At 58.0% G+C, this 115,343-nt stretch carries 106 protein-coding genes and 1 pseudogene (1 of these 107 running past the window's edge); 55 read left to right on the forward strand and 52 right to left on the reverse strand.

Annotated features, from left to right (window positions below; translation table 11 throughout):
* From BN1117_RS12790 to BN1117_RS12820, 7 genes are all read left to right on the forward strand, one after another.
* Positions 1-948 (forward strand): NAD(P)/FAD-dependent oxidoreductase (locus BN1117_RS12790; protein WP_040097936.1); only part of this gene is annotated, 948 nt, incomplete at its 5' end.
* Positions 945-1,727, forward strand: a complete 783-nt coding sequence (locus BN1117_RS12795) for a DUF1365 domain-containing protein (protein ID WP_040097938.1) — start codon at positions 945-947, stop codon at positions 1,725-1,727. The genes BN1117_RS12790 and BN1117_RS12795, both read left to right, overlap by 4 nt.
* Positions 1,727-2,983 carry an SAM-dependent methyltransferase gene (locus tag BN1117_RS12800; protein ID WP_040097940.1) on the forward strand — a complete coding sequence of 419 codons (1,257 nt, stop codon included), beginning with the start codon at positions 1,727-1,729 and terminating at the stop codon, positions 2,981-2,983. Before BN1117_RS12795 ends, BN1117_RS12800 begins: the two co-directional genes overlap by 1 nt.
* A gap of 2 nt (positions 2,984-2,985) precedes the next feature.
* Positions 2,986-3,462 (forward strand): DUF2878 domain-containing protein, encoded by a 477-nt coding sequence (locus BN1117_RS12805; RefSeq protein WP_040097942.1) that lies wholly within the window; start codon positions 2,986-2,988, stop codon positions 3,460-3,462.
* On the forward strand, positions 3,459-3,680 hold the full coding sequence (locus tag BN1117_RS12810; RefSeq protein WP_040097944.1) for a TIGR02450 family Trp-rich protein: 222 nt from the start codon (positions 3,459-3,461) through the stop codon (positions 3,678-3,680). The genes BN1117_RS12805 and BN1117_RS12810 overlap by 4 nt, the downstream gene beginning before the upstream one ends.
* A complete protein-coding gene (locus BN1117_RS12815; protein ID WP_040097946.1) occupies positions 3,637-4,179 on the forward strand; it encodes a chalcone isomerase family protein in 543 nt (180 codons plus the stop codon). Before BN1117_RS12810 ends, BN1117_RS12815 begins: the two co-directional genes overlap by 44 nt.
* A gap of 14 nt (positions 4,180-4,193) precedes the next feature.
* Complete coding sequence (locus BN1117_RS12820) at positions 4,194-4,733, forward strand: DUF3833 domain-containing protein (protein WP_040097948.1); 540 nt, start codon at positions 4,194-4,196, stop codon at positions 4,731-4,733.
* Positions 4,734-4,806: 73 nt separating this feature from the next.
* Here the strand turns inward: BN1117_RS12820 and nqrM are convergent, their stop codons facing one another.
* From nqrM to BN1117_RS12865, 9 genes are all read right to left on the reverse strand, one after another.
* Positions 4,807-5,031, reverse strand: a complete 225-nt coding sequence (nqrM, locus tag BN1117_RS12825; protein ID WP_040097950.1) for a (Na+)-NQR maturation NqrM — start codon at positions 5,029-5,031, stop codon at positions 4,807-4,809.
* Between the two features lie 9 nt (positions 5,032-5,040).
* The gene (locus BN1117_RS12830; RefSeq protein WP_040097952.1) at positions 5,041-6,078 is read right to left on the reverse strand and encodes an FAD:protein FMN transferase; all 1,038 of its coding nucleotides are present in this window, start codon (positions 6,076-6,078) and stop codon (positions 5,041-5,043) included.
* Between the two features lie 3 nt (positions 6,079-6,081).
* On the reverse strand, positions 6,082-7,305 hold the full coding sequence (gene nqrF / locus BN1117_RS12835) for an NADH:ubiquinone reductase (Na(+)-transporting) subunit F (RefSeq protein ID WP_040097954.1): 1,224 nt from the start codon (positions 7,303-7,305) through the stop codon (positions 6,082-6,084).
* A gap of 32 nt (positions 7,306-7,337) precedes the next feature.
* Positions 7,338-7,934, reverse strand: a complete 597-nt coding sequence (nqrE, locus tag BN1117_RS12840; protein WP_040097955.1) for an NADH:ubiquinone reductase (Na(+)-transporting) subunit E — start codon at positions 7,932-7,934, stop codon at positions 7,338-7,340.
* Positions 7,935-7,937: 3 nt separating this feature from the next.
* Positions 7,938-8,570, reverse strand: a complete 633-nt coding sequence (locus BN1117_RS12845; protein WP_040097957.1) for an NADH:ubiquinone reductase (Na(+)-transporting) subunit D — start codon at positions 8,568-8,570, stop codon at positions 7,938-7,940.
* Positions 8,563-9,351 carry a Na(+)-translocating NADH-quinone reductase subunit C gene (locus BN1117_RS12850; RefSeq protein ID WP_040097958.1) on the reverse strand — a complete coding sequence of 263 codons (789 nt, stop codon included), beginning with the start codon at positions 9,349-9,351 and terminating at the stop codon, positions 8,563-8,565. The genes BN1117_RS12845 and BN1117_RS12850 overlap by 8 nt, the downstream gene beginning before the upstream one ends.
* Positions 9,341-10,570: an NADH:ubiquinone reductase (Na(+)-transporting) subunit B gene (locus BN1117_RS19510; RefSeq protein WP_040097960.1), complete on the reverse strand. Its 1,230-nt coding sequence runs from the start codon at positions 10,568-10,570 to the stop codon at positions 9,341-9,343. The genes BN1117_RS12850 and BN1117_RS19510 overlap by 11 nt, the downstream gene beginning before the upstream one ends.
* A 3-nt stretch (positions 10,571-10,573) precedes the next feature.
* Positions 10,574-11,917, reverse strand: a complete 1,344-nt coding sequence (locus tag BN1117_RS19515) for a Na(+)-translocating NADH-quinone reductase subunit A (RefSeq protein ID WP_040097962.1) — start codon at positions 11,915-11,917, stop codon at positions 10,574-10,576.
* A 429-nt stretch (positions 11,918-12,346) separates the two neighbouring features.
* Positions 12,347-12,661, reverse strand: coding sequence for a BolA family protein (locus BN1117_RS12865; RefSeq protein WP_040097964.1), 315 nt, complete (start codon positions 12,659-12,661; stop codon positions 12,347-12,349).
* A gap of 204 nt (positions 12,662-12,865) precedes the next feature.
* On the opposite strand from BN1117_RS12865, the gene BN1117_RS12870 reads away from it, so the two are divergent.
* The 5 genes from BN1117_RS12870 (at position 12,866) to BN1117_RS12890 (ending at position 17,732) form a co-directional block, all read left to right on the forward strand.
* Positions 12,866-13,999, forward strand: a complete 1,134-nt coding sequence (locus BN1117_RS12870) for a methyltransferase (protein ID WP_040097965.1) — start codon at positions 12,866-12,868, stop codon at positions 13,997-13,999.
* Positions 14,000-14,016: 17 nt separating this feature from the next.
* Positions 14,017-14,601 carry a YajG family lipoprotein gene (locus BN1117_RS12875; protein WP_040097967.1) on the forward strand — a complete coding sequence of 195 codons (585 nt, stop codon included), beginning with the start codon at positions 14,017-14,019 and terminating at the stop codon, positions 14,599-14,601.
* Positions 14,602-14,603: 2 nt separating this feature from the next.
* A complete protein-coding gene (locus BN1117_RS12880) occupies positions 14,604-15,179 on the forward strand; it encodes a peptidylprolyl isomerase (RefSeq protein ID WP_040097969.1) in 576 nt (191 codons plus the stop codon).
* A 174-nt stretch (positions 15,180-15,353) separates the two neighbouring features.
* Positions 15,354-16,733: an AmpG family muropeptide MFS transporter gene (locus tag BN1117_RS12885; protein ID WP_040097971.1), complete on the forward strand. Its 1,380-nt coding sequence runs from the start codon at positions 15,354-15,356 to the stop codon at positions 16,731-16,733.
* Between the two features lie 156 nt (positions 16,734-16,889).
* Positions 16,890-17,732 (forward strand): nucleoside-specific channel-forming Tsx family protein, encoded by an 843-nt coding sequence (locus tag BN1117_RS12890; protein WP_040097973.1) that lies wholly within the window; start codon positions 16,890-16,892, stop codon positions 17,730-17,732.
* 107 nt (positions 17,733-17,839) lie between these two features.
* Here the strand turns inward: BN1117_RS12890 and BN1117_RS12895 are convergent, their stop codons facing one another.
* A complete protein-coding gene (locus tag BN1117_RS12895; protein WP_005338634.1) occupies positions 17,840-18,322 on the reverse strand; it encodes a YajQ family cyclic di-GMP-binding protein in 483 nt (160 codons plus the stop codon).
* 200 nt (positions 18,323-18,522) lie between these two features.
* On the opposite strand from BN1117_RS12895, the gene BN1117_RS12900 reads away from it, so the two are divergent.
* Both BN1117_RS12900 and BN1117_RS12905 read left to right on the forward strand, forming a co-directional pair.
* On the forward strand, positions 18,523-19,476 hold the full coding sequence (locus BN1117_RS12900) for a ketopantoate reductase family protein (RefSeq protein ID WP_040097976.1): 954 nt from the start codon (positions 18,523-18,525) through the stop codon (positions 19,474-19,476).
* Between the two features lie 37 nt (positions 19,477-19,513).
* Positions 19,514-20,074: pseudogene (locus BN1117_RS12905) on the forward strand (DJ-1 family glyoxalase III).
* A 111-nt stretch (positions 20,075-20,185) separates the two neighbouring features.
* Here BN1117_RS12905 and BN1117_RS12910 read toward each other — a convergent pair.
* Positions 20,186-20,392: a hypothetical protein gene (locus BN1117_RS12910; RefSeq protein WP_040097977.1), complete on the reverse strand. Its 207-nt coding sequence runs from the start codon at positions 20,390-20,392 to the stop codon at positions 20,186-20,188.
* Positions 20,393-20,523: 131 nt separating this feature from the next.
* Here BN1117_RS12910 and dinB point away from each other — a divergent pair, with 131 nt between their 5' ends.
* The 6 genes from dinB (at position 20,524) to rlmM (ending at position 27,139) form a co-directional block, all read left to right on the forward strand.
* Positions 20,524-21,579: a DNA polymerase IV gene (gene dinB / locus BN1117_RS12915; protein WP_040097979.1), complete on the forward strand. Its 1,056-nt coding sequence runs from the start codon at positions 20,524-20,526 to the stop codon at positions 21,577-21,579.
* Between the two features lie 66 nt (positions 21,580-21,645).
* On the forward strand, positions 21,646-23,787 hold the full coding sequence (locus BN1117_RS12920) for a methyl-accepting chemotaxis protein (protein ID WP_040097981.1): 2,142 nt from the start codon (positions 21,646-21,648) through the stop codon (positions 23,785-23,787).
* Between the two features lie 284 nt (positions 23,788-24,071).
* The gene (locus tag BN1117_RS12925) at positions 24,072-24,992 is read left to right on the forward strand and encodes a transcriptional regulator GcvA (RefSeq protein WP_040097983.1); all 921 of its coding nucleotides are present in this window, start codon (positions 24,072-24,074) and stop codon (positions 24,990-24,992) included.
* A complete protein-coding gene (locus BN1117_RS12930; protein ID WP_040097985.1) occupies positions 24,985-25,614 on the forward strand; it encodes an alpha/beta family hydrolase in 630 nt (209 codons plus the stop codon). Before BN1117_RS12925 ends, BN1117_RS12930 begins: the two co-directional genes overlap by 8 nt.
* Positions 25,615-25,665: 51 nt before the next feature.
* Positions 25,666-26,052, forward strand: a complete 387-nt coding sequence (locus BN1117_RS12935; RefSeq protein WP_040097987.1) for a DUF423 domain-containing protein — start codon at positions 25,666-25,668, stop codon at positions 26,050-26,052.
* Complete coding sequence (gene rlmM, locus BN1117_RS12940) at positions 26,045-27,139, forward strand: 23S rRNA (cytidine(2498)-2'-O)-methyltransferase RlmM (RefSeq protein WP_040097988.1); 1,095 nt, start codon at positions 26,045-26,047, stop codon at positions 27,137-27,139. The genes BN1117_RS12935 and rlmM overlap by 8 nt, the downstream gene beginning before the upstream one ends.
* Positions 27,140-27,219: 80 nt before the next feature.
* On the opposite strand, the gene BN1117_RS12945 is transcribed toward rlmM, so the two are convergent.
* From BN1117_RS12945 to queF, 7 genes are all read right to left on the reverse strand, one after another.
* Positions 27,220-27,678, reverse strand: a complete 459-nt coding sequence (locus tag BN1117_RS12945) for a hypothetical protein (protein ID WP_040097990.1) — start codon at positions 27,676-27,678, stop codon at positions 27,220-27,222.
* 119 nt (positions 27,679-27,797) lie between these two features.
* Positions 27,798-28,805, reverse strand: a complete 1,008-nt coding sequence (locus tag BN1117_RS12950; protein ID WP_040097992.1) for an isocitrate dehydrogenase — start codon at positions 28,803-28,805, stop codon at positions 27,798-27,800.
* A gap of 159 nt (positions 28,806-28,964) precedes the next feature.
* Positions 28,965-29,765 (reverse strand): flap endonuclease Xni, encoded by an 801-nt coding sequence (xni, locus tag BN1117_RS12955; RefSeq protein WP_040097994.1) that lies wholly within the window; start codon positions 29,763-29,765, stop codon positions 28,965-28,967.
* A 139-nt stretch (positions 29,766-29,904) separates the two neighbouring features.
* Positions 29,905-31,260, reverse strand: coding sequence for a nucleotide 5'-monophosphate nucleosidase PpnN (gene ppnN, locus BN1117_RS12960; protein ID WP_040097995.1), 1,356 nt, complete (start codon positions 31,258-31,260; stop codon positions 29,905-29,907).
* Between the two features lie 149 nt (positions 31,261-31,409).
* Positions 31,410-33,026 carry a GGDEF domain-containing protein gene (locus BN1117_RS12965; protein WP_040097997.1) on the reverse strand — a complete coding sequence of 539 codons (1,617 nt, stop codon included), beginning with the start codon at positions 33,024-33,026 and terminating at the stop codon, positions 31,410-31,412.
* Between the two features lie 83 nt (positions 33,027-33,109).
* Complete coding sequence (locus BN1117_RS12970; RefSeq protein ID WP_040097999.1) at positions 33,110-35,389, reverse strand: hypothetical protein; 2,280 nt, start codon at positions 35,387-35,389, stop codon at positions 33,110-33,112.
* A gap of 209 nt (positions 35,390-35,598) precedes the next feature.
* Positions 35,599-36,447, reverse strand: coding sequence for an NADPH-dependent 7-cyano-7-deazaguanine reductase QueF (gene queF / locus BN1117_RS12975; protein ID WP_040098000.1), 849 nt, complete (start codon positions 36,445-36,447; stop codon positions 35,599-35,601).
* Between the two features lie 127 nt (positions 36,448-36,574).
* Between queF and syd the strand changes: the two genes are divergently transcribed.
* Entirely contained in the window at positions 36,575-37,123 is a 549-nt protein-coding gene (gene syd / locus BN1117_RS12980) for a SecY-interacting protein (protein ID WP_040098002.1), read from the forward strand.
* Between the two features lie 306 nt (positions 37,124-37,429).
* Here the strand turns inward: syd and BN1117_RS12985 are convergent, their stop codons facing one another.
* From BN1117_RS12985 to BN1117_RS13005, 5 genes are all read right to left on the reverse strand, one after another.
* Positions 37,430-38,215, reverse strand: coding sequence for a Zn-ribbon-containing protein (locus BN1117_RS12985; RefSeq protein WP_040098003.1), 786 nt, complete (start codon positions 38,213-38,215; stop codon positions 37,430-37,432).
* A 3-nt stretch (positions 38,216-38,218) separates the two neighbouring features.
* The gene (locus BN1117_RS12990) at positions 38,219-38,515 is read right to left on the reverse strand and encodes a hypothetical protein (protein WP_040098005.1); all 297 of its coding nucleotides are present in this window, start codon (positions 38,513-38,515) and stop codon (positions 38,219-38,221) included.
* Positions 38,516-38,597: 82 nt separating this feature from the next.
* Positions 38,598-38,834 (reverse strand): DUF2789 family protein, encoded by a 237-nt coding sequence (locus BN1117_RS12995; RefSeq protein WP_040098007.1) that lies wholly within the window; start codon positions 38,832-38,834, stop codon positions 38,598-38,600.
* 73 nt (positions 38,835-38,907) lie between these two features.
* A complete protein-coding gene (locus tag BN1117_RS13000) occupies positions 38,908-39,207 on the reverse strand; it encodes a DUF3301 domain-containing protein (RefSeq protein ID WP_040098009.1) in 300 nt (99 codons plus the stop codon).
* A gap of 111 nt (positions 39,208-39,318) precedes the next feature.
* Positions 39,319-40,359: a DUF3549 family protein gene (locus BN1117_RS13005; protein WP_040098011.1), complete on the reverse strand. Its 1,041-nt coding sequence runs from the start codon at positions 40,357-40,359 to the stop codon at positions 39,319-39,321.
* Between the two features lie 276 nt (positions 40,360-40,635).
* Here BN1117_RS13005 and BN1117_RS13015 point away from each other — a divergent pair, with 276 nt between their 5' ends.
* The 6 genes from BN1117_RS13015 to ptsG all read left to right on the forward strand — a co-directional run bounded on the left by BN1117_RS13015 (position 40,636) and on the right by ptsG (position 46,980).
* Positions 40,636-40,971 carry a YqcC family protein gene (locus BN1117_RS13015; protein ID WP_040098015.1) on the forward strand — a complete coding sequence of 112 codons (336 nt, stop codon included), beginning with the start codon at positions 40,636-40,638 and terminating at the stop codon, positions 40,969-40,971.
* Positions 40,968-41,741 (forward strand): tRNA pseudouridine(65) synthase TruC, encoded by a 774-nt coding sequence (truC, locus tag BN1117_RS13020; RefSeq protein ID WP_040098016.1) that lies wholly within the window; start codon positions 40,968-40,970, stop codon positions 41,739-41,741. Before BN1117_RS13015 ends, truC begins: the two co-directional genes overlap by 4 nt.
* Positions 41,742-41,831: 90 nt before the next feature.
* Positions 41,832-42,272, forward strand: a complete 441-nt coding sequence (locus tag BN1117_RS13025; RefSeq protein WP_040098018.1) for a flavodoxin — start codon at positions 41,832-41,834, stop codon at positions 42,270-42,272.
* Positions 42,273-42,814: 542 nt separating this feature from the next.
* A complete protein-coding gene (locus tag BN1117_RS13030) occupies positions 42,815-44,056 on the forward strand; it encodes a maltoporin (protein ID WP_040098020.1) in 1,242 nt (413 codons plus the stop codon).
* A 77-nt stretch (positions 44,057-44,133) separates the two neighbouring features.
* Entirely contained in the window at positions 44,134-45,126 is a 993-nt protein-coding gene (locus BN1117_RS13035) for a MalM family protein (protein WP_156129984.1), read from the forward strand.
* Positions 45,127-45,549: 423 nt separating this feature from the next.
* A complete protein-coding gene (ptsG, locus tag BN1117_RS13040) occupies positions 45,550-46,980 on the forward strand; it encodes a PTS glucose transporter subunit IIBC (protein ID WP_040098022.1) in 1,431 nt (476 codons plus the stop codon).
* 245 nt (positions 46,981-47,225) lie between these two features.
* Here the strand turns inward: ptsG and BN1117_RS13045 are convergent, their stop codons facing one another.
* The 4 genes from BN1117_RS13045 to map form a co-directional block, all read right to left on the reverse strand.
* Positions 47,226-47,609: a DUF3461 family protein gene (locus tag BN1117_RS13045; RefSeq protein WP_033137943.1), complete on the reverse strand. Its 384-nt coding sequence runs from the start codon at positions 47,607-47,609 to the stop codon at positions 47,226-47,228.
* 127 nt (positions 47,610-47,736) lie between these two features.
* Entirely contained in the window at positions 47,737-48,564 is an 828-nt protein-coding gene (dapD, locus tag BN1117_RS13050) for a 2,3,4,5-tetrahydropyridine-2,6-dicarboxylate N-succinyltransferase (protein ID WP_005338581.1), read from the reverse strand.
* Positions 48,565-48,738: 174 nt separating this feature from the next.
* Positions 48,739-51,375, reverse strand: coding sequence for a bifunctional uridylyltransferase/uridylyl-removing protein GlnD (gene glnD / locus BN1117_RS13055; RefSeq protein WP_040098023.1), 2,637 nt, complete (start codon positions 51,373-51,375; stop codon positions 48,739-48,741).
* 84 nt (positions 51,376-51,459) lie between these two features.
* Complete coding sequence (gene map, locus BN1117_RS13060) at positions 51,460-52,248, reverse strand: type I methionyl aminopeptidase (RefSeq protein WP_040098025.1); 789 nt, start codon at positions 52,246-52,248, stop codon at positions 51,460-51,462.
* Positions 52,249-52,618: 370 nt separating this feature from the next.
* On the opposite strand from map, the gene rpsB reads away from it, so the two are divergent.
* The 17 genes from rpsB (at position 52,619) to accA (ending at position 71,993) form a co-directional block, all read left to right on the forward strand.
* On the forward strand, positions 52,619-53,347 hold the full coding sequence (rpsB, locus tag BN1117_RS13065) for a 30S ribosomal protein S2 (protein WP_005303470.1): 729 nt from the start codon (positions 52,619-52,621) through the stop codon (positions 53,345-53,347).
* Positions 53,348-53,451: 104 nt separating this feature from the next.
* A complete protein-coding gene (tsf, locus tag BN1117_RS13070) occupies positions 53,452-54,333 on the forward strand; it encodes a translation elongation factor Ts (RefSeq protein ID WP_040098026.1) in 882 nt (293 codons plus the stop codon).
* 71 nt (positions 54,334-54,404) lie between these two features.
* Positions 54,405-55,139 carry a UMP kinase gene (pyrH, locus tag BN1117_RS13075; protein ID WP_040098028.1) on the forward strand — a complete coding sequence of 245 codons (735 nt, stop codon included), beginning with the start codon at positions 54,405-54,407 and terminating at the stop codon, positions 55,137-55,139.
* A 101-nt stretch (positions 55,140-55,240) separates the two neighbouring features.
* Entirely contained in the window at positions 55,241-55,798 is a 558-nt protein-coding gene (gene frr, locus BN1117_RS13080) for a ribosome recycling factor (RefSeq protein WP_040098030.1), read from the forward strand.
* Between the two features lie 72 nt (positions 55,799-55,870).
* On the forward strand, positions 55,871-56,647 hold the full coding sequence (gene uppS, locus BN1117_RS13085) for a polyprenyl diphosphate synthase (RefSeq protein ID WP_040098031.1): 777 nt from the start codon (positions 55,871-55,873) through the stop codon (positions 56,645-56,647).
* 27 nt (positions 56,648-56,674) lie between these two features.
* Positions 56,675-57,532, forward strand: coding sequence for a phosphatidate cytidylyltransferase (locus BN1117_RS13090; RefSeq protein ID WP_040098033.1), 858 nt, complete (start codon positions 56,675-56,677; stop codon positions 57,530-57,532).
* Between the two features lie 70 nt (positions 57,533-57,602).
* Positions 57,603-58,799: a 1-deoxy-D-xylulose-5-phosphate reductoisomerase gene (ispC, locus tag BN1117_RS13095; protein WP_040098034.1), complete on the forward strand. Its 1,197-nt coding sequence runs from the start codon at positions 57,603-57,605 to the stop codon at positions 58,797-58,799.
* The gene (rseP, locus tag BN1117_RS13100; protein ID WP_040098036.1) at positions 58,799-60,151 is read left to right on the forward strand and encodes a sigma E protease regulator RseP; all 1,353 of its coding nucleotides are present in this window, start codon (positions 58,799-58,801) and stop codon (positions 60,149-60,151) included. Before ispC ends, rseP begins: the two co-directional genes overlap by 1 nt.
* A 34-nt stretch (positions 60,152-60,185) precedes the next feature.
* Positions 60,186-62,702 (forward strand): outer membrane protein assembly factor BamA, encoded by a 2,517-nt coding sequence (bamA, locus tag BN1117_RS13105; protein ID WP_040098038.1) that lies wholly within the window; start codon positions 60,186-60,188, stop codon positions 62,700-62,702.
* 147 nt (positions 62,703-62,849) lie between these two features.
* Positions 62,850-63,362 carry an OmpH/Skp family outer membrane protein gene (locus tag BN1117_RS13110; protein WP_040098040.1) on the forward strand — a complete coding sequence of 171 codons (513 nt, stop codon included), beginning with the start codon at positions 62,850-62,852 and terminating at the stop codon, positions 63,360-63,362.
* 3 nt (positions 63,363-63,365) lie between these two features.
* On the forward strand, positions 63,366-64,385 hold the full coding sequence (gene lpxD, locus BN1117_RS13115) for a UDP-3-O-(3-hydroxymyristoyl)glucosamine N-acyltransferase (RefSeq protein WP_005338561.1): 1,020 nt from the start codon (positions 63,366-63,368) through the stop codon (positions 64,383-64,385).
* Between the two features lie 24 nt (positions 64,386-64,409).
* A complete protein-coding gene (gene fabZ / locus BN1117_RS13120) occupies positions 64,410-64,871 on the forward strand; it encodes a 3-hydroxyacyl-ACP dehydratase FabZ (RefSeq protein WP_005338559.1) in 462 nt (153 codons plus the stop codon).
* A 5-nt stretch (positions 64,872-64,876) separates the two neighbouring features.
* On the forward strand, positions 64,877-65,668 hold the full coding sequence (gene lpxA / locus BN1117_RS13125) for an acyl-ACP--UDP-N-acetylglucosamine O-acyltransferase (protein ID WP_082032604.1): 792 nt from the start codon (positions 64,877-64,879) through the stop codon (positions 65,666-65,668).
* Positions 65,661-66,800, forward strand: coding sequence for a lipid-A-disaccharide synthase (lpxB, locus tag BN1117_RS13130; RefSeq protein ID WP_040098041.1), 1,140 nt, complete (start codon positions 65,661-65,663; stop codon positions 66,798-66,800). Before lpxA ends, lpxB begins: the two co-directional genes overlap by 8 nt.
* Before the next feature lie 118 nt (positions 66,801-66,918).
* Positions 66,919-67,509, forward strand: a complete 591-nt coding sequence (gene rnhB / locus BN1117_RS13135) for a ribonuclease HII (protein WP_040098043.1) — start codon at positions 66,919-66,921, stop codon at positions 67,507-67,509.
* A 38-nt stretch (positions 67,510-67,547) separates the two neighbouring features.
* Complete coding sequence (gene dnaE, locus BN1117_RS13140; RefSeq protein WP_040098044.1) at positions 67,548-71,027, forward strand: DNA polymerase III subunit alpha; 3,480 nt, start codon at positions 67,548-67,550, stop codon at positions 71,025-71,027.
* A 15-nt stretch (positions 71,028-71,042) separates the two neighbouring features.
* A complete protein-coding gene (gene accA / locus BN1117_RS13145) occupies positions 71,043-71,993 on the forward strand; it encodes an acetyl-CoA carboxylase carboxyl transferase subunit alpha (protein ID WP_040098047.1) in 951 nt (316 codons plus the stop codon).
* A gap of 105 nt (positions 71,994-72,098) precedes the next feature.
* Here accA and BN1117_RS13150 read toward each other — a convergent pair whose 3' ends face one another.
* Positions 72,099-72,281, reverse strand: coding sequence for a DUF3545 family protein (locus BN1117_RS13150; protein WP_040098048.1), 183 nt, complete (start codon positions 72,279-72,281; stop codon positions 72,099-72,101).
* A gap of 158 nt (positions 72,282-72,439) precedes the next feature.
* The gene (tal, locus tag BN1117_RS13155) at positions 72,440-73,390 is read right to left on the reverse strand and encodes a transaldolase (protein WP_040098050.1); all 951 of its coding nucleotides are present in this window, start codon (positions 73,388-73,390) and stop codon (positions 72,440-72,442) included.
* A gap of 701 nt (positions 73,391-74,091) precedes the next feature.
* Between tal and BN1117_RS13160 the strand changes: the two genes are divergently transcribed.
* Complete coding sequence (locus tag BN1117_RS13160) at positions 74,092-75,522, forward strand: alanine/glycine:cation symporter family protein (RefSeq protein WP_040098052.1); 1,431 nt, start codon at positions 74,092-74,094, stop codon at positions 75,520-75,522.
* Between the two features lie 62 nt (positions 75,523-75,584).
* On the opposite strand, the gene BN1117_RS13165 is transcribed toward BN1117_RS13160, so the two are convergent.
* The 5 genes from BN1117_RS13165 to BN1117_RS13185 all read right to left on the reverse strand — a co-directional run bounded on the left by BN1117_RS13165 (position 75,585) and on the right by BN1117_RS13185 (position 81,091).
* Positions 75,585-77,600, reverse strand: coding sequence for a transglutaminase TgpA family protein (locus BN1117_RS13165; RefSeq protein ID WP_040098053.1), 2,016 nt, complete (start codon positions 77,598-77,600; stop codon positions 75,585-75,587).
* Entirely contained in the window at positions 77,587-78,582 is a 996-nt protein-coding gene (locus tag BN1117_RS13170) for a DUF58 domain-containing protein (protein WP_040098055.1), read from the reverse strand. Before BN1117_RS13170 ends, BN1117_RS13165 begins: the two co-directional genes overlap by 14 nt.
* Entirely contained in the window at positions 78,582-79,502 is a 921-nt protein-coding gene (locus BN1117_RS13175) for an AAA family ATPase (RefSeq protein ID WP_040098057.1), read from the reverse strand. The genes BN1117_RS13170 and BN1117_RS13175 overlap by 1 nt, the downstream gene beginning before the upstream one ends.
* 565 nt (positions 79,503-80,067) lie before the next feature.
* Positions 80,068-80,490, reverse strand: a complete 423-nt coding sequence (gene ruvX, locus BN1117_RS13180; protein WP_012477381.1) for a Holliday junction resolvase RuvX — start codon at positions 80,488-80,490, stop codon at positions 80,068-80,070.
* A gap of 46 nt (positions 80,491-80,536) precedes the next feature.
* Positions 80,537-81,091 (reverse strand): YqgE/AlgH family protein, encoded by a 555-nt coding sequence (locus BN1117_RS13185; RefSeq protein ID WP_040098059.1) that lies wholly within the window; start codon positions 81,089-81,091, stop codon positions 80,537-80,539.
* A 119-nt stretch (positions 81,092-81,210) separates the two neighbouring features.
* Here BN1117_RS13185 and BN1117_RS13190 point away from each other — a divergent pair, with 119 nt between their 5' ends.
* The gene (locus BN1117_RS13190; protein ID WP_040098061.1) at positions 81,211-82,836 is read left to right on the forward strand and encodes a methyl-accepting chemotaxis protein; all 1,626 of its coding nucleotides are present in this window, start codon (positions 81,211-81,213) and stop codon (positions 82,834-82,836) included.
* Positions 82,837-82,914: 78 nt separating this feature from the next.
* Here BN1117_RS13190 and gshB read toward each other — a convergent pair whose 3' ends face one another.
* The 5 genes from gshB to metK form a co-directional block, all read right to left on the reverse strand.
* Positions 82,915-83,868 (reverse strand): glutathione synthase, encoded by a 954-nt coding sequence (gshB, locus tag BN1117_RS13195; protein WP_040098063.1) that lies wholly within the window; start codon positions 83,866-83,868, stop codon positions 82,915-82,917.
* A 51-nt stretch (positions 83,869-83,919) separates the two neighbouring features.
* Positions 83,920-84,651 carry a 16S rRNA (uracil(1498)-N(3))-methyltransferase gene (gene rsmE / locus BN1117_RS13200; RefSeq protein ID WP_040098065.1) on the reverse strand — a complete coding sequence of 244 codons (732 nt, stop codon included), beginning with the start codon at positions 84,649-84,651 and terminating at the stop codon, positions 83,920-83,922.
* Positions 84,652-84,778: 127 nt separating this feature from the next.
* Positions 84,779-85,483, reverse strand: coding sequence for an endonuclease (locus BN1117_RS13205; RefSeq protein WP_040098067.1), 705 nt, complete (start codon positions 85,481-85,483; stop codon positions 84,779-84,781).
* A 74-nt stretch (positions 85,484-85,557) separates the two neighbouring features.
* Positions 85,558-86,085, reverse strand: a complete 528-nt coding sequence (locus BN1117_RS13210; RefSeq protein ID WP_040098069.1) for a SprT family zinc-dependent metalloprotease — start codon at positions 86,083-86,085, stop codon at positions 85,558-85,560.
* 68 nt (positions 86,086-86,153) lie between these two features.
* Positions 86,154-87,305 carry a methionine adenosyltransferase gene (gene metK, locus BN1117_RS13215; protein WP_040098070.1) on the reverse strand — a complete coding sequence of 384 codons (1,152 nt, stop codon included), beginning with the start codon at positions 87,303-87,305 and terminating at the stop codon, positions 86,154-86,156.
* A gap of 349 nt (positions 87,306-87,654) precedes the next feature.
* Between metK and tkt the strand changes: the two genes are divergently transcribed.
* The 3 genes from tkt to BN1117_RS13230 all read left to right on the forward strand — a co-directional run bounded on the left by tkt (position 87,655) and on the right by BN1117_RS13230 (position 91,750).
* Positions 87,655-89,646, forward strand: a complete 1,992-nt coding sequence (gene tkt, locus BN1117_RS13220; protein WP_021229193.1) for a transketolase — start codon at positions 87,655-87,657, stop codon at positions 89,644-89,646.
* Between the two features lie 291 nt (positions 89,647-89,937).
* Entirely contained in the window at positions 89,938-90,579 is a 642-nt protein-coding gene (locus BN1117_RS13225) for a class I SAM-dependent methyltransferase (RefSeq protein WP_040098072.1), read from the forward strand.
* 421 nt (positions 90,580-91,000) lie between these two features.
* Positions 91,001-91,750: a substrate-binding periplasmic protein gene (locus tag BN1117_RS13230; protein ID WP_156129985.1), complete on the forward strand. Its 750-nt coding sequence runs from the start codon at positions 91,001-91,003 to the stop codon at positions 91,748-91,750.
* A gap of 90 nt (positions 91,751-91,840) precedes the next feature.
* On the opposite strand, the gene BN1117_RS13235 is transcribed toward BN1117_RS13230, so the two are convergent.
* The 10 genes from BN1117_RS13235 to mscM form a co-directional block, all read right to left on the reverse strand.
* Positions 91,841-92,965, reverse strand: a complete 1,125-nt coding sequence (locus tag BN1117_RS13235) for a M20 family metallopeptidase (RefSeq protein ID WP_040098075.1) — start codon at positions 92,963-92,965, stop codon at positions 91,841-91,843.
* A 25-nt stretch (positions 92,966-92,990) separates the two neighbouring features.
* Complete coding sequence (locus BN1117_RS13240) at positions 92,991-93,458, reverse strand: YjiG family protein (protein ID WP_040098077.1); 468 nt, start codon at positions 93,456-93,458, stop codon at positions 92,991-92,993.
* On the reverse strand, positions 93,455-94,183 hold the full coding sequence (locus BN1117_RS13245) for a nucleoside recognition domain-containing protein (protein WP_005335061.1): 729 nt from the start codon (positions 94,181-94,183) through the stop codon (positions 93,455-93,457). The genes BN1117_RS13240 and BN1117_RS13245 overlap by 4 nt, the downstream gene beginning before the upstream one ends.
* A 252-nt stretch (positions 94,184-94,435) precedes the next feature.
* On the reverse strand, positions 94,436-94,792 hold the full coding sequence (frdD, locus tag BN1117_RS13250) for a fumarate reductase subunit FrdD (protein WP_040098079.1): 357 nt from the start codon (positions 94,790-94,792) through the stop codon (positions 94,436-94,438).
* A gap of 118 nt (positions 94,793-94,910) precedes the next feature.
* Entirely contained in the window at positions 94,911-95,309 is a 399-nt protein-coding gene (locus tag BN1117_RS13255; RefSeq protein WP_040098081.1) for a fumarate reductase subunit C, read from the reverse strand.
* A 16-nt stretch (positions 95,310-95,325) separates the two neighbouring features.
* On the reverse strand, positions 95,326-96,060 hold the full coding sequence (locus BN1117_RS13260; protein ID WP_040098082.1) for a succinate dehydrogenase/fumarate reductase iron-sulfur subunit: 735 nt from the start codon (positions 96,058-96,060) through the stop codon (positions 95,326-95,328).
* Entirely contained in the window at positions 96,053-97,837 is a 1,785-nt protein-coding gene (frdA, locus tag BN1117_RS13265) for a fumarate reductase (quinol) flavoprotein subunit (protein ID WP_040098084.1), read from the reverse strand. The genes BN1117_RS13260 and frdA overlap by 8 nt, the downstream gene beginning before the upstream one ends.
* A gap of 510 nt (positions 97,838-98,347) precedes the next feature.
* Complete coding sequence (locus BN1117_RS13270; protein ID WP_040098086.1) at positions 98,348-100,225, reverse strand: methyl-accepting chemotaxis protein; 1,878 nt, start codon at positions 100,223-100,225, stop codon at positions 98,348-98,350.
* Between the two features lie 154 nt (positions 100,226-100,379).
* The gene (locus BN1117_RS13275; RefSeq protein ID WP_040098087.1) at positions 100,380-101,063 is read right to left on the reverse strand and encodes a glycerophosphodiester phosphodiesterase; all 684 of its coding nucleotides are present in this window, start codon (positions 101,061-101,063) and stop codon (positions 100,380-100,382) included.
* A 24-nt stretch (positions 101,064-101,087) separates the two neighbouring features.
* A complete protein-coding gene (mscM, locus tag BN1117_RS13280; RefSeq protein ID WP_040098089.1) occupies positions 101,088-104,369 on the reverse strand; it encodes a miniconductance mechanosensitive channel MscM in 3,282 nt (1,093 codons plus the stop codon).
* 160 nt (positions 104,370-104,529) lie between these two features.
* On the opposite strand from mscM, the gene BN1117_RS13285 reads away from it, so the two are divergent.
* On the forward strand, positions 104,530-105,867 hold the full coding sequence (locus tag BN1117_RS13285) for an MATE family efflux transporter (protein WP_040098090.1): 1,338 nt from the start codon (positions 104,530-104,532) through the stop codon (positions 105,865-105,867).
* Positions 105,868-105,942: 75 nt separating this feature from the next.
* Here the strand turns inward: BN1117_RS13285 and BN1117_RS13290 are convergent, their stop codons facing one another.
* Positions 105,943-106,764 (reverse strand): peptidoglycan DD-metalloendopeptidase family protein, encoded by an 822-nt coding sequence (locus BN1117_RS13290; RefSeq protein WP_040098092.1) that lies wholly within the window; start codon positions 106,762-106,764, stop codon positions 105,943-105,945.
* A 302-nt stretch (positions 106,765-107,066) separates the two neighbouring features.
* On the opposite strand from BN1117_RS13290, the gene BN1117_RS13295 reads away from it, so the two are divergent.
* Positions 107,067-107,849, forward strand: coding sequence for a BPSS1780 family membrane protein (locus tag BN1117_RS13295; protein ID WP_040098093.1), 783 nt, complete (start codon positions 107,067-107,069; stop codon positions 107,847-107,849).
* A gap of 65 nt (positions 107,850-107,914) precedes the next feature.
* Here BN1117_RS13295 and BN1117_RS13300 read toward each other — a convergent pair whose 3' ends face one another.
* Positions 107,915-108,814, reverse strand: coding sequence for a LysR family transcriptional regulator (locus BN1117_RS13300; protein ID WP_040098095.1), 900 nt, complete (start codon positions 108,812-108,814; stop codon positions 107,915-107,917).
* 127 nt (positions 108,815-108,941) lie between these two features.
* Between BN1117_RS13300 and BN1117_RS13305 the strand changes: the two genes are divergently transcribed.
* The 4 genes from BN1117_RS13305 to oxyR all read left to right on the forward strand — a co-directional run bounded on the left by BN1117_RS13305 (position 108,942) and on the right by oxyR (position 113,394).
* Positions 108,942-109,802, forward strand: a complete 861-nt coding sequence (locus BN1117_RS13305) for a Vmh family MBL fold metallo-hydrolase (RefSeq protein WP_040098154.1) — start codon at positions 108,942-108,944, stop codon at positions 109,800-109,802.
* Between the two features lie 75 nt (positions 109,803-109,877).
* A complete protein-coding gene (locus BN1117_RS13310; protein WP_052441520.1) occupies positions 109,878-110,522 on the forward strand; it encodes a DsbA family protein in 645 nt (214 codons plus the stop codon).
* A gap of 176 nt (positions 110,523-110,698) precedes the next feature.
* On the forward strand, positions 110,699-112,336 hold the full coding sequence (locus BN1117_RS13315) for a methyl-accepting chemotaxis protein (RefSeq protein ID WP_040098096.1): 1,638 nt from the start codon (positions 110,699-110,701) through the stop codon (positions 112,334-112,336).
* A 158-nt stretch (positions 112,337-112,494) separates the two neighbouring features.
* Positions 112,495-113,394 (forward strand): DNA-binding transcriptional regulator OxyR, encoded by a 900-nt coding sequence (oxyR, locus tag BN1117_RS13320; protein WP_040098098.1) that lies wholly within the window; start codon positions 112,495-112,497, stop codon positions 113,392-113,394.
* Positions 113,395-113,442: 48 nt separating this feature from the next.
* On the opposite strand, the gene BN1117_RS13325 is transcribed toward oxyR, so the two are convergent.
* On the reverse strand, positions 113,443-115,343 hold the 3' portion of the coding sequence (locus tag BN1117_RS13325) for a penicillin-binding protein 1A (protein WP_040098100.1). It continues 544 nt past the right edge of the window; only the last 1,901 of its 2,445 coding nucleotides appear in the window; its start codon lies beyond the right edge, outside the window; its stop codon occupies positions 113,443-113,445.

Below are 115,343 nucleotides of genomic sequence, written 5' to 3' on the forward strand. Positions count from 1 at the left end.
CTGTTTGCCCAGCGCAGCAATCTGTTGAGCCACCGTTTCTACGGCTTTGTCGCCGAGATTTTGCGGTTCAACCGGGAGGCTCGGGCCTGGCTGGCAGATGGTCAACATCAGGGGGCTGGCCCCGAGCTGACCCTTGGGGATTTTTTGCTGGCGGGGGAGTTTAGCGACTACTTCGCCCGCCACTACATCTTGCCGATGGGGGCGGCAATCTGGTCATCGACCCTGGCCGATATGCGTGCCTTCCCCCTTGGCTTCTTCCTGCGCTTTTTTGCCAACCACGGCCTGCTGGATGTGGCCAATCGCCCCCAGTGGTACGTGATCCCGGGCGGCTCGCGGGAATATATCGGCCCCCTTACCGCGGGTTGGCAGTCGCAGATCCGCCTCGCCTGTCCGGTGCAGAGCGTACGGCGGGACGCAGATGGCGTGGTGATCCAGAGCAGTTACGGCGAGGAGCGGTTTGATGAGGTGATCTTCGCCTGCCACAGCGATCAGGCGCTGGCGCTGCTGGCGGATCCCAGCGAGCGGGAGCAGGCCATCCTCGGCGACATGCCCTATCAGGCCAACGATGTCTGGCTCCATACCGATGCCCGCTGCCTGCCCACCCGCCGCAAGGCATGGGCCAGCTGGAACTATCAGCTCGATGGCAATGACGAGGCGCGGCCGCTGGTGAGCTACAACATGAACATCCTGCAGGGGGTGAACTCGCCAGAGCCCTTCTGCGTCAGCCTCAATCCCAAGGGCAAGGTGGATGAGAGCAAGGTGTTGCGCCGCTTCATCTACCACCATCCGGTGTTCAATCAGGCCTCTATTGCCGCCCAGCAGCGGCGCGCGGAGATCTGCGGCCAGCAACACACCCACTTCTGTGGTGCCTACTGGTACAACGGCTTCCATGAGGATGGGGTGCGCAGCGCGCTGGATGTCGCCAGGCGCTTCGGAGCCGAGCTATGAACGGCGCCACCGTGGCCACCGAACATGAGGGTGCCGACGAACTGTCTGGCGTCACCAGCGCCATCTGGCTGGGCTCGGTGCGCCACCGCCGTTTTGCACCGCGGGCTCACGCCTTCTCCTACAGCCTTTTTATGCTGGGACTGGATCTCGACGAGCTGCCACAGCTCGATCAGGGGCGCTGGTTCGGGGTGGAGCGCTCGGGGCTGCTTTCGTTTCACCGCCATGACTATCTCAAGGGGAGTGAGGGAAGCCTCAAGCAGGCGGTGTGGCAGAAGGTGAGCGAGCTGGGTGGCGATGCCGAGCCCGAGGGGCGGGTACTGCTGCTCGGCAATGTGCGCTGTCTGGGGTTCTACTTCAGCCCGGTCAACTTCTACTTCTGCTACCGGCAGGGCGAGGCGCGCTATCTGCTGGCAGAGGTGTCGAACACCCCCTGGAACGAGCGTCACTACTACCTGCTCGATCTGGCGGCGCTGGCACCCCATGACAAGGATTTTCACGTATCCCCCTTTATGGGGCTGGCGATGCGTTATCACTGGCGCATCAGGCCGCCCGCGCAGGAGACGCTGATCCATATCGAAAGCCATCCCGTATCCGGTGAAGCCAAGCTGTTTGACGCTACCCTGGCGCTCACTCGCGAACCCTTGTCGCGCAAGGGGCTGGTGGCCCTGCTGGCCCGCTGGCCATGGATGACCATGAAGGTGCTGCTCGGGATCTACTGGCAGGCACTGCGTCTTTTTATCAAACGAACACCGATTTTTACCCATCCGGAGAGCCGCTAATGGAACTTGCTCAATCAACCCTCTCTGCCTCTTTCATCGACAAGGGGGCAAGACAACTGCTGCTCAATCTGCTGGGTCGCCTCGAACATGGCCAACTGCTGCTGCGGGATGGCGGTGAGCGCCACAGCTTTGGCGTCGCGGGCACCGATCTGCATGCCGAACTGGTGGTGCTGGATCCTGCCTTCTATCGTCGCCTGTTGCTGGGGGGCAGCATTGCCGCCGGAGAAACCTGGGTGGAGGGGCTCTGGACCAGCCCGGATCCGGTGGCGCTGGTGCGGCTGCTGGCCCGCAATCTGACCCTGCTCGACTCCCTCGAACGGCGCCTCGGCTGGCTCAGCTTCCCCTTCAACAAGGTGCGCCACTGGCTCAACCGCAATACCCTGACCGGCTCGCGCTCCAACATCGCCGCCCACTACGATCTCGGCAATACCCTCTATCAGGGTTTTCTCGACAGCCATATGCAGTACTCGAGCGCTATCTATCCGAGCGCCGACGCCACTCTGGAAGAGGGGCAGCAGGCCAAGCTGCGTACCATCTGCGAGCGGTTGGAGCTGGGCCCTGACGATCATCTGCTGGAGATCGGCACCGGCTGGGGCGGCCTTGCCGTCTATGCCGCCCGCCACTATGGCTGCCGGGTGACGACCACTACCATCTCCCGGGCCCAGCATGACTACGCCAAGGAGTGGATTGCGCGGGAGGGGCTGGGGGATCGCATCACCTTGCTGCTGGAGGATTACCGCAAGCTGGAGGGCACCTATGACAAGCTGGTCTCCATCGAGATGATCGAGGCGGTAGGCCACGCCTTCCTGCCCGACTATTTCCGCCAGCTGTCGCGGCTGCTCAAACCCGGTGGCCGTCTGCTCATCCAGGCCATCACCATCGCCGATCAGCGCCACGCCCAGTATCTGCGCGGGGTCGATTTTATCCAGCGCTATATCTTCCCCGGTGGCTGCCTGCCGAGCGTATCCCAGATGGCGGGGTTGCTGGCGCGGGAGACCGACATGCAGCTGGTGCGGTTGCACGATCATGGTCATCACTATGCCCGCACCCTGGCTCACTGGTGCGAGCGCTTTCTGGCGTTGGCGCCCGAGCTGCCCAAGCTAGGTTACAGCCAGGATTTCATCCGGCTGTGGCACTTCTACTTCGCCTATTGCGAGGGGGGATTCTGGGAGCGCAGCATCAGTCTGGTGCAGCTGGAGGCCGCCAAGCCGGGGCCCGCTGGCTGGTCGGGTGATGTGCCAGTAAGCGGTCACTGACCATGTGGCAGTGGGCTCACCTGCTGGGGTTCAACCTCTACTGGTTGCTGGCGGTGAAGTGGCAGCAGCCGGGCCCGCTGCTGGCAATGTTGCTGCTGCACTTTCTCTTCTCACCCAGCCGCCAGCGTGACTGGCGGCTGCTCCCCATTGCGGTTGCCGGCTGTCTGCTGGATGCCCTGCTCTGGCAGCTCGGCCTGTTCCGGTTCCCGTCTGGTTTTCCCCTCTGGCTGGTACTGCTCTGGCTCGGTTTTGCCCTGACGCTGGCCCACGGCATGCGCTGGCTGCAGCGCTTGCCTCGCTGGCAGCAGGCACTGTTTGGCGTGTTTGGCGGTGCCTCCTCCTATGTGGCGGGGGCCGCCATGGGGGCAGTACACTTACCCTGGGGCATCTGGATCAGCACGGCGCTGCTGGCAGTGATCTGGATGTGGTGGTTACCCGTACTCCTGTGGGTAATGGTCAAGCTGGAGGGTGAGTCATGACAAACACCTTTTCAACCGACTCGTTGCTTTTTTCCAAATGGACCAAAGAGAGCCAGCATGAGCTCACTGATCGTTTCTATCTGGTGGTTGCCTGCCAGCGGGATGCGCAGGGGCAGTTGGTGCAGGTGGTGATGCAGGATATCAATACCCTGCAGGAACAGGAGATAGATTGGCATGAACTGGAAGATCCCGACCATTGGCATATGGGCTGGAGTTAACCTGCTACTGCTGGCGTTTACGCTCTTTGCCGCAACCGCGGTGCACGCCTCAGCCGCCCCCTGGCAGCAGCTGCGCCCGGTCGGGCAGGGGGAGATGAACTGGCTCTGGTTCAAGCTCTACGATGCCACCTTCTACAGCGCGAGCGGGCGCTATCAGCCCGGCCACTATCCACAGGCCCTGACCCTCACCTATGCCAGAACCATAGGGCGGGAAGATCTGCTGAGTGCCACCGCTGCCGAGTGGCAGCGGCTCGGTCTGGGCACTGTTCCCGAGCGTCAGCGTTGGCTCGACCAGCTGGCGGCACTTTGGCCCGATGTACAGGCGGGTGATCAGCTTGCTTTCTATGTCGACAAGGTAGGGGTTGGCCACTTCTGGTGGCAGGAGAGGCCCCTTGGCACCCTGGCTGATCCGAACTTCTCGGCGGCCTTCCTCGCCATCTGGCTGGCTGATAACAGCCGTAATCCTGCCCTGACCCGCCGCCTGCGTGGTCAACCCTGAACATGGAGTGTCTGATGTCTTTTTATCGTGCATGCCGTTGGTTACTGTTGCTCCCCTTTCTGCTGCTGAGCGGCTGTGGTACCAGTCTCGATGATTATCGAGGGCAGGGGCCAACGTGGGATCTTGCCCATTTCTTCAGCGGCAAGCTGGTGGCTCACGGCCTGGTGACCGACCGCAGCGGCGAAGTGACCAGTCGCTTTCGGGTCGAGATGGTAGGTCGTTGGAAGGATGGCAAGGGAGAGCTGTTTGAGCAGTTCTACTTTGATGATGGTCGTCAGCAGACCCGCACCTGGTATCTGAGCAAGGGCGCTGATGGTCACTGGCGCGGTACCGCTTCCGATGTGGTGGGGGAGGCGGTGGGTAAAAGCGAAGGGTTTGCCCTCAACTGGCGTTATCAGCTTGATCTGGCTCTGCCGGATGGCGAGGTGGTGCGGGTGAGCTTCAATGACTGGATGTATCTGCTGGATGAGGATCGTTTGATCAACCGCGCCACCATCAGCAAGTTCGGCATCCATCTTGGAGAGGTGATCCTCTATATCGAACGTCTGCCCTGACCGTTAATCCATGATAACGCCCAGTAAAAAGCGCGCCGATGGCGCGCTTTTGTTTACCGAAAGGTCAGGGGCATCAGATGATGCGGTTCTCTTCCAGCATCTTGCGACGGGCCTCTTCCTTGGCCATCTTCTTCTTGCGGTTGTCACAGGGTTCCGGGCAATCGCACTCTTTTTCGATGCCAACGCTCCCCAGGCCACCGCAGGAGCCGGAGATGCTCTTCTTCTGGAAGATGTAACCGATAGCCATGGCGGCTATCACCAGCATGAATACCCCGAAGGTGATCAGAAAAATCTGCATCTCTACCTCTTACTTCTTGACCAGATAGGGCTTGAAGGCGTCTGAATAGGCCTCTTCAAAGCCATCATCCGTCTTGGTGATCACGAAAATTGCCAGTCCCCGCTCTTGGGCATAGGCCAGGCTTTTCTCGGTCCCCATCACCATAAATGCGGTGGCCAGCCCGTCTGCAGTCATGCAGGAGGGGTGGATCACTGTAACTGAAACCAGACGGTGCTGGATCGGCTTGCCGCTGCGCGGATCTATGGTGTGGGAGAAGCGTTGACCATCCAGTTCATAGTAGTTGCGGTAATCGCCGGAGGTGGCAACCCCGTTGTCACCGGGCACGATCACCTCTTGCACCGTGCCGGTGCCTGCGGTGGGCTTCTCGATGGCGACCCGCCAGGGGTGGCCCTTGCCGTTGACGCCATTGATCCGCAGCTCGCCGCCAATCTCCACCAGATAGTTGCGTGCCCCCAGGGATTCGAGATACTCGGCCACCTTGTCTACCCCAAAGCCCTTGGCAATGGCGGAGAGATCGACATAGAGATCCGGAATGTCTTTTTGCAGGGTGTCGGCATCCACCGAGGTGATGACGTGCAGGTTGCCCAGACCAGTCTTCTGGCGAGTCTGGGTGAGCAGCTCGTCGGAGGGGATCTTGGTCGGCTTTTTGTCCGGGCCAAAGCCCCACAGATTGACCAAGGGGCCTACGGTGACGTCCAGCGCCCCCTGGCTCTCACGGCCAATGTGAATGGCCTCTGTGACGACCCGTGCGGTATCGCGGGAGACCACTACCGGTTTGTTGTCACGGCTCTGGTTGAAGCGCGACAGTTCGGAATCGGGGCGATAGGTCGACATCTGGTCATTGACCCGCTCCAGCAAGACATCCACCTCAGCTTGAAGCTTGGCCGGATCGCTGATGGCGCTGTCCGCCACCTTGATGGAGTAGTAAGTGCCCATGGTGCTACCGGTGATATGGATCTCCGGTTTGGATTGGACCGTCTCCTGACCGCACCCAGTCAAGAAAAAGGCTAGCCCGAAGGCTAGCCAGGTCTTTACAACACTGTGCATGGATTAACCACCAAAGTCATCCAACAGGATATTTTCGTCTTCAACGCCCAACTCTTTGAGCATGTTGATGACGGCAGCATTCATCACCGGAGGTCCACACATGTAGAACTCGCAATCTTCCGGTGCCTCGTGGTTCTTGAGATAGTTCTCGTAGAGCACGTTATGGATGAAGCCGGTGTAGCCGTCCCAGTTGTCTTCCGGTTGTGGATCCGACAGCGCAACGTTCCAGGTAAAGTTCTCGTTTTCGGCCGCGAGCATGTCAAAGTCTTCGACATAGAACATTTCGCGCTTGGAACGGGCACCGTACCAGAAGCTCATCTTGCGCTTGGACTTCAGGCGACGCAGCTGGTCGAAGATATGGGAACGCATCGGCGCCATACCTGCACCACCGCCGATGAATACCATTTCGGCTTCAGTTTCTTTGGCAAAGAACTCACCGAACGGACCTGAAATGGTCACCTTGTCGCCAGCCTTCAGGCTGAAGATGTAGGAGGACATCTGTCCCGGAGGGGCTGTCCAGTTGCTCGGGGGCGGCGTGGCGATACGCACGTTCAGCATGATGATGCCGAACTCTTCCGGATAGTTGGCCATGGAGTAGGCACGGATGATCGGCTCATCGACCTTGGACTCCAGCTCAAAAATCTTGAAGCGATCCCAATCACCGCGATACTCCTCGGGAATATCGAAGTTCTTGTAGTGCACGTGGTGAGCCGGGGCTTCAATCTGGATATAACCACCAGCACGGAACGGCACGCTTTCACCATCGGGGATCTGCAGCTTGAGCTCCTTGATGAAGGTGGCCTTGTTATCGTTGGAGATAACAGTACATTCCCACTTCTTCACCCCGAAGATCTCTTCCGGCAGTTCGATATCCATGTCGGAGCGAACGGTAACCTGACAGGCCAGTCGCTCACCGTGACGGGCTTCACCCTTGCTGATGTGATCCAGCTCGGTTGGCAGGATATCGCCACCACCGGATTTAACTCGCACCTTGCACTGGCCACAGGAGCCGCCGCCGCCGCAGGCGGAGGAGACAAAGATACCGCTACCAGCCAAGGCGCCCAACAGCTTGCCACCAGCAGGGCCAACCACAGCCTTTGCCGGATCACCGTTGATGCTGATTGTCACGTCACCCGCAGTCACCAGCTTGGACTTGGCGAACAGGATCACTGCTACCAAGACCAGCACGATGGCGGTAAACATGACCACACCCAAAATAATTTCCATCTATCGTTCCTTTCTTATTGCAGGAAAGCCGATTACAGGGAGATACCGGAGAAGGACATAAAGCCCAACGCCATCAGACCTGTAGTAATGAAGGTGATGCCAAGGCCACGCAGACCTTCCGGAACATCGGAATACTTCATTTTTTCACGGATACCTGCCAGCGCAACGATCGCCAGCATCCAGCCTGTGCCAGAGCCCACGCCATAGACAACGGACTCCACGAAGTTGTAGTCACGCTGCACCATGAAGGAGACGCCACCGAAGATGGCGCAGTTCACGGTAATAAGCGGCAAGAAGATACCAAGCGCGTTGTAGAGCGCCGGGAAGTACTTGTCCAGCGCCATTTCCAGGATCTGTACTAGCGCCGCGATCACCCCGATAAAGGTGATAAAGCTCAGGAAGCTCAAGTCAAGGCTGGGGGAGATCGCCCCCGGTTTGAGTATAAAGTTGTAGATCAGGTTATTGACCGGAACGGCAATCGCCATCACCACGATTACTGCGACACCGAGACCCATAGAGGTCTTTACCTTCTTGGATACCGCCAGGAAGGTACACATCCCCAGGAAGAAGGAGAGTGCCAGGTTTTCGATGAAGATAGTACGGACCAACAGACTCAGATAGTGTTCCATCTTTTACTCCTTCGCCTCCACCTGCTTGGGATCCTTGGTGCGCACGCCCCAGATGATCAAACCAATGATGAAGAAAGCACTCGGTGGCAGCAGCAGCAGACCGTTGGGCACATACCAGCCACCGTTGTTGACCAGCGGCAACAGCTCGATACCAAACCAGGTACCTGAGCCCAGCACTTCGCGCACGGTAGCTACGCTCAGCAGAATAGCGCCATAGCCCAGACCGTTACCGATACCATCCAGGAAGGAGGGCAGCGGGGCACTCTTCATGGCGTATGCTTCGGCGCGGCCCATTACGATGCAGTTAGTGATGATCAGACCCACGAAGACCGACAGTTGCTTGGAGATCTCATAGGCATAGGCCTTGAGCACCTGGTCAACCACGATAACCAGCGAGGCGATGATCGCCATCTGGGCGATAATCCGGACACTGTTCGGGATCTGGTTGCGGATCAGGGAGATAAACAGGTTTGAGAAGGCGGTTACGGCAATAACCGCCATGGTCATTACAAACGCAGTTTTCATCTGGCTGGTAACCGCCAGTGCAGAACAGACACCCAGCACCTGCAAGGCGATGGGGTTGTTGCCAAGCACTGGCGTCAACAGCAACTTTTTCATTTCGCTCTTGTCAGCCATTGTTGATTTCTCCTGCACGAACCTTGGCCAGGAAAGGACCAAAGCCCTTGGGACCCATCCAGAAGTCGAAGGTGTGCTGTACGCCGTTACCGGTCAGGGTCGCGCCGGACAGGCCGTCGATCTCATGCTCTGAGCCAGCCGGAGCATGGCCCTTGATGATCCGCAGCGCTGGCATGCCATTCTGGTCGAACAGTTTCTTGTCCTTGAACAGCGCCTGCCAGGCCGGGTTTTCGATCTCGCCACCCAGACCCGGGGTTTCACCGTGGTCATAGTAGGTGATGCCCTTGATGGTCTGGCCATCAGCGGCAACGGCGACGAAGGCATACATGGTAGACCACAGACCCTGGCCGTAGATGGGCAGGATAATGCTGTCTACCTTGCCGTCGGCATCCTTGGCGAAGAACACTGGCATCTTGTTGGCTATCTGACGTAGACCAGCCTTGTCGTCGGCTGCCGCCAGACGGGTGCTGGTGGCCGGATCTTTGGCCGCCTGCTTGCTGTCGAACTTGTCGGCATCGCCGTCAACAAAGTCACCGGTCGCCAGATCCACCAGACGGGCTTCGATCTGCTCGCCGTACAGCTTGACCAGGTCGCGCTTGGCCACGGTACGGATGTCAACACCGGCGACGGCAAGAATGTTGCTCTGCTTGTCCAGCGCCTTGTTCTCCTCTTGGGTAGAACGCAGCCCCACAGCGGCAACGGAGACCACGATAGAGCAAGCCAGACAGAGACCGACAACGACACTAACGGTGCCGATGGTTGAATCTTTATTAAACGCCACGAGCAATCCTCCGCTTGATGTTTGCCTGAGCGACGAAGTGGTCAAACAGGGGAGCAAACAGGTTTGCAAACAGAATGGCCAGCATCATGCCTTCCGGGAACGCAGGGTTAACTACCCGAATCAGCACCACCATGACGCCGATCAGGGCGCCATACCACCACTTGCCTTTGTTGGTAAAGGCGGCGGAGACAGGGTCGGTCGCCATAAAGGCCATACCGAAGGCAAAGCCACCCAGTACCAGATGCCAGTGCCACGGCATGTTGAACATGGGGTTGGTATCGGAACCGATGACGTTGAACAGCAGGGAGGTGGCGATCATACCGATCATCACGCCGGCGATGATGCGCCAGGAGGCGATGCGCATGTAGACGATCATGGCGGCACCGATGAGGATCATCAGGGTAGAGACTTCACCGATGGAGCCCGGCAGGTTACCCAGGAAAGCGTCCATCCAGCTGATAGCCTGGCCGGTTGCACCGTTGATCAGTGCCATCTGGCCACCCTGGGCCCACTGGCTCAGTGCGGTTGCGCCGGAGAAGCCGTCAACGGCAACCCACACGGCATCGCCGGAGATCTGAGCCGGGTAGGCGAAGAACAGGAACGCACGACCTGCGAGGGCCGGGTTCAGGAAGTTCTTGCCGGTACCACCAAACACCTCTTTGGCCATCACCACGCCGAAGGTGATACCCAGTGCAGCTTGCCACAGGGGCAGCTCGGGCGGCACGATCAGGGCAAACAGGATGGAGGTCACGAAGAAGCCTTCGTTGATCTCGTGCTTGCGTACCATGGCGAACAGCACTTCCCAAAAACCACCGACCAGGAAGACGGTGATATAGATCGGGAAGAAGTGGGTGGCGCCAATCAGCATCTTGCTGCCGACACCGGCCACGGCCGGATCGAGGGAGGCGCCCAGCATGGTGGCCAGGGCATATTGCCAGCTGCTCGCACCGGCGGCAGTGCCCAGATGGGCGATGGCTGCAATTGCCTGGTTGCCAACGTTATACATACCCCAGAACATGGCCGGGAATACGGCCAGCCACACCATGATCATCATGCGTTTCAGATCGAGCGCATCACGAACGTGGGAGGCGTTGCGGGTAACTGAACCCGGGGTATAAAACAGGGTGTACGCCGCTTCGAACAGGGCATAGTACTTGGCGTACTTGCCACCCGGCTCGAAGTGGTGTTCCATATTTTCAAGAAGTTGCTTGAAACTCATCGCTTAACCTTCCAGTTCAATCTTGGTCAGGCACTCACGCAAGATCGGGCCGTACTCTGTTTTGCCGGGGCAAACAAAAGTACAGAGCGCCAAATCTTCCTCATCCAGCTCCAGGCAGCCCAGTGCTTGTGCACCATCGCTATCGCCAGAGATCATGTCCCGCAGCAGCAGGGTCGGCAGGATGTCGAGTGGCATCACCCGTTCATAGTTGCCAATAGGCACCATGGAGCGGTCACTACCGTTGGTAGTGGTGGTGAAGTTGATCAGCTTGCCCTTCATCAGATGAGCGAGGGTGGTCCGGGTGATAGAGAACTTGTTGGCGCTGGGGTTGATCCAGCCCAGGAACTCTTTCTCGCGACCCTCACCCAGCACGCAAACCTGATTGTGGTAGCGACCCAGGTAGTCGTGAACACCGTCGGCTTTGGCGCCACTCAGGATAGAACCGGAGATGATGCGGTTTTCGTCGGCACGCAACTCATTGTTGGTCAGCTGGCTAAGGCTTGCGCCCATGCGGGTACGCAGCAGACGTGGTTTGAGTACGTTCGGGCCAGCCAGGGCGATCACCTTGTCGGTGCAGATCTGACCGGTGGTGAACAACTTGCCCAGCGCGATTACATCCTGATAGTTGATGTGCCACTGCACCTTGGTGCGGCTGACCGGATCCAGGAAGTGGATATGGGTACCAGGCAGACCGGCAGGGTGTGGACCAACGAAGATCTCTTCCTTGACCTGAGCCAGCGGAGAGTGGGGCAGGCTGCCTTCGCCTTTACAGACGTAGACGGCGCCGTCGGTCAAACGAGTCAATACGGCCAGACCATCGAGGAAGGCTTGTGACTGTTCCTTGATAATCAGCTCGGCATCGGCTGCCAGCGGGTTGCTGTCCATTGCAGTCACAAAGATGGCGCGCGGGGCTGAACCGACCGCAGGGACTTTGCTGAATGGACGAGTACGCAACGCAGTCCACTGACCAGATGCGACCAGGATCTCTTGCACTTTGCTGCGCTCGAGCTTGGCCAGCTCGGCAGAAGCAAACTGCTCAAATGTCACCTGTTCATCTGAACCATCGAGGTCGATGACCACGGACTGGAGAACACGTTTGGCACCGCGGTTGATTTCTGAAACCACACCGGTGGCAGGAGCTGTGAATTTAACGCCCGGATTCTTCTTGTCTTCAAAAAGATCCTGACCTTTGATGACGCGATCGCCTACTTTGACGAACATAGTAGGTCGCATCCCCACAAACTCCTCGCCCAGTGTCGCAACACGGGTGATGGCGGGGCCATCGTAGATTACTTGCTCTGGCGCACCCAGCACGGGGATGTCCAGTCCTCTTTTGATTGTAATCATACTCAATTGCACTACCGTTACGGGAGAGGTTGGTTAGCGCCGAGAAATAGATCACGGCGGGTGGTTGAATGAGTCGATGTCACGGCTGCGCCAGATGGACGGGCGCAACAATTATTTAACATGCAGGCTCACTCAAAAGCGCTTGAGTTTACCACTCAAGGCGCATTTTCTGCCATGCCAAATGGGCAAAATCCCCGTGCCATCACAAAATTAACCCGCAATAAATAAGCTCCATAGACCTTGTAAGTCGTGGTTTTAAAGGTTTTTTTATTTCGATACCTCTATGGGGGTATTTGTCGCTGTTTCAACTATCCGCAAAAAGCCTTGATGCTGAAAAATACCCCCTTGGATGTAGCTTTTTCGGAGCCAATGGGGGAAATGTGTTTCATTTTTGTTGGCAGGTTATCGATGGGGGGCGTGTTGTCCGGTTCAGGTCAGTGACGGTTTGCCAACGCAGCTCGGGGTGCGCGGGGCAATGCCTTTTTGCTGCCACTCGGTCTCTGTGTAGGTATGCAGCGCCAGTGCATGCACTGCACCGGCCAGTTCATCGGCCAGCACCGCGTTGACCTGGCGGTGACGGGCCAGCAGCCGCTGTCCCGCAAACTGTTCGCTGACGATCACCACCTTGAAGTGGCTCTCTGAACCTGGTTCCACACGGTGCATGTGGCTCTCGTTGATCACCTCCAGCACGGTGGGGGAGAGCGCGGCGGTCAACTTGGCTTCAATCAGTTGTTGGATGGTCATAGGATCGGCTTCCAGAGTGAATGTCGAGCCATTCTATCGGCTGTCGCGGGATCGAATAAGCCCTCGTAAGGGGGAAATCACCGGTCAGTTGTCCCCTTGATGCGCATCGAACTGGTGAAATTCCTGGTCCTCGCTAGAATAGCGCCACTTTGCGTCGCCCCTGACGCCTGTATACACGAATCAAGTTGAGGTTGGACTCTTCCTATGCAAACCCTTCTCGACACCCCCCATTGCCGGTTTACGCTCTACCGCTATCCGCGCCAGAGTCAGGAGACCCTGCAAGCCTGGGATGCGGCTGATGAATACCTGATCAATACCCTGGCTGAGTCTCCCCTCGAGCAGGCGGGCCCCGTCATCATTATGAATGACGGCTTTGGCGCGCTGGCCGCCTATCTGCATCCGCACTCCCCCTGCTGCGTTACCGACTCTTACATCAGCGAACGGGCGACCCTGGCCAATCTGGCCGAAAACGGGCTGGATGCGGGCGGGATCCGCTTGCAGGATGCGCTGGCGCCGCTCCCCGATGCCCCAGCACTTGTGGTGATCAAGGTCTCCAAATATCAGGCGTTGCTGGAGCAGCAACTGCTGGCGCTGCGCGAGGTGGTGACACCGGCAACCCGCGTTATTGCGGCGGGCAAGGCGAAGGATATTCATACCTCCACCCTCAAGTTGTTCGAGAAGTATCTGGGGCCGACCCGGACCTCGCTTGCCTGGAAAAAGGCGCGCCTCATTCACTGCGAGCCGCAGACAGAACGTCCCGCGCTGGCCAACCCCTTCCCGACAGTCTGGCCGCTGGAGGGGAGTGGCATGCTCATTCACAACCATGCCAACGTCTTCTCGCGCACCAGTCTCGATATCGGTGCCCGCTTTATGCTGGACAACCTGCCCATCCACAGTGCCCGCAAGGTGATCGATCTGGGCTGTGGCAACGGGGTGCTGGGTCTGTCGCTGCTCGCCAAAGACAGCGAGGTGGAGGTGACCTTTATCGATGAATCCTATATGGCGGTCGCCTCGGCACAGCTCAACGTCGAGCACAATCTGCCTGATGCCCTGCCGCGCGCCCGCTTTATGGTCAATAACTGTCTCGACGGGGTGGCGGTCGGCGCGGCGGATCGGATCCTCTGCAACCCGCCTTTCCATCAGTTGCAGGCGATCACCGATCATATCGCCTGGCAGATGTTCATCGATGCGCACCGGGTGTTGCCTCAAGGGGGGGAACTCTGGATAGTAGGCAACCGTCATCTGGACTATCACAACAAACTCAAGCGCTTGTTTGCCAACGCACAAGTCGTTGCGTCGAACAGCAAATTCGTTATTTTGAAAGCCATCAAACGCTAAAGCCAAAGGAAACCATGATGAAAAAGTCACTCTTGCTGCTGGCCGCCCTGATGCTGGGCGGGTGTGCCACTCATTGGCCGGAGACAGCGCTGCTCAATCCGCAGGTGATCCCCGCCAACCAGCAATACTACTCTGGCAATCGCATCACTATGGAAGGGGTGGACAAGCGTGAGGCTGCCCATGTCTTCTCCATCAAACATAAAGAGAAAGCGCCGGTGCTGGTCAACAGCGAGCGCCCGCTCAACCTGCTGATGGCCGAGCGGCTGGCCGAAGGGCTGCGTAGCCAGGGTCTGGAGGTGGGCAATAGTGGCACCACCAACCTGACACTGGTGATCTCCAACGCCGCAGTCAATGTGGAAGAGAAGACCTTTACCTATGTCACCAAATCTCGCGTCAGCCTGCAGGTGATCGCTGATTTTCAGGGTAACCGTCTGACCAAGCAGTTCAACATGTCCTCCAGCAAGGAGAGCCCGAGCGAGCCAAGCATGGCCGATCTGGAGTCTACACTGAACCTGCAACTGGGTAGCGTGCTGCAGCAGATCATGGCGGATGATGCGCTGCGCGGTTACCTGAAAGGTCAACCGAACGGTGCAGGGGTCTGATGATGAAAAAACTCTGGTTGTTGGCCATGCTGATCGCCCCGCTGGCGTTCGCGGGCCCGAAAGTCAGGATGGAGACCAACCACGGCAATATCGTGGTGGAACTGGCACCTAAGCAAGCCCCCCAGACAGTGAAGAACTTCCTGCGCTATGTCGCGGATGGCAGCTATGATGGCAGTATCTTCCACCGGGTGATCCAGGACTTCGTGGTGCAAGGCGGTGGTTACAACCAGCAGTTCCAGCAACTGCCTACCTATGAGCCGGTAGTCAACGAGTCACGCGGCGGGCTGCCCAACAAGCGTGGCTCCATCGCTATGGCTCGCACCCAGGCGGTCGACAGCGCCACTCGCCAGTTCTATTTCAATCTGGTCGACAACAACAATCTCAACGCCAATGCCGGTGCCGGCTATACCGTGTTCGGTCAGGTGGTGCAGGGGATGGCTGTGCTGGACAAACTGGCTCAGGTGCAGACCGGCTATAGCCCGATTCTGCGCGCCAAAGATGTGCCCTCCAGCCCTATCATCCTCAAGAAGGTGGTGTTGCTGGCGGATACCCCGGCAGACAAGAAAGCGGGCAAGTAAGCCTCGCCGGGTGCGGTTCGTTACCTCGCCTCAGTTAGGCCACAATACAAGGCTCATCCCGTTCGGGATGGGCCTTTTCTCTATCTGCGCTTGTTTGTGACAATCTCCCGGCTTGCCTTGGCTATCTCTCCTCAACCTGCCAAAATGGCGCACTTTTCCAACGTCGTCAGGTAGTTGAATATGGTCCGCACACCGAGTTGGCGGGAATCTCTCGCTGTCTATCTCGAAGCCCGAGTGCTCATTCTCTTTGCCATGGGCTTTTCATCGGGTCTGCCGCTGTTACTGGTATTCGGTACCCTCTCATTCTGGCTGCGCGAGGCCGATGTCAGCCTGACCGATATCGGCTATATGAGCTGGGTGGCGCTCGCCTATGGCTTTAAATGGTTGTGGTCACCGCTGGTGGATCGCATGCCGCTGCCGCTGCTATCCAGGCTGCTGGGCCGTCGTCGCAGCTGGATGCTCTTCTCCCAGCTGCTGATTGCTTCCGCGCTGGTCGGCATGGCGTTCTGCGATCCCAAGACCGAATTGGCCCAACTGGCGCTATTTGCCCTGTTGGTGGCCTTTGCCTCGGCGACCCAGGATATCGTGATCGATGCCTATCGCATCGAGTCGGCGCCGGAGCGACTGCAGGCGGCGATGGCTGCTTCTTATATGACCGGCTACCGGCTGGCGATGATCATGGCGGGGGCCGGTGCGCTGGCGCTGGCCGCCTGGTTTGGCAGCAACAGTGGCTATGACTATCGCGGCTGGCAGTTCACCTATCTGGTGATGGCGGGTCTGATGTCACTCGGGGTGATCACTACCCTGTTTTGTCACGAGCCGGATATCGATCTGGCCGGGCAGGGCAGGCAACAGGCTGAGCGCAAGGCGCTGCTGTTGCAAAAAGGGTGGCCTGCTGCGCTGGCAAGTGCCGGAGCCTGGGGCTATGAGGCTATTTGGTGCCCGTTTGCCGACTTCTTTCGTCGCTATGGCAGCTCGGCGCTGCTGATCTTGTTGCTTATCGCCTGCTATCGGGTTGCCGATGTGGTGATGGGGGTGATGTCCAACAGCTTCTATGTGGATATGCAGTTCAGCAAAACTGAAGTGGCCACTATTACCAAGGTGTTTGGTGTCATCATGACGCTGGTCGGTGCTGCATTTGGGGGGGTGTTGGTGATGCGTTTTGGCACCCTGCGAATCCTGTTTCTGGGGGCGCTGCTCACTGCCAGTACCAACCTGCTGTTCGCGCTGCTTCATCAGGTGGGTCACAACCTGGAGCTGCTGACCCTGATCATCTCGCTGGATAACCTCAGTGCCGGTATCGCCACAGCGGCCTTCGTGACCTATCTCTCCAGCCTGACCAATGTGGCATTTTCGGCCACTCAGTACGCCCTGTTCAGCTCGGTAATGTTGCTGCTACCCAAGTTGCTGGCCGGTTTTTCCGGGCAGGTTGTGGAGCAGATTGGCTACAGTGCCTTCTTTGTCGGCACCAGTTTATTGGGCTTGCCGGTGTTGTTGTTGATTGTGCTGGTCGCCAGAAAAGGGAGTGAGTTGCTCTCAGCGGCTGACAAATAGCAAGCGTTTGCGTAGAATCGGGGGTGATTAGATTCACACTTCCGGAGAAAGTTCCCGAGAAGTGGTTTCACCCCCAATTTTATTTGATTAGAATCCCTCTCGCTCCTTGTGGGCAGGCTACGGAAAACCTCAACTAACGCACAAGAGACCAATAAAATGGCCAAATTTACCAAGACTCTGATCGCTGCCGGCCTGATGGCTGCCGCCGCCACCCCGGCCTTTGCTGCTGACTACAGCGGTGATATCCACAAGAATGACTACAAGTGGTTCCAGTTCAATATCATGCATGGTGAGAACAACAAGCTGCCGTTCTCCAATAATGCTGATAATAACTACTTTGAAATGGAGTTCGGCGGTCGTTCCGGTATCTTCGATCTCTACGGCTACATTGATGTTCTGGATGTGTTCAACGAAGGCAAAGATAATTTCCATAACAAAGATAACTTTTTTATGAAGTTTGCCCCTCGCATGTCCATTGATGGGTTGACTGGTAAAGATCTCTCTTTTGGTCCGGTAAAAGAAGTTTATGTAGCGTCAGTAACTAACATTGCTGACCAAGGTCTTTTTGAAACCTATATTGGTCTGGGCTCCGACGTTGAAGTCCCATTTATGGGCAAAATGGGTTTGAATTTGATGAGTCGGTATGTTCGTGAGAACTATGGCGCATCAAATGAAGGTAAGTGGGATGGTTACATGCTTACCACCAACTGGTTCAAACCGGTATACAACTTCTCCAACGGCTCTTTCATTGCTTACCAAGGTTATCTGGATTACATGTTTGGTGCCGATGAATTGGAAAAAACCGATGCAAGCCGTACTTCTGAGTCGCTGCAGTGGTTCAACGGCCTCTATTGGCACAGTGATCGCTTTGCTCTGGGCTATGGTCTGAAGGTATACAACAATATGGCCTTCTTTAAAGATGGTGCTCAGAACTTCACTGGGGCAACCAACAATACTTCAGGTGTTGGTCATTATTTTGCCGCTACCTACAAGTTCTAATAAAACTTGGGGTACAAAAAACCGGAGCATTTGCTCCGGTTTTTTTATGGCCGCGATTTAGATAGCGTGGCGCGAGTCATCAAGTGCGCCACGGCTGAGTGGATAAATCAGTCGCGGAAGTTCTGGAACTGCATCGGTTGACCCAGTTCGGCGCCACGGACCAGTGCCATGGTCTCTTGCAGGTCGTCACGCTTCTTGCCGGTGACACGTACTTCATCACCCTGGATGGCGACCTGTACCTTGATTTTTGAGTCCTTGATAAGCTTCACCAGCTTCTTGGCGATCTCTTTCTCGATACCCTGCTTGAATTTGACGGTCAGGTGGAAGCGCTTGCCGGAGTGAACTGAGTCACCCACTTCCATCGAGCTGTTTTCGATGTTGCGCTTGAGCAGGGCACCGCGCAGGATTTCGACCATCTGCTTGAGCTGGAAATCGGCATCGGCTTCCAGTTTTACCTCTTCCTTGTTCAACTCGAAGCTGGCTTCTACCCCACGAAAATCGAAACGGGTGGCCAGTTCACGATTGGCGTTGTCGACTGCGTTCAACACCTCGTTCATTTTGACTTCAGAGACAATATCGAATGACGGCATAGCCGAAGCTCCTCATGTTGCGTTATCGGGGGGCAAATCTACCAGAAAACGGGCAAATTTGCTGATTTTGATGGGGTTGCTCTGCTAGAATCCCCTGCGCACAGAACGGGTGGACCCGTTAGTGTCCATCAGCGATATCTTCATTTATCCCCGGTAACAGGTTGAGAGGATTGCAACCCTTACCCTGACAGAGTCACACCATGCCAAGCGGATTAAAAAATTCCCGACAGCCCGTTATTCCACCCGTTACTCCGAAGTGGTCGCTGTTGGGTTGTGGCGCCCTCGGCGGCGTTTTTGCCTCCCTGCTGACCCAGAGTGGTCAATCCACCCGTGTCTTGTTGCGCGAACATCATAAGTCAACGCTCCATCCGGGGTTCGATTTCACCTCGCTGGAGGGGCAGGTACAACTGCTCAATATCGAGCGCGGATTTGTCAGCAAACCCGGCAAGATCCAGCGTCTGCTGGTGATGACCAAGGCCAGTCAGGTGATTGCCGCACTGACACCGCTGGTGGACAATCTGGATGCCGGCGTGCCGATCGTGCTGCTGCACAATGGTATGGGTATTGCCGAGCAGGTGGTCGAGATGTTCCCGCACAATCCGGTGATTGCCGGCGTCACCAGCCATGGTGCCATGCAGGGCGGTCATTTCGTGTTCCGTCATACTGGCAAGGGCGAAACTTGGCTTGGCCCGATCAACGATGCCGCCAAGGCCCATGCCGCGCTCGCGGATGAGCTGGCGCTGGCACTGGGGCAGGCTGGCTGGGATGAGCAGGTATTGACGCGCCAGTGGCAAAAGCTGGCCATCAACTGTGCCATCAACCCCCTGACGGCCCTCTACAAGCTGAAAAATGGCGAGCTGGCTGGCCCCCGTTTTGCCGATGCCCTGCAGCAGATCTGCGTGGAAGTGGCGGATGTGATGTGCGCCGAAGGAGTTGCAGCCACGGCCGAAGAGTTGCAGCGCCGGGTGATGACTGTGGTGGAACTGACCGCTGACAATTACTCCTCCATGTATCAGGATATGGAGCTGGGACGCGAGACCGAGATTGAGGCCATCACCGGTTTCCTGCTGGCCAAGGCTGCCCGGCATGGCATTGCCGTACCGGTCAATCAGGGTCTCTATCAGGCGATCAAAGAGAAGAGTCAGGCCGTCTGATCTTTTATATGGCAGAGCAAGCAGCAAGGAGGCGAACATGAGTGTACTGGTGCTGGTGGCCCCCGGGTCGGAAGAGATAGAGACGGTTGCCATTGTCGATACCCTGGTGCGCGCCAGCATCGAGGTGGTGCTGGCCTCTTGCTGTCCTGCCGGAGCCCGGTAGGTGAGGGCGTCGCGCGGGGTCCAGCTGGTGGCCGATTGTCATATCGACGAGCTGACCCGTCGGGACTTTGAAGCGATCGTGGTGCCTGGCGGTTTGCCCGGCAGCGAAGTGATCCGCGATACCCCGCTGGCTATCGTTCTGCTCAAAGAGCAGGCCGCTCTTGGCCGCTGGCGCGCTGCCATCTGCGCCGCCCCTGTGGTGGTGTTGCAACATCACGCTCTGCTGGCTAGTGCCCTCGTCACCTGTCATCCCGGCTTTCAGCCCCAACTGCCAGCATCGCAGTTGTCACATGAGCGGGTAGTCAGGGATGAGGCTCATCGCCTTATCACCAGTCAGGGGCCGGGCAGTGCCATCGAGTTTGCGCTTGAACTGGTACGGGTACTGCGTGGGGATGAGTTGGCGGCCACTGTCGCTGGCCCTATGGTGCTGCCTTGAGCGCACACGGCTGCTGAATCCAGCTGATCATGCATTGCAACACGGGCCCCGATCATCTTGATCGGGGCCCGTTTGTTATCTGCCGTTGTCGGTCACGCCATCTTGTCCTGCTCAGTAGTCGTACTGTGAGCACTGTTTTTTGTTGTACTCCGTTTTCCAGCGTGCCAACTCCTGCTCTGTGCCGAGCTTGTCCCCTTTCTTGATGGCCTGCTCCAGTATCCCAATCCGGTCGTATAGCCAGCGACACTCTGCCGTCGGGTTGTTCTTGCCGATGCCGGTTAGCGGCAGCAAGCAGAGTCCCAACCAAAGATATTTCATCCCGAACGCTCCTTGTTATTGTGGTGGTAAAGGCCTCTTTGGAGTCTACCATTTTAGCCGCAACGAGAGAGATAGAGCTGCGGCTATCCTTGGGGTAAGATGGTGCTGTGTCTGTTTATTTATACAGTGGTATGCGCAAGATCATCCATATCGACATGGACTGCTTTTTTGCCGCGGTGGAGATGCGGGACAATCCGGCGCTGCGGGAGGTGCCGCTTGCCATCGGCGGGGCTTCCGAGCGGCGCGGCGTCATCTCGACCTGCAACTATGTGGCGCGCCGGTTCGGGGTGCGCTCCGCCATGCCGAGCGCACTGGCGAAAAAACTCTGCCCGCCGCTGGTGCTCATTCCCGGGCGGATGGCTGTGTACAAGGATATCTCCCGTCAGCTTAGGGCCATTTTCCTGCGCTATACCGATCAGGTTGAACCGCTGTCGCTGGACGAGGCTTACCTCGACGTGACCCACAGCCGCTGCTGTGGCGGCAGCGCCACCCTGATGGCCCAAGAGATCCGGCAAGCCATCGTCACCGAACTGGGATTGACCGCTTCGGCCGGAGTGGCTCCCAACAAGTTTCTCGCCAAGCTCGCCTCGGAGCAGCGCAAGCCTGATGGTCTGTTTGTCATTCGTCCCGACGAAGTGGCTGAGTTTGTCTGTCAGTTGCCCCTCGGCAAACTGCCCGGGGTGGGGCGCAAGACCGCCGAGCGGCTGGAGGCGCAGGGGCTTTATACCTGCGAGGATGCCCGGACCTTGTCGGCACAAGAGCTGTGCAGCCGCTTTGGCAAGCTGGGGGAGATGCTGACTACCCGGATCTGGGGCGTGGATGAGCAGCCGGTACAGGCGCACCGGATCCGCAAAACCATCGGGGTGGAGACCACGCTGGCGAGCGATCTCTGTGACGAAGCCGCCTGCCTGACGGTATTGCAACAACTGTTGCCGGAGCTGGAGCGACGCTTTCAGCTGGCGTGTCCTGTCGAGCAGGTGATGGGGCAGGGAATCAAGCTCAAATTTGCCGACTTCCAGCAGACCACCGTTTATCGCAGTCAGGGGGGCTATCAGTCAGCCTTGTTTACCCCCCTGCTCAAAGAGGGGTTACAACGGGCGCAAGGGCGTTCGGTTCGCCTGCTGGGCTTGGTGGTGGGTTTGCCAAAAGAGGGTGAAGTTAATCAACTCTCGCTGGATTTGCTGTGAGAGAGTTAAGTTTTTGTTTATAAAGTCGATAATCTATCCATATCTGTATGAAACAGGAATATTGGCATGAGTGCTCTTTCTGTCCAGGGTCGGATTACCCTGATCGCCGGTTGCTGTCTGTTGGTGACAGCCGCCGCTCTGGTTGCCTCTTCGATTTACAACGCGAACAAGATGCAACAGCAGGTGCGCCAAGCCACCCTGCACGAGGCGCAGCAGTCGGCCGAAAACTGGATGAAGGCGATGGGATCGGAGCAGGCGGCCAAGGTGACCAGTTATCTCGATGAAGCCTATTTCCGGGCCAGTTTGCTGGCCGATAGCGTGTTGTTCCAGCGCAAGAATGCGGCCGAGAACTTTGTCCATTCACAAGTGCTGCGCAGCGCTGTCAATCAGCAATTGCACGATGCCGTTGCCTCATCGACCAATCTGCTTGGTGTCTATGCGGTGTTCGAGCCTGATCAGCTGGATGGGGAAGATAGCAACTATCAGGGCTCAACGGAGTTAGGCTCCAACGACAAGGGGCGTTTCTCCAGTTACTGGGCCTATGACAACGGCAAGATAGTGTCTGAGGTACAGGATGAGGATGTGCTGGCCGATGAGAGCCCGACCGAAGCTGGTGGCATCGAGAACGAGTGGTATCGCTGCAGTATTCGCACCCGGGCCCTCTGCCTGCTGGAGCCTTATCTTGATGATGTGGGCGACAAACAGATGCTGATGACCTCGGTGACGGTGCCACTACTGGAGCAGGAGAGGGTGTTGGGGATGGTCGGGGTCGATATTTCGCTGTCCACCTTGCAGAGTCTGGTCAGTGCCATGGACAAGGCGCTCTATGACGGCAAGGGCAGAATCTTGCTGGTCAGTCACGAGGGAAAAGTGGCGGGCGCCGATGAGTTTGATGTGATTCTGGGGCAGGGGCTGGGTCAGCAGTATCAGGGGTTGGCCAGCGAGCTGAAAGGGTGGCTTACTCAGGGTCAGGCGCTGACGCGCTGGAGCCGCGATGGCGCCCTGTTGCAGACCTTTGTTCCGCTCTCCATGCGTGGCACCGACCGTCATTGGGGTATCTACATTGAATTGCCGCGGACCGTAGTGCTGGCCTCGGCCCAGCAACTGCAGGATGATCTGGCCAGTGAGGCCAAGCGCAGCGTGGTCTCGCAGCTATCGATCGGAGTGCTTATCTCGCTGGTGGCACTGAGTTTTATCTGGTTGATGGCACGCCAGATTGTGGCGCCCATCCGCGCCGTGGTTGCTCGTCTAAAGGACATTGCCAGCGGCGAGGGGGATTTGACCCAGCGTATCGAGATCCAGCGGCAAGACGAGATCGGTGAGCTGGCCAAGTGGTTCAACAGCTTCCTCAACAAGTTGCAATCCACCATCCGTCAGGTGATTACGACAGTTGAAGGAACCCGCAGTAGTGCCGAACAAGCGGCCCTGGTTGCGGAGCGAACGAGTGGTGGTATGCAGGCTCAATATCAGGAGATCGACCTGGTGGCGACGGCATTTGAAGAGCTCAGTGCCACTGCATTGCAGGTCAGTGGTAATGCCGCTGCCGCAGTAGCGGCGGCGAACACCACTGACGCCGCGGCGCAAGAGGGCAAATATGTGGTGGCTGACACTCAGGAGGCGATGCGCAAGCTGATGACCATCATCAATAATGCCCAGCCGGTGGTAGAGCGGCTCTCGGCCAACAGCGACAACATCAATGACATCCTCATCGTGATCCAGGGGATTGCCGAGCAGACCAACTTGCTGGCGCTGAATGCGGCTATTGAAGCGGCGCGGGCCGGTGAGCAGGGCCGAGGTTTTGCCGTAGTGGCCGATGAGGTGCGCAATCTGGCCGGTCGTACCCAGAATGCTATTGTCGAGATCCAGAACCTGATCAGTCAGCTGCAATCCGGTACCGGTGCTGTGGTCAAGGCGATCAGCGATGGTCACGAGCAGGCTGGCGAGACCCTTGCCAAGGTGGATCTCTCGGTGCAGGTGCTGGAGCAGATCATCCAGTCGGTCTCCACCATCCATCAGATGAACGAGCAGATTGCCCGGGCGGCGCAGGAGCAGAGCCGGGTGGCGGACGAGATCAACCGTAATGTCAGCAACATTCGCGATGTAAGCCACACTATCCGGGCTGAAGCTGCGAGCTCTGCCGAAAATGGCCGCGAGCTTTCGGCTCTGGCGGATAAACAGCAGCAACTGGTGGGGCAGTTCAAGGTATAGAAAGGATAAAAAAAGGCGCCATCCAGCTGGAGGCGCCAAACACATTCAGATGACAGACTGGGTCAAACCGGTGAGATTTGAGCCCCTCTTCCCGCAGAGGAAGAAACACAACACCACAATCACAGTCGAAATACTCACGAAAAACACATGCAAACCAACATGTAGTAGAAAATGTGAGCCATATGACGACTGATTGCTGGGCGAATTATGTTTATTCACTGGTCGACCCGCAACCGACAAATTATAATGCGCCCCATTAGAAAAACTCATCTTCGGCTGGTGTCATGTCTCGTCGTTTACCCCCGCTCAATGCCCTCAAGGCGTTTGAAGCAGCGGCTCGTCACTTAAGCTTTACCCGCGCAGCAGAAGAGCTGTTTGTGACCCAAGCTGCCATCAGCCACCAGATCAAGGCGCTGGAGGAGTATCTTGGCATCAAGCTGTTCCGCCGCAAAAATCGCTCCTTGTTGCTTACCGAAGAGGGGCAGAGTTACTTCCTTGATATCAAGGATATCTTTGCCTCCATCTCTGAGGCGACCGACAAGCTGCTGGCCCGTAGTGCCAAGGGGGCGTTGACTGTCAGTCTGCAGCCGAGTTTTGCCATCCAGTGGCTGGTGCCGCGGCTGGTCAAGTTCAGCGAGCGCCACCCCGATATCGATGTACGGATCAAGGCGGTCGATCTCGATGAAGGATCGCTTACCGATGATGTGGATGTCGCCATCTACTACGGGCGCGGCAACTGGCCGGGTCTGCGCTCGGACAAGCTGCATACCGAATACCTGATCCCGGTCTGTTCCCCCTTGCTGCTGACCGGGCCCAAACCGCTGCGTACGCCGCAAGATTTGACTCTTCATACCCTGCTGCACGATACCTCCCGTCGCGACTGGAAGGCCTGGTTCCGCCAGCTTGATATCGATGCACCCAACGTCAATCAGGGGCCCATCTTCAGCCACTCCACCATGGTGATCCAGGCGGCGATCCACGGCCAGGGGGTGGCGCTTGGCCACAGCGTGCTGGCACAACCCGAGATTGAGGCCGGCCGCCTTATCTGCCCGTTCGAGCAGGTGCTGGTGAGCAAAAATGCCTTCTATCTGGTGTGCCAGGAGCAACAGTCGGATCAGGGCAAGATCGTTGCCTTCCGTGACTGGATGCTGGAGCTGGTGGAGCAGGAAGAGGCACGTCGCAGGGCAAGGCTCGCCGATGCCTGATGTGATCCGCGAGGGGGCAATGGATGCCCCCGTTCGCATTTTGCTGGCCCACGGTGCGGGTGCAGGGATGGATCATGCCTTTCTTGCCGAGTTGTCACGCCTGCTGGCTGGCCCCGACATCGAAGTGGTGCGCTTCAACTTTCCCTACATGACCAAGCGAGCACAGGATGGCAAGCGCCGCCCGCCGGACAGGGCGCCTGTGCTGCTCACCCATTGGCACGACATGATCCGCGAGTTTGCCCATCCTCGGCTGTTTTTGGCAGGCAAGTCGATGGGCGGGCGGATGGCGGCGGAACTGTATCGTGAAGGCGAGGGTGAGATGAATGCTGCAGGATTGCTCATTCTCGGGTATCCTTTCCACCCTCCGGCCAAGCCCGACAGCTGGCGAGGCGAGGTACTCAAGCATATTGCAGTGCCAACCCTGCTGTTGCAGGGTGAGCGCGATACCTTCGGTAGTCGCGCCGAACTGGCAGATTTCCCCTTCTCACCCGCCGTATCGCTCCATTGGTTGACCGATGGTGATCATGGTTTCAAACCGCGTAAAGCCAGTGGCGTGAGTGAGCAGGAGAATATGCAGCATGCGGCGGCGGCCATCAGCCAGTTTGTGGCCCGGCACGGATAGCACGAGAGGGTTGGTGTGATTGCCAGCTGTGATGAGAGAGGGAGAGTGAGGATGCAGATCCATCGACATTGGCTGATACTGGCCGGTCTCTTCGGGTTGACGGCCACCATGCTGGGGGCGTATGGCGCCCATGGATTGGCGGCGACCGGCATTACGCCCGAGCGTCTGGCGGCATTCAATACCGCCGTGCAATATCAGTTTTTTCACGCATTGGCCCTGTTGGTTCTGGGCTGGTGTGGTGTGCGCAGCAAGGTGATCCACCTGGCTGGCACCGCTTTTGTGCTGGGGATCATCGGATTCTCCGGCAGTATTTACGCCATGGTGCTGCTTGGCAGCAAGGGGCTGGGGTTGATTACCCCGGCTGGTGGCCTCTGTTTTATGTTGGGATGGGCGGCCCTCTGCTGGGCTGGCTGTCGTCTTGGAGGAAAAAATGAATAATCTGCTGCTTTATTGCCGCCCCGGTTTTGAGAAAGAGGCGGCTGCAGAGATCACCGAGCGTGCCGGTAACATGCAGTGCTACGGTTTCGCCCGGGTCAAGGACGACAGCGGTTATGTGATCTTCGAACTGTATGACGAGGAGCAGGCGGACCTGCTGGCGCGCAAGCTGCCGTTCCGGGAGCTCATCTTCATCCGCCAGATGCTGGTGGTCACCCATGAGCTGAAGGGGCTGGATGTCGCGGACAGGATCACCCCCATTATCGAAGCCGTGCGTGAGTACACCATTTGCGGCGATCTGCGAGTCGAGACCGCGGATACCAACGAAGCGAAAGAGCTGTCGGCCTTCTGCCGCAAGTTCACCGTGCCACTACGTCAGGCACTGCGCAGCAACGAGATCCTGACCAAGAAGGAGACGCCGAACCGTCCGGTGTTCCACGCCTTCTTCATGGCCAATGATCATGTGCTGCTGGGGTACTCCTACTCCTTCAATAACTCCACATTCCACATGGGGATCCCGCGTCTGCGCTTCCCGGCCGATGCGCCGAGCCGCTCCAGCCTCAAGCTGGAAGAGGCATTTTACGTGTTTGTGCCGCGGGAAGAGTGGGATGTGCGTCTCTGCTCTGGCATCAAAGCGGTGGATCTGGGGGCTTGCCCGGGTGGCTGGACCTATCAGCTGGTGCGCCGTGGCATGATGGTGACGGCGGTCGACAACGGCATGATGGCCCAATCCCTGATGGATACCGGTCAGGTCAAGCATATCCGGGATGACGGGTTCGTCTGGCGTCCGAGCAAGAAGAACACCTACTGGTTGGTGTGCGATATGGTCGATAAACCGGCGCGGGTCGTTCACATGATTGCGGACTGGTTCCGCGAGGGTGACTGCCAGGAGGCGATGTTCAACCTCAAGCTGCCGATGAAGAAGCGGTATGCCGAGTCGGTGCACAATATCGAGGTATTGCGCGAGATGCTCAAGGAGATCGACAATGCGTTCGTGATCCAGGCCAAGCAGCTCTACCACGATCGGGAAGAGATCACCGTGCATGTTTACAACAAGTACTGGGTCTCCAAACTCGAGCCGAAGGCGTGATGTAGCCGTTGTGCCCGTACGATAAATACCAAGGCCGACAGGGAAACCTGTCGGCCTTGTGCTATTCAGGGCTCGAACAATCAAAAACGGTAATCGAGGCGCAGGGAAGATTCATCGTCAGTCACCTTGATCTCGAGCTGCAGCGGGATGGTTTTGTCGACCGGATTGAATTGCATTTTTATCCCGTCTCCTCTCAGCCTGAGGGCGGTGTTCATTCCGCCAGCCTTGAACTTGACCTTGGGTCTGAAGCGTTCAACCGACAGGCTGACGCTCTTTTCCGGGGTCAGATTGAGCTGCGGGTAGGAGGTGAGCTTTTGATGACCAAAGTTGTCGATGGAGACTTCAATACCAAACGACAGGGGTTTGGGCGCTTTGAGCAGATCATTGGTATCCATGCTGGAGCGCCATACCTCGGTGGCCGTCCGTTTTTCCTGCTGTGGCAGTTTGGCGGTTTGGCTTGATTGAGCCTGTTCGAAGGCACTGGCAGTGCCACACACCAGCAGCAGACCCGACACCAGATAGCACCCGTATCCCTTCATGAAAAACACTCCCTGTTCTTCTTCTCTATTGAACATAGCTGCTGTCTGGGGTGTGGCAAAGGATTCGGAAGTATAAAAAAGGGAGCCGAAGCTCCCCTTTTTTAAATCAATGGATTAACTCACAACCGATCGATGATGGCCTGGGTGAATTCGCTGGTGGACGCCGTACCGCCCAGATCGCGGGTGACCCGATCACCGGATTCGATGGTGGCTCGTACTGCCTCGCGGATCCGCTCGGCTTTATCCTGCATACCGAGGTACTCCAGCATCTGGATGGAGGCGAGGATCACCGAGGTCGGGTTAGCAATGTTCTTGCCTGCGATATCGGGTGCAGAGCCATGGACCGCTTCGAAAATGGCGGCTCCATCGCCGATGTTGGCGCCGGGCGCCATGCCCAGCCCCCCGACCAGACCAGCGCAGAGATCAGAGAGAATATCGCCGAACAGGTTGGTGGTGACCATGACATCGAAACGCTCCGGATACATCACCAGATTCATGCAGGCGGCATCGACGATCATCTCTTCGCTCTGGATATCCGGGTAGTGGCTGGCGATTTCACGGGCTACTTCGAGGAACAGGCCGGAGGTCGACTTGAGGATGTTGGCCTTGTGGATGATGGTGACTTTTTTGCGGCCCTCCTGGCGGGCTAGCTCGAAGGCGAATTTGACGATACGTTCGGCCCCTTCACGGGTGATGATGCTCATTGCCTCCGCATTGCGATTGTCTTCGCTGCGCTTCTGGCCAGCCCCCGAGTACATCCCTTCGGTATTTTCGCGCACCGTGATGATATCGATGTTGTCGTAGCGGCTCTTGGTCCCCTTAAAGGAGATGACCGGACGCACGTTGGCGTAGAGGTTGAACTTCTTGCGCAGGGAGACGTTGATGGAGGTAAAGCCGCCACCGACCGGTGTGGTCAACGGCCCTTTCAGGCTCACCTTGTTCTTCTCAATCAGATCCAGGGTAGCCTGGGGCAGCAGTTCGCCATGTTTCTCCAGCGCGACCAGACCGGCATCCGCATATTCGTATTCGAAGTCACAGCCAGCGTGAGTCAGGATCTGGATGGCTGATTCGATGATGCTGGGGCCAATACCATCGCCGGGGATCACGGTAATTTTTCTTTTCGACATGAGAGGGTTCCACTTCCAGGGTACAGGGGAGGATGGGGCTGCTTTATAGCATTTGCTTAGCAATCTCACCACATTCCTTTACATTCTACTCGCTTTCGACAACTGCGGAGGTGAGTCTCGTCATGGTTCGCGTCCTTACCTGCATTTTTGTTCGGCCATTTAGTCCGGCTGGGGTGGGTAACGGATATCCCGCAGGTTGAACCCTAGTGGAATATCCCGCTGCAAGCGCACCAGCCGCTGGGCCAGCAGCGCCTCATCCTGATGCAGGCGCAGCTTGAGCAGTGGCTTGGCGGTCTCCGCTTGCTGACAGGCTTCGATCATTACCGCCAGATTGCCATATTGCTGCAACAGCTGGGTGGCGGTTTTGGGGCCAATCCCGGCAACCCCCTTGATATTGGAACCGCTGATACCGGTCAGGGCCCAGAAGTCGACCAGCTGAGCGGGGGCTACCCCATATTGTTGCTGGACGAAGGCCGCATCCAGCCAGCGTTTGTTGAAGTAGTCGCGGATGCGGATTTGTGGGCAGATGAGCTGACAAAATCCTTTGTCGGTAGAGATGATGGTCGCCTGATGGCCGTGGCTGGCAATGCCGCTGGCGAGGGTGGCGATGAGATCATCCGCTTCATCGGTCTCGGAGAGCAGGGCATCGACACCGCACTCCCAGAAAGCATCCTGCAGGGTTGACAGACCCTCGCGCAGCTCTGGGGGCATGGGGGTTCGCCCCTCCTTATAGGCTGGATAAACCTCTTTGCGCCAGCTGTGTACCTCACCATCAAACACGGCAATAGCATGGGTCGGTTCGCTATTGGCCAGCAGCTTGCGGCAAGTATTGATAAGGTTGGCACGGGTAGCGACCAGCGCCTGGGCTGGAGTCAGCGCTTGCTGGCTTTGTACCGCGTGCAGTCTGCGAATGAGGTTGAGGGCATCGATGATAAGCAGGTGTGGCCGGATAGTAGACATGGGGCACTCTTGGCGGTCGGGACGCCCCATTGTAACAAACCGCTCGCCTGATGGGGGATTGATGGCTGTCGGGAAGGTATAGAGTCAATAAAGAGGGGCGCCGATGCGCCCCTCTGTCGATGCAGTGGCTCATTGTACCTTAGCGGACGATTTCGTAGCAGGGTACGTACTGGCTGCCAGGGAGTTTCATCCGCTGCTGCCTGACGAAGCTCTCCAGCAGCTTGTCCATCAGTTGCATCAGCTCCTTGTCACCGTGCAGCTTGAAGGGGCCCTTCTTCTCGATGGCCCGAATACCGCCCTCTTTTACGTTCCCCGCGACGATACCCGAGAAGGCACGACGCAGGTTGGCAGCGAGCAGTTGTGGTGGCTGGTTACGGTGCAAATCCAGTGCAGCCATGCTGGCGTGATCCGGCTCGAAGGGGAGCTGGAACTCCGGCTCGATCTTGAGGGACCAGTTGAAGGAGTAAGCGTCGCCGACCGACTTGCGGTATTCGCGGATTTTCGGCATCGCCTCTTTCATCGCCCGGGCCACTTCCGGCGCATCGCCAACGATGATCCGGTAGAGCTTGGTGGCCGGCTCCCCCAAGGTCGCCTTGATGAAGTCGTCGATGGCATTGAAGTAGTCCGCACTCTCTTTGGGGCCGGTCAGGATGATGGGCATAGGCTGCCGTTCGTTGGCCGGGTGCATCATGATGCCGAGCAGATAGAGCAGCTCTTCGGCGGTGCCAACCCCCCCCGGGAAGATGATGATGCCGTGGCCCAGGCGCACGAAGGCTTCCAGTCGTTTCTCGATATCCGGCAGGATCACCAGCTCGTTGACGATGGGATTGGGGGGTTCGGCCGCAATGATGGAGGGCTCGGTCAGGCCGATGTAGCGGCCGTTTCGCACCCGCTGTTTGGCATGGCCAACGGTGGCGCCCTTCATCGGACCTTCCATGGCGCCCGGGCCACAGCCGGTACAGATGTTTAGCTCGCGCAATCCCAGCTCGTTGCCGACTACCCGGGTGTACTGGTACTCGATCTCGTTGATGGAGTGGCCACCCCAGCAGACAATCAGGTTGGGGTCGGCGCCAGGCAGGATCACCTTGGCGTTGCGCAGAATGGCAAACACCACGTTGGAGATATGGGTGGAGTTGGTCAGATTGACCAAGCGATTGGACTCGAGCTGGTTGGAGACATAGAGGATGTCACGCAGCACCGAGAAGAGGTGTTCTTGAATACCGCGGATGATCTCGCCATCGACAAAGGCATGCTCGGGGGCGTTGAACAGCTCCAGCTTGACCCCACGTTCACGCCGGATCACATGAATATCGAACGATTTGAAACGTTCAAGTATCTCTTTGGAGCTGTCGGTATGGCTACCGGAATTAAGTACTGCCAGCGAGCAGTTGCGAAACAGTTGATAGATATCGCTGGAAGCAGTCTGCTTGAGGCGATCCACCTCGAGTTGTGACAGCAAATCCATGCTGCCGACGGGATTGATGTGGGTAATCATAGGGTTCCCCTTTACTCACTTGTTATCGTTGTGTTTTTCCCTGGGGAGAAAAGGGGATGCCATGTTGCATCCCCTGAGATCGATAGTAGTGGTAATGGCGGGGTGAGGGAAATAGGTGAGCGATTGTTCGCTGTTTTTTTCGTCACTTGTCAGGCCAGCGTCACCTGATCACGCCCGGTATGTTTGGAGTGATAAAGCGCTTTGTCTGCCCGTTCGAATACATCGGAGGGGTTGTCCCCATCCTTGAACAGGGTTGCGCCGATGGAGATGGTGATCTCCACTTTGGCATCACGAAAACGGAACGGGATGCTCTTGATGGTCTGGCGCAGGGTCTCCAGTGGCTTCTGGAACTTGTCCGGATTGACGTTGGGGAGTAACACCACGAACTCTTCCCCGCCGAAACGGGCGATAAAGTCAGTATCACGCAGCGCACTCTGCAGCGCTTTGGCGACGACCTTCAACGCCTTGTCACCGGCCATGTGGCCGTAGTTGTCATTGATGTTCTTGAAGTGATCGATGTCGATGATCGCCATGCAGAGTGGGGTGCGGTAGCGCAACCAGCGTTTGTACTCCTGTTCCAGCCGTTCATCGAGGGCGGCCCGGTTGTGTACCTGGGTCAGGCTATCGAGGAACAGCTTGTGCTTTTGAATGGTCAGCCGCTTCTTGTACTCGGCGGTCTCCTCCTTCATCAACCGCAGTTTGGACTCCATAGTGGAGAGGCGGGTGAGCAGGTGACGCTCCCGCGCCGCCGTACTTTCGCGCTCTTGCAACAGCAGGTTGATGGCGCCCATATGGCCGGAGATGGCGCGCTTGAGCGCATCGATGGAGTTATGGCAGGCCAGGGAGTGATCGATGGCCTGCAACTCGTTGACCAGCGCCTCGCGGGTCTCGCGGGTTTCGTTTTGCAGGGCCCGTCCTTCATCCAGCGACTCGGTAAAGCCAACGTGAACGGCGGAAAGGCTCTCATTGAGGGCGCAGAGGAAAGCGCGGGAGGCGGTGCGCTCTTCACGGGTGCCCTCTATGATCAGCTCGATCACCAGCAGGCAGGTTTCTGCCAGCGTGGCAGGGTTGATACCGATCAGCAGTTGACGACGGATATCCCCCAGACTCTCGCCAATGGAGCCGGCAAAGTCCAGTTCGGTGATCAGCCGCTGCAGTTCATCGGCGATGCGAGCGTGATCCTTGAGGTCAAACGGGTCGACATCGGGTTGGTCATCGTTGCTGGTCGCCTCATTTTCTTGTTGAGCAGCCTCTGACGGTGGCTGCTGGGGTTGGCTTGGCAACTGCTGGATCTTGATCGCCAGCTGATAGAACTCCAGCAGACGGATCACCTTCTTTTGCTGATCCGCAATGCCGTAACCGGCCGGGCTTGCCAGAAATTCTTTGAGGGATTTGCGGGTCTCTTCGGGGAAACCCTTGAGGGTTTTCAGCTGTTTGGAGCCAAGCTCGATGGCACTCTGGGTCAGGACTATCGCCTCTTCTTGCTCATTGCTGTGCAGCTGCAGCCGTTTTTCAATGGCCAGCAGATCCTCATCCAGAGCGGTAAAGGCCGGGTTGTTATCCAGTTTCTGCTTGAGCTTGGCGAAGCGATTATCGAGCTCGCGGTCGAAGCCTCGACAAGACAGCATAAGCTTGTTGATAAACTGGATGCCCCGGGCACGTTCTGCATCGGAAAACGAGAGCACGCCATCCAGTTCCAGCTGTTTTTGCTGAAGGGATTCCCTGAGTCTGGCCAATTGTCCTGTTACGGCAGCGATGTCATTCATTATCAGGTCGCCCTGTTGTCATTATTGTTTTGGTGTTGAATAGCAAACAGTGGTCGAACCTGGTCTCGATCCTCGCCTGTTATCTACATTTGCTGATGGTTATCGGCGGCTGGCTTCCTTGCCAGACTGGGCCAATTAACCCATTGCTTTTCATGAGAAGAATTGACTTTTACCAGTCCCTTGTCAATTGCCATCAGGCCGCATTGCCACACATCCCCATTAAAAAATGCCGCCTGTTGGCAATCGATCGCAGCGAGCTCCAGCCAGGCGTTTTGCTGGCATTTTTCACTGAGCTGAATGGCTCCCGACAGAGCGAGATTGCAGAGGTCAAACAGGCCATTGTGATCCAGTGCGGTTGCCGCTTTGGGCAGAAAGGGGTGACTGACAATCCCGAGGCTTATCCGGCGATCCAGCTGATAGGTGCAGGGGAAGGCGGCGATGGCTGTTAGCAGATCGCCAGCGAGCTGGTGCAGGTTGCTGACGTGGCGCTGTGGCACCACATAGAGTATGTGTCCTTCCCGCAGGTCATAGATACGGCCATCTTGCGGGGTCAGGGTATCGATATAGGCCCCGAATGCCAGCTCGATCTCACTGCTGGCCTGATAGCCGTGGCGCTCCAGCGTGCTGACCAAAAAGGGTACCCGGAACAGCAGATAGTGCAGCTTGTCATCGAACTCGCTCGAGGGCTGTTCACTGAGATACCAGCGATCCGATTTCAGTTGGCGTTTTGCCATTTCCCGTGGCCAGCGGTTCATCAGCCGCTGCCAGTTGGCTAGCCCAGAGCGCGGTTCGATAAGCAGGGCCTCACCGGTACGTTTCAGTTGCAGGCGGGTGGTTCGCAGCTTGAGCCAGAGGGTGAAGAAGAGGTAGATAAAGAGCGCCAGCAGCAGGCTGGTGGTGATGCTCGACCAGAGATAACGCTCTTGCTGGTGCTGGCTGTTATTAAGCCGCTGCTCCAGCTCCTTGATATGTTGAACTTGCTCGACCTGAACATAGTTGTCGCGGATCGCCGCCTGTTCCATGGCCAGTTCCTGCTGGCGTACCTCTTCACCAAGGCGGTGGAAGCGTTTGTAGCTGTCGAGCGACTGGCGCAGATAGCCCTTCTGCTCATAAGCGAGGGACAGCAGACGGAAAACTTCATACTGACGGCGGGTATCCCCGAGCTGATTGGCCAGCGCGCGGGCGTTCTCCAGTTGCAGGATGGCGATGGCCGCCTCCTGTTTCTTCAGATAGAGCTCGCCCAGCAGCAGCAGGGTATCGATCAGCGGCTCTTTGGCATCGTTCAGCTCGTGGGACTGACGGGCCGCATTGAGGTAGTTGCTGGCCAGCGAGAGGTTGCCGCTTTGCAGGTAGGTTTTGCCGATTTCGTATTTGAGCAGGGAGGCTTGCGCTCGGTTGCCCCCCTCATCGAGCAGATCCAGGGCATTGAAGAAATAGACCAGCGCCATATTGAGGTCGCCCTGCTCGCGGTTGAGTCGTGCCAGCACGATCAGGGAGTCGCACAGCAGGGAGGGATTGCCGATGGAGTGGAAGTAGTTGGCCGCCTCATTGGCATACTGCAGCGCTTTCTGGGGTTCCTGCTCCTGCTGGTAGAGTTTGACGATCTGGTTCGACAGCAGGCCGAGAAAGAGCGGGTCGTTGAGTTTTTTTGCCTGTTGCTGGGCATCGATATACTCCCCCAGCGCCAGCTGTGGTTGTTGCTGCGCACGATAAAGATCGCCGCTGATGGCGCTGACCCAAGCGCTGGCGAGAGGATTGGGTATTTGGGCGGCCCAGTGCCGTGCATCCGCCAGATGGGCCTTGGCATCATCAAACTGGTGATACTTGATGTCGTAGCTGGTGCGTTGCAGGCGGCCATAAATCTGTAACTGGCTCTGTTTGAGAGTGGGGGCGGCCAGCTGTTCGTCCAGTTGATCCATCAGGGCGCGGCTAGCGCTCTGGTTATCCGGTTTCAGGGCCTGACTGCGGATCTTGAGATAGAGGGCGTGGGCTTTGAGTTCCGGTTGCCGCTCTTTGTCTGCCAGCGCCATCGCCTTATCGAGCGCTTGCTGGGTGGCTTGATATTGACCCAGTTGCAGCAGGCACTCTCCTTTGAGCAGATGGGCGCCTGTGGTCTGGGCCACCGTGCTGTAACTCAGGATGGGCTCGCGATAACCGAACTCCTGGCGATTGCTGATGATTTGCTTGGGATTATTGGCTGCGCGGGTCAGAAAGGCAGTGGTGATCTGGACACATCTGGCAGGATCGGTCAGTACCATCGATTGCGCCTGTTGCAGATCGATAGAGAGTTGCTCCTTGTCCAGATCCAGGTTCGGAGCTGACAGGGAAGACATCATCATAGCCAGAAAAAACAGTTGATTCATCGGATTAAGGACGGCGCAGAGGTGTTGGCATGTTATCCAAGCCCCCCCCTGCGAGTCCAGCGTTTACTGTGGTTTGCTGGTGGCCGGCAAGTGGGTTTCGTCTGGAGTTTATTATCCAGCCCCCTTATCTCTGCCGCGTAAAGCATCGATTGAAACCTTCCCCCGATTATGGAGGGCAGTCTGCCCGCCCTCTCTGTCGTCACTCGACTTTATTGGCGGATCAGCCGCAAGTTGGCGGGCACCGCGTCGAAATCGGATCGGAACGGGTTGATGTCGAGGCCACCACGGCGGGTGTAGCGGGCATAGACGGTCAACTGCTCAGGTTGGCAATAGTGCTTGAGGTCGATGAAGATCCGCTCGATGCACTGCTCATGGAACTCGTTGTGCTGGCGGAATGAGATAAGGTAGCGCAGCAGCTTCTCCCGATTGAGCTTCGGGCCTTTGTAGCGGATCACCACAGAGCCCCAATCCGGCTGGCTGGTCACCAGACAGTTGGATTTGAGCAGGTGGCTGTGCAGGGTCTCTTCTACCTGTTCGCTACCGGCAGCCCCTTGCAGCAGTGACGCATCAAACTCGTAATTGTCTACCTCGATATCCAGCTCGTCGATGCACTCGCCGGGCAGCAGGGCAATCTGGTGCGGCGCCTGGTCGAGGGGAAACAGGGTCACCTTGACGGTTTCACCGGCGCAGGCGCTCAGATCCCGGGTCAGCATGGCGGTCACCGCCTCGATGGAATCGCAGCGGGTCTGGTTGAACGAGTTGAGGTAGAGCTTGAACGATTTTGACTCGATCAGATTCGCGCTGGTGGCCGGAATAGTCACTTCACCCACCGCCACCATCGGCTTGCCCTTGGCATTGAGCCAGGAGAGCTCATAGAGGGTCCAGACATCGCAACCGGTAAAGGGGAGATTATCGCCCAGCTGGAGATCATCCCGGTTCAGGCTGCGGGGGACCGGCTGCAGCAGGGCTGGGGTGTACTGGCTGATGTAATCGGATTGCTGGCCAAGGCTCAGGCCGGTCAGGGCGCTTGCCCCGGCGTATCTATCTTGTTTGCTCACAGGCGTGCTCACGTAATGTGCTGATGATTAGTGGAATAACAGAGGCTATTGCACGGCTGGCAACCTTGTCTGTTATGGGGTTTGGTGGTGCAATAGCGGACTTTGCCAGCAATTGTGGGGATTTTCGATGTCGGATCAAGTGTTGTCTGCCCTGGAGCGCTTTTTTGCCCGCTGGCAGCGGGATGGCGAAGCCAGACGAGGCCTGCCCTTGTGTGAGTGGGAAGCGGATTGGCGTTCCCCCTGTCAGCTTGGCGAGCCCGCCGATGGTCGGGTGGCCTGGCGTCCTTATCACCGTCCCGAGCCAGCCGATTTCACCGCCATGGCCGAGGCTCTTGAGCTGACTCTGCACCCGGCTGCGACCACTCTGTTTGGCCACTGGTTCAGCCGCCCCATCCCCTGCCTTTTCAAGGGATTGCGCCTTGAACTGATCCTGCCGTGGAACGAGGCGGATCTCGACCTGCTCAGGGAGAATCTCATCGGCCATCTGCTGATGCTGCGCAAGCTCAAGCGCACGCCCTCCATTTTCATCGCCACCACCCGCAACGAAATGACGCTCATTTCGCTGGATAACGAGAGCGGTCAGGTGTGGCTGGAGTGGCTCGACTCCGGCCGCCGGCTGCCGCTGGCCCCCTCTCTGCCCGAATTCCTTGCACGGTTGGAGACCCTGCCCGCGTGAACACCCTCATCCATTGAACGCATGTAGATACCGAATAGCGAAGCGTATTCGGACGATCGAGATGCCATTGTTGTGATCGCGATGCTGGACAGTGAGTGACGCGAACGTCCGATTACGCAGCTACGCAGCTAATTGAACCTACGTATCTGACGCGATCAGCCGTTCGTAAAGTTCTGTAGGTTCGAATAGCGAAGCGTATTCGGACGATCGAGATGCCGTTGTTGTGATTGCGGTGCTAGACAGTGAGTGGCGCGGTAACATCATTTCGGGCATGACAAGCGGATGGCGCCGCATCGGATACTGCCCTCAATCCTTGAAATCCCAAGAAAGATTGGAGACCAGCCGGCAGCTATCGCACTTGAAATCGAAGATCTCGTGCAGCGGCTCTGCCAGCGCCCACTGGCCGCCACAGCTTGGGCAGGGACGCGCCTTCTCATCAGCGGCGCTCAGCCCGCCTACCCGGTAGAGGTAGTAGTAGGTGGGGATGCCGCTTAGCACCTCCAGCCGCTTGGCGAGATCGCTGCCGCGCCGGTAGAGGCGGCTGCCCACTTCGCCAATTTCGTGCAGCGCCGCATGTTCGGCGATGGAGCCGTTCATCTGCAACTGATCGCACGCCTCCCAATCCTCCTGCCACTTGATGATCTGTTTCTGATCGCCGTTGGCAACGGCCGGCAGTTGGTAGAGCGGAATGGGGGCGAAGTGGTCGCCACAGCGCAGCGGCGAGCAGGTATGCAAGAAGCTGGTATAGAGCAGCATCCAGCTGGGGCGCTCGCCCAGCTCGCCGCAAGGGTCGGTGCTGTCAGAGAGCAGATCCGCCCCCTGCAGCTGGAGTTTGGGCGCCAATAACCCGGCCTGATGGAGCTGTTGCTCGGCCAGTTTGACCTGCTCGCTCTGGTTATCCGGGTGCAAGCTATCCTGCTGTGGGCAGACCACCCGACTGACGAAATAGCCCTCGTGCATGCTGGTGGGGAACTCACGCCCGAGGATCTGGCCCTGATAGCGCAGCATATCGAGGTAGTTGACGATGGCCCGCTCGGCCTCGCCAAGAGAGGTGTCGCGATAGCACTCAAAGCAGAGTTCAACGATATACATGGCTCAGCGTTTCCCCTGCTGGAGGAGCAGGTCGGTCAGGCGATCCACCTTCTGTTCGATGCGCGCGAGCTGCTCGGCGAGCTGCTGCAGGGTGAGCGTCGGCGCTGGTTGGGGCTGCGCCTCTGGCAGGCTCTCGCTCTCGGTGGTCGCGACAGGCTGCAGCTTCCACTGGCTCAGCACTTTTAGCAGCTCGGCCATCGGCACGGGCTGGCTGAGGCGGGCCTTGATCATGGCGGTAGTGGGCGTCAGCCCCTTGGCGGCCAGCTCGTTGGCAATTCGGATGATCTCTTGGGCGGACATAAGCATGCTCTGGTGAGAATAGGCTGTGATACCGGAGCGGGATCTTAACCAAAGCCGCTTGGGGAGAAAAGGGGCGGGCGCCTTAGCGGGGCTGGCGCAGCATCACATCGAGCTGGTCGATCGCCTCACACCAGTCGGAGTCGTGCCACAGAGCATCGCGCAGAAAGCTGGCTTGGGCAGGGCTCCAGAAGCTTGCCTCCGGCAGCAGGGTACTGTTATCGAGGTGATGCTCGTGCACAAAGCGGTGCAGGCTCAACTCATCGTGGGCCAGTCCCAACTGGGCAAACAGGGCTGGCAAATCGTGGACAAGGGGTGCCATCTCGTCTCTCCCTTTACTTATCCCTGAGATTATAGACAGGCATAGCCTGCGGGCGCAGAGACGAGATGGGGGATCAGGCAGAGGGGATCCGATGGGGTGGCAGATCGACGGCCACGACGTGCAGCCCCTGCATCTTCAGGGTGCCCTGATAGTGGCTCTCGCCATCGCTGGAGAATTCAAATTGATAGTGGGTCAGCAGTCGCAGGGGATGACGTGCCAGCTCCCGCCGATGGCGAGCCAGCGACAGCAGTTGCAGGTCGTGATGCTGGCAGTAGCGACGCATATATTGCCAAGCCAGCTCGGCTTGACGACGCTGCAGCCAGAACAGGCCGGCAATGCCCATCAACAACAGAATTCCAAGCATCTCTCCCATAGGCGGGCTTCCTTATCGTGATGTCGATAACCGGGAGTGCGGCACGGCACTCCCGATCTCCTTTTCTATTTCCCGCCGTGCTGCCTCGTGGCGTGAGGGTGAGGCGAGGGATCAGGCCGAAGCAAACAGACGGCCAATGGCCTGGCCCAGCGCATCGCTGCGGTCGGGGTCGCGCAGTCTGGCCAGCATATCATTGCGCAGGGCCGGTATCGTGACCAACTCGGCAAAAACCTGATTGAAGAACTGGGTCGGTTGCAGCGCCAGCTGTTCCAGATAGTGGCTGAGCAGATTGGCATCGTTCAGATCGGGCCAGAGTCGACCGGCAATGGCGAGCAGCAGCGCCGGGCTTGGCTGGGTTTGCAGCAGGGTCAGCAGCTTGTTGCTGCGCAAGGCGCTGCCGGGGCAGGAGGCCATGGCGCGGCAGAGGTAAGCAAGGGTCTCCGGGTTGGGGGCGGCGCACTCCTGCTCCTTGCCGATCCGCTCGAGCAGGGCCCCTTGTACCGCAGGTGGCAGCGGGGCGTTTTCAAGGCTCTGGCAGAGGGCGTAGAGCGGCTCTTGCGGCAGTTTGGGCAGCGCCTTGCAGATCAGCGCCAGATTGCGCTCATCATGCAGTCGCTCCGCCAAATCGGCAAAGCCCTGCAGCCCCAGGGTCTGCCAACCGCTGTCGCTCGGGGCGGCCAGATAGTGGCAGAGGGCATCGTAATAGGCCGAAGGGGCCTGCTCCAGCTGGCGCGCCAGCTTGGCGTGCAGACTGGCCATCTTGGCCTCCGCCGGGCGGAAGGTATAAGGGTTTTCGGCCAGCCGCTGGGCTTTTTCCTCGTCCAGATCGCCGGTGAGCTTGTAGCCCAGGGTCTCCACCACCTGATCCATAAACAGCTTGGGGCCGTTTGACATCAACAGGCCGCGCTCATCGAGGGCAAACTTGAGAAACCAGAGGTAGTGGCGAGCCTCGCTCGGCTGGAAGAAGTGCACACCCAGCCAGGCGTGCTGTTGCAGCGGCCAGGGGTAGGGCTCCTGCTGCTGTTCGATGCGCACGAAGGTATCGCTGGCCAATGGCCGTACCTGGCGGCCCATATCAAACAGCTGGAAGCGGGTGCCAGCCTGAGTCAGAAATTCGGTCAAGGTATTGATATTGGTCGGCGTCGCAGACATGGGGAGCTCCGGCTTGAGTATGATGCGGGCCGATTATAAGGCCCTTGCCGAGGATAGCCAGTGGCAGCAGACGCGCGCTGCGGCAGATATCAACATGGCAGCCATGCGGGGGGAGGTGTATAGTAGCGCCCTTTTTTACCGGCGGCAGGCCGCACTGGCTGCCGTGTATGTCGACGATCTAACTGAACCGCCGGTGCAGTGCGACTGAATGTATCGGCATCCTGGCTGACCCGTCGGGTCGGCGGATCAATCTGTGGTTATGAGGAAGAGAGCGAGATGAATCAATATTTGCTGGTAGCTGGCCTGTTGGGGGAACTCACCGCCGAGTTGCAGCGCCTCGAGCGCTGGCAAGCTGACCATCCCGGTGACCAAGCCCTGGCCAGCACCCTGCCTTTTTGTGTCGATACCCTGAGCTTTGATCAGTGGCTGCAGTTCGTGCTGATCCCGCGCATGGAGCAGCTGGTGATGTTGCAGGCACCCTTGCCCACCAGCGTCTCCCTCTATCCCATGGCCAGCGAAGTCTACAAAGAGGATCTGGTCGAGGTGGAAGCGCTGCTGCGGCTGATCGCCCGCTTCGATCTGCTGCTCTCTGGCAAAGTGATCGAACAATGATGCCAGCGCAACCCCGAGAAGAGAGTGACCTGAAGCTGACCCTGCTCTATCAGGATGAGTGGCTGGTGGCGGTCAACAAACCCTCCGGTCTGCTGGTGCACCGCAGCTGGCTCGACAAGGGTGAGACCCGTTTTGCCATGCAGATGACCCGGGATCTCATCGGCGGCCGCCATGTCTATCCGGTCCATCGCCTCGACCGTCCCACCTCCGGCGTGCTGCTGTTTGCGCTCGATCCGGTGATTGCCCGGGCGCTGACCGAAGCCTTTACCCAACGTCAGGTGCACAAGGAGTATCTGGCGCTGGTGCGGGGCTGGGCACCCGAGCAGGGGGTGATCGACTATCCCCTCAAGGAGCAGCTGGACAAGATTGCCGATGCCATGAGCAATCCGGATCGCCCGGCGCAGGATGCCGTCACCACCTTCCGTCGCCTGCATCAGGTCGAGCTGCCCCACGCGGTCTCCAAAAAGCACCCCACCAGTCGCTACAGCCTGGTCAGATTGTTCCCCAAAACCGGTCGCAAGCATCAGCTGCGCCGCCATATGGATCACCTGTTTCACCCCATCGTCGGGGATACCACCCACGGGGATGGTCGTCACAACCGCTTCTTTCGCGAGCACTTTGGCTGCGAACGGCTGCTGCTGGTGGCCCGCACCCTGAGCTTTACCCATCCGGTGCTCAAGGTACCGATGCGCATTCAGGCACCGCTTGGTCAGGATGTGCTGCGTCTGTTTGCCGAGCTGGGCTGGCCCGCCAGCGAGAGCGACTACTAAACGGCTGATCCTCAGCCCTGAACCGGTGGCATCTGACGCCAGCTTGCTGATAGAGTTGCTCAGAAGAGTGACTCAAGCAGGGAGAGGAAAATGGCGCAGATCGATATCGTGGTAGGAACTGTCTACGGCGCAGCCATGCTGGTGGCCGAGACCCTGGCAGATGAGCTGGAACGCAAGGGGCATCACTGTTCTCTGCACGAAGAGGCACGGCTGGCGGATATCGACCCCGGCCGTTTCTTATTGCTGGTCACTGCCACCACAGGGCAGGGGGACACTCCGCCCAATCTGCAGCCCTTTGCCAGCGAGCTGGCTGACCAGGCCCCCTGGCTCAAGGGGCTGCGTTATGCCCTGATTGCCATGGGTGACAGCAGCTACACCCATTTTTGTGGCGCGGGCCGTCGGCTCGATGGATTGCTGCAAGAGCTGGGGGCCACGCCAGTGATCCCTGCGCTGGAGCTGGATGCCACCGTGCACGAGGAACCCGAACAGGTGGCACTCAGCTGGCTGAAAAAGTGGGATATTCAGCCCTGAATATTCTCTGAAATAGAGCCATATCAATCCCCTGATCCTTAACCGGCAGGGGATTATTATTTGCACAAATGTCATCTCACTCAGCAAGTATATTTTCCACTCTTATTGTCGATAGTGGCGGAGGGATATTTTCCCCTTTTGGCATGCCATCGACGTAATGGTTGCAAGCGCACCGCAGACCCGTTGGCCAAATAAAAGTTCAATCTTGAAAGCGATCTCAGTCATGTTTTTGTCATTCGATCGGAAAATAATGACTTTGGTTCAGTCGCGAATTAATTGTTGGTAACGCTTTCAGGTTTGGTGTGATTGCTTATTTTGCGGCTTTATTGGTTAATTGTTGCTTTGTTGGTCGTTTTTTTGCTGGCAGGTGTTGTGGCGATCGTTTGCCGAGCGATTTGTCGCCATTTTGTGAGTCGCTTCATATTTGTCGTGAAAACCGCTCCCTATAATCGACCTCGGTTATCACCAACAGGATTACCTGGTGATAAGAAGTTGAATATTCAGGATCACACTCCTCACAGCGGGAAATAAGGAATATGACAATGAAAATGAAGTGGCTCCCGATTGCAGCAGCTGTTACTGCCGCCCTGGCTTCCCAAGCCGCCTTTGCCGTAGATTTCCACGGTTACTTCCGTTCCGGCGTCGGTGTTTCCGATAACGGTGAAATGCAGACTATCAACAAGCAAAAAGTCGGTCGTCTGGGTAACGAAAATGAAACTTATGGTGAAGTGCAGTTGGGCCAAGAGGTCTATAACAAGAATAACCAGACTTTCTATGTAGACTCCATGTTTGCTATGACCTCTGGTCAGAAGCGTGACTGGGAAGGCGATGGCGATGCAACCTTCGCCCTGCGTCAGTTCAACGTTCAAGCCAAAAATATGTTTGGCGGCAACGAAACCCTGTGGGCCGGTAAGCGCTACTACCAACGTCATGACATCCATATCTCCGATACCTACTACTGGGATGTGTCTGGTGCCGGTGCTGGTGTAGAAAACATTGAAGTGGGTCCTGGCAAGCTCTCTGTTGCTGTGCTTCGTAACGATCCGTGGGACAAGTATGATGCGGGCGACAACACTAACACTCTGGATACCAATACTTTTGATATCCGTTATGCCGGTATCCCGCTCTGGACTGATGCCTCTCTGGAACTGGGTTATGACTTTGCCAAGAGCAACCCGACTGACCAGCAGAAGAAAAAGTATCCGGACCTGAAAGATGGCCATATGGTGACCGCTGAGCTGACCCAATCCATGCTGGGCGGTTTTAACAAGACAGTTGCTCAGTACTTCAAAGATGGTCTGGCTGCTCAAGGTGTTGCCTACCAAGGTGGCTCCGGCAGCGGTTTGCAGGCCAACGGTGAAAGCGGCGATGGTTTCCGTCTGATCAACTGGGGTGTACTGCCGGTAGGTGACAAGGTTGAGTTTGGCCACCAGATCATCTACGCACAGGCCAACGGTCTGGAAGGCAGCAAGGATAAAGATCTGGATACCTTCTCAATCGTCGCTCGTCCGATGTACAAGTGGAACGACGTAATGAAGACCATCGTCGAGGTGGGTTACTTCAAGGATAACGAGAAGGCTAAAAATACTGCAGACAAGTCCACTGAAGGTAGCAAGTACACCATCGCACAAGCTTGGTCTGCTGGCTCCGGCTTCTGGGCTCGTCCGGAAATCCGTGTTTTCGCCTCTTACATGGACCAGGACGGTGAGTTCCGTGCTGATAGCAACGGCAAGGCACAAGACAATGCTTGGAACTTCGGTGTACAAGCCGAAGCTTGGTGGTAATCTCTCCATCACCTGATTTCAAGTCGCCCCCGCTTGTCGGGGGCTCTTTTTTTCAAGATGGCGTGTAGGGTATGCAGATGAAATATAGCAAGGTAGCGTTGACGATTTTGTGTTCCACTCTGATGACGGCATGTGCGTCGCTTGAGGCAACGGTGGCTCCGACTCAGGAGTACAAGAGCATCCTCGATAGCCGTGCCAGCGCACTGCAGCAGCTCGGCAGCGCCACAGTATGTTGTAGCAGTATCAGTGAACTGCAGTATCAGCCGTTGGCGGCTGAGCAGAAAAAAGTGATTGCCATCGATGGTAGCTCTCCGGCATTCAACTTCCCGGAAGGCAAGAGCTATTACGCCGCCTTCAAACTGCCGACCCATTCCGGCGATCTCAAGATCACGGTTGCGGGTCTGATCGACAAGACGTTGTTTAACCCCACCGTGTTGCTGCTGGATTCCCAGTTCAAGCCGACCCGCACCATTGGTGCCGACATCATTACCTACAAACCAGCGCGTCTGTTGGATGGCGATCGGGTTGAAGGGGTCTTTACCATTGACCGCACCTATGTCGGCAATCCGAACAATGAAACCTATATGGTGATTTACACCACTCAGGCAACCTTGAACCAGACCACCCAAGCCATGAGCCCTTCCAAGATGATGGCCAAGTCTCTCAGTGTGCAGGATTATGGTGCCAAGGATCCGCTGATCCCGCACTCGGCTTGGGGTGTGGTCAAGATTGAGGTAGAAGATATGAGTGCCAGTGCGCTGGGCGATAACTTCTACAAACCTGTCTATCAGGAAGCAATCGATGCCAATACACCGATTGTGGATGCGACCCCGAACAAGCTGGTTGTGCCAGTTGCTACTGCTGCAACCGCAACTGCAGTGGCAACCACCATCAAACCCGCACCGGCCATGCTAAGTGAAACGGAAGCCTTCTATCAGAGCCAGATCGAAAAAGCGGTCAAGGCGGGAGATATCGACAAGGGGATGAAGCTGGTGAACGAGGCCGAGCGGGCTGGTTCAACCAAGGCAAAAAGCGTGTTTATTGATGCGGTCAAGCGGTCGCAAAAATAGAGTAATACGACCCTTGGCTGGTCAGATATATTTATTGAGGCCTCCCTTGTTGGAGGCCTTTTTAATCGGTAAACTGTAATAAATAAAAACCGATATGTTACGTTGGGTTACAATTGGTTTCCTTTTGATGTGAGTTGCATTTTTAAAATACAAAGTGAAACTGCAATTTATATAACTCTGTAATAGAGTGATTATGCAGATTTCTAACTTATATAAAGCGTGTTTTTGTGCCGCTAAACAAGTTGTGATCTCCCCTCCAAATTCAATATCCCCCCGCCTTCAAAAGCAGCAATTTATGATCCGCTGGGTTATATTCTGATGGTCAAAATAAGCAAATCCCATTCGATAATATCTGGTTGAAGAGTCGTTAGTTCATCCAGATAAATCGTTCAGGGAAGACAATCCATTCAGGAGCATACTCACATGATGAAAAATGCGTTTTCTAATCTGCAAAAGGTTGGTAAATCGCTGATGCTGCCAGTCTCCGTATTGCCAGTAGCAGGTATTCTGCTCGGCGTCGGTGCTGCAAACTTCAGCTGGTTGCCAGAGGTTGTTTCCCATCTGATGGAACAGGCCGGTGGCTCTGTATTTGGTCAGATGGCTCTGCTGTTTGCCGTGGGCGTGGCCCTTGGCTTCACCAACAACGATGGCGTATCCGGTCTGTCAGCCATCGTTGGCTACGGCATCATGGTTGCGACCCTGAAGGTGATGGCTCCCGTGATGGGGGTTGAGAACATCGAGACCGGCGTGCTGGGGGGGATCCTGGCCGGTGGTGTCGCTGCCTGGGCCTTCAACCGCTTCTACAAGATCCAGCTGCCTGAGTATCTGGGCTTCTTCGCCGGCAAACGTGCCGTGCCCATCATCACCGGTTTTGTCTCCATCGGTCTGGGTGTGATTCTGTCCGTGATTTGGCCGCCAGTGGGTGGCGCTATCGGCGCCTTCTCTGACTGGGCTGCCAACCAGAACCCGGTACTGGCTTTCGGTATCTACGGCGTGGTTGAGCGCTCCCTGATCCCGTTCGGTCTGCACCACATCTGGAACGTGCCGTTCTTCTATCAGGCTGGTACCTGCGTCAACAGTGCTGGTGAAACTGTTCACGGTATCATGACCTGCTTCCTGACTGCGAACGATGCTACTCGCGCTGCCGGTAACGGCTTCGGTCAGCTGGCCGGTGGCTACCTGTTCAAGATGTTCGGTCTGCCTGCTGCTGCGTTCGCCATTGCCCACGCTGCCAAGCCGGAAAACCGTGCCAAGATCGTCGGTATCATGGCTTCTGCTGCCCTGACCTCGTTCCTGACCGGTATCACCGAGCCTATCGAGTTCTCCTTCCTGTTTATCGCTCCGGTTCTGTACGCCATCCACGCGGTACTGGCTGGTCTGGCTTATGTGCTGACCAATATGCTGGGTGTAGTACACGGTCATACCTTCTCCAACGGCTTCATCGACTTCGTGGTGCAATCACCCCGTGCCGACAACATGCTGCTGCTGGTCGGTCTGGGTCTGGTTTACGCTGCCATCTACTACGTGGTATTCAGCTTCGTTATCCGTGCCATGAACCTGAAAACTCCGGGTCGTGAAGACGAGACAGCTGAAGAGAGCGTTGGCCAAGGCAAAGACGAAATGTCCGCTGCGCTGGTTGCCGCCTTCGGTGGTAAAGAGAACATCGCTTCTCTGGATGCCTGCATCACCCGCCTGCGTGTTGGGGTGAACGATGTGGCCAAGGTTGATCAGGCTGGTCTGAAGAAACTGGGCGCTGCCGGCGTGGTTGTCGCTGGTTCTGGTGTACAGGCCATCTTCGGTACCAAGTCCGATAACCTGAAAACCGATATGGACATCTGGATCAAGAACAACTAATCAGGTTGCTTAATCGCAGTGTTCAGCAAGAGGGAGGCGCAAGCCTCCCTCTTGCTATTTGTGGTAACTGATCGTGTGAGTCACTGTCGGTCGATCGCGGCAGGATTGGGGGGCGCAATGGCATAAGGTGCCGCGCTCACCTTATTGCATACCAGCGCCAGCTAACCCCATCACCAGATAACGTCAGCCGATCACTGCCAATAAAAAGAGCGCCGTTCGGGCGCTCTTGTGGCGAGTGGGGCTGATCAGAGTTTTTCCAGGTCCCGCTCGATTTCGCTGATCTTGTTCTGTACCACTTTTTCCAGATGGCGCAGGTCGCGCAGGATCTTCTGCTTGATATCCGGGTCGGCTTGCAGATGGACGCCCTGGGTCAGGTTGTCCAGCTCATCCACCACATACTTGAGGTTGGCGTTGATCTCGGTGACATCCTTGTACTCATGGGTCCCGGAGTCGACCAGCATGGTCTTGCGCTGGCGGGGATACTTGAATTTGACACTCTTGGCGAAGAACTCGCCCTTCTGCTTCTTGAAGTAGATCTTGAGGATGTCGTGGTTGGCCTCCTGGCGCAGGGTGTAGCTGTCGACGGAGGCGGGATCCTGGATCCCCAGGCTCTTCAGATTCTCGTACATCAGGCTTCCTCGGTTTGAAACGATCCTGTCCCATCCATCTTAACCGATGCCTCATGGCTTGCCTGTGACAGGGGCGCCAAAATCAAAAGGGCGCCATAAGGCGCCCTTAAAGTCATGGCAAAACTGCTTACTCGTCGATGGAGCGCAGCAGGGCGTTGATACCGACTTTGGCGCGAGTCTTGGCATCCACCTTCTTGACGATCACCGCCGCGTAGAGGCTGTACTTGCCGCACTTGGAGGGCAGGGAGCCGGAGACGACCACGGAGCCAGCCGGTACCCGGCCGTAGTGGATCTCGCCGGTTTCGCGGTCATAGATGCGGGTGGACTGGCCGATGAAGACGCCCATAGAGATGACGGAACCTTCCTCGACGATGACCCCTTCAACCACTTCGGAGCGGGCACCGATAAAGCAGTTGTCTTCGATGATGGTCGGGTTGGCCTGCAGCGGCTCCAGTACGCCGCCGATGCCGACGCCGCCGGAGAGGTGGACGTTTTTACCGATCTGGGCGCAAGAGCCGACAGTGGCCCAGGTATCGACCATGGTACCTTCGTCAACGAAGGCGCCGATGTTGACATAGGAGGGCATCAGCACGGTATTGGGGGCGATAAAGGAGCCTTTGCGGGCGGTCGCCGGCGGCACCACGCGCACACCCGCTTCCTTGAACTGCTCGGCGGTGTAGTTGGAGAACTTGAGGGGAACCTTGTCGTAGTACTGGGCATCGTCGCCCTTGATGATGCCGTTGTCGTTGATGCGGAAGTAGAGCAGTACCGCCTTCTTCAACCACTGATGGACGACCCACTCACCGGCGATCTTCTCGGCAACCCGCGCCTTGCCGGAGTCCAGCAGGTCGATGGCTTGCAGGATGGCGGACTTGGTGGCGCTATCCACGGAGCCCGGAGTAATGGTGTCGCGGCGCTCGAAGGCCGCTTCAATGATCTGTTGCAACTCGGTCATGACAGGTTTCCTTTAAAAAATTCTGTTTGTTGTATCACACTTTTCCGACTGTTTTTAAGGGGTTGACCGGAATTCTTCCGGCCAGCGGCCATTTCTTCATCCGGTGTGCGCCAAGCAGTTGTTTGACATGGCAAAAAATGCCCGCCAACCAGTCTCTTTCGAATCACTTTTTGTTTAATCCAGCACCGACTGCTGGGGGTTGAGCTGGTGCACCAGCCGCTCTTCCAGTTGCTGCTGCTGCTCGGCGGTCAATGGTTCTCCATCGAGGCTGGTCATGCTGAAAAAGTCCTCGACCCGCTCGCCGAAGGTGGCGATTTTGGCGGCGTGCAGCGACAGCCCGCACTGCTGGAAAACGGCACCGATCCGGGCCAGCAGGCCGGGGGTATCGAGGGCGGTCAGCTCCATCAGAGTGTGGCGGTTCTCTCCTTTATGAGGCAGGAAGACCACCCGGGTCGGCACGCTGAACTGGCGATGACGCCGTGACAGCGGCTTGCTGCGTAGCACCAGCTTGCCCGGCTCCTGCAGCGCCTTCTCCAGCGCCTTCTTGATGGTTGCGGTGCGGTTGGGGCTGATGGGTTCGCCGCTTGGCTCCAGCACCACGAAGGTATCGAGCACATAGTTGCTGCGCGAGTTCATGATCTGGGCGTCGTGAATGTTGAGGTTCTTCTGATCCAGCGCCGAGGCGACGGTAGCAAACAGATTCGGGGTATCGCGGCAATGGATAAACACCTCGCTGCCACCACGGGTCGGGTGTTTGCCGATGATCACCAGCGGCGCCGGATTGTCACCATGCTCGATGATGTGGCGGCAGTGCCAGGCGATCTGCTCCGGGCTGTGGCGCAGGAAGTAGTCGGCCTTGAAATCGGCCCAGAGCTGGTTGATTGCCTCTTCCGATACATCCCGTTGCGCCAGCAGTTGCTTGGCCTGACGCTGGTTTTCGCGAATGCGCAGCCGCATGTCGGGCGGGTTCTCCAGCCCCTGGCGCAGCGCCTTTTGGGTGGCGAAGTAGAGCTCCCGCAGCAGGGTGCCCTTCCAGTCGTTCCACAGGGTGTCGTTGGTGGCGCAGATATCGGCCACGGTAAGGCAGTAGAGCAGGTCGAGATGCTGCTCGTCGCGCACCTTCTGGGCAAAATCGGTGACCACGTCGGGATCGTAGATATCGCGGCGCTGGGCGGTGACCGACATCAGCAGATGGTGACGCACCAGCCAGGCGACCAGCCGGCTCTCGTAGCGATCCAGACCATGCAACTGGCAGAACTCCAGCGCATCGACGGCGCCGAGTTCCGAGTGATCGCCCCGTCGCCCCTTGGCGATGTCGTGGAACAGGGCGGCGATGCTGAGTAGCTCGGGCTTGCGCAGCCGGGTGAATACCTCGTGGCAGAGTGGGTGGTGCTGGCGGCTGGCCGGATTGGGGAACTGGTGAATGTTCTTGAGCAGCCTGTGGGTGTGCTCATCCACCGTGTAGGCGTGGAACATGTCGAACTGCATCTGGCCGACAATCAGGTTCCACTGGGGCAGATAGGCGGCGAGGATGCCGTACTTGTGCATCAGGGTGAGCGGCAGACCGATGCCGTTGGGGTGGCGCAACAGCGCCATAAAGAGGCGACGGCAGTCGGGCAAGTCCTCCAACCAGCAGTTGAGTTTGCGGCGTGCTTCGCGCAATTGACGCAGGGTGGCCGAGTGGATGCCCGCAATCTCGGGATGCTGGGCCATCTGATAGAAGAGGCGCAGGATGGCGGCCGGTTCACGGGTAAACAGCTGTGCATCCACCGCATCGATAAGACGGCCACGGAGTTGGAACTTATCGGAGAGGCGGCGCACATCCATGGCGCTGTTGCCGAGGATCGCCTCGTCAAACAGTTGTAGCAGCATCTCGTTGAGCTCGGCGACCCGCCGTACCGTCTGGTAGAAGCGCTTCATCATCTGTTCGATCGGTGCGTTGCCTTCTCCCTCGAAGCCCAGCATCTGGGCTACGGTACGCTGGCGATCGAACAGCAGGCGGTTATCCCCCTTGTTGATGGCCATATGCAGGGCAAAGCGCACCTTCCAGAGGAAGTTCTGGCAGTCGAGCAGCTCGCGGTACTCGGCGCGGTTGAGAAAGCCGTGGCTGGTCATCTCGAACAAAGTGGTCGCGCCGAAGTGGCGACGAGCGACCCAGGCCAGGGTCTGAATGTCGCGCAGGCCGCCCGGATTGCACTTGAGATCCGGCTCCAGCTTGTAGGCGGTGCCGAGAAACTGCTGGTGCCGCTGGGCCTGCTCCTGCCGTTTGGCACGAAAGAAGGCTTCGCTCGGCCAGAAGTGCTGGGGGCCGGTGGCCTCTTTAAGTTGCCGGAAGCCCTCCTGGCGGCCGGTGATGTAGCGCGCCTCGATCAGGTTGGTGGCCACCGTGATGTCGGCCTTGCCCTGCTCGATGCACTCCGCCACGTTGCGCACCGCCTGGCCCACCTCCAGCTTGAGATCCCACAGCAGGGTGATGAACTCGCCGATCCGCAGCCCCAGCACTTCATCCAGCTCATCGCCGTCATAGAGGATCAGCAGGTCGATATCGGAGTGGGGGTGCAGCTCGCCGCGGCCATAACCCCCCACCGCGATCAGGGTCAAATCGCTCTTGTCGAAGCCAAACTTCTGCCACAGCCGGCAGAGCAGCTGATCCATGTATTCGGAGCGGGTGGCAACCAGCTCGATGATGTTATCGCCGGCATCGAAACGGGCGTGCAGCCAGCCGAGAAAGCGGCTCAGGTACTCTTTGCAGTTGTCGCGAGTGAGCTGGTCATCGGGTAACAAATGGGGGGAAAGCAGGCTGGCGTCCATGGCATCTCACACACAAGTGGCAGGCATCTGACTGAAACAGGCAGTAAAAACCCCGGCGCTTTTCACAAGGGCCGGGGTTCGATGTTAGCTGTGTTTGATGAAGCGGTCGATAGTGTCATCGGGGCGCAGGGTAAGCACCTCGCAGCCATCCTCGGTCACCAGCAGGGTGTGCTCCCACTGGGCGGAGTCGCCGCCATCCTTGGTGGTTACAGTCCAGCCATCCTTCGGATTGACCTTGCAGTGATACTTCTTGCTGTTGACCATGGGCTCGATGGTGAAGCACATGCCTGCTTTCAGCTCCAGCTTGCCGCTGTTGCGGTAGTGGAGGATCTGCGGCTCTTCGTGGAACTCGGCACCGATGCCGTGACCGCAGTAGTCACGCACCACGGAGAAACCGGCTTGCTCGACGATGGGCTGAATAACGGCGCCAAGCTCGGTAATGCAGGCACCCGGACGCACCTTCTTGATGGCGGCGTAGAGGCTCTCTTGCGCAACCTTGCAGAGCTGGCGGCGCAGCGGGGTGGTTTCCCCCACGATGAACATGGCTGAGGTATCGCCGTGGTAGCCATCCTTGATGACGGTGATATCCAGGTTGATGATGTCGCCATCACGCAGCTTCTTGTGATTCGGGATACCGTGGCAGATCACATCGTTCACCGAGGTGCAGATGGATTTGGGGAAGCCGTGGTAGTTGAGCGGGGCCGGGATGGCCTGCTGCACGTCGACAATATAGTTGTGGCAGAGGGTGTTCAGTTCGTCAGTGGTGACGCCAGCTTTGACATGGGGCGCAATCATGACCAGCACATCGGCGGCCAATTGGCCGGCAACGCGCATCTTTTCAATCTCTTCCGGTGTCTTGATTTTAATGGACATGGGGTCTCTCTTGCGGCCTGCCGCTGGGTCTGCGAGGGCAGACAGGACAGGTAATGAAAAATAGATGCGTTTGCAATCAGGGCAAAATTTTATCCGCAACCCCAGCTCACTTCCAGTGTGATTGTCATCACAACGTCAAATCGGCGTCGCAGCATCCTCTGGCGGGATCCAGATTTACACCTGTTTAGGGTGTTGGTCGGTGGTGTCCTGAACAAAGTTATGGTATAAAGCGCGCCGGAATGGGGAACTTGCGTCCACCATTTCATCACCCTTAATCAATAACACACACACATCGACACATATACCGGGGTGCCTTAACGGGTCGGTTATATGGGATGTGTGGAGGCCTAACCCCATACAGAGGTATAAAATGGCTAAAGTTTCTATGCGCGACATGCTGCAAGCCGGCGTTCACTTCGGTCACCAGACTCGTTACTGGAACCCGAAAATGAAATCCTACATCTTCGGTGCTCGCAGCAAAGTTCACATCATCAACCTGGAAAAAACCGTTCCGATGTTTGACGATGCCATGAACTTCATCAGCTCCGTAGCTGCCAAGAAAGGCAAGGTACTGTTCGTTGGTACCAAGCGTGCCGCGTCTGAAGCCGTAAAAGAAGCCGCTGAGCGTTGCGACCAGTTCTATGTAAACCACCGCTGGCTGGGCGGTATGCTGACCAACTGGAAAACCGTTCGTCAGTCTATCAAGCGCCTGAAAGATCTGGAAACCCAGAGCCAAGACGGTACCTTCGACAAGCTGACCAAGAAAGAGGCGCTGATGCGTACTCGCGAAATGGAAAAGCTGGAGAAGAGCCTGGGTGGTATCAAGAACATGGGCGGCCTGCCTGACGTTCTGTTCGTTGTCGATGCCGACCACGAGCACATCGCTATCAAAGAAGCCAACAACCTGGGTATCCCGGTAGTTTCCATCGTTGATACCAACTCCAACCCGGACGGCGTTGATTACGTCATCCCGGGTAACGACGACGCTATCCGTGCCGTACAGCTGTACCTGAATGCTGCAGCTGACACCGTACTGGAAGCTCGCGCTCAGGACATCGTTGTTCAAGCTGAACAAGATGGCTTCGTTGAAGCTGAGTAATTGATAAGGACTGTAAAGCCCTTATTAACCAAGCTGATGTAATTGGTTAGCAGGGGCCCTTGTGGCCCCTGTTTCTTGTCAATTCAAGACCGAGGATACTGGACATGGCTAACGTTACTGCCGCCCTGGTAAAAGAACTGCGCGAGCGCACTGCCGCTGGCATGATGGATTGCAAAAAAGCACTGGAAGAAGCTGCTGGTGATATCGAGCTGGCAATTGAGAACATGCGCAAATCCGGTCAGGCCAAAGCCGCCAAGAAAGCGGGCCGTATCGCCGCTGAAGGCGTTATCTTTGCTCGCACCGAAGGCAACGTTGCCGTCATGATCGAGCTGAACAGCGAAACCGACTTCGTCGCCAAAGATGCCAGCTTCATGGCAATGGGCCAGAAGATCGCTGACATCGCTGCAGCCCAGAAAATTGCTGACGTTGACGCGCTGAAAGCCGCTGACTTCGGTAACGGCGAATCCGTCGAGCTGACCATCACCAACCTGATCGCCAAGATCGGTGAGAACATGAACCTGCGTCGCGTGATGCTGGTTGAAGGTGACAACCTGGGTACCTACGTTCACGGTTCCCGCATTGGTGTTATCACCAAGCTGACCGGTGGTTCTGCCGAGCTGGCCAAAGATCTGGCCATGCACGTTGCTGCCAACAGCCCGCAATTCGTCAAGCCTGAAGACGTGTCTGCTGAAGTCGTTGCCAAAGAGCGCGAAATCCAGATCGACATCGCCATCAACTCCGGCAAGCCGAAAGAGATCGCCGAGAAGATGGTTGAAGGCCGCATGAAGAAGTTCACCGGTGAGGTTTCCCTGACTGGTCAACCGTTCGTGAAAGATCCTTCCATGACCGTTGCCGAGCTGCTGAAGAAAGAAGGCGCTGACGTTGTCTCCTTCACCCGTTTCGAAGTGGGCGAAGGCATCGAGAAGCAAGAGACCGATTTCGCTGCTGAAGTTGCAGCCCAAATCGCGGCCGCTCAAAAGGCCTAATCGAACCGGTTTTTCCGTTTCCCCAGACCGCGACTTATGTCGCGGTCTTTATATGACCAGGAATCAGTGACATGAGTACCAATCCCAAACCTGCATACAGACGTGTTCTTCTGAAGTTGAGTGGTGAAGCCCTGCAAGGATCCGAGGGTTTCGGCATTGATCCGGCGGTGCTGGAGCGGATGGCCCAAGAGATCAAAGAACTGGTTGAGTTGGGTGTTCAGGTCGGTCTGGTCATCGGTGGCGGCAACCTGTTCCGTGGTGCCGGTCTTGCCAAAGCGGGTATGAACCGCGTGGTGGGTGACCACATGGGTATGCTGGCAACCGTGATGAACGGTCTGGCCATGCGTGATGCCCTGCATCGTGCTTATGTGAATGCCCGTCTGATGTCTGCCATCTCCCTGCAGGGCGTCTGCGACTCCTACAGCTGGGCCGAGGCAATCAGCCAGCTGCGTGCTGGCAAAGTCGTTATCTTCTCCGCCGGTACCGGCAACCCCTTCTTCACTACCGATTCTGCGGCCTGCCTGCGCGGGATCGAGATCGAAGCCGACGTGGTGCTCAAAGCCACCAAGGTTGACGGTGTATACAACGAGGATCCGGTCAAGAATCCGGATGCCGTGCTGTATCATGAACTGAGTTATGATGAAGTTCTTGAAAAAGAGCTCAAGGTGATGGATCTTGCTGCCTTTACCCTGGCACGTGACCATGATCTGCCGATCCGCGTGTTCAACATGAACAAACCGGGCGCTCTGCGCCGGGTCGTCATGGGTGAACCGGAAGGTACTCTGATCCACCACGCTGGTAAATAAGATAAAAGTGAGCCACCTGGCGCTCTTATCCTATCCATCACGTCAGTAAATAAGATAGACACGGGCCCTGTAGCGGCTCGTTCGCCAAAAGGAAAACCACTGTGATCAACGAGATTAAAAACGACGCCAAGGACCGTATGGGCAAGAGCGTAGAAGCGCTCAAGACCCAAATGTCCAAGATCCGTACCGGCCGTGCTCACCCGAGCCTGCTCGACGGCATCCAGGTTGAGTACTACGGTGCAGCTACTCCGCTGAAACAGTTGGCCAACGTCGTGGCAGAAGATGCGCGCACCCTCTCCATCTCCATTTTTGACCGCTCCATGATCCAGGCGGTAGAGAAGGCGATCCTGACCTCTGATCTGGGCCTGAATCCCTCCAGCAATGGTCAGACCCTGCGTGTGCCGCTGCCGCCGCTGACTGAAGAGCGCCGTCGCGATCTGACCAAGATCGTCCGTGCCGAAGCAGAAAACGCCCGTGTTGCCGTGCGTAACATCCGCCGTGATGCCAACGCGGACCTGAAAGCGCTGCTGAAGGACAAAGAGATCTCCGAGGATGACGACCGTCGTGCCCAGGAAGAGATCCAGAAGCTGACCGACTCCTACGTCAAGCTGGTCGATGAGGCCCTTGCCGCAAAGGAGAAGGAGCTAATGGAAATCTAACCCTCTGAAAGGTATATTACGAGCGCCGTGTAGTGCCCCTGCACGGCGCTTTTGTCTTTGTGGGAGAATTACATGTCGCTTTTGGCTGCGTTGGGTGATTGTGCCAACTCATCTTTACCCCGCCACGTCGCCATCATCATGGATGGTAACGGTCGCTGGGCCCAGAACCGGGGCAAGATCCGGGTCTATGGCCACAAGGCGGGCGTCAAGTCAGTGCGCGAGGCCGTTACCTTTGCTGCGCGTGCCAAGATCGAGGCATTGACCCTGTTTGCCTTCTCCAGCGAGAACTGGCGTCGCCCGGAAGGGGAGGTCAGTGCCTTGATGGAACTGTTCATCACTGTGTTGGGCCGTGAGGTGCAGAAGCTGCACAGCAACGGGATCCGGCTCAAGGTGATTGGCGATACTGCTCGCTTTAGTGAGCGGTTGCAGGCCAGAATCGCCAAGGCGGAGGCCTTGACCGCCACTAACAAGGGGCTGACCCTCAACATTGCGGCCAACTATGGCGGCCAGTGGGATATCGCCCAGGCTGCCCGCAAGCTGGCTAAAGCGGTCGCGGCCGGTGAACTGGCCGCTGACGACATTGATGAGTCCATGCTGACCCGCGAGGTGTGTATGGCCGATCTGCCGCCGGTGGACCTGTTGATCCGTACCGGTGGTGACCATCGCATCAGCAACTTTGTGTTATGGCAGCTCGCCTATGCCGAGCTCTATTTTACCCCGGTATTGTGGCCCGATTTCAACGAGGCCGAGTTCAGTGAGGCGGTCGCCTCTTTCGTGGCCCGCGAGCGTCGCTTCGGTTGCACGGGTGAACAGATACGGGAATTGATCGCCGAGCAGCAGACCGGCTAAACCCCGCTCCCAAGAGAGAGGTTTCTTTTGCTAAAACAACGAATTATTACTGCTTTGATGTTGATCCCCCTGGTGTTGGGGGCGCTCTTCTTTCTGCCATTGAAATTTTTTGCCCTGTTGGCAGCGCTGGTGTTTTTGTTGGCCAGTCGCGAATGGAGCGGGTTTGTCTCTGCTAGCCCGCAACAATGGTTGCCCATCGTCTTTTGTCTGTTACTCGGTGCCAGCCTCTTTTGGTTGCCGGTGGAGCAACTCTGGACGCCTAAGTTGCACCCCCTTGTGATGGGCGTGCTGTGGACTGCCGCGAGTTGGTGGCTGCTCGGATTGCTGTTGGTATTGCGTTACCCCCAGAGTGCCAAGCTATGGAAAGAGTCTATCTGGCTCAAATCCCTGTTTGGCCTGGTTACCCTGGTTCCCTTCTTCTGGTCGCTGGTCGCCATCCGTGGTTACAACTTTTACCATGACCCCATGATGGGGGCCTGGATCCTGTTGTTTGTGATGGGATTGGTCTGGGCGGCAGATTCTGGCGCCTATTTTTTCGGCAAGGCGTTCGGTAAGCACAAGCTGGCACCGGCTGTGAGTCCGGGCAAAACCATCGAAGGGATGTGTGGCGGCCTCTTTACCGCCAGCCTGCTGGCCATCGGTGTCACCTGGTCAATGGGATTTGTGCCTGCCAAGATGATCACCGTGCTGTTTTGTTCCCTGCTGGCGGTGCTTGCCTCTGTACTCGGTGATCTCACCGAGAGCATGTTCAAGCGCGAAGCGGGCATCAAGGACTCCGGCACCCTGCTGCCGGGTCATGGCGGTATTCTCGACCGGATCGACAGCCTGACCGCCGCCCTGCCGGTGTTTCTGCTCAGTTATCTGCTACTCAGTCAGGAGTTTTGATGCACAACCCACTGGTGATATCGAGGGCTTCCCATACCATCGCTCTGCTTATGATTAGTCGGGAGTTTTGATGCGCAAATCATTGGTTATTCTGGGGGCTTCCGGCTCTATTGGTCAGAGTACCTTGAAAGTGCTGCGCCACAACCCGGGCAGTTGGCAAGTGTTGGCGTTGACCGCGGCCCATAACGTGGATGCCATGTTGCGGGACTGCCTCGAGTTCTCCCCCCGTTTTGCCGTGATGGTCGATGAGGGTGCCGCCCGTGAACTGGCTGCCCGTCTGAAAGCGCACGGCAGTGCGACCCGGGTCATGTCTGGTGCTACTGCCCTGTGCGATGTGGCCGCTCACCCCGATGCCCATAGCGTGATGGCCGCCATCGTCGGTGCGGCCGGCCTGGCCCCGACCATGGCTGCGGTACGAGCCGGCAAGCGTATTTTGCTGGCAAACAAGGAGGCGCTGGTGATGTCCGGGGCTTTCTTCATGGAGGCCGTGCGCGAGCATGGTGCCGAGCTGCTGCCCATCGACAGCGAACACAATGCCATCTTCCAGTGTCTGCCGACCGCCGTGCAGCGCCAGCCCGGTTTTTGCGATCTGGCGGCGGCGGGGATCAGCAAGATTTTGCTGACCGGTTCCGGTGGCCCGTTCCGTTACACCGAGATCAGCGAGCTGGCCAAGGTGACACCGGCGCAGGCTATTGCCCATCCCAACTGGTCGATGGGGGCCAAGATTTCGGTCGACTCCGCCACCATGATCAACAAGGGGCTGGAGTATATCGAGGCGCGCTGGTTGTTCAATGCCGCACCCGAGCAGATCCAGGTGGTGATCCATCCCCAGTCGGTGATCCACTCTATGGTGCAGTACAAGGATGGCTCCGTGCTGGCCCAGCTTGGTAATCCTGATATGTGTACCCCCATAGCCCATGCTTTGGCTTATCCCAATCGCATCCCCTCCAGTGTGGAACCTTTGGATTTTTTCAGTGTCGGAGAGTTCAGCTTTATCCGCCCTGATTACGATCGCTATCCTTGTCTGGCGCTGGCCATTAATGCCTGCCAGAAGGGTCAAGCGGCGACCACTGCGCTCAATGCGGCCAATGAGGAGGCGGTTGCCGCTTTCCTGGCCGGGCGCATCGGCTTTATGGATATTGCCCGGATCAACGAGGCGGTGATGCTGGCGCTGGAGAGCAGCGTCGTTGGCTCTCTCGAAGACCTGTTTGCCCTGGATGGCGCGGCAAGAGCCCGTGCGCACACTTTGATTGAGGAGCTTGGCTAATGGGCGGTGTGTTGTGGAATATCGGTGCTTTTATTGTTGCGCTGGGCCTGCTGGTTGCGGTGCATGAGTTTGGCCACTTCTGGGTGGCCCGCCGTTGTGGTGTCAAGGTTGAGCGCTTCTCCATCGGTTTTGGCAAGGCGATCTGGCGCCGGATGGGCAAGGATGGTACCGAATATGTGCTGGCACTGATCCCCCTTGGTGGTTACGTCAAGATGCTCGATGGTCGGGTCGATGAACTCAAGCCGGGTGAAGAGCAGTATGCCTTCAACCACAAGAGTGTCTGGGCGCGAATGGCGATTGTCGCTGCGGGCCCTATGGCTAACTTCGTGTTTGCCCTGTTGGCCCTCTGGCTGATGTTTCTGATCGGGGTGCCGAGCGTCAAGCCGGTGATTGGCGAGGTCCGTCCGGCCTCCATCGTAGCTGAGGCGGGTGTGCTGCCCGGGATGGAGATTGTCGGAGTCGGCGATGCGCAGACTGGCGACTGGGAAAGTGTGACTTATGCCCTTATCCGCCATCTGGGGGATAAATCCGTCACTCTCAGGGTACAGTCCCCGAATACCAGCTATGCCATCGACAAAACCTTGCAGATCAGTGGCTGGAAATTTGATCCGGATACAGAGTCTCCCATTGGCAGTCTGGGGATTGTTCCCCTGAGTGGTAAAGTGCTGCCTGTCGTTGCCTCCGTCGTTGCCAAGAGTGCCAGTGAAAAGGCCGGTTTGCAGGTGGGTGATCGCGTCAAACAGGTGAATGGTGAGACCATCACCGAGTGGACCCAATTTGTTACCATGGTGCAGCAGGCACCTGGCGAACCATTGCAAGTGGTGGTTGAGCGCAATAACAGTGACCTTAACGTGACGCTGACCCCGGATGGTCGCAAGGTACAGGGTAAGCTGGTTGGATTCGTCGGTCTTTCACCGCAACTGGTTCCATTACCGGATGAATATCGAATTCTGTTACAGTATGGGCCTTTGCAAGCGCTGTGGCAGGGAGCCGACAAGACCTGGAGTCTGATCACGCTCACCTTTAACATGATCGGCAAGCTGATCGGTGGCATCGTCTCGCTGGACAACCTGAGCGGTCCCATCTCCATCGCCAAGGGGGCCGGTAACAGTGCCGACTATGGCCTGGTCTATTTTCTGAGTTTCCTGGCGCTGATCAGCGTCAACCTGGGCATCATCAATCTGTTTCCCTTGCCGGTGCTCGATGGTGGTCATCTGGTCTATTTCCTGATCGAAGCGATCAGGGGCAAGCCGGTGTCGGAGAAAATACAGGAAGTGGGTTTCAGGATCGGCGCAGCCATTCTGATGTTATTGATGGGTATTGCGCTGTTTAACGATTTCGCTCGCCTCTGAGGCCAGAGCATCAACAAGGACACATAAGAACAAAATGGCTGTTAAAAAAGCATTGGTGTTGAGTTGCCTGCTGGGTGCCAGTTTCCTGGCCCAGGCGGCCCCTGCCTCTTTTGTGGTGCAAGATATCCAGGTCGACGGTTTGCAGCGGGTGACCCTGGGGGCGGCGCTGTTGAACCTGCCGATCCGGGTTGGGGATACCGTCGATTCGGTTACCCTGGCCAACGCCATCAAGAAGCTCTACTCATCGGGTAACTTCGAGGATGTGAAGGTCTACCGCGATGGTCAGGTGCTGCAGGTGATGGTCAAGGAGCGTCCGACCATCTCCAGCATCGAGTTTGCCGGCAACAAGGATATCAAGGAGGAGCAACTGACCCAGAGTCTGGAGTCCTCCGGTATTCGGGTAGGTGATCCGCTGGATCGCACCGTACTCACCTCCCTCGAAAAAGGATTGGAAGATTTCTACTATGGCGTGGGTAAATACTCCGCCAAGGTCAAGGCTATCGTCACCCCGCTGCCGCGCAACCGGGTTGATCTCAAGTTTACCTTTGTCGAAGGTCAGGCCGCCAAGATCCAGCAGATCAACATCGTTGGTAACAGCGTATTCCCGGAAGAGAAGCTGATTGCCCAGCTCTCCCTGCGTGACGAAGTGCCCTGGTGGAACTTCACTGCCGATCAGCGCTATCAGAAGCAGAAGCTGGCGGGTGATATCGAAACCCTGCGCTCCTACTACATGGACCGCGGTTATATCCGCTTCCAGCAGGAGTCCACCCAGGTCTCCATGACACCTGACAAGAAGGGGGTCTACGTTACCCTCAACATCAAGGAAGGCGAGCAGTACAAGGTCTCTGGCGTTCAGCTCAAGGGCGACCTGATCGACCGTGGCGGCGAGATGAAGGGGCTGATTCCCATCGAGTCGGGCAGTGTCTACTCCGCCAGCAAGGTGACCCATACCGAAGAGGTGCTCTCCAAGTTCCTCGGCCGTTACGGTTATGCCTATCCGAAAGTGGTCACCTTCCCGCAGATCAACGACCAGACCAAGGAAGTGGAGCTGATCGTCAACGTTGAGCCTGGTCCCCGTGTCTATGTGCGCAACATCAACTTCAGCGGTAACGCCACCACCAAAGATCAGGTGCTGCGTCGCGAGATGCGCCAGATGGAAGGCACCTGGCTCTCCTCCGACAATATCGAACAGTCCAAGAGTCGTCTCAACCGCCTTGGCTACTTTGAGAGCGTTGAAGTGGACACCAAGCGGGTGCCGGGTAACGACGACCTGGTTGATCTGGACTTCAAGGTCAAGGAGCAGCCAGCGGGTTCCATTAACGCCGGGATCGGTTACGGTACCGAGTCGGGTCTGAGCCTGCAGGCAGGGATCTCTCAAGACAACTTTATGGGGTCCGGTAAACGGGTCTCCATCAACGCCAGCACCAACGACTACTCCAAGAACGTTGACCTGAGCTACAACGACCCCTACTTCACTGTGGATGGGGTGAGCCTGGGAGGTCGTGTTTATTACAACAACTTCAAGGCTAACAAGGCAGATATCGTCGATTACGAGAACGAGACCATCGGTTTCCGTCTCTCCAGCGGTTTCCCGGTCAACGAGCATAACCGGCTGGATTTCAGTACCGGTATCGAGAGCTCCAAGCTCAGTCGCCCGTCATTCAATGAGACAAAATTCAACGAGTGTATCGCTGACAACAACCCTTCTGAGAGCAACAGCTACTGTTATGACCTGTGGAATGATAATCGACAGTCAGTGCAGATGGACCAGTTCTGGGACCTCTATGCCAAAGGGGAAGATAGTGTCGAATTTGTGACCATTGATCTGACTGCTGGCTGGACCCGCTCCACCCTCAATAAAGGGATGTTCCCAACTGCCGGTGACCGCCAGCGGGTCAATGCCAAGGTGACCGTGCCGGGCATGGATCTGCAGTACTACAAGCTCTCTGCCGAGGATGCCCACTACTTCCCGCTCGATGCGGAGCACAGCTGGGTGGTGATCGGCAAGGGACGTGTCTCTTACGGTAACGGCTATGGCGACAGTAGCATGCTGCCGTTCTTCGAGAACTACTATGCCGGTGGTTTCGATACGGTACGTGGCTTCAAGAGCAATACCATTGGTCCCAAGGCTATTTACAAGCAGTACAAGAATAATGGCTCCAGTGCTCCGACTGAGACAGGTTACTACGAAGGTTCCGATACCTCGGTGGGCGGTAACGCCTTGGCGGTTGCCTCTTTCGAGCTGGTCTTCCCGACACCTTTTGTCTCAGAGACCTATCGTCCGCAGATCCGGACTACCGCGTTTGTTGATGCGGGAAGTGTCTGGAGCACCGATTTTGCCAATGGTAGTTACCCTTGTGCCGACGGTGCAGATTGTAACTACTTGAGCCAGGACTACTCGGATCCCGCCAATATCCGGGTCTCTGCCGGTATCTCCCTGCAGTGGCTCTCGCCGATGGGCCCGCTGGTGTTTGCCTTGGCACAACCAATCAAGAAATATGAAGGGGATCGCACCGAGTTCTTCTCCTTCAACATCGGTCGTACTTTCTAAGCAATCAAGGCCCCCACCCATGCGGTGGGGGTATTCAATGATGGGACGCGCGGTATGCGTGCCTCACCAGGTAACAAGACGGTCCTAACGCCGCTTGCATAATCGGGTAATCAGGTAGCCCTCGCCATGAGGGAACAAGGAGTAAGTGTGAATAAAGCGTTGAAAGTAGCTGGTTTGAGCTTTGCACTGATGGCTGCCGGCATGGGTTCTGCCTTCGCCTCAACCAAGATCGCCGTGGTGGATATGGGCGAAGTCTTCCAAAAGCTGCCCCAGCGTGAAGCCGTTGCAGCCAAGCTGAAAGGTGAATTCGAGCCGCGCATGCGTGAGCTGCAGAAGCTGGAACAGGAAGGCCAGAAGCTGGTCGAGAAGTTCAAGAAGGATGAAGCCTTTATGAGCGCCGAGCAGAAGAAGCAGAACCAGGAGAAGCTGGCCAAGCTGCAGATGGAGTTCAACCAGAAGCGTCAAGCCTTTGAGCAGGACAACGGTCGCCGTCAGTCCGAAGAGCGTAACAAGATCCTGACCAAGGTGCAGGCTGCCATCGATTCCATCGCCAAGAGCAATGGTTACGATCTGGTGCTGGAGCGCAATGCCGCCCCCTATGCCGCCAGCAAGCTGGACATCTCCGGCCAGGTTATTTCTCAGGTAAGCAAGAGCAACTAATTGATGGCATTCACTCTCGCACAGCTGGCCCAGCAACTGGGGGCCCAGGTCCATGGCGACGGAACCCTGGAAATCCGCAAGGTAGCGACACTGGAAAAGGCCGGGGAGGGGGATATCACCTTCCTGTCCAACAAGAAGTACCGGCACTATCTGGAGCAGAGCAAGGCGACCGCCGTGCTCATTACAGAAGCGGATCTGCCATTTTGTCCCACCAATGCCCTGGTGCTCAAAGACCCCTATGTGGGCTTTGCCCGGGTAGCCCAACTGCTGGACACCACCCCGCAGCCGGCCACGGATATTCATCCGAGTGCCGTTATCGCGGCTGACGTGCAACTGGGCGAGAGAGTGGCCATCGGCGCCAATGCAGTGATCGAATCCGGCGTGGTGCTGGGTGACGATGTCCGCATTGGCCCGGGCTGTTTTGTTGGTAAAAATACCCGGCTGGGAGCGCGCTCCCGGCTGTGGGCCAACGTCACCCTCTATCACAATGTGACCATGGGCACCGACTGTCTGGTGCAATCCGGCACAGTGATCGGGGCCGATGGTTTCGGTTATGCCAACGAGCGTGGCGAGTGGATCAAGATCCCCCAGCTCGGCGGTGTGACCATTGGCAACCGGGTCGAGATCGGTGCCTGTACCACCATTGACCGCGGTGCGCTGGAAGATACCCGCATCGCTGACAACGTCATCATCGACAACCAGTGCCAGATCGCTCACAACGTAGAGATCGGTTACGGTACCGCCGTGGCGGGCTCCACCGTGATGGCTGGTAGTCTCAAGGTCGGCAAATACTGTATCATTGGCGGCGCTTCCGTCTTTAACGGGCATATGGAGATCTGTGACCAGGCCACCGTCACCGGTATGGCCATGGTGATGCGACCCATTACCGAGCCCGGTGTTTACTCTTCCGGCATCCCGCTACAAACCAATAAAGAGTGGCGCAAGACCGCCGCCCGGGTGATGCGTATCGAAGAGATGCACAAGCGGTTAAGCAAGCTTGAGAAGAAGCTGGATCAAGAATAATCACGATTGGTATAGGGTACTGTTTTGACTACTGAAAAGAAGAGCCTGGGGATCCAGGAAATCATGGATCTGCTGCCCCACCGTTATCCGTTCCTGATGGTGGATCGTGTGGACGACTACGAGATCAGCGATGAGCGCAAAACCCTGCGCGCCATCAAGAACGTCTCGTTCAACGAGCCGATCTTCCAGGGGCACTTCCCGGCCAAGCCGGTGTTCCCGGGTGTGCTGATCCTGGAAGCGATGGCTCAGGCCACCGGTATCCTGGCCTTTACCATGGTGGGCAAGCCGTCCCCCAACGAACTCTATTATTTTGCCTCAATCGACAACGCTCGTTTCAAGCGCCCGGTCGGCCCCGGTGATCAGCTGGTGCTGGATGTGGAGTTCCTGAAAGAGCGTCGCGGTATTGCCAAGTTCACCGGTGTCGCTACCGTCGACGGTGAAGTGGTCTGTACCGCCGAGCTGATGTGCGCCAAACGCGAGGTTTAACACACGTGATCGACCAGACTGCCATCATTCACGATACTGCCATCGTCCATGAGTCTGCCGTGATCGGTAAAGGGGTTGAAATCGGCCCCTTTTCTGTCATCGGTGCCGAGGTGGAAATCGGCGATAACACCTGGGTAGGTTCCCATGTGGTGATCAAGGGCCCGACCAAGATTGGTCGCGGCAACAAGATCTTCCAGCACACCTCCATCGGTGAGGATTGCCAGGACAAGAAGTACGCCGGTGAGCGCACCTTCCTCGAGATTGGCGACAACAACGTCATTCGCGAGAACTGCACCTTCCACCGCGGCACTATTCAGGATCAGTGCCTGACCAAGGTGGGCAGTGGTAACCTGTTCATGGTCAACGTTCACGTTGCCCACGACTGCATCATCGGTGACAACTGCATCTTCGCCAACAACGCGACCCTGGCGGGCCACGTGGTGATCGGCGATTTCGTGATCTTCGGCGGTCTCTCTGCCATTCACCAGTTCGGACGCGTCGGCTCCCACGCCTTCGTCGGTGGCTGCGCCGCCCTGAACAAGGATGTGCCGCCTTACGTGATGGCCGCCGGCAACTACGCCAAGCCATTCGGGGTCAACTCCGAGGGTCTGCGTCGCCGCGGTTTCAGCGCCGAAGCCATCTCTGCCGTCAAGCGTGCCTACAAAGAGATCTTCCGCTCCGGCAAGACCATCGAAGAGGTGCTGCCGGTGCTGATCGAGATGGCGCAAGCCGAACCGGCCGTCCAGCTCTATGTGGACTTCCTCAAAGATAACGAGCGCGGGATCATCCGTGCCTGATCCGGTTCGTATCGGTATCGTCGCCGGAGAAGTCTCCGGCGACATTCTGGCTGCCGGTCTGGTGCGCGAGCTGCAAGCCCGCTACCCGGATGCGCAGTTCGAAGGGATCGCCGGGCCGCGGATGCAGGCCCTCGGGGTCAAGGCCCTGTTCGAGATGGAAGAGCTCTCCGTCATGGGGATCACCGAGGTGCTGGGCCGTCTGCCGCGTATTCTCAAGGTCCGTCGCGAACTGTTGCGCCACTTTATTGCCAATCCGCCCGATATCTTTATCGGTGTGGATGCGCCGGATTTCAATATCGGGGTGGAGCTGAAACTGCGCCGCGCCGGTATCAAGACGGTTCACTATGTCAGCCCCTCGGTGTGGGCCTGGCGCCAGAACCGCATTCACAAGATCAAGGCCGCCACCGACATGGTGCTCGCCTTCCTGCCGTTCGAGAAAGCCTTCTACGACCGTTTCGACGCCCCTTGCCGCTTTGTCGGCCATACCATGGCGGACGACATTCCGCTGGTGCCGGATCAGGCTGCCGTGCGTCGCAATCTCGGTATCGATGCCAATCGCCGCTGGCTGGCGGTGCTGCCGGGCAGTCGCACCGCAGAAGTGGGCTTTATGTCCCCTCTGTTTCTCGAGGCGTGCAAACACCTGACGGTGCGCTATCCGGATCTCGGCTTTATCGTGCCGCTGGTCAACCAGAAACGGCGCGAACAGTTCATGGCCATCAAGGCCGAGGTAGCGCCGGGTCTCGACATGGTTCTGCTGGAAGGGCAGGGCCGCGAGGCGATGATCGCCGCCGATGTGGTGATGCTGGCCTCCGGCACCGCGGCGCTCGAAGCCATGCTGGTGAAAAAACCCATGGTGGTCGGTTACAAGCTCAAGCCCTTCAGCTATTGGCTGGCCCAGCGACTGGTGAAGACCGAATTTGTCTCGCTACCCAACCTGCTCGCCGGTCGCATGCTGGTGCCGGAACTGATCCAGCACGAGTGCACCCCGGAGAATCTGGTGGAAGAGGTGAGCAAGTACTTCGAGCACGACAACAGTGCGCTGGTCAACACCTTCACCGAGCTGCACCAGCTGATCCGCTGCAATGCCGACTCGCAGGCCGCCGATGCGGTGGCGGATCTGCTCGGCAGATAACGCTATTTCGGACCGTCGATTGCGCCCCGCTACCCGTGAGTCTATTTTCGAGCGGTAACGCCGCGCCAGTCGACCCCTGTCAGGCCCCACGGGGCCTGTTTTGATTCAAGGCTACAAGATGATGATCGATATTCCTGACGACAAGCTGGTTGCCGGTGTGGACGAAGTGGGCCGTGGCCCGCTGGTGGGCGACGTGGTCACCGCTGCGGTCATTCTCGATCCCGCCAATCCGATCGCGGGGCTCAACGACTCCAAGAAGCTCTCCGAGAAGAAGCGCCTCGCCCTGTTTGACGAGATCAAAGAGAAAGCGCTCGCCTGGGCCATCGGTCGCGCCACTCCCGAGGAGATCGACGAGCTCAACATCCTGCATGCCACCATGCTGGCGATGCAGCGCGCCGTGGCGGGGTTGAAGATCACCCCCGAGCTGGTCTTTATCGATGGCAACCGCTGCCCGGCTCTGCCGATGGAAGCGCGCGCCGTGGTCAAGGGTGATAGCCTGGTGGCGGCCATCAGCGCTGCTTCGATCCTGGCCAAGGTGACCCGCGACAGAGAGATGACCGAGTTGGATAGCCGTCATCCCGAATATGGTTTTGCCCGTCACAAGGGCTATCCGACTGCGGAGCACCTCGCCATTCTGGCCGAGCGTGGCCCACTGCCCGAATATCGCAAGAGCTTCAAACCGGTGCGCCGCGCACTGGGGATCGAGTAGACCATGCCATTTTGTTTGAGCAGCGAGAGGAGATGACGATGGCTGACCCCCGTTTTATCCATTTGCGAGTCCACTCCGACTTCTCCATGGTCGATGGCCTGCAGAAGATCAACCCCATCGTCGGGGCTGCTGCAGCCGACAATATGCCGGCGATCGCCCTGACCGACCAGATGAACATGTGCGGTCTGGTGCGCTTCTATGGCGCCGCCCACGGCAAGGGGATCAAGCCCATCGTCGGCGCCGACTTCTGGGTGCAGAGCGATGAGCTCGGCGACGAGCAGTTCCGTCTCACCCTGCTGGCCATGGATAACGACGGCTACCAGAACATCACCCTGCTTATCTCTCGTGGCTACCAGCGTGGCCACGTGCAGGGGCGCCCGGTTATCGACAAGAGCTGGCTCGCCGAACACGCCAAGGGGGTGATCGTCCTCTCCGGCGGGCGCGAGGGGGATGTGGGCAAGTTCCTGCTCAAGGGCAACCGGCAGATGACCGAGCAGTGTGTCGCCTTCTATCAGACCCATTTCCCTGATGCCTACTACCTCGAACTGCTGCGTACCGGTCGACCCGACGAAGAGGTCTACCTGCACATGGCGGTGGCCATCGCCACCGAGTTCGAGCTGCCGGTAGTTGCCACCAATGAGGTGGTGTTCCTCAACGCCGATGACTTCGACGCCCACGAGATCCGGGTGGCCATCCACGACGGTTACACCCTGATGGACAAGCGCCGCCCCCGTCGCTACAGCCCCCAGCAGTACCTGCGCAGTCAGGAGGAGATGGCGGAGCTGTTTGCCGACATTCCCGAAGCGCTGGAAAACACGGTGGAGATCGCCAAGCGCTGCAACGTGACGGTGCGTCTCGGCGAATACTTCCTGCCCAACTTCCCGACCGGCGACATGACCACCGAAGATTTTCTGGTGGCCAAGTCGAAAGAGGGTCTGGAGGAGCGTCTCGAGTTTCTGTTCCCGGATCCGGCGGTGCGGGCCGAGCGCCGTCCCGAGTATGACGAGCGCCTCGATATCGAGCTGAAAGTGATCAACCAGATGGGCTTCCCGGGTTACTTCCTCATCGTGATGGAGTTTATCCAGTGGTCCAAGGACAACGGCATTCCCGTTGGCCCGGGCCGGGGCTCGGGGGCGGGCTCTCTGGTGGCTTACGCCCTCAAGATCACCGACCTCGACCCGCTGGAATTTGACCTGCTGTTTGAACGTTTCCTGAACCCCGAGCGGGTATCCATGCCCGACTTCGACGTCGACTTCTGCATGGACAGGCGCGACGAGGTGATCGACCACGTTTCCGAGATGTATGGCCGGGAGGCGGTGTCGCAGATCATCACCTTCGGTAGCATGGCGGCCAAGGCGGTGGTGCGGGACGTGGGCCGGGTGCTGGGCCACGCTTACGGCTTTGTCGATCGCATCTCCAAGCTGATCCCGCCGGATCCGGGCATGACGCTGGCCAAGGCGTTCGAGGCCGAGCCCAAGCTGCCCGAGCTCTACGAGCAGGATGAAGAGGTCAAAGACCTCATCGACATGGCCCGCCGCTTGGAAGGGGTAGTGCGCAACGCCGGTAAACACGCCGGTGGCGTGGTGATCGCGCCCACCAAGATCACCGACTTTGCGCCGCTCTACTGCGATGACGAGGGTCATCACCCGGTCACCCAGTTTGACAAGAACGACGTGGAATACGCGGGTCTGGTGAAGTTCGACTTCCTCGGTCTGCGCACCCTCACCATTATCGACTGGGCGCTCGGCATGATAAACCCGCGTCTTGCCAAAGAGGGCAAGCCGCCAGTGGACATCGCCGCCATCCCCATCGATGACAAGAAGTCGTTCGACCTGTTGCAACGCTACGAGACCACGGCGGTATTCCAGCTCGAATCTCGTGGCATGAAGGATCTCATCAAGCGGCTGCGCCCCGACTGCTTCGAAGACATGATCGCACTGGTGGCCCTGTTCCGACCGGGCCCGCTCCAGTCAGGCATGGTGGATAACTTCATCGACCGTAAACACGGCAATGAAGCGATCTCCTATCCGGACGAGAAGTGGCAGCACGAGAGCCTGAAGCCGATTCTGGAGCCCACTTACGGCATCATCCTCTATCAGGAGCAGGTGATGCAGATTGCCCAGACCCTGGCGGGTTATACCCTGGGGGGCGCAGACATGCTGCGCCGAGCGATGGGTAAGAAGAAGCCCGAGGAGATGGCCAAGCAGCGAGCCGGTTTCGAGGAGGGCGCCGTCAAGAATGGTGTCGACGGCGAACTGGCGATGAAGATCTTCGATCTGGTGGAGAAGTTTGCGGGCTACGGCTTTAACAAATCCCACTCCGCCGCCTATGCGCTGGTCTCCTACCAGACCCTCTGGCTCAAGACCCACTTCCCGGCCGAATTTATGGCGGCGGTGATGACCGCCGATATGGACAACACCGACAAGATCGTGACGCTAGTAGACGAGTGTCAGCGGATGGGGCTCACCGTGATCCCGCCGGATGTGAACACAGGTCGCTATCGCTTCTCGGTCAACGAAGATGGCCATATCGTCTACGGCATCGGGGCGGTGAAAGGGGTGGGTGAAGGCCCCATCGATGCGATCTTGAGCGCCCGGGATCAGGACGGCCCATTCCGCGATCTGTTCGACTTCTGTAACCGGGTTGACATCAAGAAACTCAACAAGCGGGTGATGGAGAAGCTGATCCTCTCCGGCGCTATGGATCGGCTCGGCCCCCACCGCGCCGCCCTGATGGCGACCCTGGAGGAGGCGATGCGGGCCGCCGAGCAGCACGCCAAGGCGCAGGCGGTGGGGCAGGTCGACATGTTCGGCGTGCTCACCGAAGAGATTGACGACGTCAAGAAGGCGTTTGCCAACGTGCCGCACTGGCCTGACAAGGTGTGGCTGGAAGGGGAGCGCGAGACCCTCGGGCTCTATCTCACCGGCCACCCCATCAACCAGTACAGCAGCGAATTGCGTCGTTATACCTCGGGTCGCCTGTGCGATCTGCATCCCACCTCCCGCGATACCGTAACCACGGCGGCGGGGCTGGTGATTGCGGCCCGCAGCATGGTGACCAAGCGTGGCAACAAGATGGGGATCTTCACTCTGGACGACCGTTCCGGTCGCCTCGATGTGACCCTGTTCAGTGAAGCGCTGGAAAAATATGAAGAGTTGATGCAAAAAGACCGCATTTTGGTGGTTTCTGGACAGGTCAGCTTTGATGACTTCTCCGGTGGCCTTAAAATGTCGGCTCGAGAATTACTGGATATCAACGATGCGAGGGAGCGTTTTGCCAGAGCAATCCGCATCTCCCTTGATGAACAGCGGATTGATGATCGTTTTTTCCCGCGTTTGTGCGAGATTTTGGAGCCCGCCCGTGCCGGAGTCTGTCCGGTTCAGGTAAACTATCGTCGCCCCGGCTCCCGGGTGCGATTGACGCTCGGTACCGAGTGGCGGGTGACGCCCACCGATCAACTGATAGATGACTTGCGAGTCCTGCTTGGACGAGAGCGGGTTGAATTGGTTTTTGATTAGAGGTTCTAAGGCCCTATGAGTCTTTTTCTGGATTTTGAACAGCCGATTGCCGAGTTGCAGGCGCAGATTGATGAACTCAAGCATGTGAGTGAAGGCAATCACGCCGTGGATCTGAAAGACGAGATCCGCCGGCTGGAGAAGAAAAACGAAGAGCTGACCAAGAAGATCTTCGCTGATCTGGGGGCCTGGCAGGTATCCCAGATGGCGCGTCATCCCCAGCGCCCCTACACCTTTGACTATATCGAGCATATCTTCACCGATTTCGATGAGTTGGCTGGCGATCGCGCCTATGCTGATGACAAGGCTATCGTCGGCGGCATTGCCCGTCTCGACGGTGAGCCGGTGATGGTGATTGGTCACCAGAAGGGTCGTGAGACCAAGGAGAAGATCAAGCGCAACTTCGGCATGCCGCGTCCGGAAGGATACCGCAAGGCCCTGCGTCTGATGGAGATGGCCGAGCGCTTCAAGATGCCGATCATCACCTTTATCGACACCCCGGGTGCTTACCCCGGCGTCGGTGCCGAAGAGCGCGGCCAGTCCGAAGCGATTGCCCGCAACCTCAAGGTGATGGCCGGTCTGACCGTGCCGGTGGTCTGCACCGTGATCGGTGAGGGCGGCTCCGGTGGTGCGCTGGCCATTGGCGTGGGCGATCGCGTCAATATGCTGCAGTACTCCACCTACTCCGTCATCTCGCCGGAAGGGTGTGCCTCCATCCTGTGGAAGAGCGCCGACAAGGCCTCTGTGGCTGCCGAAGCCATGGGCATTACTGCCCAGCGTTTGAAAGAGCTTAAACTCGTTGATGCCATCGTGGATGAGCCACTTGGCGGTGCCCACCGTGATGTGGCCAAGATGGCCAATAACCTCAAGGCACGCATCAAGCAGGATCTGGATGCCTTGCGTCCGCTTGATAGCGCGCAACTGCTGGAGCAGCGCTACCAGCGTCTGCTGGGCTACGGCTACTGCTAAGCCCGCAGCCAGTGCTGCAAGCCCCCGCCGAGCCGGGGGCTTTGTTTTATCAGGCATAAATAAAAAACGCCCCGCTGTCGCAGGGCGCTTTATGTGGTGCTCGGACTACAGCTCGATGTCGTCTGTCAGCCCCTCGTAAGCGATATCGATGGATTGCAGCTCCTTCTGCAGGCGGTGTCTATCTTTCAACGCCTCGATTTCACGCCATTTACGTTTTTTTCCCGTTGTCCCACGGCTACGTGAACCGAGTTCAACCACCTCGTCATAATCGAAGTTGAACATTTCCATGGCTCCCTCCTTGGTTGTTCTCGTTTCCACCACCCGTATAACATAACGAATTTGAAATTAAAACGTTTTCGTGACAACTCTATGACAGACCTAAAAAAGCCCATGAAAAAACCGGGCCCCTTGGTAGGGGCCCGGTTTTTTTCATAAAAATGAATTGATTACAGGCGGCTTGCCAGCATGGTTTCCAGCTTGCCCTGGTCGATGGCGAACATGCGGATGCCTTCGCCCAGCTTCTCGTGAGCCATGGCGTCCTGGTTCAGTTCCCAGCGGAATTCGGCTTCGGTCATCGGTGTCGGTTTGGCCTTGCGCTCACCGGTGTAGTCCAGTTTGCGTACCACGGCGCCTTCGGTCTTGCTCAGCTCTTCCAGCAGGGCCGGGCCAATGGTCAGGCGGTCGCAGCCAGCCAGTTCCAGGATCTCGCCGGTGTTGCGGAAGCTGGCGCCCATCACGACGGTCGGGTAGTCGTGCTGCTTGTAGTAGTTGTAGATGGAGGTGACGGAGACCACGCCCGGATCTTCGCTGGCAGTGTAATCACGGCCATTTTTGGCTTTGTACCAGTCGAGGATGCGACCCACGAACGGGGAGATCAGGAAGGCACCGGCTTCGGCACAGGCACGGGCCTGGGCGAAGGAGAACAGCAGGGTCAGGTTGCACTGGATACCCTCTTGCTCCAGAACCTCGGCGGCACGGATCCCTTCCCAGGTGGAGGCCAGCTTGATCAGAATACGGTCGTTGCTGATACCGGCTTCGTTGTAGAGACGGATCAGCTTGCGGGCCTTGGCGATGCTGGCTTCGGTATCGAAGGAGAGACGAGCATCCACTTCGGTGGAGATGCGGCCCGGAACGATCTTCAGCACTTCCAGACCGATGTTGACGGCCAGCTTGTCGCCCGCGTCGATGATTTGCTGTGCCTTGTCCTGGCTCTGGGCTTTGGCCCAGCTGATGGCATCTTCGATCAGCGGCGCGTACTCGGGGATTTCGGCGGCCTTCAGAACCAGAGAGGGGTTGGTGGTGGCATCGATGGGCTGATAGCGTTTGATGGCTTCGATATCACCGGTGTCGGCAACAACAGTGGTCAGGGCTTTCAGCTGGGTTAATTTATCGGCCATAGCGAATATCATCTCTTAATGAGGGAGTAATCCCTGGGTTGCGGGCTTGAGACGGTGGTTCTGAAATAAAATTACAGGATCTTGGTGCCTCAGGCTCAGAAAAGCGCGATGGGGGCGGCCCATCGTCATTGCCTGCCTAATTAATACTGATGTGATGCATCCTGCAATAGGGGGGCTTGGCTGTTAAATATTCAGGCTGGCAACCCATTCTGTTTTTATGAGGTAAAGCATATGATTTATAAGGATTTTTGTCTTTCCTGTGTGGTCTTTTCCGGTTTCCTTTCGGCGGAACTTTTTTAGCTAATATTCATATTTGTGTTGTCGATCACATAAATTATCTCGCGGTGCACTTGAAATTTAATTACAGCGAAAACGTTTGGCGATATCTCGGCGTTTGACAGCCATTTTATGCAAGCGTTTGCGTTTTTGGATAGCTCATCAGGGATATATCAAAATGGTTCTCTTATGGGGCTTAATGGTGGTGGCGCGGATTGAATTCTTGGATTTGTTGAAAGTTTGCGATTTAAATGGCGCTTTATGGGGGTTTACCGTTCGTTTTTTGTGTCCAGAGTGACCGGGATCACTATTCCGGGCTCTCCCGCTGTGCTAGATTCCGCCCCTTTAGCGAAACGCTAATTACACAAAAGACAGAAAACGGTCAGCGCAGACTGACCATGGATGTGAATAACAACGAGAGAATTATGGACACCTTGATTGCGATGCTAAACGACCTGATGTGGGGAGCCGTGCTCATCTACCTGCTCATCGGGGTCGGGATCTTTTTCACCTTCCGCTTGGGCTTTATCCAGGTCCGTCACTTTGGCCACATGTTTTCCGTGCTGAAAAACAGCCGTAAATCGGATAACGCAGGCATCTCCTCCTTCCAGGCCCTCTGTACCAGTCTTGCTGCCCGGGTCGGCACCGGCAATCTGGCCGGTGTTGCGGTGGCCATCTATCTGGGTGGTCCAGGCGCCATCTTCTGGATGTGGCTGATTGCCTTTATCGGCATGGCGACCGCCTTCGTCGAGAGTACTCTGGCCCAGCTCTACAAGGTCAAAGATGAGGATGGCAACTACCGTGGCGGTCCGGCTTACTACATGGAGAAAGGCCTTGGCATGCGCTGGATGGGGGTGGTGTTTTCGCTCTGTCTGATCCTGGCGTTTGGTCTGGTCTTCAACGCGGTGCAGGCAAACTCCATCAGTCTGGCGATGAAGGTGGCCTTCGGCATTCCGGATTGGGTCAGTGGACTGGCGCTGGTGGTGCTCTCCGGCCTGATTATCTTCGGAGGTATTCGTGGCATCGCCCGTTTTGCCGAGCTGGTGGTGCCCTTTATGGCGCTGGCTTATATCCTGTTGGCGCTGGTGATTGTGGCGATGAACATCAGTGAACTGCCTCATGTCTTCATGCTGATCATCAAGTCCGCCTTCGGGCTTGAGCAGGCTGGATCAGGTGCGCTGGGTTATGCCATCTCCCAGGCGATGATCAACGGCATCAAACGCGGTCTCTTCTCCAACGAAGCGGGGATGGGTTCTGCACCGAACGCCGCGGCGACCGCGACACCCTATCCGCCTCATCCTGCCTCCCAGGGCTATGTGCAGATGCTGGGGGTCTTTATGGACACCATCGTCATCTGTAGCTGCACTGCGGCCGTGATCCTGATGTCCGGTCAGTTTGAACCGGGCTCCGGCGTGACCGGGGTGGAGCTGACCCAGCGGGCACTCTCTTCCCAGATCGGTGGTGGTGGCAATATCTTTATCGCGGCAGCCATCTTCTTCTTCGCCTTCACCTCTATCGTGGCGAACTACTCCTATGCCGAGACCAATCTGGTATTCCTCGAGCACAATCACAAGGGCGGTCTGATGCTGTTCCGGATATTCGTGCTGGGCATGGTGATGTTCGGTGCCGTGGGCGAGTTGCCGATTGTGTGGGCGATGGCGGATGTCTCCATGGGGTTGATGGCGATCGTCAACCTGGTGGCTATCCTGCTGCTCTCCGGTGTTGCCATCAAGCTGGCCAAGGATTACAACGATCAGCTCAAGTTGGGCAAGCTGCCTACCTTTGATGCCAACAAGTATCCCGAGATCCGCTCCCAGCTGGAGGCAGGGATCTGGGACAATCCGACCAAAAAATAACAAGCGGTGAGTAAAACCTCTTGATTAAAACCTGAAGGGGGAGCCGGTGGCTCCCCCTTCTTTTATGGCGCACTCGTTGGCTGTTGATCCCAGCGCTGGGCGAGCTGTCTGACACGCCGTCGCAACTGGCGCCCGCAGCGCCCTTGTTGCCGTTCGCTGAGGGGGGCATAACGCCAGCGGCGATAGAGCCACGCACTCTTTAGCAGGGGATGGGCAAGGTCGGGACGCAGCCGTGCCAGCCGCTCGCACCATGCCCCCATGCTTTCGGCGGGCTCTGGTGGGTAGCCGCTGCGTTTACCCCGTTTGAGCAGGGGCTGCCAGATACGCCGCTCTGGCGGCAGGCGGGCGGGCAATAGCAGGGGCAGGCTCACCAGCAGGGCGACCAGCATCAGGCTGGCGAGGATCAACCAGGGCGTGTGCCCTGCCAGGGTTGGCCAGCGCAGGCCAATTTGCTGCCAGAGCTGACCCGCATCGTAACCAATCACCCAGCGACTCCATTGGTAGTCGATATTGTTGCCCCACCAGCGCAGCTGATTGAGCAGGGCCCAGTTGCGATAACGCTGCAAAGCGAGGGGGTCGGCAGCGGTAAACTCGTCGCTCAGGGCCTCCCTCACGCCGCCTTCAATGCGCTCCGGTGCCACTGCCGCCGTGGGGTCGATTCGCCGCCATGTTCCCCCTTCATCGAGATACTCCACCCAGGCGTGAGCATCGAACTGGTGTACCGCCAGATAGTTGCCCCTGGGATTCCACTCGCCGCCGAGATAACCGGTGACCAGCCGTGCCGGAATACCGGCAGCGCGCAGCACGAAAGCGGTCGCCATGGCGTAGTGACCGCAAAAGCCGCGCTTGGTATCGAACAGGAATGCATCCACCCCGTCACTGCCAAGCCGTGGCGGGGTCAGGGTGTAGTAATAGGATTGGCTTTGAAACTGCGCGAGCAGGGTTGCGACCAGCGCCGCGCGCGCCGGATAGCGTGCCGCAAGCGCTTGGCCGTGGGCGCGTGCTCTCGGGTTACCCCCGGCTGGCAGTTGCAGGTTGCGCTGGATGGCTTGGCTGTCATCCTCAGGCCGCGCTTCGCCGCGACCAATGCGATAGCGGATCGCCACCTCGCCACTCCCTTGCCGATAGAGTGTGTCGATGGGGGTGATCAGCAGCGGGCCCGCCAGCACGGTCGGTTCACTCATGGCAAAGGCCCAGCGGTGGCGCTGGGGCTCGGCGATCACCTCGTAGCTGCCGGCGGGTAATGGACTATCTGCCCGTTGATTGTTGGTTTGTGAAGATGACGCCAGAAGGGTCAGCCCGGTTTGCACCGGCACTGTCTGTTGCCACGCTTTCACTTCGGGGCTCAGCAGCCAGCGCTGGCCATCGAAAACCTCCTGCCGCATTACCGGAAAGTAGCGCTCGCGGGCTGGGGGCGGGCCATCGGCAAAGGTGACCCGAAAGGCCAGTTCCGAGGAGTTGATCAGTTCGCTGATATCGCCGGGGGCCAGCTCTTCCGAGAGCCCTGACAGGGCGCGGCTGGTGCTGGGCATCTGCCAGAGGGGCGGGAGCCTTGGCAGCAGCAGAAACAGGGTGATAAGCAGGGGAAGCGCCAGCAACAGGGCGCCCCCCGCGCTGCGCCAAGGTCGTTTCTGCTCGGGAGCGATGGCGGCCACCAGTGCGGTCACTGCCAGCCAGAGCGCCACGGCCATGCTTGCCGTCCAGCCGATGCTTTGTCGCTGTACCAGCGCCAGCGCGATGAGAAAGAAGGCGAGCAGCAGCACCTGCTCGATATCCCGCGCGCGCCGCACCTCGATCATCTTCAGGCTATAGCCAAGCCAGAGCAGATTGATCAGGGCGGGCAGGGTGCCCAATGTGCGCCACTGTAATCCTAGTAATACCAAGGTAGTGATGGTCAGCAGCGTCAACCCGCGGGCCGGAAGAGGCTGCCAGCCACGCCACAGCATCATGGCCCGGACGCCGAGGGTGATGGCGCCCACTGCCACCACCCAGATCTGCAGTCGGGGCCAGAGCGCCGCGACCAGCAGCAGCTGTTGCAGGGCGATGAGTGGCAGCAGGCGGTGGTTATCGAGCAGCATCGGGCGTGCTCTTCGGTGGTGTGGCATCGAATCGGGCCAATGCCAGCAGGCAGCGCTGCACAAAGGCGGCGCCGCTATCTGGCCCCAGCGTCTGGCCTGCCAGTGTCAGGGTAAAAGGGATGCCCCGCTTACCGTAATCGGTGCACCACCAGGCCAGCACCGCTAACCGCTGCTCGAGATCCCCACCCGCGACCCGCTGCAAGGTGAGGTGAGTGTCATCCTGCTGCGGTTCATTGAACTGCTTGCTCAGCAGGCCGCGCCCCTGGGCAAGCTGCTTCCAGGCGACCCGGCTCAGTGGCTCGCCGGCTTGATGTGTCCGCAGGGCATCAAAGTCACCGAGGGTGGCCGGAGCGGGTTGGCCCTGATGTCCTTCGCTTTGGGTCGCATGTTCCCCTCTTAGCGCTCCGAACGCCGGCTTGGGGGCGAGCCAGCCCTCTAGCTGCAAGTCCAGCAAGGACCAGCAGCGAAACAGGCCGAGAGGGTAGCGGCTCTCGACCCGCAATCGGCCAAGGGAGAGTGGCCCACGGCGTGAGCCCAATACTGGCAGGATCAAGGTGCGAGGCACAGCGCCGGCCTGTGCCAGCCAGAGGGTGCCTTCGTTGAGGCTAAAGTGAAGTGCCTGCACCGGGCGCGGGCTCTGCACCAAGATCCGGATAGGAAGCTGGCTACCCGCCTCCCCCAGCACCAGCGGGCCCCCCAGCAGCTCCAGCCCCAACAGGTTGCGGTGGGTGAGCCACATGGCGGCCATAAACAGGCTGCCAAGGCAGTAGGCCACCAGCAGTACCAGATTGTTCTGGTAGTTGGTGCCGAGCAGATAGATGGCGAGCAGCACCAGCAGATAGAGCAGCCCCATGCGGGTGGGGAGAATAAAGAGGCTGCGGGTACCCAGCGTGATCTGGCGGGCCGGGGGAATGCGGCGATCGAGCCAGCGTCGCTGCCAGCGGGCTCGCCACTGCTGCCAACGGTTTAGCAATTTGCTCATCAGGGATTATCCGGATCGACCTTGGCCAGCAATCGCTGGCTCAGGGGACAGGCTTCGCCGTGCTGCACGCCAAAGCTACCCCGCAGGCGGTGTTCTGCCACATAAGGGAAGACCGCTTGCACATCCTCCACCGTGACGAAACGCCGCCCTGCTACCAGTGCCCAGGCCCGGCTCACCGCCAGCAAGGTCTGGGCCGCCCGGGGGGAGAGGGGCTGTGGCAGATCCCCATCAAAGCGGCTCTGCTGCACCAGCGCCAACAGGTAGTCGAGGGTGGCATCGGAAACATGGATGGCATCTCCCTCCGCTTGCAGGGCCGCCAGTCCGGCAGCATCCACCATGGCGGGCAACGGGCCCGCCGACTGGTGGCCGCGCAGTAGCTGGCGCTCCGCTTCTCGCGGTGGAAAACCCAAAGAGAGTCGCACGGCGAAGCGGTCGAGCTGGGATTCCGGCAGTGGATAGGTGCCCGCCTGATCTGTCGGATTCTGGGTGGCGATGACGAAAAACGGATCGGGGAGTGGGTGCGTGTGGCCCTCGATGCTCACCTTGCCCTCGGCCATCGCCTCCAGCAGGGCGCTCTGCACCTTGGGGCTGGCACGGTTGATCTCGTCCGCCAGCAACACCTGGGTGAAGATGGGGCCGGGGTGAAAGTGAAATGTTTGCTGTTGGGGGTCGAAAATTTGCAGCCCCAGCAGGTCGGCAGGCAGCAGATCGGCGGTGAATTGCATTCGCCGGCACCCGAGCCCCAGCACTTGCGCCAGGGCGTGGGCCAGGGTGGTCTTGCCCATGCCGGGCAGATCCTCGATCAGCAGATGACCACGTGCCAGCAGGGTGACCAGGGCTATTTGGAGTTGTAGCGGCTTGCCCAAAATTACCTGCTCCAGCGCTGCCCGCAGCCGGGTTATCAGTGGTTGTGTCTGCACGCGAGCCTCCCCTTTGTGTCGTTGCCTCTACAGCTTATACGCCCGTTGTCAGGGAAAGGGGGGAAGTTACGGATAACCCATTGAGGCGGTGCGAGTTGCACACAACTCTCACATTGGTTTGGCGGTGCTTCATAGCGCGTACATCTTGTGGGAATAAGCGAAGAGTACTACCAACCATCGAGATGGCTTATCTCACCTATGACCAGCGGAGTCGGTTCGATGCAACCACGACAAGCCAATTTCAACTATCCCAACGCGGCGTGCATCAAGGTGGCCCACGCCATGCTGGAAGGGCGGGTGGCAGCATGATGCCGGGCTGTTCGTCCATCAATCTGACGGGTTAGAGCAGTTCGCCGAGCATCAGAATGGAAAACAGGCTTCCGGCAAGAATAAGCCAGCCTTCAAACTTCTCTCTGTTCATGACGACCCCCATGGGTGGAATCCGGGCAAGATGCCACCACGCTAACGGGCCGACATGACCAAGGGATGACGGTAGTATGACAAGGAGGAGACGGCCAGAGATAGGCCATCTCGTGAGGGGGATTACAGGGAGCCGGGATTTGCCTCAGTCGTATTGCTCTTCCATCCAGGCTTCGACGATCAGCTGTGCCGATACCCCGTCCACACTGCCCTTGTCCAGGGCCTTGTAGCCGCCACGCTCGAACAGGCGGGCGCGTGCGTCCGTGGTGGTGAGGCGCTCGTCCTTGAACTCCACCGGCTTGCCGAAGCGGCCGTGCAGGCGGTTACCAAATTTGCGGGCCCGTACCGTGATCTCCTGATCCGTGCCATCCATGTTCAGCGGCAGACCGACCACCAGCAGGTCTGGCTGCCACTCTTTAAGCAGCTTCTCTATCTCGTCCCAGTTGGGAATGCCGTCGTTGGCCTTGAGGGAGCGAAGGGGGCGGGCGCTGCCGGTAATCTCCTGGCCGATGGCGACACCGATACTCTTGGTGCCGTAATCAAAGCCCATGATACTGCGTGATGACATTGGGTAATTTCCTCAGAGTGCGTTGCAAAATGCACTGCAAATTGCATTAGCCGTGGCCGATGTCGCTGGAGAGGTGAACAGGGTTGATCCCGATGCTGGCGGCCGCTTGCTGCCAGCGCTGATGGATAGGGGTCTTGAACACCAGGTCCGGATTGGGCGGGATCACCAGCCAGGCGCCGTCCACCAGCTCCTGCTCCAGCTGACCGGCGCTCCAGCCGGCATAGCCCAGGGCGACCAGCCAGTGGTCCGGCGCCTCGTCTGTGCCCAGGGTCTCCAGAATATCCTTGGAGGTGGTGACCATCAGCTCGTCCCCCACCTGCAGGGTGGAATTGAATCCCGGGCGGAAGCTGTGCAGCACGAAGCCGCGATCGGCATGGACCGGACCGCCTTGCAGCACGGGTTGCTTGAGCTCGGGGCTGGGCGGCGGTGCCAGCTTGAGCTGGGTCAGCATGGTGTCCAGCGACATATCCACCGGAATGTTGACCACCAGCCCCATGGCGCCCTCTTCGTTGTGCTCGCACAGATAGACCAGCGAACGCTCGAAGTAGGGATCCGTCAGGCTTGGCATGGCAAGCAGGAAGTGATTTTGCAGTGTTTGCATATGGGACCAAATATTGCACAGGTATTTGCGGCAATTATGGCAGCTCGACTCTGTGGGCAAAACCGCTTTTTAGCCCAGGCGTGCAGGTCGGTCATTTATCCGGGTGGGGAGAGAACACCATGGCAGGGATTTCAATCAGGCAGAAATTGATGCTGGGGTGTGTGGTGCCGCTGTTGGCACTGTTGGCCTTGTTGATAGGCGCCGCCCAAGCGATGTCTCAGCTGATGGCCGGCATGAACGCCATGTATCATGGAGAGGTGGTGCAACTGAAGGAGCTAAAACAGATGGCCGATCTCTACGCGGTCAAGGTGATCGATGCGGCCAACAAGGCCAACGTAGGGGGATTTACGCCTGCCCAGGCCAAGGCCGATATTCTGGAGGCGCAGCAAGAGACTTCCCGTATCTGGCAGAAATACAGCGGACAGGAGCTGAGCCAGTCCGAACAGCAGGAGGCCGCACGGGTGCAGGCGTTGTTTGGTGCGGCGGATCAGCAGATTGCCACAGTGGTGGCGGTGCTAGATCAGATGCAGGGGGCTGCGCGGGATCAGCTATCTGTCCGTATTATGCCCCTCTACGGGGCGATGGATCCGCTCAGTGATGGGCTGAGTGCGCTGGTGGAGTTCCAGCTCAAAGAGGCAGAGCAGAGCATCGGCGAGCTCAACGATCTCAGACAGCAACTGTTTCAGCTCTTTATTGTGCTATTTCTGGTGGGGGCGACCTGCGTACTCTTCTTCGGTATCTGGGCCGGACGCAGCGTCAGCCAGCCACTGGCAGCCATAAGCCAGGTGCTACGCGGGATGCAGCAGGATCTCGATCTCAGTCAGCAGGTACCTGTGCTGCGCCTGGACGAGATGGGGGCGCTGGCTCAATCGCTTAATCAGGTGTTCCGCCATTTTCGCGGCCTGATCACCCAGATTAACGATATGTCCGAGCAGCTTGCCAAAGAGTCGGCTCGTCTTGCCCATATCGGGGTCGAGAACCGCCAGCGCTTTGCCCAGCAACAGGGGGAGACCGATCAGACCGCCACCGCCATGAACCAGATGAGCGCCACAGTGGCCGAGGTGGCCAACAGCTCCAACGGTGCGGCAGAGGCAGCCCGTGGTGCGCACGAGAGTGCCCGTCACGGTCATCTGGTGGTGGAGGATGCCATTGCCCGGATGTCTGCGTTGTCTTCCCATATTCAAGACACTGCAACTATGATCACCCAGCTGGCTGACAACAGCCGCGATATCAGTAGTGTGATGGAAACCATTCGCGGTATCGCAGAGCAGACCAACCTGCTTGCGCTTAATGCGGCGATCGAAGCTGCGCGCGCAGGGGATCAGGGACGCGGTTTTGCGGTGGTGGCCGATGAGGTGCGCACCCTTTCCCTGCGAACCCAGCGCTCGACCGAAGAGATTGGCAAGACCATCATTAAGTTGCAGCAGGGGGCCACTGATGCAGCCAGCAGCATGGTGCGTGGGCTGGATCAGGTTGAGGAGTCCAATCGCACCGTGCTTGCCTGTGGCAAGGCCCTTGGCGAAATTGTCACCTCGGTGGAGAAGATTAACGATCTTAATACCCATATTGCCACCGCCGCCGAGGAGCAAAGTAAGGTGGCCGAAGATATCACCCGCAACGTGGTCAATATCGCCCATATCGCCACCGAATCAACGGCGGCTGTCTCCGAGATGAACCAGAGTTGTCACGAGCTGGAACAGCTATCGAGTGATCTCAAGCAGAAGGTGGGGCAGTTCCGCTGTTAAGCCTTCATATCAACGTGCAAGGCATGAAACAGAAGAGGCAGCCCCGGGGCTGCCTCTTGTTATGAACCTCTAGCCGGTTCAGGCTTTCGCCAGCCGACGCTCGATGGCATCCATCAACATGCCGGTGATGTGCACATCGAAGGCCGCTTCAATCTCGCGAATGCAGGTCGGGCTGGTGACGTTAATCTCGGTCAGCCGATCGCCGATGATATCGAGGCCGACGAAGATGAGCCCCTTCTCTTTCAACGTCGGGCCAACCGCACGGGCGATGGCCCAGTCGGCTTCGCTCAGGGGGCGCGCTTCACCACGGCCACCGGCAGCCAGATTGCCACGGGTCTCCCCCTGCGCCGGAATGCGGGCGAGGCAGTAAGGCACCGGTTCACCGTCCACCACCAGCACCCGCTTGTCGCCATCCTTGATGGCGGGCAGATAGGTTTGCGCCATGCAGTACTGGCTGCCGTGGGCGGTCAGGGTTTCGATAATCACCCCGACGTTGGCGTCATCTTCCTTCATGCGGAAGATGGAGGCACCGCCCATGCCGTCCAAGGGCTTCAAGATCACGTCTTTATGCTTGGCGTGGAAGGCGCGCAGCTTGTCGGCGCGGCGGGTCACCAGCGTGGTCGGGGTGTGCTCGGCAAACCAGGCGGTGTAGAGCTTCTCGTTGGCGTCGCGCAGGCTCTGCGGCTTGTTGACGATAAGGCAACCCTCATCCTCGGCCCGCTCCAGCATGTAGGTGGCGTAGATAAATTCGGTGTCGAACGGCGGATCCTTGCGCATCAGGATCACATCGAGGTTGGAGAGGGGCTGATCCACCACCTCGCCCAGGGTGTACCAGTCGGCATAGTCATATTTGACGGTGAGCGGGCGCATGGTGCCAAAGGCGCGACCGGCTTCCATGTAGAGATCCTTCATCTCCAGATAGAAGAGCTCATAGCCGCGCTTTTGCGCCTCTTCGAGCATGGCAAAGCTGGAATCTTTCTTGATGTTGATGGCCGAGATGGGGTCCATCACGATGCCGAGTTTAATGGTCATCCGAATATCCTTCTTGTGGCTCGATTGCGAATGAGATTCTTAAAACCTGCTTCAGGCCAGATCACCAAAGCGGCACTGCAACGCAGTGATCGCAGTCAGGGCGGCAGTTTCGGTGCGCAGCACCCGTGGCCCCAGCAGCATCTCTTTGAAATCTTCCTGCACGGTACGGGCGATCTCGTCGCTCGACAAGCCCCCTTCCGGGCCAATCAGCAGGCGCACGCCGTGCTCGGGAACGGGCAAGGTGTTGATGCTGTACTCGGCGCGCGGGTGCAGGTTGAGCTTGAGCTCCTTGGTCTCTTCTGCCAGCCAGGCGTCCAGCTCCATCGGCATGCGCACCTCTGGCACCAGGTTGCGGCCGCACTGTTCGCAGGCGCTGATCACCACCTTTTGCCACTGTTCGCGCTTCTTCTCCAAGCGGTCTGCTGGCAGCTTGACGCCGCAGCGCTCGGAGAAGAGCGGAGTGATGCAGGTGACGCCCAGCTCAACCGATTTCTGGATGGTGAAGTCCATCTTGTCGCCGCGGCTGATCACCTGACCCAGATGAATGGCCAGCGGTGACTCCACCGACTGGGCGTCACAACTGTCGATGGTCACTTCCACCGACTTTTTACCGACCTGGGCTATGGTGGCGGGATATTGATTGCCATCGCCGTTGAACAGCTCGAGCTGCTGGCCCGGCTGCATGCGCAGCACCCGGCCTATATGGTTGGCACCGTCTTCCGACAGGGCGATGGTCTGGCCAACTTGCAGGGTGGCCGGTTCATAGATACGTGGAATGCGCATGGCTGCTTGTTAGTCTCTTGCTTGGAAACCCTTCATATCCTGCTGCGAGGCGGCGAGCAAGGCTCACGTGGCAGTGGGGAAGGGCTTCATGATTAGGAGGGGTGATCCCCTCCCTGGTCAAATGGGGTTATTGGCACTGCTTTTCAATAAAGGGATTGGTATTGCCCTGCAGCTTGCCGATGCGGCGGTTGCGCTCGCACTCCCAGCCCTCTGCCGGGTACTGCCTGTCCCAAGCTTCAAACAGTTTACGCTGTTGCGCTGCCAGACGCAGCCCATACTGCTGGCTCATATAGAGGTAGGCGCGGGCGATCTGGCCCCGTACCGGCCCCTTGGGCGGTTGCACCCGACGATCCTTGAAATCCACCAGCATCTGGCACTGGCCGTACTGATCCGGCTTGCCGTTCCAGTCGGAGAAGCGGTAGTTGGCCCGATCGCCGTTCACCTCGCCGATGGCGGGGAAGAGGTTGTGCATGTCCCCCTCCATCTTGTTGAACTCGGGGCTCGCTTTTTCGCAATTCTTGCGACCGCCTTGCTGCCAGCACTGCAGCTGGTGGCCGAACTCCCAGGCGGGGACCACGTGTTCCCACTCAATGCGGGCGGCGCGTTTGGCCTGCTTGCGCGGCTCATAGCCGCAGCTGGCGAGATCCGGGCTCATTTTCTTGCCCTGATAGTCGATGTCGCAGCCGCAGTAGAAGGTGGTGACTGTGGGCTGGGTCTGATAGAGCTTCACCAGATCCTGCTTGGCTTGGCGAAAGGTCTGGGCGTGCAAAGGGGCGCTGAGCAGCGGCAAACCGGCCAGCAGGGTCAGGGCGAGGGAGGAGATGAAACGCATGGGATTCCTTGCAAAACGGGGTGATTGACGAACGATGGCGGGCACCCTACCACAGGGGCGCGACACAAGCTGGCTTACTGCTCTGGCTCCGGCCGTTCCCGCTCCAGCGGCTGCTTGCAGCGGCGGCAGTGATAGCGGGCCTCGCCGCGCACCACCTTGTTGTGGCGGCGTATCGACAGTTGATGCTGCTGGCAGTGACAGCGATAGGGCACGGTGCGCTGGGCCAATACCGCCAGATCGAAGCTGTGGGTGGTTCTGGGCTCCAGGCCGAACACCTCCCGCATTACCGATTGCCATTGGCGACCGTGGGGCAAGACCCGGCTTTTGCCACGTCCTTCTCCCCACAGGGCATAAACCAGCAGATGGGCCACCTCGTGGGGCACAACCTCATCCAGAAACGCCTGCTGGTTGGCCTGATAGAGGGCGGGATTGAAGCGCAGCTCCCAGGTCTGCAGCCGCGCCGAACCCGCCGCCCGGCCCCGCATATTGCAGTCGATCCGCGGGCGGGGGAAGGTGCGGCCAAGGCGCGCCTCGGCCTGCACAAAGCAGGCTTCTACGCGTTGTTGCAGCAGGGCGACAAGCTGGGCAGGAGTGGCAGACATCAACATCTCGTCAAATGGCGGATAAGCAAAAGGGGAGCCAGGCTCCCCTTTTATCACAACAGCGAGCCTTACAGGCCAGCGGCGGAACGCAGCAGTTCGGCCTTGTCGGTCTGCTCCCACGGGAACTCGTCGCGACCGAAGTGACCGTAGGCGGCAGTGGCCTGGTAGATCGGGCGCTTCAGATCCAGCATTTCGATCAGGCCATACGGGCGCAGTTCGAAGTGCTCGCGCACCAGCTTGACCAGCAGCTCCTCGGCGACCTTGGCAGTGCCGAAGGTCTCGACGCTGATGGAGGTCGGCTCGGCCACGCCGATGGCGTAGGAGATCTGGATTTCACAGCGATCGGCCAGACCGGCGGCAACGATGTTTTTGGCAACGTAGCGGGCAGCGTAGGCTGCGGAGCGGTCAACCTTGGACGGATCCTTACCGGAGAAGGCGCCACCACCGTGACGGGCCATGCCGCCGTAGGTGTCGACGATGATCTTGCGACCGGTCAGACCGCAGTCACCCATCGGGCCGCCGATAACGAAACGGCCGGTCGGGTTGATGAAGTATTTGGTGTCCTTGTTGACCCACTCGGCCGGCAGCACCGGCTTGATGATCTCTTCGCGTACCGCTTCAACCAGATCCTTGTGGCTGATGGATTCGGCGTGCTGGGTAGACAGAACAACGGCATCCACACCGATGATCTTGCCTGCGTCGTCGTAGGCAAAGGTCAGCTGGCTCTTGGCATCCGGACGCAGCCACGGCAGGGTGCCGTTCTTGCGCACTTGCGCCTGACGCTTCACCAGCAGGTGAGAGTAGGTGATGGGGGCCGGCATCAGCACGTCGGTTTCGTTGGTGGCGTAGCCGAACATCAGGCCCTGGTCGCCCGCGCCCTGCTCCAGCGGATCGCTGCGGTCAACGCCCTGGTTGATGTCCGGGGACTGCTTGCCGATGGCGTTCAGTACGGCGCAGGAGTCAGCATCGAAGCCCATGTCGGAGTGGGTGTAGCCGATTTCACGTACGGTATCACGCACGATCTGTTCGATATCAACCCAGGCAGAGGTGGTTACTTCGCCGGCCACCATGACCATACCGGTCTTGACCAGGGTCTCGCAGGCGACACGGGCCTTGGTATCTTGCTTGAGGATGGCGTCCAGTACCGCATCGGAGATCTGGTCCGCAATCTTGTCGGGATGGCCTTCGGAGACCGACTCGGAAGTAAACAGCTTTGCCATGATATGAGTCTCAGCTTGTCTGGGTTATCGCCACGGCAATAACCGGATGAATGGGATGGTGTAGAGGTATCTACATCTGGACGTCTATTTTAGTTAGCGCCCCCCGCGATTGCCAGCACTATTTTGTTGCACAGTGGCCAATGGGTCACAAGTGATGCTCTCCTATCCCAAAAGGGATGGCAGTCAAACGTTTTTCTCTGGTTGCTTTGGTCAATAGCGGGCAAGAAAAGCGATTGTCCTCCCAAAGCCACTTTATTCGTCCAGATAATATTTGCACGCTGCGCGCCCTGCTGGGACAATAACGCGCCTTAATCTTGGCCATCAAATGAAGCAATCGCAGGAGATACAGATGCCTTCTCGTAAAGAGCTTGCCAATGCCATTCGTGCATTGAGTATGGATGCCGTTCAAAAAGCCAACTCCGGTCACCCGGGCGCCCCCATGGGAATGGCGGATATCGCCGAAGTGCTGTGGCGTAGCCACCTCAGACATAACCCGAACAACCCCAAGTGGGCCGACCGCGACCGTTTCATTCTCTCCAACGGCCACGGCTCCATGCTGCTGTACTCCCTGCTGCATCTCTCCGGTTATGACCTCTCCATCGACGATCTGAAAAACTTCCGCCAACTGCACTCTCGCACCCCGGGTCACCCGGAGTACGGCTATGCACCGGGCGTTGAAACCACCACTGGCCCGCTGGGTCAGGGCATCACCAACGCCGTTGGTATGGCGATCGCCGAAAAAGCCATGGCTGAGCAGTTCAACCAGCCGGGCCACGACATCGTTGACCACTACACCTACGCCTTTATGGGCGACGGCTGCCTGATGGAAGGTATCTCCCACGAAGCGTGCTCCCTGGCAGGTACCCTGCAACTGGGCAAACTGATCGCGTTCTGGGATGACAACGGCATCTCCATCGATGGTCACGTTGAAGGCTGGTTCACCGACGACACCGTCAAGCGCTTCGAAGCCTACGGCTGGCACGTTATCCCGGCTGTTGACGGTCACAGCCCGGAGGCCATCAATGCCGCCATCGAAGCCGCCAAGGCCGAGACCGGCAAGCCGACCCTGATCTGCTGCCGCACCATCATCGGTTACGGCTCCCCGAACAAATCCGGTTCTCACGACTGCCACGGCTCACCGCTGGGCAACGACGAGATCGCCGCAGCTCGCGCTTTCCTGAAGTGGGACCACGCACCGTTCGTTATCCCGGCCGATATCGCTGCCGAGTGGAACGGTCAGGAGAAGGGCGCTGCACTGGAAGCCGACTGGGCTGCCAAGTTCGCCGCCTATGAAGCCGCTCACCCGACGCTGGCTGCCGAATTCAAGCGCCGCACCGCTGGCGAACTGCCGGCCAACTGGGCTGCTGAATCCGCCAAGATCATCGAAACCCTGCAAGCCAACCCGGCCAAGATCGCAACCCGTAAAGCGTCCCAGAACTCTCTGGAAGCGTTCGGCAAGCTGCTGCCGGAGTTCATGGGCGGCTCTGCCGACCTGGCGCCGTCCAACCTGACCATGTGGTCCGGCTCCAAGTCCCTGACCAACGACGATGCCTCCGGCAACTACATCCACTACGGTGTACGCGAGTTCGGCATGTCCGCCATCATGAACGGTATCGCCCTGCACGGTGGTTTCATCCCCTACGGCGCCACCTTCCTGATGTTTATGGAGTACGCCCGCAACGCCCTGCGCATGGCCGCCCTGATGAAGCAGCGCGCTATCTTCGTTTACACCCACGACTCCATCGGTCTGGGTGAAGATGGCCCGACTCACCAGCCGGTTGAGCAGATCGCTTCCCTGCGTCTGACTCCGAACATGAGCACCTGGCGTCCGTGTGACCAGGTTGAATCTGCCATCGCCTGGAAACACGCCATCGAGCGTACCGACGGCCCGACCTCTCTGATCTTCTCTCGTCAGAACCTGGCCCAGATGGACCGTACCGCCCAGCAGCTGGCTGATACCGCCAAGGGTGGCTACGTGCTGAAGGATTGCGCCGGTACTCCGGAGCTGATCCTGATCGCCACCGGTTCCGAAGTGGAACTGGCTGTTGCCGCCTATGAGCAGCTGACTGCCAAGGGCCGTGCCGTGCGCGTGGTCTCTCTGCCGTCTACCGACGTGTTCGACGCCCAGTCTGCCGAGTACAAAGAGTCCGTCCTGCCGTCCTCCGTCACCAAGCGTGTGGCTATCGAAGCCGGCATCGCTGACTACTGGTACAAGTACGTCGGTTTCGGCGGCAAGATCATCGGTATGACCACCTTCGGTGAGTCTGCACCGGCCGAGCTGCTGTTCAAGGAATTCGGCTTTACCGTGGAAAACGTGGTTGCGACCGCAGAGTCCCTGTAACAGCCCCTGTAATTCCTGACCATTGGGCCAGCTTGGCCCAATAGCTGGAAAATAAAACGCCCCCCATCGCAAGATGGGGGGCGTTTTTTATGGAATAAATTAATGAGTAAGTATAAATCTGACATTCCGCACCTGATTGGGGGGGCTTACCATCGGATAAGTCTGGCTCTGACGATGAGCGTGGATGACCGCCATCCTCGCCCGTACGCAGCAAAAAAAGTTGTCAGCGACGCGATGGGCAGGCAATCTGCGCCGCTGTTATCCAACAGGAAACCCCCAAGAGGTACCGTCATGTCATCCACCGTCAGCTGTCCCCTGTGTGCCAGCCATCGCAGTTATCCCCTGCCGGTGGCGGGCAAGCGCTATCATCGCTGTCTCGCGTGCGAGCTGGTCTGGCTGGATGAGGCGGATCATCTGGATGAGGCGGCGGAGAAGGCGGTCTATGACGGTCACGACAACCGGGTTGATGATCCCCGTTATCGCACCTTTCTGATGCGGGCTTTTGGCGAGGTGCTGGCGCGGGTGCCGCTACCTGCCAGCGGTCTCGATTTTGGCTGTGGCCCGGGCCCGGCGCTGGTGGCGATGGGGCGCGAGGCGGGTTACCAGATGGCGGGGTATGACAAGTTCTACGCCGATTTTCCCGAGTTGCTGACGCGTCAGTATAACTTCATCACCAGTACCGAGGTGATTGAACACATTGCCGAGCCGCGCACGGTGCTGGCGCAGTTGTGGGATTGCCTCAAGCCCGGTGGCCTGCTGGTGCTGCAGACCCAGCGGGTGCTCAGTGACGAGCGGTTTAAAAACTGGCGCTATCGCCACGACCCGACCCATATCGTCTTCTTTGCCGAGGCATCGTTTCAGGTGCTGGCCGCCAGCTGGCAGGCCGAACTCAGCTTCCCCCACGCCGATGTGGTTGTGCTGACCAAACCTTGATCTCGCACTGTTTTTGTTGCGCCTCCATTTGGCATGCTGCAGAGCAGACCCCAAAGAGCGATACAACATCGATTATTGCAGCGAACCTCCTGACTGGGCCCCAAGCGTCAGTACGGCTGTTGAGTGTGGCCCTTGCTTCATCGGGGCAAGCCGCTGAGAAGATCGAGATGCAGCGTCCCTATCTGAAAGAGGGGGACGCTCCGTACTCTGGGGGCGTTGGCGAAGGCGCTGCAAGAGCAGGCTGACTGGCACCAGACCCCGCAGCTCCGTTATGGTGCCATTCCGGCCAATTTGCTGGCGTTGTGGCATGAAAGCGCCCCTGCAAAGTGAGCGCTATCCCTTCTGGGCTAAGCTGCAAGAGGGATAAACAGTCCGGGAGCGGGAGATGAGACGAGCGGCAACATGGTGGGCGGGATTGGCGATGGCCATCTTGTCCCCCGCGCTATGGGGGCAAGAGCCACCAGTGAAGATCTGTCTGGGGGAGGGCAACGAGTGGGCCCCCTTTACCTACTGGGAGCGCAAGGACGGGGTGCCCGATACCAGCCGCCTGACCGGTTCGGCGACCACGCTGGTGCTCGATGCATTGCAACAGAGCGGGCTCTCGCACCAGATCCGCTATCTGCCCTGGGCACGGGTCCAGCAGGAGCTGGCGGATTATCGCCAGAATGGTCTGTGCGAGCTGACCTGGGATGCCAGCTACAAGCCGGAGCGGGCCGAGTTTGCCTTCTACAGTGTGCCTCTCTATTACACTCGGCTCGCCTTCTTTTATCTCAAGCGCCGCTTTCCCGAACAACCTGATCTGCAGACGGTCAATCGCTCCCGGGTATGCGGAGTGATTGGCTACAACTACACCCCCTATGGCCTGGCGCAGGAGCCGCACCGAGTGAGGCAGTTGCAACAGGCGCTCGATATGCTGGCGCGGGATCGCTGTGATTTTCTGCCAAGCGAAATCGAGCCTCTGGTGGCTGGCATCACTCTTGGCATCTACCGCAGTGAGAGCGGGTTGCTTAACCTCGTCCTGCCCAGCAGAAAGCAGTTTTACCTGTTGGTGAGCAAGGGGTCCCCCCGCGGCCACCAGCTGGTGAATAACCTCAATCAGGCGCTGGTGGCATTTCAGGAAGGGGGGCATGCCGATGAGGTGATGCGCCGCTTCTTGCCACCGATGGAGTAATAGCGAAGAGTTGCTCTCATTGAGGGGGAAGCAGATAAGCAAAGGGCCAGCCGGTGCAAACCGGCTGGCCCTTTTTTATGTGAGAGTCTGTCAGGCCGCCAGACGGGTCAGCACCTTCACCAGCAGCGCGATGCGCGGGGCAATGCTGGCCAGATCCAGATACTCCTCGTCACTGTGGAAACCGGCACCGATGGGGCCCAGACCATCCAGAGTGGGGATGCCGAGGGCGGCGGTCAGGTTGGCATCGGAGCCGCCCCCCACCTCCTGCCAGCTGATTGTCAGCCCCAGTTCGGCGCCACACTCCTCCACCAGCTGCATCAGCGCCTGAGTGCCCTCTGACGGCACCATGGCCGGTTTGTGGGCCTCGCGGGTCAGCTGGATGGTGACGCCATCCAGATGGGGTTGCTTGGCCAGGGTCAGCAGATGATCGTCGATCTGGTGGTACTCCTGATTGTCCCAGAAACGGACATCCACCACGGCGCTGGCATGGGCCGGCACTATGTTGGCGCCGTTGCCCCCCTCGACAATGCCGATGTTGAGGGTGGTGCCGCTCTCGAAGTTGGTCAGGGCGTTGATGGCCAGGATCCAGTGGCCCAGCTCGGTGATGGCGCTACGCCCCTTCTGCGGCTCGTTGCCCGCGTGAGCCGCCTTGCCGGTGAAGTCGATGCGATAACGGGCCATCCCCTTGCGCGCCTTGACCAGCGAGCCATCGGCGCGGGCCGCTTCGGCCACCAGCACCTGCTTTGCCTGTTTGGCCACCGCTGCCAGCCAGTCGCTGGAGTGGAGGGAGCCAATCTCCTCATCCGGGTTCATGCAGACGCAGATGCTCAGGCGATCGCGCACCTCACGGGGCAGTTCACGCAGGGCATAGACGATGTTGAGCAGCCCGGATTTCATGTCGGAGACACCGGGACCGTAAGCGCGCTCGCCATCGCTGCTCATCGGGCGGGCGGCGGCGGTGCCGAGGGGGAAGACGGTATCCATATGGCCGATCAGCATTACATCGATCTGCGCCGCATCAGGCTGGTTGCGGATCTCCAGCCCCACCCCCGCGGCGCCACAGTCGACCCGCTTGATCTGCCAGCCGCCCATCGCTTCATATTTTGCGGCCATCAGGTCGGCCACTGCCGCAATGCCCGGCTGGTACAGGGATCCGCAATCCAGATTGATCAGCGGGGCCAGTTCGGTCAGGTATTGATCCAGAGAAAAAGTCATTGCTTGCTCCACTATCAGGTTCGGGTCAGAGAAGGATGTTCATCACCAGCATGGCGCCGAAGGCGTTGAGTACCGAGATGGCGACCATGATGGGGATGTAACGCCCTTCGGTGCCGATGCAGCCGAGAATGCGGCCCATGTACTGCACCTGGGAGCCCATCAGGTAGATGGCTGGCGCCAGAATCGCGATGTGGGTGCCATTGAGGATCCCCTGATCGAACAGGGTGATGACCACGCCGACCGCGCCGCCCATCGACATCCAGGCGCCGATCAGCACGGCTGCCGCCTCACCGGGCAACCCGAAGATGGCCATGACAGGGGAGAAGATGGCTCCCATGGCATCCAGCGCGCCGGTGATCTGCAGCGCCTTGATGATGACGAAGGCCATCAGTACGTTGGGAACGGTAGAGGTGGTGGCGATGACCCAGCCCTTCTTGGCCCCTTCGACGAAGATATCGGTGACGATGGGTTTCTTGATGTTGGCCTGGTTCATTTGGCTTGCTCCTGAGTGTTGAGAGTCTGCTGGGTGTTGTTATCTGTCTGCTTGCCTTCGCTCATATTGAGGTAGACCCGGAACAGGTTGGCCCCGACAAATTTGAAGGCGAACATCACGATGACAGCCAGACCGATGGAGGAGCTGACCGCCGGGCTGCCATCTGCCAGCGTCAGGGTGAACAGCACGGCGCCGGAGGAGAAGAAGTTGACGATGGTGGCACCAGCGGAGAACTGGAACATGGTGAACACGTCGGTTTCACGCTTGGTGATGAGCCCTTCATCCTTGAGCTGACGGGTCATGGCGGCACCGGCATCGGTACTCTGCAGGGAGGCGATAAGGGCGAGGCCGGTGTTGCCCGGGATCCCCATCAGCGGGCGCAGCAGCGGGGTCAGCAACTTGCGGGCAGCTTCCAGCGCGCCGTAGTGTTCCAGCACATTGATCATACCGAGAGCAAACATCACGGTGGGGATCAGGGTCAGGGCGAACAGAAAGCCGTCTCTCGCCCCGTTGCCCCCTTTGCCGCGCATGTCGGTCATGGCGGTCTTGATGCCGTCACCATTCTCGCTGACGCTCTGGACCATGGTGCCGAATGAACCGTTCAGCGTGGTGAAATCGAATACCCCGTACCACTCGCCGGATTGCAACAGTCCGGAGAAGAAGACCACGGCGAAGGCCAGTGCCAGGTAACTGCCTATGCTCACCGAGCGTGTTTTGTCTGTCATTAGCTAGCTCCATATGAATAATTATTTAATCTGAATAATTATAATTGATATGGATGCCACTAAATTGATGGTGGTCAAAATGGTTTGCTACAAATTACGAATGTATTGGGGTTATGTGACTGCGATCGCCATATGCTTGGACGATAATCTGGTTTTTATCGAATTATTTGAGTGAGTAAAAAGCAGAGGCGGGATAGCGGGGCAATAAAAAACCGGGCACGAGGCCCGGTTTGCTCAATCAGTCAGATGTGATTACTGGAGTACCAGCACCATCAGCAGGCCGACGGTAATGGCAGATACCAGGAAGGCAAAGCCATAGAACACATAGTGGTGCAGCTTGGTGGTGTGGATCCCCAGATCATGCAGACCGTGATAGATACGGTGCATGCCGTGCCAGATAGGCAGGGCGATGATCACCAGCAGGATGCAGGCACCCCACCAGGAGCTGGCGAAGGCGTGCACGCGGTCATAGCTCATGGTCTCTACGTCCATGATGCCCATGGGCACCAGCAGACCGGTGATGAGGACAATGACCGGCAGCAGCATGGCAACGACCATGCCACCTGCACCAAACAGACCCCAGTAAATCGGTTCGTCAGAACGTCTCATGATTATTCCTCAAATCATCGTTAACAGAGATTTCGTGGCCAACGTTGCCGGGTCAGGGAGAGTGGGTTCCCGACAGGAACCCGCCCTTCGTGTGCCAGAACGTTTAATGGTTTTCTCCTCAGGCCACGATGATCAGGACAAGCAGGGATACCACCGCCAGCGCCACATACTGGGCGAGAACGATCGGCTTCTCCGGCAGCAGGTCTTCACCACGGAAGATACGCATGGCTTTCGGCGCCAGAGCGAACCAGGTCTTGGCATGGAACAGGCAGGCTGCCAGGGCAATCACGTGGAACAGGATGGCGATCGGGCTTTGCAGGGATTCCAGCCAGCCGTTAAACGCTTCCTGACCCTGTACCAGACGCATCAGGCCCCACATCAGCACAACGGCGTAGATGGAGACGAAGATACTGGTGCCTTCGCGGATCATGTAACCGGTGTAGAAGGCGTTCTTCAGCCACCAGTCTTTCTTCATTTCGCGGACGTAAGGCTTACGTTTGCTATTGGTGTTGTTCATGGTCTCATTCCTGCTCTCAATCTGGCTTGAACATGGCGATCATGTAGTCCTTGGCGCTCTCGACCTTGCCAAGCTGGATGGCTGCGGCCGGGTCTACGCCCTTCGGGCACACGTCAGAGCAGTAACCCACGAAGGTACAGCCCCAGACGCCTTCGTCCTGACTGATGATGCGCATCCGCTCTTTGGCACCGGCATCACGGTTGTCGACGTTGTAGCGATAGGCCAGAGCCAGTGCCGCCGGACCGGTGAACTTCTTGTTGATGCCATACTGCGGGCAGGCTGCGTAGCAGAGACCACAGTTGATGCACTGGGAGAACTGTTTGTACTTCGCCATATCCGCCGGCGTCTGGATGTACTCGCCATCACACAGACTGCGTGGCTCGCTCGGCATGATATACGGCTTGATGCTCTCCAGCTTCTCGATGAAGTCGGACATATCGACCACCAGATCGCGCTCGATCGGGAAGTTGTTGAGCGGCTCGATGGTCATCTTGCCCGGCAGGTAGTCCCGCAGGAATGCCTTGCAACCCAGCTTGGGCACACCGTTGACCATCATGCCGCAGGAGCCGCAGATCGCCATCCGGCAGGACCAGCGGAAGCTCAGGGTCGAGTCCAGGTGATCCTTGATGTACTGCAGGGCATCCAGCAGCGACATCTCTCTCTGGTAGGGCACCTGGAAGGTTTGCATCCAGGGCTCGTTATCCTGCTCGGGACGGTAGCGCAGGATCTCAATTTCAATCATCTCAGCCATTCTTCTTAGCCTCGTCTTGTTTCTCACCCTCGGAGCCGTACACGCGTTTTGCCGGCTGGGACTTAGTGATCTTCACATCGGAGTAATCGATGGAGGGCGTTTCGCCATTGGTGTAGAACGAGAGCGTGTGCTTGAGGAAGTTCACGTCATCACGCTCTTCGTAACCGTCCAGACGCTGGTGGGAACCGCGGGACTCTTTACGATTGATAGCGGAGTGCGCCATGGCTTCGGCCACGTCCAGCATGTAGCCCAGTTCGATGGCGTACAGCAGGTCGGTGTTGAAGACCGAGGACTTGTCGTTGATCTTGACCTTCTTGTAACGGACTTTCAGCTCGTTGATCTTGTCGATGGTGCCCTGCATCAGCTCTTCGGTACGATAGATACCGACCCCGGCTTCCATGGACATGCCCAGCTCATTGCGGATGTCAGCCGGGTTTTCGGTACCGTCGACCTCGAGCAGAGAGAGGTGCTGCTTGATCAGCGCCTCGGCCTTGGCGGCCAGCGCTTCGGTGTTGCCATGCTGCTGAGTCTTGGCAAATTCACCTGCCTGCTCACCGGCCAGCTTGCCGAATACCACGATCTCGGACAGGGAGTTGGAACCCAGACGGTTGGCACCGTGCAGACCGACGGAGGCACATTCGCCCGCGGCGTAGAGGCCGGGCAGACGGGTGGCACACTTGTTGTCAGTCTCGATACCACCCATGGTGTAGTGGGCAGTCGGACGTACCGGGATAGGCTCTTTGGCCGGGTCCACGTTGACGTAGGCTTTGGCCAGTTCGCAGATGAATGGCAGACGCTCTTTCAGGTACTTCTCGCCGAGGTGACGCAGGTCGAGGTGAACCACATCGCCCATCGGGCCCTGAATCACTCGGCCTTTCTGCTGCTCTTGCCAGAATGCCTGGGAAACGCGGTCGCGCGGACCCAGCTCCATGTATTTGCTCTTCGGCTGGCCGATCGGGGTTTCCGGGCCCAAGCCGTAGTCTTGCAGGTAGCGGTAGCCATCCTTGTTGAGCAGGACGCCACCCTCACCACGACAACCTTCAGTCATCAGGATGCCGGTGCCCGGCAGACCGGTCGGGTGATACTGGACGAACTCCATATCGCGCAGCGGTACGCCGTGACGGTAGGCCAGCGCCATGCCGTCGCCGGTGACGATGCCGCCGTTGGTGTTGTAACGGTACACGCGACCGGCACCACCGGTGGCGAGGATCACCGATTTGGCCTGGATGAAGCGGGTGATACCGTTCTGGATGTCAAAGGTCAGTACGCCCTGGACACGGCCATCTTCCACGATCAGATCAAGACAGAAGTGCTCGTCGAAGCGCTTGATGCTCGGGTATTTGATGGAGGTCTGGAACAGGGTGTGCAGAATATGGAAACCGGACTTGTCTGCGGCGAACCAGGTACGCGGAACCTTCATGCCACCAAACGGACGCACGTTGGCTTTACCATCCGGCTTGCGGCTCCAGGGGCAACCCCAGTGCTCCAGCTGGACCATCTCTTTGGTCGCATTGTTGACGAAGTAATCGACTACATCCTGCTCGCACAGCCAGTCACCACCGGAGACGGTGTCGTTGAAGTGGTTTTCGAGGGAGTCGTCATCACGCACGACACCGGCGGCGCCACCTTCGGCTGCAACGGTATGGCTACGCATCGGGTAAACCTTGGAAATCAGGGCGATATCCAGGTCTGGCTGTGATTCGGCTATAGCGATAGCGGCGCGCAGGCCAGTACCGCCAGCACCGATGATGGCAACATCGGTCTTGATAATATCCACATCTGCCTCCTTAGGGATAGATTTGCTGGGCACGATTTTGCTCTATGAAAAAAATTCAGGCTTGATGCAAGTCAAGCAGCTAGGTTTTAATCCATTTTTCTTCGTTATTTTTCTATAAAACACCCAATTCCCTGGATGAAAATGTCGTTATTATCGCCATATCCTGGTGTTATTGAGAAGTTTAACACCTTCGTGCGCATACTTTAACTTTCGGATTGTACGTAGTTTTCTTTCAATAAAATGCGAATCGCCTCTCTTTTTAGGTACTCGCGAAAAAAATTTTAAGTTTTTTATTGTTATTTTTTAATGAGAATTATTGGCGTTTAGTGATTCGGATAGAAATAGCTAATCCTAACTGCGATGATCGCGACAGAGATGATTTGATAATTCCAGACTGACAGCAAGGATTTCAGGGCGTGGGATGTGCCGGGCACGGTGAGATTACTCACTGAAAATTAAGCGCTATTTAGAAAAAGCAAAGGGGCCGTAAAGGCCCCCTTTTTAAGATGGTCAGATCCGGAACATGCCGACCTGATTACTTAGTTCACCCGAAATATTTTTAAGTTGTTCAGAGAGATGACGCGAGCTATCGGCGTCGACTGCCAGTTCATCCGAGACATCTTTCACCGCCTGAATGTTGCGGCTCACCTCATCGGTGACGGCGCGTTGCTCTTCAGCTGCGCTGGAGATCTGGGTCGCCATGTCAGAGATCTGATTGATAGAGGTGGTGATCTGCTCCAGTGCCTGGGTAGCGTTGTTGGCATCATCCACGCTGTTCTGGGCCAGCAGCTGACCTTCGTGCATGGTGCTGACTGCCCCCTGAGTATTGCGTTGCAGGGTTTCGATCATATTGCGGATCTCGACGGTCGAGCTGTGGGTACGCTGTGACAGTACACGTACTTCATCGGCAACCACCGCAAAGCCCCGACCCTGTTCACCGGCACGGGCCGCTTCGATGGCGGCGTTGAGTGCCAGCAGGTTGGTCTGCTCGGCGATGCCCTGAATGGTGGAGAGGATGGTGTTGATCTCCTGAGCGTTTTTCTCCAGCTCCTGAATGATGTTGGAGGCCTGTTCCACCTGGGTCGCCAGATCGGTGATGGAGCGCTGGTTGCGGGCGATCACCTGCTTGCCATGCTCGCAGCTGCTGGTGGAGGAGCGGGCTGCTTCGGCGGTCTGCTCGGCGTTGCTGGCGACCTCGACCGCAGTGGCCGACATCTCGTGTACCGCAGTGGCGATCTGGGAGATCTCGTTTTGCTGGCGAGCCAGCCCCTGGTTGGCTTTCTCCGCCATGTTATGGGATGACTTGGCCTGCTGGTTGAGTTGGCCGGATGAGTTGGAGATATCTTGTACCATCACATGGATCCGCTCGATGAAAGCGTTGACGTGTTTGGCTACCGCACCCACCTCATCTTCCCGTTCAATCTTGATGCGGCGGGTCAGGTCGCCGTTGCCACGGGAGAGATCGGCAATCGCCTCACCCAGGGTTTTCAGGGGTGCCAGCGAGCCGTTGATGGCGACATAGGAGAAGCCTGCCACGATCAATATGGTAATAAAACCTTGCAGCAGTGCGGAGGTGACCATCCGTTTTACCGATTGATAGGCGACCTCTTCATCCACCATCATGCCGTAATACCAGTTGGTATTGGGGATCTGGTTGAAGTCGTAGACCGCTTTCTTGCCACTGATCACCAATTCATTAATCTTGCCATCATGGGCGACCTGATTGATGTAGGCCGCGGTCATTTCGGGTGCCAACTGGGTGGTCGGTTTGAGCGACAGAGAGGCATCAGGGTGGGCGATAATGGTGCCATTGCTGTCCACCAGCATGGCGTAGGTGCCCTCGGAGGTGACAGCCAGAATGTCCGAGATCAGCGAGCTGATGGAGACATCGCCCGCGACGACGCCCCGGGTATTGCCACGCTGGAACGGCTCGGCAATGGTGACAATCAACTGACCGGTGGAGATGTCGGCATAGGGCGCTGTGATGACCAGCTTGCCTGCTGTCATCGCATCCTTGTACCAGGGACGTTGACGGGGGTCATAACCGGCAGGTAGATCGGTCGGTTTGCTCTGGATCATCTTGCCGTCTGCAGTACCGGCATAAACCAGGTCGAAACCGCCAGCGTTCATCGATTGAGCCAGATGGCTGACGGGCTCATCTTCTTTGGCGAATGCCTCTTTGGTGGTGCTGACCATGCTGATCCGCGAGTCGACCCAGCGGGAGATCCCCTTGACGTTGGCCATGGAGCTTTCATCGATGATATTCCAGACCAGTCGCTGGGTCTCGCTGCGCAATTGCGAGGTGTTGTACCAGACCTGCAGGCCGGTGATCACCAGAATGATGACCCCGATCGCCAGGACAAGCTTGTTTTTAATCGATAAGTTCATAGTTACATCCTTGATGAGCGTCAATCTGAAGTGTGTGGCATCTGGTTATTGTTATAGCTCTGTTACTATCGGCCGTAGTCGAATTTTTTTTACCCCGGTCAACGAATTAAAGTTAGTGCCTAAATGGGGGCTTATCCATACGCGTATCGTCCCATCATGATGCGATAAAGCGATCCGGTCGATTGGTGAAGATTCCATCAACACCCATTTTGGCGAGTTTTTCACAATCCTCAGGACAATCCACGGTATAAACCAACACCTTGAGCCCACGGCGATGTGCATCATCGACCAGCGCGGCGTCGATGAAATCAACATCGCAATTGATGGACCAGGCCCCCAGATCGCCGGCAAACTGCGCCAGGTTGAGCGGCAGGTTGGCGGTCAGGGCTCCGAGCCGTATATCGGGCCGCGAGGCGGCAAATCGGGCTAGCTCCGGGTGATGGAAAGAAGAAACTACCCACTGCTCGGTAGTAAAGCCAAGCTCGGCCTCTGCCCGTTGGGTCAGGGCTGCCACCGCATCGGCGGTATGGGCACCTTTGAGCTCGATATGCAGATCGCAGCGTCCGGCGATGAGCTCCATCACCTGCCACAGGGTCGGGATCACCTCTCCTTCACCGGCATCGAGCTGCGCCAGATAGGAGCGCGATTGCTCGGTCAGCACCCCCTTGCCATTGGTGCAGCGCTCCAGCCGCCGGTCGTGGAAGACCCACAACTCGCCATCAGCTGTTTGCACGTCGATCTCGATGGCTGATGCTCCCAGCTCCAGCGCTTTGGCCATCGCCTTGAGGGTGTTCTCCGGTGCCAGACCGCTGGCGCCACGGTGGGCAATAATCTGCATGCTCTGCTCCTTCTACCTCGCGGATCAGCCGCGGCTCAGGTGAATGTCGATCTGTTGATGGGGCAGGGGAAGTCCCTGCTGCTGCATCTTCTCCAGCACCAGCGAGTGAACCTCGTGAGTGATGGGCATCCGGTGATCCATGTTGTTGACGTAGAGGCGGATCTCGTAGATCAGTGCTGAGTCGGTGAATTCGATCAGGAAGACCTCTGGCGTCGGCGTCTCCAATACCAGGGTCGATGCCTGGATGGACTCCTCCAAAATGCGCTGCACCAGTTTCGGATCCCGGGTCAGGCCGATCCGGATCCGCAGTTTGACCCGGGTGATGGCATCGGAGAGCGACCAGTTGATGAACTGCTCGGTGATGAAGGCCTTGTTGGGCACGATGATCTCCTTGCGATCCCAATCCACTATGGTGGTGGCCCGAGTCTTGATCTTGGTGACGGTGCCGGTGAGATCGCGGATGGTGACGGTGTCACCGAGTCGGATCGGCTTCTCAAACAGGATGATGAGGCCGGAGACAAAGTTGGCGAAGATCTCCTGCAGGCCAAAGCCGAGGCCGACCGAGAGGGCTGCGACCAGCCACTGGGTCTTGGACCAGTCGATGCCGAGCATGGAGAAGCCGGTGAGGGCGCCTATCAGGATCACCAGATACTTGCCTGTGGTGGCGAGTGCAAAGCCGGTGCCAGGAGAGAGGCTCAGGTGCTGCAGCAGGGTCAGCTCCATCAGCCCGGGCAGGTTGCGAGCCGTCACAATGGTCAGGATAAAGACGAAGGCGGTCAGCATCAGGTCCTGCAGGGTGATGGCCGATAACTGCTCGATGCCGCCAATTTTGCTGCTCACCTGCCACACCTCAATATTGCTGAGGAAGCTGAAGGCGGAGTTGAGATCCGACCACTGCACCACTACCAGCATGGTGAAGCCCAGCATTAGCAGGGTGCGTACCAGTCCCAGCGACTGGGCGCTGATGGTATCGAGATCTCGCTCGGTCTCTTCCACCACGTCGGGGATCTCCGAACTCAGCTCCTCCTGATTGTCGTCACGCTCACGCTGGGCCAGGATCTCGGCACGCTTGCTCTTGGCGCGCTCGAAGGCGAGACGGCGACGCTGGATCAGCATCCAGCGTCTGGCAAGATAGTAGATGAGCAGGCAGCCCAGTCCCATCAGCAGGCTCAGCTCCAGCTGGCGCAGCAGGGTACGGGAGGTATAAAAGTAGCCAAACAGGGAGCCAATCACTGCCAGCAGTGGCGCCAGCATCAGGCTGTTCCAGATGAAATGGTGCAGCAAATGGGGTTTGTTCATGTCGCTTTGGCCCCAGGTGAGCGGCAGTCGTTCCCGGTTGAGACGGGCAAAAAACAGCAGCAACCACAGAGCCCCGACAATAAAAGCGAGTCGCCCCAGTGTGTCGTAAAAGGCATGATCCTGATAACTGTTGGCCATTCCCTGAACGAAGAAACTCGGGATCAGCACCAACAGCAGGGTACGAAACTGCCCCCACACCTTTTGTACCTGTGCCTGGGGCCAGCGGAAGTGGTGGATCAAAATCCCCCGCTCCAGCGTCAGATGGCGGGCCATTAGCAGCGCCAGCAGCAGAAACCAGATCTCGCCAAGGCCGCGCGCCACCGCTACCGCAAACGGGTATTGCCAGGCCCCATCCAGCAAGCCGAACACCATCAGCACCATGGCGGGCAAGGGGAGGGCTGCAAGCAGAGAGCGCAGCAGCAAACGGCTGGTCAGGCTGAATTTATCTTGGGTCACCTTGCCGATACGCGGCGCTATGTAGTCGCTAAACAGGCTCAGGTGACGGGCCAGTTTGAACCAGCTCCACATCAGTACCAGCAGGCCAACGCTGGTCAGGGTGAGTGTGAGCGGACTATTTTCGGCGATGGCATAGGGCAGTTGCAGCCAGTTCTCAGGGTTGAAGGCCAGGGTTAGCGCGGCAGGAATACCAAGCATTACCTGAGGTGTGAGTGGTTGCACATCCGGTAGCCAAAACAGGTGACGTGCGCTGATATCGCGGATCTCGTCGATCTTGCTGTTCTGGCGACTGTAGAGAAGTTTGAGTCTGGTCTGCTCTTGTATCAGAGTATCGGAGGCGTCATTGAGCCTTGTCAGCAGCAGGCGACGAGCTTTGAGCAGGTTGTCGAGCACAGCTTGCTGCGGCCTATCCAGCGTCACCTCCTCTGCGGCCAGCAATTGATCGCGTAGCTTGTGGCTATCCTTGAGTCGAGCCTGTTCTGTTTCATACTGGTACTTGGCCATGCGGGCGCTGACGATGGCAGACTCGAGCTTGTCGAGGGGAAACTGGGGAGGGAGGTCGGAGAGTTTGCTGCGCAGGTTTTCGCCGTAGGCATTACTGATTTGCAGCCACTCCAACTGCTCACGCACCGAGTTGACCAGTTCATTCAACTCCAATAACTTGTTGTCGACGCTGCGCTGCTCGTCCTGAACCCGCTCAATCTGATCCTCCAAGGTGCCAAGCTTGATGGAGAGTGCCTGATTCTGTTGTTGCTGCTCCAGCAGCAGCGGCATGTCGGTGGTGAGCTGCTTGCGCAGACGTTCGCTCTCCTTCAGTGCTTTTTCGGTCTTCTCTCTTCGTAGTTGGTTCTGTTGGGTCAGCAGGCTGGCTTGCCACTCATCCTCGTCGGCGATGGCCAGATTGAGCTCCTGCAGTTTCAGTTTGCCAAGGTCGTTTCGTTGCTGGGCAGAGAGCTGTTCCAGTTCCAGCATCTGGATCCGGTCTGAGAGACTCTGCTCCTTCATTCTGGTCAGCAGCAGTTGGGCTTCCTGCTGACGGTCTGACTCACCGCTGACGTTGAGACGGTCCAGCTGACTGCGAGTCTGCTGGAGCTGTTTGCGCAGGTCATCTACCCGCAGGTGATACTCCTGGCCCATGCTCTCCAACTGACTCAGGCTATCCATCACCCCCTGGCGCTCCTTGCGCAAATTAAGTTGGCGGTTGCTGCTAAGGCCAATGGCCTGACGCAGCGCCTCTTCCTTGAGTGTGGCCAGCGGGGGACGGGCGGCGGGTTGATAGTTGTGAAGGCGTTCTTTGAGACGTGCCGACTCCTTGGGGTAGTCGATCAGAACCTGCTGATAGGCTTTGCTCTGTTCCCGATAACGCTGTGCTTCTCTGGCAAATTGCAATGCCTGCTGATAGCTCTCCCGCAGCTTCTGGTTCTCCGGGGTATCGCTCTTTGGCACACTCTGCAACAGGGATTCAGCCTGGCCAATGGCATCGTCTGCGTGCACGGCGGGCGGCAACAAGAGAAGGGAGAGCAGCAAGAGGGCGAGCAGGCGTTGCAACATGAGGCTCGTTTCCGTTCAGAGCAGAAAAGGTGGCTCTAGCCTAAAGCAGGGCAGGGAGGCGGGTAAAGCTATCTATATTAATGATTCATAACATAAATAACAGGAAGTCATGCTGCCGCTTCGCTATTATCCCTAGTGTTTTTCCTGTATTGGACCCCATATGTCAGCCATTGATCTGGGCACAGCCCCACTATCTCGCCTTTTCTGGCGTTACGTAACCCCGACCGTGGCGGCCATGCTGGTCACCGGTATCTATGTCACCATCGATGGCATTTTTGTCGGTCATATCCTGGGGCAGGATGGTTTGGCCGGTCTGATGCTCGCCTATCCGATTTGTGCCGTGCTCTATGCGGTCGGCGCCTTGATCGGCATGGGGGCATCGGCTCTGGTCTCCTTCCATCTGGGACGTGGTGAGCAGCAGAAGGCCCGCCATATTGTCGGCAATGGGTTGGTAATGGTGTTGCTGGCCGCGGCGCTGCTTGCCTACGTCGGGATCCGTTACGGCGACACCATGCTGGCCTGGATGGGGGCCGAAGGGGAGATTTTCAGGGCTGGGCTCTCTTATCTGCACTGGTATGCCTGGCTCGGTGGCTTTGCCATTCTCTCGATGGCTTTTACTGCCCTGCTGCGCAACGATGGTCGGCCTGGCCTCACCACCTGGATCCTGGTCGGCGGTGGCCTGCTCAACGTCCTGCTCGACTATCTACTGATGGCGGTCATTCCCTGGGGACTGGCAGGCGCGGCCATTGCCACCATGCTCTCCCAGGCGGTGACCGGCGGACTCTGTCTGTGGCACTTTTTTACCCCGCGCAGCAAGCTGCGGATTGGTTGGGATACCTTGACGCCGAACTGGCGGCTGATGGGAGAGACGCTGCGCCTTGGAGTGTCGAGTTTTCTGATGTACCTCTACCTCTCGGTGGTGCTGGCATTGCATAATAAGGCACTGCTGGCAGTGGGATCCTCCCTGCATGTGGCTGCCTACGGGGTGATCAGTTATACCGAGGCCTTCTTCTATCTCATCTTCGAGGGGATCGCCATGGGCATTCAGCCCATTGCCAGCTTCAACGCGGGGGCGGGCAATTGGCACCGGGTATTGCGGGTACGTAATCTGGCGCTGACCGTGACGGTGGCCATCGCGCTGTGTGGCATGGTGCCGCTCTACCTCTGGCCAGAGGCGGCAGTCTATCTGTTTGCCGGCGACAACGCTGCCCTCTTGCCGGTGGCGACCCTCGGGATCTGGCTCTACTTCTGGGGGCTGCCGATGGAGGGGTTGCTGCTGGTGGGTGCCACCTATTTCCAGGCTATCAATCGGGCGCGCATCGCTTCCCTGCTCACCGGTGGCAAGCTGGTACTGATCGGCGGTTTCTTGTGGGGCTTCTCGACCCTGTGGGGTGTGCCCGGGGTCTGGCTGGCGTTGCCGACCTGCAGCTCGTTGCTGGTGCTGCTGATGTGGCGGGCGATGCGTCGGGAGTCAGGCGCTCATGCGCCGACCGGATAGAGGTAAAGCGGCGTGGATGACAGACCGCAGAGAGGCAGCCATGAGCTGCCTCTCTTGTTATCAGGCGCAGACGGTTCAGGGTTTGAAGGCGCCGATAAAGATGGCGGGATCGACCCGGGTGTCGTTGAGGCTGACGTTCCAGTGCATATGGGGGCTGGTGGCGCGGCCGGTCGAACCGACACGGCCGACGATGCCGCCACGCGGCAGGCTCTGACCGAGCTTCACATCGATCTTAGACATGTGGCAAAACATGCTGATAAGTCCCTGACCGTGGTCGACAAAGACGGTATTACCGTTGAAGAAGTAGTCGCCGATCAGGATCACCTTGCCAGCGGCGGGGGACTTGTTCGGGGTACCGGCGCCGACGGCGAAGTCGAGGCCGGAGTGGGGATTGCGCTCTTCGCCATTGAAGAAGCGACGCAGGCCAAACGGGCTGGAGAGGGGGCCGTTGACCGGCTTGTCGAACAGCAGGTTGCTTGGCTGGTTGGGGCTGAATGTCTGGTAAGCCTGGTTCTGCTCCGCCAGCTCGCGGTTGATACGAGTCATATCCTCGGCGAGCGGATTGACCTGACGGCTGTTCTTGAGGGTGATGTGTTGTTCGCGGTAGTGCTTGGGGGTGACGGTGAAGCCAAGCGTGCGGCCATCACCTGTGGTCAGCTGCTGGGCGCCGGGCGTGCTTTTCAGAGAGATGCCGACGATGGCGATCCACTGGTTGTTTTCGCGCACTACCAGCACGGGTTTGTCGTGATAGCGGGCCGTGGGGGCAGTGGGTGACGCGCCAAGAGGGATCACCGCAACGCCACCCGGCACCGGATGGTTGAGCAGGCGACTGATAAAACCCTCGGCCAGGGCTGACTGGCTGGCCAGTAACAACAACAGACAACAAACAACTCGCATAACGATACCATTCGATGTTAAAGCGCCCGGGATGGCGGGATGACAACCCCCTGTCCGGTATTCGTCGATCACTAAAGGGTGATCACGACATGCTGGCCATGACAGGCGCGGCTGGGGAAGGGGGCAGATTGTGCCTCGTTATAGTCGGTGCAGCCAGAGGCGGGGCGTGGCTGACGCCCCTTTTGTGCATCGCTGCGTCAGGTTTTATGTCGTGGTCGGGCCGCTTTGCCATTGAGTCGCCTCCGCCCTGGCTCTAGAATCGGCTTCCGGCACTGATGCTACCGACATTCCGAGGAGACGATATGAACGGATTACCCCCTTTGCGCACCACTCCGGCCCGGTATACGACAGGTCGTAGCTGGCTCTGGGTTCGCAGCGGGTTCGATATCTTCAACAAGGGGATGGGAGCAAGCGTTGCCATGGTGCTGGTCTGGTTTATGGTGGGCATGCTGCTGGAGAAACTGCCTGCGGGTGGCCTTATCTCCCAACTGCTCTATATGGTGTGGGGGGCGGGTTGGGTTGTAGTAGCCGCTCGGGGTTACCGGGGTGAGCCGCTGCAATTCACCGATCTCTTCGCCGGTTTTCGCCACAAGCTGACCCCGCTGATGCTCGGAGGGCTGCTGGTGTTGCTGTTGTTCAGCCTGGTGGGCCTCGTCTGCCTCGGCCTGCTCTCCATGTGGGGGCTGCTCCCGCTGCTGACTCAGGATCCGGCGACCTTGGTGGTCTCTACCAGCCAGTTGCAACAACTGCTGCTGGTGTTGCTGGTAGGGATGCTGCTCATCATTCCCGCGTTGATGGGAATCACTTTTGCGCCGGCGCTGATCTACCATCACGATATTGGCGTCTTGCAGGCGGTACGGCTGAGCTTCTTCGGCTGCTGGCGCAATATTTTTCCCTTCTTCTGGTGGGGACTGCTCTCCGCCATCTTGCTGCTGTTTGGTGCGGCGCTACTGCTGGTGGGGCTGCTGGTGGTGATCCCGGCGCTCAACTACTCCATCTATGTGGCTTATCGGGATATTTTCCTGGACGAGAGTGCGCAGCAGGAAGCTCCACCGCAGGTTGGTCCGTTTGGTTTTGAAGCTTGATCAACGGATGAACATGAAAAGGGGCCGGCAGCGGCCCCTTCTTTATGTTTGGGAGTGAGGAGTGTTCACTCCTGCCAGATGGGATCCGCCGCCATGCGGGCCAGCAAAAAATCGAGAAAACTGCGTAGCAGCGGCGACATCTGCTTGCGGGTAGCATAGACCCCGTAGACGCCGAGCCGCTTGGGCTGCCAGTCGGTCAGAAGGGGCACCAGTTCCCCGCGCTCTAGATAAGGCTGGGCCGAGTAGCGCGGCTGCAGGCTGATCCCGGCGCCTGCCAGCGTTGCCTCCAGCAGCAGGCTAGAGATGTTGGCACTCAGGTTGCCGCTGACTGGCACTGACTCGGGCCCATCCGGCCCATTGAACTCCCACAGGCTCTTGCCGAAGTAGGTGTAGGTGAGGCAGTTGTGCAGCGCCAAATCCTGCACCTTGCGCGGCATCGGATGACGGGCCAGATAGGCCGGGCTGGCACAGACTACCGAGTGGCAGGTGCCGAGACGGCGTGCCACCAGATTGGGGTCAAGGTCGTTGGTGATGCGCACCGCCAGATCGATCCGCTCCTCCACCAGATTGACGGTTCTGTCGAGCAGCAGAATGTCGATGGCCGTTCCCGGGTATTGCGCCAGATAGTCGTTGGCGGCGCCGACCAGTAGGGCTTCTGACAGGGAGTAGCTGCTGGTGATCCGCAGCTGCCCCTTGGGGGCGTCATCCCCTTTCACTGCGATCTGCTCCATCTCCTCGCCAAGCGCCAGCATGGCGCGGGCCCGGTTCAGTGCCTCCTCTCCTGGCCCTGTCAGGCTCAGACGACGGGTGGTGCGGTGCAGCAGGCGGGCGCCCATCCAGCTCTCCAGCTCGGCCAGATAGCGCGACACCATGGCGCGCGACATATCCAGTTTCTCTCCGGCGCTGCTTAGGCTCCCCTGCTCGACGACGCTGACAAAGACCCGCAATGCGGTCAGTCGATCCATCTATGGCTCTCTATATGTTCGATATATGCAACAGTGATGCGCTTTTTACGCTGTATTTGCAACTTAGGCGATCTAATACACTCTGTCCATCAAATGACCCCCCCGAATACTTAATGAGGAATAGATGATGAACAACACCCTGATCCGCAACCTGACTCTGGCAACCACCCTGTTGAGCGGAGCCGCACTGGCCGCTCCCCTGAGCGTGACCGTTTACAACCCTGGCGAGAAGGCGATCTTCCCGGCCTCCTCCTCACTGGTGACCGGTGACAAAGAGGCCATTCTGATCGATGCCCAGTTCGATGTGCAAAATGGCCAGGCGCTGGTCGACATGATCAAGCAGAGCGGCAAGAAACTGACCACTGTCTACATCAGTGCCGGTGATCCTGACTTTTACTTCGGTCTGGAGCCTGTCATGGCGGCGTTCCCGGATGTCAAAGTACTGGCCGACCAGCATGTGGTTGACCATATCAACAAGACCAAGGATGCCAAGCTGAAGTACTGGGGACCCATCCTGGGTGAGGGTGCACCGAAGAGTCTGACCGTACCGCAAGTGATGACTGCCAGCTACCTGACGCTGGATGGCGAAAAGATTGAAATCAAAGAGATGAACACCCCGAATGCCTACCTCTGGGCCCCTTCCATCAAGACCGCTTTTGGTGGTGTGCCGGTTTACCACGGGGTGCATGTCTGGATGGCCGACAGCCAGACCAAGGCGGCCCGCAGTAACTGGGTCAAGGCGCTGGATAACCTGCTGGCCCTGAAACCCGAGCGTGTGGTACCGGGCCACTTCCTGGGCACTGCTCCCAAAGGCACTGCTGCTGTGAGCTTTACCCGTGACTATGTAGAGCGTTTCGAACAGGAGCTGGCCAAGGCGAAAAATTCCGGTGAGTTGATTGAGGCTCTGAAGAAGGCCTATCCGACACTGCCGGTTGACGATGGTCTGGCCATCGGTGCCAAGGTCAATACCGGCGAGATGAAGTGGTAAGCCACTGAGCCTGCTTTCCCTGTGTTTTTTTACCGGGCCTAAGGGCCCGGTTTTTTATCCGAGATTGAAGTGAGAATGAAGATGAGCGAACAACAAACCACCCTCCATTATGTCTATGACCCGCTCTGTGGCTGGTGCTACGGTGCCGCCCCCCTGTTGCAGGCGGCAGCCACCATTGCTGGGCTCAAGATCGAGTTACATGCGGGCGGCCTCTGGCTGGGTAGCCGCCGTCAGCCGATGGGTGAGGCATTGCGTGATTACGTGCGCCCCCATGATCAGCGGATCGAAGCGCTGACCGGCCAGCATTTTGGTGAGCGTTACTTTAACGAACTGCTGCTGCGGGAAGAGTGTCTGCTGGACTCCGAGCCGCCGATCCGAGCGGTTTTGGCCGTCACAGCACTGGGCGACGATGGGCTGGCCATGTTGCACCGGATCCAGCAATCCCACTATCGGGACGGGATCTGGATTGGTGAACCGGCGTTGCTCGCCACGCTGGCGGCAGAGCAGGGGATTGCAGCCGAGGCATTTCAGCAAGCTTATCTGCAGGCCCCCTTGCTGCAACATCTGGCAGATAGCCAGGGCTGGCTGAAACGGCTGGGTGGTCAGGGTTATCCTACTTTGGGTATAGAGCGAGAGGGGAAACTCGAAAGGATAGAGGTCAACCAGTATCTGGGAGAGCCGGAGTTGCTGATCCCACGACTGTTGCGTGCAATAGGGTAAATTGTTAATAGTCTGCGGTTGTTAAAGTGGCCCTCTCTGCGTGTCGATAGCGATATATGGTGCTTATGCAAGCTACAAAAGCACAGCTCTACGGCTATGCTCAATTACAAAAACATGAACACATAGCTCCTATCAAAACCGACATTAAACGATGACACGCAGTTAAGGATGAATCTATGCTCCAGAATATGTCCATAGGCCAGAAGTTGAGTACTGGCTTTGCGGTGCTGGCACTTTGCGTATGCCTGCTTGCCGGGTATGGCGTCTCACGACTGTCGTATCTCAATCAACAAAACACTGTATTGGCAGAGAACCTTATCCCTTCTGTTCGCTATGCAAGTCAGATGCATATCGCACTGCTTGATGCTCGGCGTTTCCAATTATCTATGGTGATCGCGATGGGCTACAACGACAGTGCGGATATTGAACGAACCCAACAAGGTGTGATGGATTCAAAGGCACGTTTTGAGCAGGCTGCGGCTAATTACGGCGGATTGGCTTTTAATGCTGCTGATGAAGAGCAAACCTTTAACGCGTTGAAGACTGCCGGAAATGCCTTTTTTACAGCGCATGACCCGCTATATCAGGCGGTGAAACAGAGTAGTGACAAGACAAGAGAGATTTTGCAAGGGAATCTCAGAACCACGCTGGAGCAGGCAACAAAATTAACGATGGATTTGCGTGAGATAAATGAGCGTATTGGCAAGGAGATGGATGCCCAAGGTGAAGAGGCATACACCAGCTCCAAATTCCTCAGTATCTTGACTGGCGCAGCGACTCTCATTTTCGTGGTGTTGATTGCATGGTATTTGAGTCAGCAAATCAAACGACCCGTTAATCGCTTGCTGGAACTTGTTGGTAGCGTCGCGGCTGGTGATTTGACTCATCGTGTGGAGTTGAATGCGTTTAATCAGGATGAATTAGGACAACTGGCGAAAGGCTTTGCGCAGATGCAAGAAAACTTGCGCAAACTGGTTGGGGAGGTATCCGGTTCTGTTGTACAGATGAGCTCTGCGGTAGAAGAGATCAGTGCCGTAGCAAGGCAGTCAGCCAACAATATGAATGCTCAGCAACATGAGCTGAACCAGCTGGCGACGGCGATGAACGAGATGCAGGCCACGGTTCAGGAGGTCTCGCGCAATACCAGCGATGCCGCCAGTGCCGCTACCTCCGCCAGCGAGACGGCAGAGCTGGGTGCACAAACGGTGAATGACTCTATCCAGCGTATCGAGCGGGTTGCCGGTGCCATTGAGAGCACCGCCGAGGTGATCCGCCAACTGGGGGATGACAGCCGCAATATCGGCATGGTGCTGGAGGTGATCCGCGGTATTGCCGAACAGACCAACCTGCTGGCATTGAACGCGGCGATTGAAGCGGCCCGTGCCGGCGAGCAGGGGCGGGGGTTTGCGGTGGTCGCCGATGAGGTGCGTACTCTGGCCAAGCGCACTCAAGACTCGACGACCCAGATCAACACCATTATTGCCGAGTTGCAGCAGCGTGCCGAGCAAGCGGGCAGTACCATGCAACAGAGTCAGGAGTTGATGAATACCACGGTTGCTACCGCACGGGAAGCGGGCGAGTCCATCTCCCAGATCAGCGGTTCGGTCAGCAGCATCTCCCACATGAACATCCAGATTGCAACCGCCACCGAAGAGCAGGGGGCGGTGAGTGAGGAGCTTAACCGCAATGTGGTCAATATCAGCAACGCTTCCGAAGAGGTCGCTTCTGGTGCCACCCAGATGGCTCAGGCGTGCAACGAGCTGAACCATCTGGCTACCCAGTTGCAGGATATGGTGCGCCGTTTCAGGGTGTAATCCCTCGGCGAGTCAAACAGCCCGATTACCGTGAGGTGATCGGGCTTTTTTTGTTTTTTGCGGTGTAGCCAGAGAGGTTTACCGCGAGCGGATGACTTGTCCAGCCGGACGATATTGTGCATGCTGATGGCCCATTTTCCAGGCAGGACTCTTGCTGTATGAATCTTCGCGATCTCGAATATCTGGTGGCGCTGGATGAGGAAAAACATTTTCGCAAAGCTGCTGAACGCTGCTTTGTCAGTCAACCCACCCTGAGCGGCCAGCTGCGCAAGCTGGAGGATGAACTCGGGGTCATTTTGATCGAACGTACCTCGCGCAAGGTGCTGTTTACGCCGGCTGGTGATGCCATGGCCCATCAGGCGCGTCGGGTGCTCAAGGAGGTGCGCGAACTCAAGAGCATCGGCCAGCACTTCTCCGAGCCGATGTCCGGGGAGATCCATATCGGTTTTATTCCGACCGTGGGCCCCTACCTGTTGCCCCGCATTATCCAGACCCTGCGTGAGCGTTTTCCCCAGCTGGAGTTCTACCTCTATGAGGAGCAGACCCAAACTCTGCTCAAGCGGTTGGAAGAGGGGGATCTGGATTGCGTCATTCTGGCCGAGATGCCGGGGATGGAGGGGTTTGGTTCAATCCAGCTCTATCATGAGCCGATGTGGTTGGCGGTGCCTTGCCATCACCCCGAAGCAGAGGCCAGACAAGTGCCACTCGGCAATCTCAAGGGCAAGAAATTGCTGATGCTGGCCGATGGCCACTGTTTGCGGGATCAGGCGATGGGCTTCTGTTTCGCTGGCGGGATAGGTGAGGATCAACGCTTCAAGGGGACCAGTCTCGAGACCCTGCGCAACATGGTGGCCGCCGGTAGTGGTATGACTCTGGTGCCAAAGTTGGCCGTACCTGCCGATCATGATGAAGGAGGGGTGAGCTATCGACCTGTGGTTGACCCTGTGCCGGGGCGTACCATCTCGCTGCTCTATCGCCACTACTCGGTACGTCGCCCCTGTTTCAACGAGCTGGCCGCCTCGATTACCACGCTGATGAGCAAGCAGTTGGCGCAATAAAAAACCGGCAGCCTTGGCTGCCGGATTTGCTTCTGCCGCAAGAGCAGCTTAGAAGATATCGTCGGTTGAGACAGGCCCTTCCACATCGGGGTTGTCACCACCGTAGACCTGATTGCCATTGGCGCTGGGGGCGGCGTAGCGGGTCGGCTCGGTCCCTTCCTTGAAGTATTCATCGGTACCGCCACTGGTCGCCAGCAGGCCGGTTTCGCTGTCAATCTTCACCGTCATAATCCCCTCGGGAACCGGCATCTTGTGCTCCGGCATCCCCTTGAGGGCGACTTTCATAAAGTCGATCCAGATAGGCTGCGCGGCGCCACCACCAAACTCGGCACGGCCAAGGCCACGCTGGTGGTTGTCAAAACCGATCCAGGAGGTAGCAACAATCTCCGGGGTATAGCCAGAGAACCAGGCATCCCGCGATTCGTTGGTGGTACCGGTTTTACCGGAGATGTCGTGACGTTTCAGGTCGCGGGCTGCACGCCAGCCGGTACCACGCCAGCCGTTGCCACCCCAGATGGCTGTGCTCAGGGTGTCGGTGATCAGGAACGCACTCTGGGCACTGATGGTGTGCGGTGCCAAAGGAGGAGTAACCGGTACACCATCAGTATTCAGTGAAGAGGTTAGCGGTTGGTCACCTTGCTGCTCGCAACGGGTGCAAGCAATAGCCGGTGTCGCCTGATAAAGGATGCTCTCCTGACTATCTGTCACTTTGTCGATGAAATAAGGGGTGACCAGGAAGCCACCGTTGGCCAGTACCGAATAACCACGTACCACCTCGAGGGGGGTGAATTCGGCAGCGCCGAGTGCCAGTGACTCATGGGGAGAGATGAAGTCGCGGGGGAAGCCAAAGTGGGTCAGGCCGTCGATATAGGTCTCCAGACCGATGGCACGCATCAGTCGAACCGACATCACGTTCTTCGATTTGGCCAGACCCAGGCGCAGCGGAGTAGGGCCATCATAAACGGCTGGGGAGTTTTTTGGCTGCCACATCGGGCCTTTTGACGGATCCCACTGGTTGATCGGTGCATCGTTTATGAGCGACGCCAGGGTATAGCCATGCTCCAGCGCGGTGGCATAGAGGAAAGGTTTGATATTGGAGCCAATTTGGCGCCGAGCCTGTTCTACCCGATTGAACTTGGAAAGCTCGAAGCTGAAGCCGCCAACCACCGCCTCCAATGCGCCATTATGCGGGTTCATGGCAACCAATGCGGCGTTAACATCAGGAACCTGGGCTAGTAGCAGCACTTCTCCCTCTTCCCGTACCCAGATCTGGGCGCCCACTTTCAGCACATCGCGCGCCGATTTCGGGGGATAGCTTTGACGGTCATCGGTAATAAATGAACGAGCCCATTTGATGCCGTCCCAGCCAAGCTCTGCTTCTTTACCATTTTTCAGCACCAGCGTTGCGCTGCGGTCACCGAGTTTGGTGACCACGGCAGCCATCAGCGGGTCATAGGTGGGTTGTTTGCCGAGGTGAGCCACGATCTGTTGGTAATCCCAACTGGTTTCACCTGCTTTCCATAACTGTTCGGTCGGGCCGCGATAGCCGTGGCGCATGTCATAGGCAAAAACGCCATCCAGCAGTGCCTGTCTTGCCGCCCGTTGGCGCTCGGCAGAGACGGTAGTGTAGACGTGCAGGCCCATGGTGTAGGCATCTTCCCCAAACTGTTCGACCATCTTCTGGCGAACCATTTCTCCCAGATAGGGGGCGTGCAGGGTCACTTCGGCGCCGTGAAAACGGGCCTTGATCGGCATCTTGGACGCTTCGTCAAACTGGGCCTGGGTGATCTTGCCGGTTTCCAGCATCCGGCCCAGCACCACGTTGCGGCGCGCAAAGGCCCGCTCGGGAGAGCGGATCGGATTGAGCATGGAGGGGGCTTTCGGCAGACCGGCAATAATGGCGATCTCGTCCAGTCCCAGATCCTTGACCTCTTTACCAAAGTAAACCT

The sequence above is a fragment of the Aeromonas australiensis genome, assembly GCF_000819725.1.
Lineage (GTDB): Bacteria > Pseudomonadota > Gammaproteobacteria > Enterobacterales > Aeromonadaceae > Aeromonas > Aeromonas australiensis.

Excerpts from the sequence above, each read along its gene's own strand:
- BN1117_RS12795 (WP_040097938.1), top strand. The coding sequence starts at position 945 with ATGAACGGCGCCACCGTGGCCACCGAACATGAGGGTGCCGACGAACTG.
- BN1117_RS12800 (WP_040097940.1), top strand. The coding sequence starts at position 1,727 with ATGGAACTTGCTCAATCAACCCTCTCTGCCTCTTTCATCGACAAGGGG.
- BN1117_RS12805 (WP_040097942.1), top strand. The coding sequence starts at position 2,986 with ATGTGGCAGTGGGCTCACCTGCTGGGGTTCAACCTCTACTGGTTGCTG.
- BN1117_RS12810 (WP_040097944.1), top strand. The coding sequence starts at position 3,459 with ATGACAAACACCTTTTCAACCGACTCGTTGCTTTTTTCCAAATGGACC.
- BN1117_RS12815 (WP_040097946.1), top strand. The coding sequence starts at position 3,637 with ATGAACTGGAAGATCCCGACCATTGGCATATGGGCTGGAGTTAACCTG.
- BN1117_RS12820 (WP_040097948.1), top strand. The coding sequence starts at position 4,194 with ATGTCTTTTTATCGTGCATGCCGTTGGTTACTGTTGCTCCCCTTTCTG.
- nqrM (WP_040097950.1), bottom strand. The coding sequence starts at position 5,031 with ATGCAGATTTTTCTGATCACCTTCGGGGTATTCATGCTGGTGATAGCC.
- BN1117_RS12830 (WP_040097952.1), bottom strand. The coding sequence starts at position 6,078 with ATGCACAGTGTTGTAAAGACCTGGCTAGCCTTCGGGCTAGCCTTTTTC.
- nqrF (WP_040097954.1), bottom strand. The coding sequence starts at position 7,305 with ATGGAAATTATTTTGGGTGTGGTCATGTTTACCGCCATCGTGCTGGTC.
- nqrE (WP_040097955.1), bottom strand. The coding sequence starts at position 7,934 with ATGGAACACTATCTGAGTCTGTTGGTCCGTACTATCTTCATCGAAAAC.
- BN1117_RS12845 (WP_040097957.1), bottom strand. The coding sequence starts at position 8,570 with ATGGCTGACAAGAGCGAAATGAAAAAGTTGCTGTTGACGCCAGTGCTT.
- BN1117_RS19510 (WP_040097960.1), bottom strand. The coding sequence starts at position 10,570 with ATGAGTTTCAAGCAACTTCTTGAAAATATGGAACACCACTTCGAGCCG.
- BN1117_RS19515 (WP_040097962.1), bottom strand. The coding sequence starts at position 11,917 with ATGATTACAATCAAAAGAGGACTGGACATCCCCGTGCTGGGTGCGCCA.
- BN1117_RS12865 (WP_040097964.1), bottom strand. The coding sequence starts at position 12,661 with ATGACCATCCAACAACTGATTGAAGCCAAGTTGACCGCCGCGCTCTCC.
- BN1117_RS12870 (WP_040097965.1), top strand. The coding sequence starts at position 12,866 with ATGCAAACCCTTCTCGACACCCCCCATTGCCGGTTTACGCTCTACCGC.
- BN1117_RS12875 (WP_040097967.1), top strand. The coding sequence starts at position 14,017 with ATGAAAAAGTCACTCTTGCTGCTGGCCGCCCTGATGCTGGGCGGGTGT.
- BN1117_RS12880 (WP_040097969.1), top strand. The coding sequence starts at position 14,604 with ATGAAAAAACTCTGGTTGTTGGCCATGCTGATCGCCCCGCTGGCGTTC.
- BN1117_RS12890 (WP_040097973.1), top strand. The coding sequence starts at position 16,890 with ATGGCCAAATTTACCAAGACTCTGATCGCTGCCGGCCTGATGGCTGCC.
- BN1117_RS12895 (WP_005338634.1), bottom strand. The coding sequence starts at position 18,322 with ATGCCGTCATTCGATATTGTCTCTGAAGTCAAAATGAACGAGGTGTTG.
- BN1117_RS12900 (WP_040097976.1), top strand. The coding sequence starts at position 18,523 with ATGCCAAGCGGATTAAAAAATTCCCGACAGCCCGTTATTCCACCCGTT.
- BN1117_RS12910 (WP_040097977.1), bottom strand. The coding sequence starts at position 20,392 with ATGAAATATCTTTGGTTGGGACTCTGCTTGCTGCCGCTAACCGGCATC.
- dinB (WP_040097979.1), top strand. The coding sequence starts at position 20,524 with ATGCGCAAGATCATCCATATCGACATGGACTGCTTTTTTGCCGCGGTG.
- BN1117_RS12920 (WP_040097981.1), top strand. The coding sequence starts at position 21,646 with ATGAGTGCTCTTTCTGTCCAGGGTCGGATTACCCTGATCGCCGGTTGC.
- BN1117_RS12925 (WP_040097983.1), top strand. The coding sequence starts at position 24,072 with ATGTCTCGTCGTTTACCCCCGCTCAATGCCCTCAAGGCGTTTGAAGCA.
- BN1117_RS12930 (WP_040097985.1), top strand. The coding sequence starts at position 24,985 with ATGCCTGATGTGATCCGCGAGGGGGCAATGGATGCCCCCGTTCGCATT.
- BN1117_RS12935 (WP_040097987.1), top strand. The coding sequence starts at position 25,666 with ATGCAGATCCATCGACATTGGCTGATACTGGCCGGTCTCTTCGGGTTG.
- rlmM (WP_040097988.1), top strand. The coding sequence starts at position 26,045 with ATGAATAATCTGCTGCTTTATTGCCGCCCCGGTTTTGAGAAAGAGGCG.
- BN1117_RS12945 (WP_040097990.1), bottom strand. The coding sequence starts at position 27,678 with ATGAAGGGATACGGGTGCTATCTGGTGTCGGGTCTGCTGCTGGTGTGT.
- BN1117_RS12950 (WP_040097992.1), bottom strand. The coding sequence starts at position 28,805 with ATGTCGAAAAGAAAAATTACCGTGATCCCCGGCGATGGTATTGGCCCC.
- xni (WP_040097994.1), bottom strand. The coding sequence starts at position 29,765 with ATGTCTACTATCCGGCCACACCTGCTTATCATCGATGCCCTCAACCTC.
- ppnN (WP_040097995.1), bottom strand. The coding sequence starts at position 31,260 with ATGATTACCCACATCAATCCCGTCGGCAGCATGGATTTGCTGTCACAA.
- BN1117_RS12965 (WP_040097997.1), bottom strand. The coding sequence starts at position 33,026 with ATGAATGACATCGCTGCCGTAACAGGACAATTGGCCAGACTCAGGGAA.
- BN1117_RS12970 (WP_040097999.1), bottom strand. The coding sequence starts at position 35,389 with ATGAATCAACTGTTTTTTCTGGCTATGATGATGTCTTCCCTGTCAGCT.
- syd (WP_040098002.1), top strand. The coding sequence starts at position 36,575 with ATGTCGGATCAAGTGTTGTCTGCCCTGGAGCGCTTTTTTGCCCGCTGG.
- BN1117_RS12985 (WP_040098003.1), bottom strand. The coding sequence starts at position 38,215 with ATGTATATCGTTGAACTCTGCTTTGAGTGCTATCGCGACACCTCTCTT.
- BN1117_RS12990 (WP_040098005.1), bottom strand. The coding sequence starts at position 38,515 with ATGTCCGCCCAAGAGATCATCCGAATTGCCAACGAGCTGGCCGCCAAG.
- BN1117_RS12995 (WP_040098007.1), bottom strand. The coding sequence starts at position 38,834 with ATGGCACCCCTTGTCCACGATTTGCCAGCCCTGTTTGCCCAGTTGGGA.
- BN1117_RS13000 (WP_040098009.1), bottom strand. The coding sequence starts at position 39,207 with ATGGGAGAGATGCTTGGAATTCTGTTGTTGATGGGCATTGCCGGCCTG.
- BN1117_RS13005 (WP_040098011.1), bottom strand. The coding sequence starts at position 40,359 with ATGTCTGCGACGCCGACCAATATCAATACCTTGACCGAATTTCTGACT.
- BN1117_RS13015 (WP_040098015.1), top strand. The coding sequence starts at position 40,636 with ATGAATCAATATTTGCTGGTAGCTGGCCTGTTGGGGGAACTCACCGCC.
- truC (WP_040098016.1), top strand. The coding sequence starts at position 40,968 with ATGATGCCAGCGCAACCCCGAGAAGAGAGTGACCTGAAGCTGACCCTG.
- BN1117_RS13025 (WP_040098018.1), top strand. The coding sequence starts at position 41,832 with ATGGCGCAGATCGATATCGTGGTAGGAACTGTCTACGGCGCAGCCATG.
- BN1117_RS13030 (WP_040098020.1), top strand. The coding sequence starts at position 42,815 with ATGAAAATGAAGTGGCTCCCGATTGCAGCAGCTGTTACTGCCGCCCTG.
- BN1117_RS13035 (WP_156129984.1), top strand. The coding sequence starts at position 44,134 with ATGAAATATAGCAAGGTAGCGTTGACGATTTTGTGTTCCACTCTGATG.
- ptsG (WP_040098022.1), top strand. The coding sequence starts at position 45,550 with ATGATGAAAAATGCGTTTTCTAATCTGCAAAAGGTTGGTAAATCGCTG.
- BN1117_RS13045 (WP_033137943.1), bottom strand. The coding sequence starts at position 47,609 with ATGTACGAGAATCTGAAGAGCCTGGGGATCCAGGATCCCGCCTCCGTC.
- dapD (WP_005338581.1), bottom strand. The coding sequence starts at position 48,564 with ATGACCGAGTTGCAACAGATCATTGAAGCGGCCTTCGAGCGCCGCGAC.
- glnD (WP_040098023.1), bottom strand. The coding sequence starts at position 51,375 with ATGGACGCCAGCCTGCTTTCCCCCCATTTGTTACCCGATGACCAGCTC.
- map (WP_040098025.1), bottom strand. The coding sequence starts at position 52,248 with ATGTCCATTAAAATCAAGACACCGGAAGAGATTGAAAAGATGCGCGTT.
- rpsB (WP_005303470.1), top strand. The coding sequence starts at position 52,619 with ATGGCTAAAGTTTCTATGCGCGACATGCTGCAAGCCGGCGTTCACTTC.
- tsf (WP_040098026.1), top strand. The coding sequence starts at position 53,452 with ATGGCTAACGTTACTGCCGCCCTGGTAAAAGAACTGCGCGAGCGCACT.
- pyrH (WP_040098028.1), top strand. The coding sequence starts at position 54,405 with ATGAGTACCAATCCCAAACCTGCATACAGACGTGTTCTTCTGAAGTTG.
- uppS (WP_040098031.1), top strand. The coding sequence starts at position 55,871 with ATGTCGCTTTTGGCTGCGTTGGGTGATTGTGCCAACTCATCTTTACCC.
- ispC (WP_040098034.1), top strand. The coding sequence starts at position 57,603 with ATGCGCAAATCATTGGTTATTCTGGGGGCTTCCGGCTCTATTGGTCAG.
- rseP (WP_040098036.1), top strand. The coding sequence starts at position 58,799 with ATGGGCGGTGTGTTGTGGAATATCGGTGCTTTTATTGTTGCGCTGGGC.
- bamA (WP_040098038.1), top strand. The coding sequence starts at position 60,186 with ATGGCTGTTAAAAAAGCATTGGTGTTGAGTTGCCTGCTGGGTGCCAGT.
- lpxD (WP_005338561.1), top strand. The coding sequence starts at position 63,366 with ATGGCATTCACTCTCGCACAGCTGGCCCAGCAACTGGGGGCCCAGGTC.
- rnhB (WP_040098043.1), top strand. The coding sequence starts at position 66,919 with ATGATGATCGATATTCCTGACGACAAGCTGGTTGCCGGTGTGGACGAA.
- dnaE (WP_040098044.1), top strand. The coding sequence starts at position 67,548 with ATGGCTGACCCCCGTTTTATCCATTTGCGAGTCCACTCCGACTTCTCC.
- accA (WP_040098047.1), top strand. The coding sequence starts at position 71,043 with ATGAGTCTTTTTCTGGATTTTGAACAGCCGATTGCCGAGTTGCAGGCG.
- BN1117_RS13150 (WP_040098048.1), bottom strand. The coding sequence starts at position 72,281 with ATGGAAATGTTCAACTTCGATTATGACGAGGTGGTTGAACTCGGTTCA.
- tal (WP_040098050.1), bottom strand. The coding sequence starts at position 73,390 with ATGGCCGATAAATTAACCCAGCTGAAAGCCCTGACCACTGTTGTTGCC.
- BN1117_RS13160 (WP_040098052.1), top strand. The coding sequence starts at position 74,092 with ATGGACACCTTGATTGCGATGCTAAACGACCTGATGTGGGGAGCCGTG.
- BN1117_RS13165 (WP_040098053.1), bottom strand. The coding sequence starts at position 77,600 with ATGCTGCTCGATAACCACCGCCTGCTGCCACTCATCGCCCTGCAACAG.
- BN1117_RS13170 (WP_040098055.1), bottom strand. The coding sequence starts at position 78,582 with ATGAGCAAATTGCTAAACCGTTGGCAGCAGTGGCGAGCCCGCTGGCAG.
- ruvX (WP_012477381.1), bottom strand. The coding sequence starts at position 80,490 with ATGTCATCACGCAGTATCATGGGCTTTGATTACGGCACCAAGAGTATC.
- BN1117_RS13185 (WP_040098059.1), bottom strand. The coding sequence starts at position 81,091 with ATGCAAACACTGCAAAATCACTTCCTGCTTGCCATGCCAAGCCTGACG.
- BN1117_RS13190 (WP_040098061.1), top strand. The coding sequence starts at position 81,211 with ATGGCAGGGATTTCAATCAGGCAGAAATTGATGCTGGGGTGTGTGGTG.
- gshB (WP_040098063.1), bottom strand. The coding sequence starts at position 83,868 with ATGACCATTAAACTCGGCATCGTGATGGACCCCATCTCGGCCATCAAC.
- rsmE (WP_040098065.1), bottom strand. The coding sequence starts at position 84,651 with ATGCGCATTCCACGTATCTATGAACCGGCCACCCTGCAAGTTGGCCAG.
- BN1117_RS13205 (WP_040098067.1), bottom strand. The coding sequence starts at position 85,483 with ATGCGTTTCATCTCCTCCCTCGCCCTGACCCTGCTGGCCGGTTTGCCG.
- BN1117_RS13210 (WP_040098069.1), bottom strand. The coding sequence starts at position 86,085 with ATGTCTGCCACTCCTGCCCAGCTTGTCGCCCTGCTGCAACAACGCGTA.
- metK (WP_040098070.1), bottom strand. The coding sequence starts at position 87,305 with ATGGCAAAGCTGTTTACTTCCGAGTCGGTCTCCGAAGGCCATCCCGAC.
- tkt (WP_021229193.1), top strand. The coding sequence starts at position 87,655 with ATGCCTTCTCGTAAAGAGCTTGCCAATGCCATTCGTGCATTGAGTATG.
- BN1117_RS13225 (WP_040098072.1), top strand. The coding sequence starts at position 89,938 with ATGTCATCCACCGTCAGCTGTCCCCTGTGTGCCAGCCATCGCAGTTAT.
- BN1117_RS13230 (WP_156129985.1), top strand. The coding sequence starts at position 91,001 with ATGGCCATCTTGTCCCCCGCGCTATGGGGGCAAGAGCCACCAGTGAAG.
- BN1117_RS13235 (WP_040098075.1), bottom strand. The coding sequence starts at position 92,965 with ATGACTTTTTCTCTGGATCAATACCTGACCGAACTGGCCCCGCTGATC.
- BN1117_RS13240 (WP_040098077.1), bottom strand. The coding sequence starts at position 93,458 with ATGAACCAGGCCAACATCAAGAAACCCATCGTCACCGATATCTTCGTC.
- BN1117_RS13245 (WP_005335061.1), bottom strand. The coding sequence starts at position 94,183 with ATGACAGACAAAACACGCTCGGTGAGCATAGGCAGTTACCTGGCACTG.
- frdD (WP_040098079.1), bottom strand. The coding sequence starts at position 94,792 with ATGAGACGTTCTGACGAACCGATTTACTGGGGTCTGTTTGGTGCAGGT.
- BN1117_RS13255 (WP_040098081.1), bottom strand. The coding sequence starts at position 95,309 with ATGAACAACACCAATAGCAAACGTAAGCCTTACGTCCGCGAAATGAAG.
- BN1117_RS13260 (WP_040098082.1), bottom strand. The coding sequence starts at position 96,060 with ATGGCTGAGATGATTGAAATTGAGATCCTGCGCTACCGTCCCGAGCAG.
- BN1117_RS13270 (WP_040098086.1), bottom strand. The coding sequence starts at position 100,225 with ATGAACTTATCGATTAAAAACAAGCTTGTCCTGGCGATCGGGGTCATC.
- BN1117_RS13275 (WP_040098087.1), bottom strand. The coding sequence starts at position 101,063 with ATGCAGATTATTGCCCACCGTGGCGCCAGCGGTCTGGCACCGGAGAAC.
- mscM (WP_040098089.1), bottom strand. The coding sequence starts at position 104,369 with ATGTTGCAACGCCTGCTCGCCCTCTTGCTGCTCTCCCTTCTCTTGTTG.
- BN1117_RS13285 (WP_040098090.1), top strand. The coding sequence starts at position 104,530 with ATGTCAGCCATTGATCTGGGCACAGCCCCACTATCTCGCCTTTTCTGG.
- BN1117_RS13290 (WP_040098092.1), bottom strand. The coding sequence starts at position 106,764 with ATGCGAGTTGTTTGTTGTCTGTTGTTGTTACTGGCCAGCCAGTCAGCC.
- BN1117_RS13295 (WP_040098093.1), top strand. The coding sequence starts at position 107,067 with ATGAACGGATTACCCCCTTTGCGCACCACTCCGGCCCGGTATACGACA.
- BN1117_RS13300 (WP_040098095.1), bottom strand. The coding sequence starts at position 108,814 with ATGGATCGACTGACCGCATTGCGGGTCTTTGTCAGCGTCGTCGAGCAG.
- BN1117_RS13305 (WP_040098154.1), top strand. The coding sequence starts at position 108,942 with ATGAACAACACCCTGATCCGCAACCTGACTCTGGCAACCACCCTGTTG.
- BN1117_RS13310 (WP_052441520.1), top strand. The coding sequence starts at position 109,878 with ATGAAGATGAGCGAACAACAAACCACCCTCCATTATGTCTATGACCCG.
- BN1117_RS13315 (WP_040098096.1), top strand. The coding sequence starts at position 110,699 with ATGCTCCAGAATATGTCCATAGGCCAGAAGTTGAGTACTGGCTTTGCG.
- oxyR (WP_040098098.1), top strand. The coding sequence starts at position 112,495 with ATGAATCTTCGCGATCTCGAATATCTGGTGGCGCTGGATGAGGAAAAA.